General features: G+C 64.8%; 103 protein-coding genes and 3 tRNA genes (1 of these 106 cut by a window edge). 64 read left to right on the top strand and 42 right to left on the bottom strand.

The annotated features are described in order from the left end of the window. The 15 genes from AB3X98_RS12560 to AB3X98_RS12490 form a co-directional block, all read left to right on the top strand. On the top strand, positions 1 to 1,225 hold the 3' portion of the coding sequence (locus AB3X98_RS12560) for a hypothetical protein (protein WP_368605910.1). 548 nt of this gene lie to the left of the window's left edge; only the last 1,225 of its 1,773 coding nucleotides appear in the window; the start codon falls outside the window, past its left edge; it ends in the stop codon at positions 1,223 to 1,225. A gap of 13 nt (positions 1,226 to 1,238) precedes the next feature. Beyond that, positions 1,239 to 2,855 carry a DUF935 domain-containing protein gene (locus AB3X98_RS12555; protein WP_368605909.1) on the top strand — a complete coding sequence of 539 codons (1,617 nt, stop codon included), beginning with the start codon at positions 1,239 to 1,241 and terminating at the stop codon, positions 2,853 to 2,855. Continuing rightward, the gene (locus tag AB3X98_RS12550; RefSeq protein WP_368605908.1) at positions 2,842 to 4,146 is read left to right on the top strand and encodes a phage minor head protein; all 1,305 of its coding nucleotides are present in this window, start codon (positions 2,842 to 2,844) and stop codon (positions 4,144 to 4,146) included. The genes AB3X98_RS12555 and AB3X98_RS12550 overlap by 14 nt, the downstream gene beginning before the upstream one ends. Beyond that, the gene (locus tag AB3X98_RS12545) at positions 4,139 to 4,720 is read left to right on the top strand and encodes a phage virion morphogenesis protein (RefSeq protein ID WP_368605907.1); all 582 of its coding nucleotides are present in this window, start codon (positions 4,139 to 4,141) and stop codon (positions 4,718 to 4,720) included. Before AB3X98_RS12550 ends, AB3X98_RS12545 begins: the two co-directional genes overlap by 8 nt. Positions 4,721 to 4,747: 27 nt before the next feature. Beyond that, positions 4,748 to 5,101 (top strand): hypothetical protein, encoded by a 354-nt coding sequence (locus tag AB3X98_RS12540; RefSeq protein WP_368605906.1) that lies wholly within the window; start codon positions 4,748 to 4,750, stop codon positions 5,099 to 5,101. Between the two features lie 313 nt (positions 5,102 to 5,414). Beyond that, on the top strand, positions 5,415 to 6,515 hold the full coding sequence (locus AB3X98_RS12535; protein WP_368605905.1) for a phage protease: 1,101 nt from the start codon (positions 5,415 to 5,417) through the stop codon (positions 6,513 to 6,515). Then, entirely contained in the window at positions 6,515 to 6,919 is a 405-nt protein-coding gene (locus AB3X98_RS12530) for a hypothetical protein (RefSeq protein ID WP_368605904.1), read from the top strand. The genes AB3X98_RS12535 and AB3X98_RS12530 overlap by 1 nt, the downstream gene beginning before the upstream one ends. Positions 6,920 to 6,932: 13 nt before the next feature. Beyond that, positions 6,933 to 7,850, top strand: a complete 918-nt coding sequence (locus AB3X98_RS12525) for a Mu-like prophage major head subunit gpT family protein (RefSeq protein ID WP_368605903.1) — start codon at positions 6,933 to 6,935, stop codon at positions 7,848 to 7,850. Between the two features lie 122 nt (positions 7,851 to 7,972). Further along, positions 7,973 to 8,410, top strand: a complete 438-nt coding sequence (locus AB3X98_RS12520; RefSeq protein ID WP_368605902.1) for a hypothetical protein — start codon at positions 7,973 to 7,975, stop codon at positions 8,408 to 8,410. 3 nt (positions 8,411 to 8,413) lie between these two features. After that, positions 8,414 to 8,839 (top strand): gp436 family protein, encoded by a 426-nt coding sequence (locus tag AB3X98_RS12515; protein ID WP_368605901.1) that lies wholly within the window; start codon positions 8,414 to 8,416, stop codon positions 8,837 to 8,839. Beyond that, positions 8,839 to 9,573 (top strand): DUF1834 family protein, encoded by a 735-nt coding sequence (locus tag AB3X98_RS12510; protein WP_368605900.1) that lies wholly within the window; start codon positions 8,839 to 8,841, stop codon positions 9,571 to 9,573. Before AB3X98_RS12515 ends, AB3X98_RS12510 begins: the two co-directional genes overlap by 1 nt. Further along, positions 9,563 to 9,808 carry a hypothetical protein gene (locus AB3X98_RS12505; RefSeq protein ID WP_368605899.1) on the top strand — a complete coding sequence of 82 codons (246 nt, stop codon included), beginning with the start codon at positions 9,563 to 9,565 and terminating at the stop codon, positions 9,806 to 9,808. Before AB3X98_RS12510 ends, AB3X98_RS12505 begins: the two co-directional genes overlap by 11 nt. Positions 9,809 to 9,823: 15 nt before the next feature. Next, positions 9,824 to 11,254 carry a phage tail sheath subtilisin-like domain-containing protein gene (locus AB3X98_RS12500; protein ID WP_368605898.1) on the top strand — a complete coding sequence of 477 codons (1,431 nt, stop codon included), beginning with the start codon at positions 9,824 to 9,826 and terminating at the stop codon, positions 11,252 to 11,254. 12 nt (positions 11,255 to 11,266) lie between these two features. Continuing rightward, positions 11,267 to 11,641 carry a phage tail protein gene (locus AB3X98_RS12495; RefSeq protein ID WP_368605897.1) on the top strand — a complete coding sequence of 125 codons (375 nt, stop codon included), beginning with the start codon at positions 11,267 to 11,269 and terminating at the stop codon, positions 11,639 to 11,641. After that, positions 11,638 to 12,015 (top strand): hypothetical protein, encoded by a 378-nt coding sequence (locus AB3X98_RS12490; protein ID WP_368605896.1) that lies wholly within the window; start codon positions 11,638 to 11,640, stop codon positions 12,013 to 12,015. Before AB3X98_RS12495 ends, AB3X98_RS12490 begins: the two co-directional genes overlap by 4 nt. 202 nt (positions 12,016 to 12,217) lie before the next feature. Here the strand turns inward: AB3X98_RS12490 and AB3X98_RS12485 are convergent, their stop codons facing one another. Then, entirely contained in the window at positions 12,218 to 12,943 is a 726-nt protein-coding gene (locus tag AB3X98_RS12485) for a hypothetical protein (protein ID WP_368605959.1), read from the bottom strand. On the opposite strand from AB3X98_RS12485, the gene AB3X98_RS12480 reads away from it, so the two are divergent. From AB3X98_RS12480 to AB3X98_RS12430, 11 genes are all read left to right on the top strand, one after another. Further along, positions 12,860 to 14,488 carry a phage tail tape measure protein gene (locus AB3X98_RS12480; RefSeq protein ID WP_368605958.1) on the top strand — a complete coding sequence of 543 codons (1,629 nt, stop codon included), beginning with the start codon at positions 12,860 to 12,862 and terminating at the stop codon, positions 14,486 to 14,488. The genes AB3X98_RS12485 and AB3X98_RS12480 overlap by 84 nt on opposite strands. A gap of 1 nt (position 14,489) precedes the next feature. Beyond that, positions 14,490 to 15,824 carry a DNA circularization protein gene (locus tag AB3X98_RS12475; RefSeq protein WP_368605895.1) on the top strand — a complete coding sequence of 445 codons (1,335 nt, stop codon included), beginning with the start codon at positions 14,490 to 14,492 and terminating at the stop codon, positions 15,822 to 15,824. Further along, positions 15,808 to 16,947 carry a phage baseplate assembly protein gene (locus AB3X98_RS12470; protein WP_368605894.1) on the top strand — a complete coding sequence of 380 codons (1,140 nt, stop codon included), beginning with the start codon at positions 15,808 to 15,810 and terminating at the stop codon, positions 16,945 to 16,947. Before AB3X98_RS12475 ends, AB3X98_RS12470 begins: the two co-directional genes overlap by 17 nt. Continuing rightward, entirely contained in the window at positions 16,931 to 17,593 is a 663-nt protein-coding gene (locus tag AB3X98_RS12465; RefSeq protein ID WP_368605893.1) for a phage baseplate assembly protein V, read from the top strand. Before AB3X98_RS12470 ends, AB3X98_RS12465 begins: the two co-directional genes overlap by 17 nt. 62 nt (positions 17,594 to 17,655) lie before the next feature. Further along, the gene (locus tag AB3X98_RS12460) at positions 17,656 to 18,006 is read left to right on the top strand and encodes a phage GP46 family protein (protein WP_368605892.1); all 351 of its coding nucleotides are present in this window, start codon (positions 17,656 to 17,658) and stop codon (positions 18,004 to 18,006) included. Next, positions 18,006 to 19,073 (top strand): baseplate J/gp47 family protein, encoded by a 1,068-nt coding sequence (locus tag AB3X98_RS12455; protein WP_368605891.1) that lies wholly within the window; start codon positions 18,006 to 18,008, stop codon positions 19,071 to 19,073. The genes AB3X98_RS12460 and AB3X98_RS12455 overlap by 1 nt, the downstream gene beginning before the upstream one ends. Further along, positions 19,070 to 19,639: a YmfQ family protein gene (locus AB3X98_RS12450; protein ID WP_368605890.1), complete on the top strand. Its 570-nt coding sequence runs from the start codon at positions 19,070 to 19,072 to the stop codon at positions 19,637 to 19,639. The genes AB3X98_RS12455 and AB3X98_RS12450 overlap by 4 nt, the downstream gene beginning before the upstream one ends. Positions 19,640 to 19,641: 2 nt before the next feature. After that, positions 19,642 to 21,756, top strand: coding sequence for a glycosyl hydrolase family 28-related protein (locus AB3X98_RS12445; RefSeq protein WP_368605889.1), 2,115 nt, complete (start codon positions 19,642 to 19,644; stop codon positions 21,754 to 21,756). Between the two features lie 122 nt (positions 21,757 to 21,878). Beyond that, complete coding sequence (locus AB3X98_RS12440) at positions 21,879 to 22,673, top strand: DNA adenine methylase (RefSeq protein ID WP_368605888.1); 795 nt, start codon at positions 21,879 to 21,881, stop codon at positions 22,671 to 22,673. Positions 22,674 to 22,784: 111 nt separating this feature from the next. Continuing rightward, the gene (locus AB3X98_RS12435; RefSeq protein ID WP_368605887.1) at positions 22,785 to 23,708 is read left to right on the top strand and encodes a hypothetical protein; all 924 of its coding nucleotides are present in this window, start codon (positions 22,785 to 22,787) and stop codon (positions 23,706 to 23,708) included. 12 nt (positions 23,709 to 23,720) lie between these two features. Continuing rightward, positions 23,721 to 24,083: a hypothetical protein gene (locus AB3X98_RS12430; RefSeq protein WP_368605886.1), complete on the top strand. Its 363-nt coding sequence runs from the start codon at positions 23,721 to 23,723 to the stop codon at positions 24,081 to 24,083. 294 nt (positions 24,084 to 24,377) lie between these two features. Here AB3X98_RS12430 and AB3X98_RS12425 read toward each other — a convergent pair. From AB3X98_RS12425 to AB3X98_RS12355, 15 genes are all read right to left on the bottom strand, one after another. After that, a tRNA-Pro gene (locus AB3X98_RS12425) sits at positions 24,378 to 24,454 on the bottom strand. A gap of 93 nt (positions 24,455 to 24,547) precedes the next feature. Beyond that, positions 24,548 to 24,946 carry a MerR family transcriptional regulator gene (locus tag AB3X98_RS12420; protein WP_368605885.1) on the bottom strand — a complete coding sequence of 133 codons (399 nt, stop codon included), beginning with the start codon at positions 24,944 to 24,946 and terminating at the stop codon, positions 24,548 to 24,550. Between the two features lie 127 nt (positions 24,947 to 25,073). Continuing rightward, entirely contained in the window at positions 25,074 to 25,484 is a 411-nt protein-coding gene (locus AB3X98_RS12415; protein ID WP_028204248.1) for an integration host factor subunit alpha, read from the bottom strand. 91 nt (positions 25,485 to 25,575) lie between these two features. After that, positions 25,576 to 28,032, bottom strand: a complete 2,457-nt coding sequence (pheT, locus tag AB3X98_RS12410; protein WP_342945943.1) for a phenylalanine--tRNA ligase subunit beta — start codon at positions 28,030 to 28,032, stop codon at positions 25,576 to 25,578. A 108-nt stretch (positions 28,033 to 28,140) separates the two neighbouring features. Further along, positions 28,141 to 29,154 (bottom strand): phenylalanine--tRNA ligase subunit alpha, encoded by a 1,014-nt coding sequence (pheS, locus tag AB3X98_RS12405; protein ID WP_069268188.1) that lies wholly within the window; start codon positions 29,152 to 29,154, stop codon positions 28,141 to 28,143. Positions 29,155 to 29,377: 223 nt separating this feature from the next. Further along, complete coding sequence (gene rplT / locus AB3X98_RS12400) at positions 29,378 to 29,737, bottom strand: 50S ribosomal protein L20 (RefSeq protein WP_004192938.1); 360 nt, start codon at positions 29,735 to 29,737, stop codon at positions 29,378 to 29,380. Positions 29,738 to 29,767: 30 nt separating this feature from the next. Further along, on the bottom strand, positions 29,768 to 29,965 hold the full coding sequence (gene rpmI, locus AB3X98_RS12395; protein ID WP_004191477.1) for a 50S ribosomal protein L35: 198 nt from the start codon (positions 29,963 to 29,965) through the stop codon (positions 29,768 to 29,770). Between the two features lie 291 nt (positions 29,966 to 30,256). Beyond that, positions 30,257 to 30,778, bottom strand: coding sequence for a translation initiation factor IF-3 (gene infC, locus AB3X98_RS12390; RefSeq protein WP_083245567.1), 522 nt, complete (start codon positions 30,776 to 30,778; stop codon positions 30,257 to 30,259). Positions 30,779 to 30,828: 50 nt separating this feature from the next. Then, a complete protein-coding gene (thrS, locus tag AB3X98_RS12385) occupies positions 30,829 to 32,736 on the bottom strand; it encodes a threonine--tRNA ligase (protein ID WP_368605884.1) in 1,908 nt (635 codons plus the stop codon). Between the two features lie 292 nt (positions 32,737 to 33,028). Further along, positions 33,029 to 33,105, bottom strand: a tRNA-Val gene (locus AB3X98_RS12380). A gap of 86 nt (positions 33,106 to 33,191) precedes the next feature. Then, positions 33,192 to 35,441, bottom strand: coding sequence for a bifunctional (p)ppGpp synthetase/guanosine-3',5'-bis(diphosphate) 3'-pyrophosphohydrolase (locus tag AB3X98_RS12375; RefSeq protein WP_342945945.1), 2,250 nt, complete (start codon positions 35,439 to 35,441; stop codon positions 33,192 to 33,194). A gap of 60 nt (positions 35,442 to 35,501) precedes the next feature. Then, a complete protein-coding gene (locus tag AB3X98_RS12370; RefSeq protein WP_069268191.1) occupies positions 35,502 to 35,855 on the bottom strand; it encodes a RidA family protein in 354 nt (117 codons plus the stop codon). A gap of 96 nt (positions 35,856 to 35,951) precedes the next feature. Further along, complete coding sequence (locus AB3X98_RS12365) at positions 35,952 to 36,845, bottom strand: alpha/beta fold hydrolase (RefSeq protein WP_368605883.1); 894 nt, start codon at positions 36,843 to 36,845, stop codon at positions 35,952 to 35,954. A gap of 170 nt (positions 36,846 to 37,015) precedes the next feature. Continuing rightward, positions 37,016 to 37,657, bottom strand: a complete 642-nt coding sequence (locus tag AB3X98_RS12360) for a CoA transferase subunit B (RefSeq protein WP_368605882.1) — start codon at positions 37,655 to 37,657, stop codon at positions 37,016 to 37,018. A 15-nt stretch (positions 37,658 to 37,672) separates the two neighbouring features. Then, on the bottom strand, positions 37,673 to 38,392 hold the full coding sequence (locus AB3X98_RS12355) for a CoA transferase subunit A (RefSeq protein ID WP_069268194.1): 720 nt from the start codon (positions 38,390 to 38,392) through the stop codon (positions 37,673 to 37,675). A gap of 257 nt (positions 38,393 to 38,649) precedes the next feature. Here AB3X98_RS12355 and AB3X98_RS12350 point away from each other — a divergent pair, with 257 nt between their 5' ends. After that, on the top strand, positions 38,650 to 39,222 hold the full coding sequence (locus AB3X98_RS12350; protein ID WP_069268195.1) for a LuxR C-terminal-related transcriptional regulator: 573 nt from the start codon (positions 38,650 to 38,652) through the stop codon (positions 39,220 to 39,222). Positions 39,223 to 39,269: 47 nt separating this feature from the next. Here AB3X98_RS12350 and AB3X98_RS12345 read toward each other — a convergent pair whose 3' ends face one another. Together AB3X98_RS12345 and AB3X98_RS12340 are read right to left on the bottom strand one after the other, a co-directional pair. Next, positions 39,270 to 39,710, bottom strand: a complete 441-nt coding sequence (locus AB3X98_RS12345) for a thioesterase family protein (RefSeq protein ID WP_069268196.1) — start codon at positions 39,708 to 39,710, stop codon at positions 39,270 to 39,272. 64 nt (positions 39,711 to 39,774) lie between these two features. Continuing rightward, positions 39,775 to 40,554, bottom strand: a complete 780-nt coding sequence (locus tag AB3X98_RS12340; RefSeq protein ID WP_028204260.1) for an SDR family oxidoreductase — start codon at positions 40,552 to 40,554, stop codon at positions 39,775 to 39,777. A gap of 176 nt (positions 40,555 to 40,730) precedes the next feature. Here AB3X98_RS12340 and AB3X98_RS12335 point away from each other — a divergent pair, with 176 nt between their 5' ends. Continuing rightward, positions 40,731 to 42,404 (top strand): electron transfer flavoprotein-ubiquinone oxidoreductase, encoded by a 1,674-nt coding sequence (locus AB3X98_RS12335; RefSeq protein ID WP_368610253.1) that lies wholly within the window; start codon positions 40,731 to 40,733, stop codon positions 42,402 to 42,404. Positions 42,405 to 42,500: 96 nt separating this feature from the next. Here AB3X98_RS12335 and aroC read toward each other — a convergent pair whose 3' ends face one another. From aroC to AB3X98_RS12320, 3 genes are all read right to left on the bottom strand, one after another. Then, positions 42,501 to 43,601, bottom strand: a complete 1,101-nt coding sequence (aroC, locus tag AB3X98_RS12330; protein WP_368606169.1) for a chorismate synthase — start codon at positions 43,599 to 43,601, stop codon at positions 42,501 to 42,503. 159 nt (positions 43,602 to 43,760) lie between these two features. Then, positions 43,761 to 45,746, bottom strand: a complete 1,986-nt coding sequence (locus AB3X98_RS12325; RefSeq protein WP_368606168.1) for an MFS transporter — start codon at positions 45,744 to 45,746, stop codon at positions 43,761 to 43,763. 103 nt (positions 45,747 to 45,849) lie between these two features. Beyond that, positions 45,850 to 46,305 (bottom strand): CBS domain-containing protein, encoded by a 456-nt coding sequence (locus AB3X98_RS12320; RefSeq protein ID WP_069268653.1) that lies wholly within the window; start codon positions 46,303 to 46,305, stop codon positions 45,850 to 45,852. 294 nt (positions 46,306 to 46,599) lie between these two features. Here AB3X98_RS12320 and AB3X98_RS12315 point away from each other — a divergent pair, with 294 nt between their 5' ends. The 3 genes from AB3X98_RS12315 to AB3X98_RS12305 all read left to right on the top strand — a co-directional run bounded on the left by AB3X98_RS12315 (position 46,600) and on the right by AB3X98_RS12305 (position 49,198). Next, the gene (locus AB3X98_RS12315) at positions 46,600 to 47,946 is read left to right on the top strand and encodes an O-acetylhomoserine aminocarboxypropyltransferase (protein ID WP_342945950.1); all 1,347 of its coding nucleotides are present in this window, start codon (positions 46,600 to 46,602) and stop codon (positions 47,944 to 47,946) included. After that, positions 47,943 to 48,782, top strand: coding sequence for an alpha/beta hydrolase (locus AB3X98_RS12310; protein ID WP_368606167.1), 840 nt, complete (start codon positions 47,943 to 47,945; stop codon positions 48,780 to 48,782). The genes AB3X98_RS12315 and AB3X98_RS12310 overlap by 4 nt, the downstream gene beginning before the upstream one ends. A 95-nt stretch (positions 48,783 to 48,877) precedes the next feature. Then, complete coding sequence (locus tag AB3X98_RS12305) at positions 48,878 to 49,198, top strand: Mpo1-like protein (RefSeq protein ID WP_069268656.1); 321 nt, start codon at positions 48,878 to 48,880, stop codon at positions 49,196 to 49,198. Between the two features lie 46 nt (positions 49,199 to 49,244). Here AB3X98_RS12305 and AB3X98_RS12300 read toward each other — a convergent pair whose 3' ends face one another. Next, on the bottom strand, positions 49,245 to 50,546 hold the full coding sequence (locus AB3X98_RS12300; RefSeq protein ID WP_368606166.1) for a YihY family inner membrane protein: 1,302 nt from the start codon (positions 50,544 to 50,546) through the stop codon (positions 49,245 to 49,247). 193 nt (positions 50,547 to 50,739) lie between these two features. Here AB3X98_RS12300 and wrbA point away from each other — a divergent pair, with 193 nt between their 5' ends. The 4 genes from wrbA to AB3X98_RS12280 all read left to right on the top strand — a co-directional run bounded on the left by wrbA (position 50,740) and on the right by AB3X98_RS12280 (position 54,196). After that, on the top strand, positions 50,740 to 51,357 hold the full coding sequence (gene wrbA / locus AB3X98_RS12295; protein WP_069268657.1) for an NAD(P)H:quinone oxidoreductase: 618 nt from the start codon (positions 50,740 to 50,742) through the stop codon (positions 51,355 to 51,357). 68 nt (positions 51,358 to 51,425) lie between these two features. Further along, complete coding sequence (locus AB3X98_RS12290) at positions 51,426 to 51,782, top strand: DUF2069 domain-containing protein (protein ID WP_069268699.1); 357 nt, start codon at positions 51,426 to 51,428, stop codon at positions 51,780 to 51,782. A gap of 140 nt (positions 51,783 to 51,922) precedes the next feature. Next, positions 51,923 to 53,359 (top strand): FAD-binding oxidoreductase, encoded by a 1,437-nt coding sequence (locus AB3X98_RS12285; RefSeq protein WP_368606165.1) that lies wholly within the window; start codon positions 51,923 to 51,925, stop codon positions 53,357 to 53,359. Between the two features lie 30 nt (positions 53,360 to 53,389). Continuing rightward, a complete protein-coding gene (locus AB3X98_RS12280) occupies positions 53,390 to 54,196 on the top strand; it encodes a metallophosphoesterase (protein ID WP_069268659.1) in 807 nt (268 codons plus the stop codon). An 18-nt stretch (positions 54,197 to 54,214) separates the two neighbouring features. Here the strand turns inward: AB3X98_RS12280 and AB3X98_RS12275 are convergent, their stop codons facing one another. Together AB3X98_RS12275 and AB3X98_RS12270 are read right to left on the bottom strand one after the other, a co-directional pair. Beyond that, positions 54,215 to 54,358, bottom strand: a complete 144-nt coding sequence (locus AB3X98_RS12275; protein ID WP_169739136.1) for a hypothetical protein — start codon at positions 54,356 to 54,358, stop codon at positions 54,215 to 54,217. 141 nt (positions 54,359 to 54,499) lie between these two features. Next, positions 54,500 to 55,438, bottom strand: coding sequence for a LysR family transcriptional regulator (locus AB3X98_RS12270; protein WP_069268660.1), 939 nt, complete (start codon positions 55,436 to 55,438; stop codon positions 54,500 to 54,502). Positions 55,439 to 55,594: 156 nt separating this feature from the next. Here AB3X98_RS12270 and AB3X98_RS12265 point away from each other — a divergent pair, with 156 nt between their 5' ends. The 6 genes from AB3X98_RS12265 (at position 55,595) to AB3X98_RS12240 (ending at position 63,547) form a co-directional block, all read left to right on the top strand. Next, positions 55,595 to 57,223, top strand: coding sequence for an efflux transporter outer membrane subunit (locus AB3X98_RS12265; protein WP_368606164.1), 1,629 nt, complete (start codon positions 55,595 to 55,597; stop codon positions 57,221 to 57,223). A gap of 11 nt (positions 57,224 to 57,234) precedes the next feature. Next, positions 57,235 to 59,478 carry an FUSC family protein gene (locus AB3X98_RS12260; protein WP_368606163.1) on the top strand — a complete coding sequence of 748 codons (2,244 nt, stop codon included), beginning with the start codon at positions 57,235 to 57,237 and terminating at the stop codon, positions 59,476 to 59,478. Beyond that, entirely contained in the window at positions 59,468 to 59,668 is a 201-nt protein-coding gene (locus AB3X98_RS12255; RefSeq protein ID WP_042271036.1) for a DUF1656 domain-containing protein, read from the top strand. The genes AB3X98_RS12260 and AB3X98_RS12255 overlap by 11 nt, the downstream gene beginning before the upstream one ends. A gap of 40 nt (positions 59,669 to 59,708) precedes the next feature. Continuing rightward, on the top strand, positions 59,709 to 60,572 hold the full coding sequence (locus AB3X98_RS12250) for an HlyD family secretion protein (RefSeq protein WP_069268663.1): 864 nt from the start codon (positions 59,709 to 59,711) through the stop codon (positions 60,570 to 60,572). 303 nt (positions 60,573 to 60,875) lie between these two features. Beyond that, the gene (locus AB3X98_RS12245) at positions 60,876 to 61,472 is read left to right on the top strand and encodes a hydrogenase maturation protease (protein WP_368610252.1); all 597 of its coding nucleotides are present in this window, start codon (positions 60,876 to 60,878) and stop codon (positions 61,470 to 61,472) included. A gap of 176 nt (positions 61,473 to 61,648) precedes the next feature. After that, a complete protein-coding gene (locus AB3X98_RS12240; RefSeq protein WP_069268665.1) occupies positions 61,649 to 63,547 on the top strand; it encodes a propionate--CoA ligase in 1,899 nt (632 codons plus the stop codon). 13 nt (positions 63,548 to 63,560) lie between these two features. On the opposite strand, the gene AB3X98_RS12235 is transcribed toward AB3X98_RS12240, so the two are convergent. Both AB3X98_RS12235 and AB3X98_RS12230 read right to left on the bottom strand, forming a co-directional pair. After that, positions 63,561 to 64,379, bottom strand: a complete 819-nt coding sequence (locus AB3X98_RS12235) for a 5'-methylthioadenosine/adenosylhomocysteine nucleosidase (protein ID WP_342945958.1) — start codon at positions 64,377 to 64,379, stop codon at positions 63,561 to 63,563. Positions 64,380 to 64,422: 43 nt separating this feature from the next. After that, positions 64,423 to 66,804, bottom strand: a complete 2,382-nt coding sequence (locus tag AB3X98_RS12230; RefSeq protein WP_069268667.1) for a UvrD-helicase domain-containing protein — start codon at positions 66,802 to 66,804, stop codon at positions 64,423 to 64,425. Positions 66,805 to 67,075: 271 nt separating this feature from the next. Between AB3X98_RS12230 and AB3X98_RS12225 the strand changes: the two genes are divergently transcribed. Further along, positions 67,076 to 69,943, top strand: coding sequence for a valine--tRNA ligase (locus AB3X98_RS12225; protein WP_368606161.1), 2,868 nt, complete (start codon positions 67,076 to 67,078; stop codon positions 69,941 to 69,943). A gap of 78 nt (positions 69,944 to 70,021) precedes the next feature. Then, positions 70,022 to 70,903, top strand: a complete 882-nt coding sequence (gene galU, locus AB3X98_RS12220) for a UTP--glucose-1-phosphate uridylyltransferase GalU (RefSeq protein ID WP_028208043.1) — start codon at positions 70,022 to 70,024, stop codon at positions 70,901 to 70,903. A gap of 92 nt (positions 70,904 to 70,995) precedes the next feature. Here the strand turns inward: galU and AB3X98_RS12215 are convergent, their stop codons facing one another. The 4 genes from AB3X98_RS12215 to AB3X98_RS12200 form a co-directional block, all read right to left on the bottom strand. Continuing rightward, positions 70,996 to 71,223, bottom strand: a complete 228-nt coding sequence (locus tag AB3X98_RS12215) for a sulfurtransferase TusA family protein (RefSeq protein ID WP_028208042.1) — start codon at positions 71,221 to 71,223, stop codon at positions 70,996 to 70,998. A gap of 118 nt (positions 71,224 to 71,341) precedes the next feature. After that, positions 71,342 to 72,397 (bottom strand): Gfo/Idh/MocA family oxidoreductase, encoded by a 1,056-nt coding sequence (locus AB3X98_RS12210; protein WP_368606160.1) that lies wholly within the window; start codon positions 72,395 to 72,397, stop codon positions 71,342 to 71,344. 79 nt (positions 72,398 to 72,476) lie between these two features. Next, entirely contained in the window at positions 72,477 to 73,499 is a 1,023-nt protein-coding gene (gene iolG, locus AB3X98_RS12205) for an inositol 2-dehydrogenase (protein WP_254318138.1), read from the bottom strand. Further along, complete coding sequence (locus tag AB3X98_RS12200) at positions 73,492 to 74,382, bottom strand: MurR/RpiR family transcriptional regulator (protein WP_368606159.1); 891 nt, start codon at positions 74,380 to 74,382, stop codon at positions 73,492 to 73,494. The genes iolG and AB3X98_RS12200 overlap by 8 nt, the downstream gene beginning before the upstream one ends. A gap of 275 nt (positions 74,383 to 74,657) precedes the next feature. On the opposite strand from AB3X98_RS12200, the gene AB3X98_RS12195 reads away from it, so the two are divergent. From AB3X98_RS12195 to iolB, 7 genes are all read left to right on the top strand, one after another. Continuing rightward, the gene (locus tag AB3X98_RS12195) at positions 74,658 to 75,719 is read left to right on the top strand and encodes a sugar ABC transporter substrate-binding protein (protein ID WP_254318136.1); all 1,062 of its coding nucleotides are present in this window, start codon (positions 74,658 to 74,660) and stop codon (positions 75,717 to 75,719) included. A 237-nt stretch (positions 75,720 to 75,956) separates the two neighbouring features. Continuing rightward, on the top strand, positions 75,957 to 77,120 hold the full coding sequence (locus AB3X98_RS12190) for an ABC transporter permease (protein ID WP_368606158.1): 1,164 nt from the start codon (positions 75,957 to 75,959) through the stop codon (positions 77,118 to 77,120). 13 nt (positions 77,121 to 77,133) lie between these two features. Continuing rightward, the gene (locus tag AB3X98_RS12185; RefSeq protein WP_368606157.1) at positions 77,134 to 77,955 is read left to right on the top strand and encodes an ATP-binding cassette domain-containing protein; all 822 of its coding nucleotides are present in this window, start codon (positions 77,134 to 77,136) and stop codon (positions 77,953 to 77,955) included. Positions 77,956 to 77,992: 37 nt separating this feature from the next. After that, the gene (gene iolC, locus AB3X98_RS12180; protein WP_368606156.1) at positions 77,993 to 80,008 is read left to right on the top strand and encodes a 5-dehydro-2-deoxygluconokinase; all 2,016 of its coding nucleotides are present in this window, start codon (positions 77,993 to 77,995) and stop codon (positions 80,006 to 80,008) included. Next, positions 80,005 to 81,978: a 3D-(3,5/4)-trihydroxycyclohexane-1,2-dione acylhydrolase (decyclizing) gene (gene iolD / locus AB3X98_RS12175; RefSeq protein ID WP_368606155.1), complete on the top strand. Its 1,974-nt coding sequence runs from the start codon at positions 80,005 to 80,007 to the stop codon at positions 81,976 to 81,978. Before iolC ends, iolD begins: the two co-directional genes overlap by 4 nt. 33 nt (positions 81,979 to 82,011) lie before the next feature. Then, a complete protein-coding gene (iolE, locus tag AB3X98_RS12170; RefSeq protein WP_368606154.1) occupies positions 82,012 to 82,926 on the top strand; it encodes a myo-inosose-2 dehydratase in 915 nt (304 codons plus the stop codon). Then, a complete protein-coding gene (gene iolB / locus AB3X98_RS12165; RefSeq protein ID WP_069268677.1) occupies positions 82,923 to 83,726 on the top strand; it encodes a 5-deoxy-glucuronate isomerase in 804 nt (267 codons plus the stop codon). The genes iolE and iolB overlap by 4 nt, the downstream gene beginning before the upstream one ends. Positions 83,727 to 83,800: 74 nt before the next feature. Here iolB and AB3X98_RS12160 read toward each other — a convergent pair whose 3' ends face one another. After that, positions 83,801 to 85,483: a methyl-accepting chemotaxis protein gene (locus AB3X98_RS12160; protein WP_069268678.1), complete on the bottom strand. Its 1,683-nt coding sequence runs from the start codon at positions 85,481 to 85,483 to the stop codon at positions 83,801 to 83,803. 418 nt (positions 85,484 to 85,901) lie between these two features. Between AB3X98_RS12160 and AB3X98_RS12155 the strand changes: the two genes are divergently transcribed. From AB3X98_RS12155 to AB3X98_RS12145, 3 genes are all read left to right on the top strand, one after another. Further along, entirely contained in the window at positions 85,902 to 87,164 is a 1,263-nt protein-coding gene (locus tag AB3X98_RS12155) for an MFS transporter (protein WP_368606153.1), read from the top strand. 203 nt (positions 87,165 to 87,367) lie between these two features. Next, entirely contained in the window at positions 87,368 to 87,853 is a 486-nt protein-coding gene (locus AB3X98_RS12150; protein ID WP_368606152.1) for an adenosine-specific kinase, read from the top strand. Between the two features lie 6 nt (positions 87,854 to 87,859). Continuing rightward, positions 87,860 to 88,771, top strand: coding sequence for a DUF4922 domain-containing protein (locus tag AB3X98_RS12145; RefSeq protein ID WP_368606151.1), 912 nt, complete (start codon positions 87,860 to 87,862; stop codon positions 88,769 to 88,771). A 29-nt stretch (positions 88,772 to 88,800) separates the two neighbouring features. Here the strand turns inward: AB3X98_RS12145 and AB3X98_RS12140 are convergent, their stop codons facing one another. From AB3X98_RS12140 to AB3X98_RS12130, 3 genes are all read right to left on the bottom strand, one after another. Then, a complete protein-coding gene (locus AB3X98_RS12140; protein WP_069268682.1) occupies positions 88,801 to 89,241 on the bottom strand; it encodes a thioesterase family protein in 441 nt (146 codons plus the stop codon). Positions 89,242 to 89,293: 52 nt separating this feature from the next. Beyond that, complete coding sequence (locus AB3X98_RS12135) at positions 89,294 to 89,824, bottom strand: NUDIX domain-containing protein (protein WP_342945969.1); 531 nt, start codon at positions 89,822 to 89,824, stop codon at positions 89,294 to 89,296. A 94-nt stretch (positions 89,825 to 89,918) separates the two neighbouring features. Next, on the bottom strand, positions 89,919 to 91,145 hold the full coding sequence (locus tag AB3X98_RS12130) for a YbfB/YjiJ family MFS transporter (RefSeq protein ID WP_069268684.1): 1,227 nt from the start codon (positions 91,143 to 91,145) through the stop codon (positions 89,919 to 89,921). A gap of 97 nt (positions 91,146 to 91,242) precedes the next feature. Between AB3X98_RS12130 and AB3X98_RS12125 the strand changes: the two genes are divergently transcribed. Beyond that, on the top strand, positions 91,243 to 92,184 hold the full coding sequence (locus tag AB3X98_RS12125; RefSeq protein WP_368606150.1) for a LysR substrate-binding domain-containing protein: 942 nt from the start codon (positions 91,243 to 91,245) through the stop codon (positions 92,182 to 92,184). An 82-nt stretch (positions 92,185 to 92,266) separates the two neighbouring features. Here AB3X98_RS12125 and alaS read toward each other — a convergent pair whose 3' ends face one another. Beyond that, positions 92,267 to 94,891: an alanine--tRNA ligase gene (gene alaS / locus AB3X98_RS12120; RefSeq protein ID WP_342945971.1), complete on the bottom strand. Its 2,625-nt coding sequence runs from the start codon at positions 94,889 to 94,891 to the stop codon at positions 92,267 to 92,269. 323 nt (positions 94,892 to 95,214) lie between these two features. Here alaS and AB3X98_RS12115 point away from each other — a divergent pair, with 323 nt between their 5' ends. Continuing rightward, a complete protein-coding gene (locus AB3X98_RS12115) occupies positions 95,215 to 96,435 on the top strand; it encodes a CaiB/BaiF CoA transferase family protein (protein WP_368606149.1) in 1,221 nt (406 codons plus the stop codon). A 24-nt stretch (positions 96,436 to 96,459) separates the two neighbouring features. Here AB3X98_RS12115 and AB3X98_RS12110 read toward each other — a convergent pair whose 3' ends face one another. Then, positions 96,460 to 97,017, bottom strand: coding sequence for an RBBP9/YdeN family alpha/beta hydrolase (locus tag AB3X98_RS12110; protein WP_368606148.1), 558 nt, complete (start codon positions 97,015 to 97,017; stop codon positions 96,460 to 96,462). Between the two features lie 156 nt (positions 97,018 to 97,173). Here AB3X98_RS12110 and AB3X98_RS12105 point away from each other — a divergent pair, with 156 nt between their 5' ends. Then, a complete protein-coding gene (locus AB3X98_RS12105; protein WP_069268689.1) occupies positions 97,174 to 98,892 on the top strand; it encodes a glutamine--tRNA ligase/YqeY domain fusion protein in 1,719 nt (572 codons plus the stop codon). A gap of 87 nt (positions 98,893 to 98,979) precedes the next feature. Here the strand turns inward: AB3X98_RS12105 and AB3X98_RS12100 are convergent, their stop codons facing one another. Both AB3X98_RS12100 and AB3X98_RS12095 read right to left on the bottom strand, forming a co-directional pair. Then, positions 98,980 to 99,429: an NUDIX domain-containing protein gene (locus tag AB3X98_RS12100; RefSeq protein WP_069268690.1), complete on the bottom strand. Its 450-nt coding sequence runs from the start codon at positions 99,427 to 99,429 to the stop codon at positions 98,980 to 98,982. Between the two features lie 7 nt (positions 99,430 to 99,436). Beyond that, a complete protein-coding gene (locus AB3X98_RS12095; RefSeq protein WP_069268691.1) occupies positions 99,437 to 99,835 on the bottom strand; it encodes an RT0821/Lpp0805 family surface protein in 399 nt (132 codons plus the stop codon). A gap of 189 nt (positions 99,836 to 100,024) precedes the next feature. Between AB3X98_RS12095 and AB3X98_RS12090 the strand changes: the two genes are divergently transcribed. Then, on the top strand, positions 100,025 to 100,267 hold the full coding sequence (locus AB3X98_RS12090; protein WP_069268692.1) for a hypothetical protein: 243 nt from the start codon (positions 100,025 to 100,027) through the stop codon (positions 100,265 to 100,267). Between the two features lie 19 nt (positions 100,268 to 100,286). Here the strand turns inward: AB3X98_RS12090 and AB3X98_RS12085 are convergent, their stop codons facing one another. After that, complete coding sequence (locus AB3X98_RS12085) at positions 100,287 to 101,609, bottom strand: cytochrome-c peroxidase (RefSeq protein WP_368606172.1); 1,323 nt, start codon at positions 101,607 to 101,609, stop codon at positions 100,287 to 100,289. Positions 101,610 to 101,990: 381 nt separating this feature from the next. Between AB3X98_RS12085 and AB3X98_RS12080 the strand changes: the two genes are divergently transcribed. Then, the gene (locus AB3X98_RS12080; RefSeq protein ID WP_368606147.1) at positions 101,991 to 103,574 is read left to right on the top strand and encodes an acid phosphatase; all 1,584 of its coding nucleotides are present in this window, start codon (positions 101,991 to 101,993) and stop codon (positions 103,572 to 103,574) included. A gap of 32 nt (positions 103,575 to 103,606) precedes the next feature. Next, positions 103,607 to 104,278 carry a PH domain-containing protein gene (locus AB3X98_RS12075; RefSeq protein ID WP_368606146.1) on the top strand — a complete coding sequence of 224 codons (672 nt, stop codon included), beginning with the start codon at positions 103,607 to 103,609 and terminating at the stop codon, positions 104,276 to 104,278. An 82-nt stretch (positions 104,279 to 104,360) separates the two neighbouring features. Here the strand turns inward: AB3X98_RS12075 and AB3X98_RS12070 are convergent. Both AB3X98_RS12070 and AB3X98_RS12065 read right to left on the bottom strand, forming a co-directional pair. Continuing rightward, positions 104,361 to 104,437: transfer RNA gene (locus AB3X98_RS12070), tRNA-Arg, on the bottom strand. Positions 104,438 to 104,553: 116 nt separating this feature from the next. Then, the gene (locus tag AB3X98_RS12065; RefSeq protein ID WP_069268693.1) at positions 104,554 to 105,384 is read right to left on the bottom strand and encodes an undecaprenyl-diphosphate phosphatase; all 831 of its coding nucleotides are present in this window, start codon (positions 105,382 to 105,384) and stop codon (positions 104,554 to 104,556) included. A gap of 498 nt (positions 105,385 to 105,882) precedes the next feature. Here AB3X98_RS12065 and AB3X98_RS12060 point away from each other — a divergent pair, with 498 nt between their 5' ends. From AB3X98_RS12060 to AB3X98_RS12045, 4 genes are all read left to right on the top strand, one after another. Then, positions 105,883 to 106,797 carry an aldose epimerase gene (locus tag AB3X98_RS12060; RefSeq protein ID WP_342945977.1) on the top strand — a complete coding sequence of 305 codons (915 nt, stop codon included), beginning with the start codon at positions 105,883 to 105,885 and terminating at the stop codon, positions 106,795 to 106,797. A 168-nt stretch (positions 106,798 to 106,965) separates the two neighbouring features. Further along, a complete protein-coding gene (locus tag AB3X98_RS12055) occupies positions 106,966 to 107,682 on the top strand; it encodes a peptidoglycan DD-metalloendopeptidase family protein (RefSeq protein WP_368606171.1) in 717 nt (238 codons plus the stop codon). A gap of 657 nt (positions 107,683 to 108,339) precedes the next feature. Beyond that, complete coding sequence (locus AB3X98_RS12050; RefSeq protein ID WP_069268696.1) at positions 108,340 to 108,648, top strand: DUF2288 domain-containing protein; 309 nt, start codon at positions 108,340 to 108,342, stop codon at positions 108,646 to 108,648. Beyond that, complete coding sequence (locus AB3X98_RS12045) at positions 108,645 to 109,997, top strand: MATE family efflux transporter (RefSeq protein WP_368606145.1); 1,353 nt, start codon at positions 108,645 to 108,647, stop codon at positions 109,995 to 109,997. The genes AB3X98_RS12050 and AB3X98_RS12045 overlap by 4 nt, the downstream gene beginning before the upstream one ends. Positions 109,998 to 110,022: 25 nt before the next feature. Here AB3X98_RS12045 and AB3X98_RS12040 read toward each other — a convergent pair whose 3' ends face one another. After that, positions 110,023 to 110,193 (bottom strand): hypothetical protein, encoded by a 171-nt coding sequence (locus AB3X98_RS12040; protein ID WP_176732998.1) that lies wholly within the window; start codon positions 110,191 to 110,193, stop codon positions 110,023 to 110,025. Between the two features lie 130 nt (positions 110,194 to 110,323). Here AB3X98_RS12040 and AB3X98_RS12035 point away from each other — a divergent pair, with 130 nt between their 5' ends. Beyond that, the gene (locus AB3X98_RS12035) at positions 110,324 to 110,497 is read left to right on the top strand and encodes a hypothetical protein (protein WP_165822956.1); all 174 of its coding nucleotides are present in this window, start codon (positions 110,324 to 110,326) and stop codon (positions 110,495 to 110,497) included. Positions 110,498 to 110,770: the final 273 nt, after the last annotated feature.

Below are 110,770 nucleotides of genomic sequence, written 5' to 3'. Positions count from 1 at the left end.
GAAGGTCGGTGAGTTCATCTCAAAGACCGGTGTCAAGGTCGAGCCGTTCGGTGCAGAGCAGGCGATTCGCGGCACGTTCCACGGCGCGAGCCGACCGAAGGTGCTGTTCGGAGATGACCTGATCACCGACGCTGAAGCGAAGAGCCCGACCGAGCGACAGAATCGCTGGACATGGCTAGAGAAGGCCATCGACTATCTGGGGCCGCCAGACGGCACGGTCAAATATGTGGGCGTCGGCACCGTACTGGACAAGGACGATCCGATCTCACGTGCCAAGCGCAGCATCGGGCACGTCGTCCACCACTTCCGCGCTATCGAGACGATGCCCGCGCGCATGGATCTGTGGGAGCAGTGCCAGGAGCTGATGCTCAACGTGGACAAGGATGCGATCGGCGCAGCATCCGGGCGCGGCGAGGTCGTACCGGACGACGAGCTGCCGTCGTTTCTCTTCTATGTCGCGCACCGCGACGAGATGGACGAAGGCGCTGTGACCTCCTGGCCGTCCGTGCGCTCTCTGTTCTGGCTGATGCGGCAGAGGGCGAAGTCGCCGCGAGCATTCGCAACCGAGATGCAGGGCGATCCGCGCACCGAGGAGGACAAGGTATTCGGGTACATCACCTACTGGGCGCAACGCTCGCAATACTGGCGCATATTCGGCGCATGTGATCCGTCGATGGGTAGAGGCGAAACGTCCGACCCGTCGGCTCTGCTCGTCGGCGGATGGGACACCGTCGCAAAGAAGCTGCACGTCATGCATGCGGCGATCAAGCGGCGCGTACCGTCGAAGCTCGAAGCGGACCTCATTGCCATGCAGCGCGAGTTCCGGTGTCTCGCGATTGGCTTTGAGAACAACAACGCCTATGAGCACTCGCGGCAAACCTTCATCAAGGCCGGCCTCGATGCCAGCATAGCGCTACCGCTCGTCGGCATTACGGCAACCGTGCCGCAGGAAGTGCGCATCGATTCGCTGGAGCCGTTCATCACTGACCGGCTCTCACCGGGCATCCTGATGCATCCAGGTCTCGTGCAGCTCGTCGGCGAACTGGACAGTTGGCCGGAGCCACAAAGCGGCCACCACTACGACGGCCTGTGCGCACTGCACCTGCTATGGGCGATCGCGGTTTCGCGCGGCGGCATGAAATTCGAATACACGCCAGTGTCAAAACTCACGCAAAACGGCGATGCCCGCACGGGCGGACAGCGTTTTGGCAATGGCGCCTGGTAAGCAAGGGAACGACATGGGACAAATCGTCGACGTCAATGGCAATCCGATCGAGAGCCGCGCGCTGTCGGAGCAGCAGACTGCGCAGCTCGCGTGGCTTCAATACAGTTACGAGGAACACCCCGCGCGCGGCCTGAACCCCAGGCGTCTCGCGCATATTCTCGAAGATGCTGAGCGCGGGCACCTGATCGCGCAGTCCGATCTCTTCACGGACATGGAGGAGAAAGACCCGCATATCTTCGCGGAGATGAGCAAGCGCAAGCGCGTCCTGATCACGCTCGATTGGGACGTCATTCCACCGCGCAACTCCAACGCGGCCGAGAAGAAGCTCGCCGAGCAGGTACGTGAATGGCTCGCCGACATGCCAGGCTTCGACGAGATCCTGCTCGATTGTCTGGACGGGATTGGTCACGGCTTTGCGGCGCTTGAGATCAGTTGGCAACGACTCGGCAAACTCTGGTTACCCAAAACGCTTGAACATCGGCCGCAGCGCTGGTTCATGAACCCCTGGCAGAACCGCAACGAGATCCGGCTGCGCGGCATCGACGTGGACGGCACTCCATTGTGGCCGTTTGGCTGGCTTGTGCACCGGCACAAGGCGAAGTCGGGCTACATCGCGCGCAGCGGCCTGCACCGCGTGCTGTCATGGCCGTATCTGTTCAAGAACCTCGGCGTCAAGGACCTGGCTGAGTTCCTGCACATCTATGGTTTGCCGCTGCGCCTGGGCAAGTATCCGAACGGTTCGACCGAGGAAGAGAAGCGCACGCTGCTGCAGGCCGTTGCAAGCATTGGCCACAACGCGGCTGGCATCATTCCCGAAGAGATGAAGATCGAGTTCCAGGAGGCAGCGAAGGGAACCGACGCGGTGCACATGACGCTGATCAATTACATGGAGCGCTGCCAGTCCAAGGCGATTCTCGGCGGTACGCTGACCAGCCAGGCAGACGGCAAGTCATCGACCCATGCCCTCGGCAATGTTCACAACGAGGTGCGGCACGACCTTATGGTGTCGGACGCGCGGCAGCTTGCAGCGACGTTCACGTTTCAGCTCATCTGGCCGATGCTGGCGCTGAACATTCCCGGTGTCGATCCGCGTCGCATTCCACAACTCAGGTTCGAAACGCGAGAGCCTGAAGACCTGAAGATGTTTTCCGAAGCACTGCCTAGACTTGTCGGCATGGGTATGCCGATTACGGTCGACTGGGCGAGAGAGAAGCTGTCGATTCCGGCCGCCAAGGACGGCGACCCGTTGCTGTCCATCCCGAATCCGGTGATGGCATTGCCGCCGGAGTTCCGGCCACCCGCCGAGCATGCGCCGGCTGCGCCTGCCGCACCGGTCGCGGGTACGCGCATGGCGTACAAGGCCGTGCTCACGAACAACCGCGGCGAAGTGGTCTATCCGGATCAACACGCGCTCGACGAAACCTTGTTGCCGGCCGATGTCATCACGGCCGGTCTCGACAAGCTGCTCGCGCCGGTGATCGCGGCGATCCGTGCCGGCGAAACGCCTGATGATGCGATCGAGGCGCTGCTCGCCGCGCAGCCGGACATGAAAGAGGAACAGGTCGCCGAACTGCTCGCACGCGCGCTGTTTGTCGCCGACATATGGGGACGTGTGAATGGCGGCGGCTGATACTGGCGTCGACCTGGGCTATGCGATCGGGCTGGAACCGGCCGAGGCGGTACGCTACTTCGAATCGAAGGGCTACCAGCTCGGCTTCCGGTGGCAGGACGTCGCGGCCGAAGCACATGCGCGTGCGTTTACGGTTGCCGGCGTGATGAAGCTCGACGTGCTGCAGGATGTCCGAGCGGCACTGACCGACGCACTCAGCAAGGGAAAGACCTTCGAGCAGTTCAAGGATCAGCTGATCCCCGCCCTCCAGAAGAAAGGCTGGTACGGACGCGGTGACGTCGTCGACGGTGACACGGGCGAGATTCAGGGGAGGCGGCTCACGCCGCGCCGGCTCGATACGATCTTCCGCACCAACATGCAGTCGTCGTATATGGCCGGTCGTTTCGCGACGCAAATGGCACAGGTCGACACACGGCCATGGTGGGAATACGTTGCCGTCCTCGACAACCGCACGCGGCCTTCGCATGCTGCGCTGCACGGGTCCGTGTACCGCTACGACGATCCGTTCTGGGCCGTCTTCTATCCGCCGTGCGGATACCGGTGTCGCTGTCGCGTGCGCAGCCGGCCGTTCGGCTATATCGATCACGACAACGCGCCGACGAGCGCTGGCCGCCTCGAAGAGGTCGAGCAACCGGTCGGCCGTGATGGGCGCACGCAGCCGGTAGTCGCATACAAGAGCCCGATCACTGGCAAGCGGGTGCTGCCCGATCCGGGCTTCGGCTTCAATCCGGGTCTTGCGTGGCAGCGTCCATTCACCCCGCCGCCGATCGACACATTGCCCAGGACCGTTCCGCGCGGTGTGCACGTGCCCTTGCCGACACCCACCCAGATCGCACGCGCATCGATGCGGGCGGCGCTCCCCGAATCGTCCTATGCCGACGCATTCCTGCGCACCTTCGGCGCAAGCACGGATCACCCCGTTGTGTTCAGTGATGTGACAGGCGAGCCGGTGCCGATCAACAAATGGCTGTTTCGCGACAATGCCGGTCAGACGGTGGTCGGCTCAGTCGGCCCGGACGCCCAGCTCGTCGCCGGGGCGATCCACGAACCGGACGAGATCTGGCTGTCGTGGGCGCAGCAGGACGGACAGTGGGCGCTTCGCCGCCGCTATCTGAAGACATTTGAGACCGATGCCGGCGAATGGGGTGTGGCGGTCACCGACTTCGGCAAGGATGGATGGGCGAGCAGCTCGTCGACGTTTGCGGCCGACACGGGTTCGGACGATAGCCGGCTCGCCTATCTGAACACGCTGCGCGGACAGTTTCTCCGCTACAGGAAACGCAATGATTGAGATCGAGATCGACGACAGCCGATTTGGCGCGACGTTAAACCGGCTGGTTCGGGCGATGGCTGACGCGACGCCTGTCATGAACGAGATATCCGGCATCATGGCCGATGCCGTCGAAGAGAACTTCACGCAGCAAGGCCGGCCGAAGTGGCTCGGTCTCGCGCCGTCGACGCTGGCCGAGCGCGTCGGCCGCGACCTGAAGCCTGGGCGCGGCAAGTTCAAGTCAGGTGCGTGGAGTATCCAGCTCGGCCAGCGTGTCGCTCGGTCGCTGAAGATCCTGCAGCGCTCGGGACGGCTCGCCTCAAGCATCGTTCAGGCATTCGACGCGACGAGCGCCCAGGTCGGCACCAACCTGGTCTATGCGGCGATCCAGAATTTCGGTGGCCAGACGAGGCCGCACACGATCGCGCCGAAGAACGCGAAGGCGCTGCATTTTGGCGGCATCTTTGCGAAGAAGGTCAATCACCCAGGATCGAAAATCCCGGCCCGACCGTTTCTGACGATCTCTGACAGTGATGGCGTGCAGATCGAATCTGTGGTGGCAAACTATCTGCGCCGGGTGGGCCGGCTAACCTGACTAACTAACGAAACGAAGAACAAAATCATGGAATTTCTCGATTCAGCAAAGGCGTTTTTTTATTACGGCATCTGGACGCTCGTCCTGTTTGCCGTTACTTGCAGCGTCCTGCGGATCGTCGCAGACCTTAAGGACCTTCCGGGCTGGGTCGTTCCGGCCGCACTGGTGGGAGTGCTCGCACTCTGGCTACTGATTCCGCATGGTTGGAACCTGTTGAGCTACTGGTTCAGCGGCAACTGGGACTATGGGAATGACCTCCGTGAGCGCTCGATCAGTCCCGACGACGCATGGTTTATCGTGAAGGTGGAGTTCTGGGCTGCACTGCTCGGCACAGCAGTCGGCTACTTCGGACTGGACGCGCTGCGTCGCAAGCAGTATTAGCGCGCTGCGGGCGGCGGCACAGGCGGCAGCCAATGCCGTCGCCCGCGCTGCCAATTGGCGGCTTCGTTTAAGACCGCGCGTGAGCCGTTCGTAGGGCGCGATGACTACGTCGGTACCGCCCGGGCCGCACCAAGCCCGCCAGCGCGTTTAGAATCCCCGTTAGTGACGATCCATTCCGGACGGCACACCCGCGCATCCGCGCAAATCCCTCTCCCCATCCCGCGCCCCTGTCACTTTCGCTGTCCGCAACTGACAGACTCCCCCTGACATCGGTCCACTGACGTTCGATGCCGCCCCTCGGGAAAATGGCGGCATGGCTAATCACCGCACATCCCCGACCAGCACCGCACTCGCGGCGCTGACCGTCGAAATCACCGACCGCACCGGCCGCGCTATCCAGTTGCTGCCGGCGGGCCACTTCTCGGCGCGCGATGGTCGTCCGGCGTCGATCGCCGCATGTAAGGAATGGGTGTGCGGCCCCCAGGAGGCAGCAGCGCTTGTCGCGCTCGCGGCACAGCAGACCAATCCGATGGTGATCGACTACGAGCACCAGACGCTCAACAGCCAGACCAACGGCCAGCCTGCACCGGCGGCCGGATGGTTCAGGAACCTCGAATGGCGCGACGGTCAGGGCCTTTTTGCCACTGACGTCGAATGGACGCCCGCCGCCGCCAAGGCGATTGCTGATCGCGAATACCGCTACATCTCGCCCGTCTTCGAGTTCGATCCGCAGACCGGCGCTGCGCTGCGTATGCGCATGGCAGCGCTCACGAATGATCCGGGCCTTGACGGCATGCAGGCCGTCGCGCTGTCCGCCCTTGCTTCCCGACTTTCCCTCAACAAACAGGAGCCGCAGATGAAAGAGCTGCTGCAGGCGGTGCTCAAGGCCCTCGGGCTCAATGAGCAGACGCCTGAACCCCAGGCTATCGCCGCGCTGAATACGCTTCTGGCCAAAGCCCAGAGCGATGCCGCACAGGTGACGGCCCTAACTGCCGAGAAGACGAACAACGAAGCGCAGATCGCCGCGCTCACGGCGTCGGCCGGCAACCCCGATCCGTCGAAGTTCGTACCTGTGTCGGTCGTGACCGGCATGCAGACGCAGCTCGCGGCGCTGACCACGCAGATCGCCGGCCGCGAAGTCGACGAGATCGTGACGGCCGCGCTGGCGAACGGCCAGTTGCTTCCGGCGCTGGAAGGTTGGGCGCGCGAACTCGGCAACAGCGATGTCGCCGCACTGAAGACGTTCGTGTCGACCGCGCCGAAGATCGCCGCGCTCACTGGCACGCAGACCAATGGCCGCGCGCCGGAAACCGGCGCAGCCGGATCGGCTGCAGCCGACGCCTCCACGCTCGCCGTTTGCCGCCAGATGGGCGTTGACCCGGTGGCCGTCGCGAAAACGAAGGAGGCCGCGTAATGCCCGCCGCTACCGCAGACCGCAATACCGAGATGCGCGAAGGCCGGATCGTGTCCGTGCTGGTTGCTGGCGGCACGTTGATCCGCGCCGGTGTACTCGTTGCCGTGAACGCGAATGGTCTGGCTGTCGAAGGCGAGACCGAAGCGGACCTGACCTATATCGGCCGCTCCGAGGCGTACGTCGACAACACGGCCGGTGCCGATGGCGCTGTTTCGGTGCCCGTGCGCCGGGGGGTTGCCTTCCGTTGGGCGAACGCGGCCGATGACGCGGTGACGCAGGCGAGCCTCGGCAAGCCCTGTTTCATCGAAGACAACCAGACCGTCGCCAAAACCAACGGCAACGGCACCCGCTCGCAGGCTGGCACCGTACTCGGTGTCGATGCCGACGGCGTGTGGGTCCTTTAAGGAGAGCAGCTCAATGCTGGTCAATGGAGAAACCATCCAGGCCGTCTTCTGGACGCTGAAGACGAGCTTTAACAACGCGTTCGACGCCGCGCCTTCGACGTGGGAAAAGATCGGGATGAAGATCCCGTCGTCGAGCCGCGAAAACATCTATGCATGGCTCGAACGCTTCCCCCGCATGCGTCGCTGGGTCGGCGAGAAGGATGTCCAGTCGATGATCGCACGCGGCTATACGGTCGTGAATGACGACTTCGAAGCGACGGTCGAGGTCGACCGCAACGACATCGAGGACGACAACCTCGGCATCTACGCCCCGCAGGCGCAGAGCGCAGGCTACTCGGCGAAGCAACTGCCCGACGAGATCATCTACGAGCTGGTGAACGACGCCTTCGAGAAGCCTTGCTATGACGGTCAGAGCTTCTTCAGCAACGCACACGTCGTGCGTGGTGCAGCCATCTCGAACCTGAGTCATCTGCCGCTCACGATTGCCGGTCAGGCCGCCGCGATCAAAACCTACGGCGCCGTGCGCACGTCGATGCGCAAGATCACCGACGAGGAAGGTCGCCCGCTCGGCATCACACCGAATGTGCTGCTCGTGCCGCCGGCACTCGAAGACGTCGCCAACGCACTGCAGACCAACGATCGTCTGAACGACGGCATGCCGAACCCGTACAAGGGTACGGCCACCGTCGTGTGCGATGCGCGCCTGACGTCCGATACCGCCTGGTTCCTGCTCGACACGACCAAGCCCGTGCGCCCGTTCATCTATCAGGAACGCAAGGCCCCCGTGTTCGTGCAGCAGACCGATCCCGAAGCCGAAGACGTGTTCATGCGCAAGAAATTCAAGTTCGGCGCGGAAGCGCGTGCGGCCGGCGGTTACGGCTTCTGGCAGCTCGCCTACGGCTCGGACGGCACCGCAGGCGTGCCGCAGTAATACCCCCCGCGAAAGCACCACCGCGCGATGGCCGCAAGCGCGGAGGAAGAACGACCCGCGACCCCTGGCCCGGTGCATTCCGTAGGGTCGCGGTGCAATCCGAACACTGACAGGAGAAGGTTATGCCGAATACGGCAGGTATCAAGGTGCTGCGTGTGTCCGCGAAAGCGAACGGCTATCGCCGCGAAGGGTTGCGCTTTGACATTGGCGCGGCCGACGTGCCGGTGTCGATTCTGACCAGCGGCCAGATCCATCGCCTCAAGCGCGATCCGCTGCTCGACTGCAAGGAAGTGACCGTGTTCGACCAGCCGACCGTGTCCGATGCGGAACTTGCGCAACTGCGCGAAAAGGCGGCGATCGCCGACGCGCTTCGCGGCATGCTGCCGACGGATTTCCCGGTCGACGCGTGCCCGACGCAGTACGTCAAGCTCCTGGAGGATCAGGTGCTCGAACTGACCGACCGGAATGCTGCGCTCACTCAACAGGCCGGGCAGGCGCAGGCGGAAAAAGCGCCCAGCGCGCATCAATCGGCCGAAGCCAGGCGCGCAGGGCGTCGTTAAGCAATGGCCTACGCAACCAGCGATGACATGGTGCGCCGCTTCGGCGAGACCGAGATGATCGAGATCACCGATCGCGACCTGACCGGTGTTGTCGATGCGGCCGTGGCCGGCAATGCACTCGACGATGCGAGCGCCGAGATCGACACCTATCTCGCCGGTCGCTACACGTTGCCGTTCGCGGGCACGCCCCGCTTCATCGCGGGCCTGTGTTGTGACATCGCGCGCTATCGCCTCTGCATTGGCGAAACCCGCATGACGGAAGAGATCAACAGCCGTTACAAGGCGGCCATCCGCTTTCTGGAGCTGGCTGCCGCCGGCAAGGTGACGCTCGGCGAGCTGCCGAGCGGTGCACCCGTGCAGCCCGGCGCGACCATTGCCTTCAGGCCAGGATCGCACATCTGGGGCGATAACGACCGGGGGGCATTCTGATGGCGACGACCGTGCCGGTGCCAATGATCACCGCTGTCGAGCTGGCAATTGTCGATCGCCTGAAGCGTGGCCTCGGCAAGATGGTGACGTCGGTGGACACCTATGGGGGCGAATTCGACGACGAGAACCTCGCCGACGTGATCCGCCGCTTTCCGGCTGCATGGACCACGTTCGGGGGTGCGGGCAAGCCAAAGCCCGTCGACACGAGTCGCGAGAAGTGGCACACGCCAGCAACGTTCGTCGTAATGGTCGGCACCCGCAGCGTGCGCAGCGAAGCTGCATCCCGCCAGGGTGGGCCATCCGCGCGCGAGATCGGCACCAATCTGCTGATCTACGGCGTGCGCCGGCTGCTTATCCAGCAGGATCTGGCGCTACCGATCAAGGAGTTTGCGCCGGGCACGATTCGCACGCTTTTTAACACACGGCTGCAGCGCGAAGCGTTTTCGGTGTTCGCCCTGGAGTTTCACACCGAATGGGTCGAGAAGGCTCTGCCGGCCCGCTCGTTTCCGCAGCCGGTCGACCAGGCCGACATCGATCCGAACGATCCGACATCGGGCCTCGACACCGTATTCGCCGCCTATGGTGGCCAGCTCGATCCGGCCTCGCCGGTCTGGGATTCGATGACGCTCAATTACTACCTTGATCCCACGAAGGTGACGCGTGCGCCGGACAAGCCGGACGCGCAAGACATCATGGGGATGCAATCTGCAACAGGAGCAGGCAATGAAAGTTAAAGCCGCAGCCGGGGTGCGCGTACCGATGGATGGCGCTCCCCGCAAGTACATCACCGACGAGAAAGAGGTCACGGTCGACGACACGCCGTACTACCTGCTGCGCGTGCGTGACGGTGATCTCATCCGGACCGACCTTCCGTCGACGGGGGGCACTGCCACTGTCTCGGGCACGTCGACCACCCCACGCACCCCGAACGCGCTTCCCGCTCCGGCCGCTGGCGTCGTGACGGAATAACCGGAGGCTCTACAGATGGCAAGCCCTAACGTCACATTCAACAGCATCCCGTCGAGCATTCGCAAGCCGGGCAAGTATTTCGAGTACAACACGACCGGCGCAGTCAACGCGTTGCCGGGCAACCTCCAGCGCGTGCTGATCATCGGCCAGCGCCTGGCCACGGGCACCGTTGCAGCTCTTGTCGCCGCCGGCATTACGTCCGATGAACAGGCGGCTGTCGCCTTTGGTCGCGGCTCGATCGCACATCTGATGACGCGATCGGCGCTGAAGGCGAATCCGTACCTGCAACTGACCGTCATCACGGTGGACGATGCCGCAGCCGGCGTGGCCGCAACCGGTTCCGTGCTGATCGCAGGTCCGGCAACCAGCACGGGTAACGCCACGATCAGGATCGGCAACAATTCGGCGGTCGTCGCGGTGGCCAACGGCGACACGGCCGGCGCGATCGCCGCGAACCTCATCACGCAGATCGGCCAGCAACCGGACCTGCCGGTGACAGCCGCGATTGATCCCGCCAACCCCGTGAACGTCCTGCTCACGGCAAGGCACAAAGGGCTGACCGGCAACGGCATCGTCCTGTCATTCGTGAGCCAGACGAACGGTGTAACGGGTACGGTGACGGCCATGTCCGGCGGCCTGTCCGATCCGGACATCCAGCCGGCGCTGACGGCGGTGTTTGCGGCTGGCCACGACATTATCGTCGCGCCGTTCTCGACCCAGGCGTCGCTCACGACACTGCGCACGCACCTTGATGCCGTGTCCGGACCGCTCGAACAGCGCGGCACGATCGCTGCGGCCGGCTGGCCGGGCACGCTGGCCACGGCGACGACGCTCGCAGGCCAGCTCAACGCGGGCCGGATCTCGCTTGGCTGGTACAACGGATCGATGTCGCCCGCCTACCAGCTCGCGGCGGCCTACGCGGCGATGATCGCGTCCGAGGAAGATCCCGCGCGGCCGCTGAACACACTGGCCCTTACAGGGCTGGACGTGACCGACATCACGCTGCGGGCTGGCCGACAGGATCAGGAGGCGGCATTGCACAACGGTGTGACGCCCTTCGAGGTCGGACCCGGCGACGTGGTGCAGATCGTGCGTGCGATCACGACCTATACGGTCGACGCCCAGGACATCGAAGATCCGGCGCTCCTGGACCTGACGACGATCCGCACGCTCGACTACATGCGCAAGGCATGGCGTCAGCGCATTGCGCTGCGTTTCCCGCGCGACAAGCTGTCGGACAAGACGCCGCCGAAGGTGCGTTCCGAGTTGCTCGATGTGGCCTACAAGGCCGAAGAGCTGGAGATCATCGAAAACGTCGACCAGTGGAAGGCCAACCTGATCGTCGAGCGCGACTCGCAGAGTGCTGGCCAGCTCAACGCGAAAATTCCCTGCGACGTGGTGTCCGGTCTGCACGTGTTCGCCGGTGTGATCGACCTGATTATCTAACGGAGGCCACAAATGGCATTGGAAGAATACGTCGGCGCGATTGTGCTAACGGTCGACGGCCAGGACGTCGAGGTGATCGACTTTAACGTCCAGAGTAAAACCGGCCGCAAGCTGGTCAAGACAATGAATCGCACCGGGCGCGCGAAGGGATTTTCTCGCGGCATTGCGGAATACGATCTGAGCGTGACCGTCGTGATTCCCGAATCGGGCGATCTGGACTGGGAGGCGATCGAGGGCGCGAAGCTCACGACCGAGCCGCTCTCGGCGGGCGGTCCCCGCGTGAGCTATCTCGATTGCTTCACCACCGAGGCGAGCGAGAAGTACAGCGTCGATAACGAGGCGAGACGCGACCTGAAAATGACTGCACTTCGAAAGGTGACGGAATGACGATCACGCAATCCGGAACGCTGAAGTACGGCATCGAATACGAAGACGAGATCCACTTCGACTTCGAAATGCGCCTGCCCACGGTGGCCGACAACATCGCCGCGATTGAAGCGGTCGGTGCACTCTCGAACCTGAGTGTGAACACCGCGATGTACGCGCGCTGTCTCACGAAGCTCGGCACGATTCCGGTGAAGGACATCACGTATGAGTTCATCGCTGGCAACATGGTCGATGACGATTACGACGTGCTGCACAACGTGGTCGACATGCTTAAAAAAAAGCGTCAGGCATTGAACACGCGCTCGCCGACTACCGCCTTGCCGTCGTCTTCCTCGGACAGTACGGATTCAGCGAATCCCGGGTCGGCAAGCTGACCACCGTCGAACTGGAAGCCTATCTGATGGCCATCGGCCGCCTGCATGACAAACGGGCCGAGGCACTGAAAGGTGCCTCGCACTCATCCTCCGAGACTCGCCGCGTCGTTTCATCGCGACGCAGGAAGCGCAAATAGCCATGTCGCAAAACCTTCTCGTATCGATGCTGGTGCGCCTGCGCGACGAGCTCTCGCGCCCGGCCTCACGGATGCTCCAGGACGTCACGCGCGACGCACGCATGGCGACAGGTGCCGTGTCGGCCGTCGCAGACGCGAGTGCACGCGGCGCGCAGAAGCGCGAAACGGAAATCGGCCAGGCCGAGCGCGCAGTGCAGCGCGAGATTGGGCGCACCGGCGTGGCCTTCGAGCAGCAGGCGCAGACCGCCAGAGCCACTGCCGACGCCACGGCGCGCGCAACCGATGCGAGCCTCTCGAAGCGGCTGCGCGACTACCAGCGGTTTAACCGTGCATGGGAAGCGCTTGGCATCCGGTCCGAAGCCGAGATCCAGCGCGAAATCACGCGCACCGAAGCTGCCTACGCGCGACTTGCCCAGTCCGGGATGATGTCCGCCGAGGAACAGTCGCGAGCCTTCGCGCAGGTGCAGTCGCGCGTCGCTGAACTGAATGCGGAGATGGGTCGTCTTTCCGCGCGTGAACGTAGTGTGCGCTTTCTGCAGGCCGGCGCGGGTGGCATCGTGCGTGCGGGTGAGGCTGTGCTCGGTGGGATGGCAGCCGCGCGAGCCATCGCTGCGCCAGCTGAACGCACGATGGACTTCGACAAACGCATCGCGCTGATGGCGAACACCGCGTTCAACGAAGAGGATGTGCCGGCGCGTATACGTGGCATGCAGCAGCTTCGGGACGTCGTGAGACAGTCGATCCTCGCAGGCGGTGGCACACCCGACGAGATTGCCGCTGCCATGACGCAATTGCTAGGCCAGAACGCCATCACGCACGAACAGGCGTTCAAGCTGATGCCCGTGCTGCAGCGCTATGCCACGGCGGAAGGCGCGGACACAACCGAACTCGGCGACATCGCCATGCGCGGCATCCAGACATTCGGGCTGAAGGAAGATCAGATCCCGGCTGCGCTCGATGCAGCAATCATGGGCGGTCACATGGGCGGTTTCCACTTGCGGCAGATGGCGAAGTGGCTACCGCAGCAGATGGCCGCAGCCAAGAACTCCGGCATGGGCGGCATGGAGGGTCTGTCCGAACTGATTGCATTAAACGAAGTATCCATGACAACAGCGGGTACGCCCGACGAGGCCGGGAACAACGCACTCGACCTGCTCAACAAGCTCAACAGCAACGATACGGCGCATGCCGTGAAGCGTGAACTCGGCAAGACGCTCGGGGTCCAGCTCGCCAACGCACGCGCCCACGGCAAGAGCGCCCTGGTTGCATTCGGGGACATCCTCGAACAGGTCATGGCAAAGGACAAGAACTACCAGATCATCAAGAAGAAGCTCGCCTCGGCGAAAGACGACGGCGAGCGTCAGGCGCTGTACGCGAGCATGGAGCAGATCATCGAGGGTTCAGCCATCAGCAAGGTGGTGCGCAACCGGCAGGAAATGCTCGCACTGATGGGCTACCTCGGCAACAAGGAGAAATTCAACGCCATCAAAACCGGGGCGATGAACGCAAGGGGCATCGGGGACAAGGACGCCGAGGTCATGCAGAGCACGGACGCGTTCAAGACCGAGCGTGCGAAATCGCTCGGCGAAATGGGCGAGATGGATGCGATGCGTGGTCTGGACAAGGCAATCGGCAACGCATCGGACATCATCACGCAGTACGGTGGCAAGTATCCGGGTCTGATGTCCGCGATCATGGGGACCAAGGTCGCATTCGAGGGCCTCACGAGTGTGCTAATGGCCGTGGGAATGATGCGCTTCATCACCGGACACGGTGGCGGTGCTGCTGCCCGTGAAGCAGCGCATGCCGGCGCATCGGTTGCCGCGCGTGCGGCCCGAGGCTCGGGGGGCGTCCTGTCACGGGTGCTCGGCCTCGCTGCCGCAGCCGGCGAGCATGGTGGTGTGCTCGCCCGCGTGCTCAAGCCCGCCGGCTCGTCGGCCCTCTCCCTGCTCGCGGGCGGTGTCGAGGCGTTTGGCATCAGTCGCGATACGAGCTTCAGCGACGCCCAGAAAAAAAGCGAATATGCCCGAGTTGCCGGCGGCACTGCGGGCGGCATCGGCGGCTGGGCCGCCGGTGCTGCGGCAGGCGCAGCGATGGGTTCTGTTGTGCCCGGAATCGGAACGGCGGTCGGCGGTGTCGTTGGTGGCCTGGTCGGTGGCTTTGGAGGCGACCTGCTCGGCGAGAAGCTCGGCAAGCTGATCGGCGATGCCCTGTTCAAGGCTGAAGCAAACAAACAGCAGCAGCCGATCAACATCACCACGAAAGTCCAGATGGACGGCCATGTCGTCGCCGAGGCCGTCAACCAGATCAACGCACAGGCCGCATTGAGGCATTGACATGAGCTGGAGAGACCTGCTGCAGGATGCATCGTTTCGCGGTGTCACATTTGACTGTGTGCGCACCCGCGACACCGCGAAGCGTGGCCTTGCAAAACACGAATACCCGTACCTCGACGGTGCCGACGTCGAGGATCTCGGCCGTGGCCCGCGTGACACGCACGTCACTGCCGTGTTTTGGGGGGACGACTACGAGGAACGTCTCAAGGCGTTTATCGATGCGCTCGACGAGTCGGGTTCAGGTGAGCTGATCCATCCCGTTTTCGGCAGCATTCCGAAGGCGCAGGTCGAGGACTATTCGATCGAGCACGCCGCAGAGAACCCGGACCACTGTATCGTCGAAATCGCCTTCATCGAGGCATCGCCAGGCAACCCATTCTTCGTGCAGCAGTTGCCCGAGCAGAAGGCAGAAGCAGTCAGCGCGCTGACCGACACGGTACGGTCGGCCGCGAGTTCAGCATTGGCATCGGTGCTTGATGCGTTAAAGCTGGTGCAAAGTAACATGCCCCGGTTAAACCTGTTCCGCGATCTCATGACGGGAACGCTCGGCGCACTCGGCACGCTCGTGCCCGACGTCGTGGCCACGACGCTCGACCTGGTCGATTACCCGCAGGCATTCGCATCTGACGTCCTGAGCTTTCTCGCCGGGCTATCCGACCTGCATTCGTTCGGCGTGGGTACGATCGTGTCGGACTGGAAGAGCTTCAGCGACCAGATGACGAACGCAGTCGCGCTGCCGGCCGGCATCAGCAGCGGCGACGCAACTGTGGCGAGCAGCTCGGGCATCGTTCAGGCCGGCATCATCGCGCTCACCAGTTCGGCCGCCCAGTTTGTGGAATCGGGCGTGGCGACCGATAGCAGCTCGGCACTGCTCGGCGTGAACGCGAATGCCGACGACGTCGCGGTCGCGCAGGCATTCATGCAGCTCGCCGCAGCCGCCCAGCTCGCCGACACCGCTTCGTCGATCCTCGCGGACGAAGCGGCCGACGCGACGCTGTCGCCATCCGAGATCGAGGTGATCGTCGACAACACGCGCACGGCCATCCAGGCCGCGATCGAGGCACATCGCCAGCTCTATGCGCTGGACACGTATCGGCCGATCACAGAAAGCCTGAAAGACATCGCACTGGCAGTGCAGACCGCTGCGATCACGGTGATCGACGAACGGCCACCGCTTGTCAGCCGCACGGTGACCGTGTTCGGCAATCTGCACCTCACCGCCTTCCGCTGGTATGCCGACTACACGCGTGCGGCTGAGCTTGCGCGCCTGAATCCGCAGATCACCAATCCCAATTTCCTGATTCCCGGCGAGGTGCTCAATGCCTACAGTAAATAGCGCCGTCACCGATCCCGACCAGGACAAGGTGAGTCTGCTGATCGGCGGCCACGTCCATCGCGACTGGACCACTTACCAGATCGACTCACACCTGGTCACGCCTGGCGACGCGTGGCGCGTCGAGCTGTCGCCGCCTGACGGTACTGCAACGCAGGGCACGCTGCCCGATTCGGTGTTCGAAGGCGCTTCCGTCGAGGTACGCCTTGGCAAGGACACGATACTCGTCGGCCGCATTGACGAGATCGACGAGGACACGGCGAAGGATCGCAATACGCTGGTGCTGACCGGCCGCGATGGCGCCGGCATCCTGCTCGATTGCTGTGCGCCGGTGTTCGTGGCAAAGCAGGCGACGCTCGCGCAGGTCATCGCCAACGTGGTGAAACCGTTGGGCATTTCCAAAATCCGCATCAGCGCGGCAAGCACCTACACCAGCGAGAAGGTCAACGTCGAGCCGGGCGACCGCGCCTGGCACGTGCTGGCGAACGCTGCGGAAGCGAACGGACTGTGGCCGTGGTTCGATCCGGACGGCACGCTGGTGGTGGGTGGGCCGGACTATACAACGCCGCCGGTGGCCACGCTGATCATGCGCCGAAACGGTCGCGGTAACAACGTTCTGTCACTGCGCCGGCAGCGTTCGATGGCCGGCCGTTACTCCGAGGTGACGGTGCTGGGACAGATGCACGGCACGGCGCAGGAGTCTGGCAAGAACGGTATCAAGGGTGTCGCGAAAGACCCGGCCGTGAGCGTCTATCGCCCTCACGTGGTGATCGACCACGAATGCGCAAGCGTGGCCATGGCGATCTCGCGTGCGCGAAAGCTTCTGATGGATTCGCGCCTGCAGGGCTTCACGCTGACCGCGATCGTCAAGGGACACCGCACGTCGGACGGCGTGCCGTGGAAGCCCGGGCAGCGCATCCACGTGATCTCGGAGCCTCACGGTATCGATGCTGTGTTCTTCCTGATCGGGCGACGCTTCAGGAAGGCCCGCACGGGCGGCTCGACCACGACGCTCACGTTGAAGGAAGACGGTGTGTGGACGCTTGATGCGCATCCGCACCAGCGCAGACACCGACGCGGCAAAAACAAGGGACCGGAGGACATCATCGATGTGGGACAAGGTTGACGGGCGTATCAGGATTGCCATGTCCAAGATCCGCCTCGCATTCCGCGCGGTGCTCTCGATCGTGGGCAGCGATGCCGGCGTGCAACTCGTACAGGGCCAGGGTGTCGCAGGAGAAACGCTGCAGGACAATGAGCTGTTCCAGCACTACGGCTTCACGTCGAATCCACCGGCCGGCACGATGGCGGTCGTGATTCCGGTTGGCGGGAAAACGGCGCACGGCATCATTGTGGCCACCGAGCACGCTGCCTACCGGAAGAAAAGTCTCGCAACTGGCGAAGTGGCCATCTACACCAGCGAAGGTGATTTCATTGTGCTGCGCCAGGGGCGTGTCATCGACATCAGCACACAGACGTTAAACATCAATGCCGATAACGCTGTCAACATCAAGACAGGCAAGCTGACAATCGACGCGTCGGACTCGGTCAATGCGAACACGCCGGCCGTCAACGCAAGCCAACAGGTCAACGTGACAGGTGCGCTTGCGGCCAATGGCGGCATGACAGCGAAGGCTGGCGCCGACGGCGGCGCAGCCGTGACGATTGCTGGCGAGGCACACGTCACCGAAGACGTGGTTGCAGGCGGCAAAAGCCTTCTGCATCACGATCACGAAGACAGCATGGGCGGAACCACCACCCCGCCGCTCTGAGTGGTTGCCTCCTGACATCGGACAGCTGATATCGCACGGGGTCATTCCGGGACAATTCCGGCATGGACCCCGCACTCGATCCTTCCACACGCGACTATTCCGGTAGTTTCACCACGAATCTCTCGAACGCGGTGTATCTGCGGCTGGAAACTCCGCTCGGCTCTTACTGGGCCGACCCGACGCTCGGCTCACGCCTGCATGAGCTGGAGCGCGAAAAGGACGTCTCACGCATTCATCGCCTCGCTGTGCAGTACACCGAGCAGGCGCTTCAGCCCCTGATTGACGATCATCGCGCGCAATCGGTGACGGTCACGGCGAACAGCATCGAGCCGGGCTGGCTGTTGCTGCTGATCGACGTTGTCGACGTAAGCGGCAAGCCGCAGCACTTCAAACACCGCGTGAAGGTGCTGTGATGTCGTTTACCGTCAAAACCTTCGACGAGATTCAGGCAGGAATCCTTCGCGATATCTCCGACGATCTGCCTGAAGCCGACACCGGCGCGGATTCCGATTTTGCGATTCGCGCCAATGCGACGTCGAGCGCGATCGAGGGTCTGTATGAACACCAGCAATGGATCGCCAAGCAGATCTTCCCGGATACGTGCGATCCCGACACGCTGCTGTTGCATGCGCGCGTGCGCGGCCTGTCGAAGAAATCGGCTGTTCCTGCGAGCGGCAGCATTCAGCTGACCGGGACGCCTGGCGCGCCTGTGAACGGCACGGTGGTCGCGCAGACACTTGCAGCGCAGCAGTACCTGACAACGGCCACCGGCGACATCGGCCCGGACGGCACGCTAACGCTCGCGGCGCAGGCTGTGATGGCTGGCAGCGCCGGCAATGCAGCGGCAGGCACCACGCTCACGCTGCTGTCGGCACCGAATGGCGTGAACAGCGCAGCGTCAATCGTCAGGATGGTTGGTGGCACCGACAACGAAACCGACGGCGAGTTGCTCGCCCGTCTGCTGGAGGTTATCCGCCGGCCACCAGCGGGCGGAAACAAGTGGGACTTCCGCCGCTGGGCGATGAATGTCGACGGCGTGACGGCCGCGTATGTCTATCCGTTACGGCGCGGTCTCGGTACGTGCGACGTCGTCATCACGTCGTCCGGCGGTCTGCCCTCGGCCGCCACGATCGCGGCCGTGCAAGCCGCTATCGACAGCCAGCGTCCTGTGACCGCCAAGAACTGTCTGGCGCTCGCGCCGACCATCGTGGCCGTGGATCACGATGTCCGCATTGCGTTTTACAGCGGAACGCTCGACATCCTTACGCAAAGGGTGCAGACGGCCATCTCGGGATACTTCGCGGCGCTGCCGCCGGGCGCTGCATACGTCAAGAGCCGCATCGAAGGCGTCGTAACAGACACCGATGGCGTCACCGATCGCCTTGTCGTCACGCCCGCCACGAACCTGACGCCGGTGGTCGACGCCACGGTTGTGCAGTGGTGCCAGCTCGGCAAGCTCAGCGTGGCGCGCATGCTATGAAACACGTAGATCTGTTGCGCGCACTTCTGCCGCCTGTCAGTTACGACCCGAACGCAAAGAGCATCGCGGTGCAGCTGGAGGCCGAAGGGGACGGGCTCGACGACGCACAGACCAGCGCCGAGGTCGTACTCGGGGCCGTTACGCCGTTCTATGCCGGCGAACTGATCTCGGACTGGGAACGCGTGGTCGGCATCACACCCGCCACAAACGCGACGCAGGACCAGCGCGTCGAAGCGGTCGTCGAAAAGGTCAGGGAAACCGGCGGACTGTCGATCCCGTATTTCACGGCGCTCGCGAAGCGCATGGGTTACACGATCAAGATCGAAGAGCCGCAGCCCTTCAGCGCGGGCGTGAGCCGTGCCGGTGAGCAGCTCTGGGTCACCGACATCATCTGGGTCTGGAAGGTCATTGTTTCCGGCACGGCTCCCATTGATTACCGCTTCCGCGCCGGCACCAGCGGTGCAGGCGACTCTCTGCATTACTTCAGCGATCCAGTTATCGAACAGGTCTTCAAGGATCTGAAGCCTGCATTCACCTTCGTCTACTTCGCCTATACCGGAAACTGACCATGCAACGTGTCGATTCTCCCGACAACAGATTTCATGACGGCAACCCCGAAGAAGGGGTGCTCGGAACATTCGTGATGGCTGCGTGGCTCAACGCGCTGCAGGAGGAAGTCGCAAACGCGATCGAGTCCACTGGCGTCCAGCTCGACCCCACACGGTACACGCAGCTACGCGATGCCATTCACGCGATCAATGTGCAGCGTACCGTCCTCGTCGACACCGGTGTCAAGAACGCCTATGCGGGGGCGAACCCGACGCCGCTGACGGCCAATACCCTTGTGTCCGGCGTGCGGCAGCTCGTCCAGATTGAAAACAACAATGATGGACCGTCCACCTATGCGCCGGACGGCCTGCCGCCCAAGCCGATTCTGGGCATGAACGATCAGCCACTGCAGGGTGGCGAACTGGTCTCGCCCGGTGTGGCTGATTTCACATACATTGTGCATCCGGCATTTAACCAGGGGAACGGCGTCTGGCTGCTGGACGACTGTTCGGGCGGTGGCCGGCAGACTGCGCCCGCGACGCAGAGCGGACATGCGGTGCCCCTCGGGCAGCTCACGGACCATAGCGACGGCACGCCAGGTGCATCTCTCATCGGCTGGGACGGCGGCACGCTCGCGACCCAGATGCAGCGCCGCATCAGCTATGTGGCGGATTCGGTTGCCGAGATCAGTGCGCTGAGCGTTGCGAAGTACACGCGCGCGTTCGCGACCGGCTTTGGCGGTGTCAACGATGGTGGTGGCGGCGCATATCAGTACATCGCGACCTCGACGGCCACCATCGACGGCGCGACCGTACTGTCGGCTGCAGGCGGTGTCGGCCGATGGCATTTACAGATCACCGGTCGCATCTCGCTCAAACAGTTCGGCGCGAAGGGGGACGGGAAAACCGACGATACGAGGGCCGTGCTTGCGTGGCTCGCCTTCGTGCTGGCCACCGGCATCGAAGGCTACGCGCCGGCCGGCACCTACGTCGTCACGCAACAGGTGGTCATGGACTGGGGTGCAGCATGGAAACCGGGTGCTACCTTCAGGGGTGCGGGCATGAATCGCGCCGTGTTTGACCTTTCCAGCGTCGCCACTGCACCGGCGTGGTTGTTGACCGATAGCACCGGCCAGAAGGCTGCATTCCACGGCGCATTTACTGACATGGGACTCAAGGGGACATGCGCGGGACCGGTGTTTCAGGTCGGTCTGGAGGATGGTTCCGATGCGTTCAACGAGTTCGAGATCAAGGTCGGTGTATCGAACCTTAACGCAACGGCTGTTGCGAACGGAGTCGGCCCCGCCTGCGCGATCGAGCTGAATGGTGTCTACAACAGCGACCTGTTCCTTGTTGCCAATAATGCCGGCCGTGGCGATGCCATCCGGTTGCGATACCTGCAGTTCTCAAGGGTGTTCGGCAGCTTCGGGAACGCCGAGACTGCCATGCACCTGACGGGCGGCTATGTGGATGGCAACACGTTCATTGCCCTGGACCTTGAAGTGGTCAATAACTGCGTGGTGATTGATGCGGCTAACGTCGCACGCAACACATGGATCGGCGGTCAGTTCGTATGGAGTAACGGTGTGGGGCCGGCAGGACACGCGATCGTCGCGACGAACGGCAACACGAACCGGTTTGTCGGCTGTAACTACGCGAGCGCTGGCGACATCGTATCGGCTGCGAGCGCGGTTGGCCTTGAGATCGACAACACGGGCGTGGGTTTGCACACATCGGGTGGTTCGAACGTTTCACCGATCGCCGGCGACGCAGCGCTTAGCGTCAATTCGGTAGCAGGCAATGTAGCGGAGTTTTCCTTCCGCACCGCCGGCAGCTTGCGATGGACGCTCGCGCGCAACAACTCTGCAGAAGGCGGCGGCAATGCCGGTTCGGATCTCATCCTTTCCCGTTACGACGACACGGGAGCCGTGATCGATAATCCGCTATGGATCAACCGGGCATCGGGAATGGTCGACATCCCGAAGCTGTCGGTGCAGTCGATCGCGCTGTTCAATGGCGGGCTGATCACCGCGCCGGTTTCGATCACCGGCTCGCGGGGCGGCAACTCGGCGGTCGCCTCGGTCATCAACCTGCTCACCAGATTGAATCTGGCTGTCGACAACACGACGGCGTAATGCAGTACCGGTGGCCGGGCACGGGGAATACTGGCCGGCCACCGTGAACAAATGCGGGCCAAAGCCCGGACACCTCCTGCCTACTGGAGGTGAGAACGTCCAATCAAACATTCGCAAAATAAATGGCACAACCGATCATCCCGTGGCTCGGCGGCAAGCGCCGTCTGGCCGAGCAGCTCATTCCGCTCTTTCCGCAGCACGAATGCTATGTCGAGGTATTCTGCGGTGGCGCTGCCCTGTATTTCCTGCGGCCGATGCCTGCACCGGTCGAAGTGCTCAACGACATCAACGGCGAGCTGGTGAACCTCTATCGCGTCGTGCAGCATCACCTCGAAGAGTTCGTGCGCCAGTTCAAGTACGCCATTTCGAGCCGGCAGGTGTTCAAGTGGCACCAGCTCGCAGTCCCGGAAACCCTCACCGATATCCAGCGCGCGGCACGCTTCTATTACCTGCAACAGCATGCGTTCGGCGGCAAGGTGGACGGGCAGACGTTCGGCACGGCCACCACCGCGCCATCCGTCAATCTGTTGCGCATCGAGGAGGCGCTGTCGGCCGCGCATCTGCGACTCGCGGGCGCGCACGTCGAGAACCTGTCATGGCAGGAATGCATGACGCGATACGACAGGCCGCACACGTTCTTCTATTGTGATCCGCCGTACTGGCAGACCGAAGGCTACGGCGTGCCTTTCCCGTTCGAGGAATACGAGCGCATGGCGGCCGTGATGCGTTCGTGCAAGGGCAAGGTGATGGTCAGCGTCAACGACCATCCAGACATCCGGCGCGCGTTCGACGGCTTCCCGATGCTTGGTCTCTCGATCAAATACAGCGTGAATAACAACAGCGGCGGGCCGTCGACGAGCCGCGAGCTGGTCATCACCAACTGGGAGCCAGGCACGCAGACGGGAGGGCTCTTTTAAGCACCACTCAAGCGTCAAAAAAGGTCAATTTTCGTCAGGCTGCGTCTGCGACGCAGCTGCCGCCGTTACGATCTGCCTCTCGACTGGCAACAGAAAAGGGTGGCTTGGCCTATGAGCTACAACAGCCTTCACGTCCCGCTGGACATCGGCACCTGGCAGTGCACCCTCGTGCCCGCGAGCGACTTCTATCACGGCTGGAGCTATCGGCAGAGGTGGGATCCGTTCGCGGATCGCGACACGCGCGAGAAGATGGAACGCCAGATCGCCGACGACAAACGCACCTTCGGCCGGTACTTCCGGCCGAACTATGACCTGCGCAGCATAACCGGCGAGGCCGCGTTGGACGAAATTCGGCGTTTCCTGGGCGATTTGCTGAACGTGGCGCACTGGAACCTGCCGGCGGACAATGCCGGCATCGAGTGCGCGCTCAAGCGGGCCGTTGTGGATCGCAAGCTAGTGCCGATTGTCAACCGCGACTGGGGGGCCAACCAGAGGACGTACCGACCAGCACCCGCTCCGGAGCGCTGGCCGCAGACAGGCGGAGGTGGCTGGGCGCCACGCGTCGAACCGTACGGGGGCGCTTACGGCGGGCCATCGGCGGTCGTGAGCACCGCGCCGACGCTCGCGGACGAGGTGGCCAGCAGCGCGGCAGACGACGGAGGTGGTTTCGATTGGCTGGGCGTGGCCGAGGCGGTGGCCGGAGGCGACGGCGAGTCAGATCAGGCCGAAGACGCATTAGCCGATGGCGACACGTCGACACCGCTCAGCGATGCGCAGCCGTTCGAGTACTCTCCGGACCAGGTCAACGGCGATTCATTTGATATAGCCAAAACTCCGAATCTCGGAGACCCGGGGTCGTGGTACACAAATCCAGGCAGCGGGCAAATGCGATTGTACGGGGATGATGGTAAGCCGGTCGTCGATCTCGATTTTGACCACGTACACAACGGGTTGCAGCCCCATGCGCACAATTGGAACAACGGCGTGCGAGACGGTGGGGACGATGTCGTGCCGTTCAGCCCTTGGAGTCCCTAAAGGAGTCACGCGATGGACGTTATCAAGAAATTCAATTCATTTCACGACTGGTATTTGATGGGCGTCTCAGCGGACCGCGAGGCAAGCATGGTAGAACTCGATCTGATGTTCGATAACAAAAAGGACCGGGCTCGTGTCCAATTCAAAGGCGCGACGCGCTGTCTTGCGCGCGATTTCCTCATTCAAAACATCATCTACGACGTGAAGGTACTCACGGAGTATGACTCCCATGACTATCAGCGCGCGCTCCTCGCGCTCGAAGAATCATATTTCGGCAAAGAGAACCGCCCCAATAAGCCAATTGCATCTGTAAGCGCCACGCTGGGCGCGGAATTGCTTATCGAGTTCGATACCGTGGACGTCGTTACGGGCTAATCCTGCCTCGCGAGCTGCACTGCTCCCGGCCTTTCACGACGCTTCTAGCGCAGACAGCACACGCCGCCTTCGGGCGGCTTCATTTTGTCCTCGCCGGTGACAAATCCGGCGCGAAGGCTTGAAATCAACGCGTGACAGACAACGCGCCAAATGGTGTCAAAACGACCGCGACGTTACAGCCCTTCGTCTTCTTCCCTTCGGTGTGGGCGAGTGTGGTGTGTGGGTGAAGTGTGGGTGATTTTGAGCGGGCAAGAAAAAGGACTTACGGCTTTCACCGTAAGTCCTTGATTTTCTTGGTCGGGGCGAGAGGATTTGAACCTCCGACCACCTGCACCCCATGCAGGTACGCTACCAGGCTGCGCTACGCCCCGAGAGCTAGAAAGTATAACAGAGAGTTTCCCTAATTAGAACCGCTTCGCACGTAATTCGTGAACGACTCACATGCATGCCTTCAGCGGGGTGTTTCAGCGCCCGAGCAGATCGAGCACATGCAGCAATTCCTTGCGCAACTGATCGACGTCCACGAGGGCGGTCGTGCCTTCGGCAACCGGTGCCCCCACGGCTTCGGCGTGCCCCGCTTCGTCGGCTGCCGCCCCATGCGAGTCGAGCCGATTGCGCGCGCCGTTGATCGTGAACCCCTGCTCGTAGAGCAGTTCGCGAATGCGACGGATCAGCAATACCTCGTGATGCTGGTAATAGCGACGATTGCCGCGCCGCTTCACCGGCTTCAACTGCGTGAACTCCTGCTCCCAATACCGCAGTACGTGAGGCTTCACGCCGCACAGCTCGCTCACCTCGCCAATGGTGAAGTAGCGCTTGGCGGGTATGGGAGGCAAGACGACCTTTTCGCTTGTCGATGTCATCGCCGGGTTGCCGTCGTGGGGGTTGCGCAATGAGGCGTCGCCGCCTGGGTCCTTGAAGTCCGCTATTTCTACTTATACGTTCACGCCCGCCAGATTGCCACCAGCGCGGGCAAACAACCTCAACGCATCAACGCGGGAAGCTCGCCTCGGCACCGCTCTCCACGAGCGCCTTCAACTTCTGGCTCGCATGGAACGTCACCACGCGACGCGCCGCGATGGGTATCGCCTCGCCCGTCTTCGGGTTGCGGCCGGGTCGTTGCGGTTTGTCGCGCAACTGAAAATTACCGAAGCCGGACAGCTTCACGCTGTCGCCGCTTTCAAGCGCGTCGCGAATCACTTCGAAGAAGGCTTCGACCATGTCTTTCGCTTCGCGCTTGTTGAGACCGACGTTGTCGAACAGCAGCTCAGCGAGTTCGGCTTTCGTCAGCGTGGGCGTGTCGTTCGTGGCGCTTGCCGACGAGGCAGGAATGTCGCGAATCATGGCGCTACGCTGTGCCGCAAGAAGGGCTTCGAAATCACTCGAGTTCATTTCGTTCATCTATCTATGCAATGGCGCGCTGCCGGTTGCGGGGTTGACTTGCCACCTCGCAAACCGGAAGCCGATGTCGGTACGTGAAGAGCCGAGAAGCTTATCCGCGCAACCGGGCGCCATACACTCGAGCCAGGCGATCCACCAGGGACTTGATGGCCGTATCGACCGTTTCGTCCTGAAGGGTTCCGCCAGTATCTTGCAGGGTCACCCGGAAGGCAAGGCTTTTCTCGTCCGCGCCAAGTCCGGAAGTATTTGATTTTGCACGAAATTCATCGAACAGCGCAACCCTCTGCACAATCCGGCAAGGCTCGTCTTGCATGCCCTTCTGGAACTCGTCGAGCAGCGCTTGCACCTCGATCTTTTGATCGACAACGAGAGCGATGTCACGGCGGACCGGCGGGAATTTCGAGACTTCGCCTGGCGTCGGCAGTTCGCGCGCCATCAGTGCGTCGGCCTCGACCTCGAAGAGCATCGGTGCATGCGGCAGGTCGTACTTCTGCATCCAGCGCGGATGCAGCTCGCCGATCCAGCCCACGGCACGGCCATCGACTTCGATGCGTGCGCTACGTCCCGGGTGCAGCGCGGGGTGCTCTGCCTTCACGAAACGCGGCGTCTTCGCGGCGCCGAGCGATGCGAACAACGCTTCGAGATCGCCCTTCACGTCGAAGAAGTCCACGCCGCGCGTCTGCGCGCCCCACTGCTCTTCGAGCGCGGGACCGTACGCGAGCGCGCCGATCATCTTCGGTTGTGCGAAGCCTTCCACCGTCATCTCGCTCGCCTTGATCGACGGATCGTGCAGGAACACGCGGCCCGCCTCGAACACGCGCACGCGGTCGGCGCGGCGGTTGAGGTTGTGGCGCAGCACGTTGACGAGGCTGCCGAACAGCGTCGTGCGCATGACCGAGAGCTGGTTCGCGATCGGGTTCAGCAGCTTCACGGGATTCGCGTTGCCCGCGAAGTCCTGTTCCCATTCGGCATCGACGAAGCTGAAGTTGATCGTCTCGGCGTAGTCGCGCGCGGCGAGCGCGTGGCGAATGGCGTGGATCGAACGGCGCGTTTCGTGGGTCGCGCGCATTTCGCTGCGCGCCACCGGCGGCAACGCCGGAATCTTTTCGAAGCCGTAGATACGCGCGACTTCCTCGATCAGGTCTTCTTCGATCTCGATGTCGAAGCGGTACGGCGGCGGCGTGACGATGAAGCTCTCGTCGCCCGCGTTGTCAACGCTGCGCGTGAACGCGAGGCCGAGGCGCGTGAAAATCTGCGCGATCTCGTCGGCACTGATCTTCACGCCGATGATGCGGTTCGCGCGCGCCACGCGCATTTTCACCGCTTCGCGCGTAGGCACGTTCACGGTTTGATCGTCGATCGGGCCGGCTGCGCCGCCGCAGATATCGAGGATCAGCTGCGTGATGCGCTCGATGTGCTCGACAGTCGTCGACCAGTCCACGCCGCGCTCGAAGCGATGGCCTGCATCGGTCGAGAAGTTGTAGCGGCGCGAGCGGCCACGAATGCTGTCCGGCCACCAGAAGGCGGCTTCGAGATAGATGTTCGTGGTGTCGAGCGTGACGGCCGTGCTGTCGCCGCCCATGATGCCCGCGAGGCTTTCGATCTCGCGGTCGTCGGCGATCACGCCCACGGTTTCATCGACTTCGACGGTATTGCCGTTGAGCAGCCTGAGCGTCTCTCCTTTACGGCCCCAGCGCACGTCCATCGAGCCGTGGATCTTGTCGAGATCGAACACGTGCGACGGGCGGCCCAGTTCGAGCATCACGTAGTTCGAAATATCGACGAGCGCCGAGATGCTGCGCTGGCCCGAACGCTCGAGGCGCTCGACCATCCACATCGGCGTCTTCGCGTGCGCGTTCACGCCGCGGATCACGCGGCCCGAGAAGCGGCCGCACAGGTCCGGCGCCGAGATCTTCACGGGCAGCTTTTCATCGAGCTTCACTTCGACCTTCGGATACACGGGCGCCTGCAGCGGCGCGCCGGTGATCGCGGCCGTTTCGCGCGCGATGCCATACACCGAAAGGCAATCGGCCTTGTTCGGCGTGAGCTTGATTTCGAAGATGGTGTCGTCGAGATTCAGCGCTTCGCGGATATCCTGGCCGATCGGCGTGTTTTCCGGCAGGATCATCAGGCCGCTGTGGTCTTCCGAGAGCTTCAGTTCACGCGCGGAGCACAGCATGCCCTGGCTTTCCACGCCACGCAGCTTGGAGAGCTTGATCGCGAAAGGCTTGCCGCCTTCTTCGGCGGGCGGCAGCTCGGCGCCCACGAGCGCCACGGGCACCTTGATGCCGGGCGCGACGTTGGGCGCGCCGCATACGATCTGCAGCGTCGCGCCGGTGCCGGCATCGACTTGCGTGACGTTGAGCTTGTCCGCGTCCGGGTGCTTGACGACTTCGAGCACACGGCCCACGACGATTTTCGTGGTGGGGGGCGCCGCCGGGCTCAGGCCTTCGACTTCGAGGCCGGCCATGGTGAGCGCGTGGGCCAGTTCATCGGTCGTGAGCTTCGGATCGACAAAGCTTCTCAGCCAGGATTCGGGGAATAGCATTTGGTTTTACGTTCCAGACAGATTGTGACCGTCGCGTAGGCGGATGCTCGCGCACCTTCTTCAGGTGCTGCGTCCGCCTCGCGCACTGCAAGCGAATGCGTCGCCGCTCTACGCGAACTGACGCAAAAAGCGCAGATCGCCTTCGAAGAACAGGCGCAGGTCCTGCACGCCATAGCGCAGCATCGTCAGGCGTTCGAGGCCGCTGCCGAACGCAAAGCCGATGTAGCGCTCCGGGTCGAGGCCCATGTTGCGGATCACGGTCGGATGCACCTGGCCCGAGCCCGAGATCTCGAGCCACTTGCCGGCGTTCTTGCCTTGCTCGAACATCATGTCGATTTCGGCCGACGGCTCCGTGAACGGGAAGTACGACGGACGGAAGCGCACCTGAATGTCGTCACGTTCGAAGAACTTCTTGAGGAAGTCCGTGTAGACACCCTTCAGGTCTGCGAAGCTGATGTTCTCTTCGATCCACAGGCCTTCGACCTGATTGAACATCGGCGAGTGCGTGGCGTCGCTGTCCACGCGATACGTGCGACCCGGCACGATCACCTTGATGGGCGGCGTGTGCGTGCGCGCGTAGCGCACCTGCATCGGACTCGTGTGCGTGCGCAACAAAAGCTGACGGCCATCGGCGTCCTTGCCGTCCACGTAGAACGTGTCCTGCATGGAGCGCGCCGGATGGTTCTCCGGGCTGTTGAGCGAGGTGAAGTTGTACCAGTCGGTTTCGATCTCCGGACCGTCGGCCACGTCGAAGCCGATCGAGCCGAAAATGCGCTCGACGCGTTCCCACGTCTGCATCACGGGGTGCAGGCTGCCCGTGCCCGTGCCGCGGCCCGGCAGCGTGACGTCGATCGCCTCGGCGGCGAGACGCTGGTTCAGGAGCGCGTCCGCGAGCGCCTGGCGGCGCGCGGTGAGCGCGGCTTCCACTTGCTGCTTGACGGCGTTGATGCGCGCGCCTTCGGTCTTGCGCGTTTCCGCGTCGAGCTTGCCGAGACCCTTGAGCAGTTCGGTCAGCGCGCCGGACTTGCCGAGAAAGCGGGCCTTTTCGTTTTCAAGCGTGTTGACGTCGGGGGCGGAGGCGAACGCGCTTTGCGCGTCGGCGACAATCTGGTCCAGATCCATTGATCCCATCTTTTCAGCGTCAGAGTTTGAGACTTGGAGCCTCTCCGCGCTCACGGCACGCCATGATGACGCCTGGCAATGACGGCGCGAAGACACTCCATGAAGCGGCGCAAGAAGCGTAATTACCAACAAAAACGGGGCTCGGTGAGGAGCCCCGTTTTTGTTGCAGCATCACCGAGACTACCGGAATGTCTGCTGCAACGAACCTGCGCAATACCTGCTATCAGGCAGCGACGGCGGCCTTCACCTGCTTGACGATCGCAGCAAATGCAGCCTTGTCGAACACAGCCATGTCAGCCAGAACCTTGCGGTCGAGTTCGATCGAAGCCTTCTTCAGGCCGTTGATGAACACGCTGTAGGTCATGTCGTGCTGACGCACCGCCGCGTTGATACGCGTGATCCACAGTGCGCGGAACACACGCTTCTTGTTGCGGCGATCGCGGTAGGCGTACTGGCCTGCGCGCATGACCGCCTGCTTGGCGATGCGATAGACGTTATTGCGACGGCCGCGGTAACCCTTGGCCAGGTTGATGATCTTCTTGTGGCGGGCCCGTGCGGTAACCCCACGTTTGACTCGAGGCATGTTTCGCTCCTATGAGTTATCGGTTGAGGATTACGCGAACGGCAGCATTGCGCGCACGGAGTTCAGATCGGAATCATGAACGGCCGTTGCACCACGCAGATGACGCTTGTTCTTGGTGGTCTTCTTGGTCAGGATGTGACGCTTGAAGGCTTGACCGCGCTTGACGGTACCGCCCGGACGAACCACGAAGCGCTTTGCAGCGCTCTTCTTGGTCTTCATCTTCGGCATGACAGACAACTCCATTATTTGATGGACATGGGTGTGCGGTTGGCGCAGTGTTCACACACCTTGCCGGGACTCCGCCCTTCGAAACCCACTCCACTTGTTTTGGCGACTGGCTGGCTTTTGAAAAACAAGCTCGCCGCCGCTTCCAGGAAAAACGCCCGTTTGCCGCACTTCACGTGCAGCGCGCGGGCGCCGTTCCGGAACCTGCTTGCCGCCTCCTGCGCCTGGGCGCCGAAGACGTCATTGAAAACTGCATGTTGACCGCCGCGCAGGTCGAACCGCGCGGCACGCCAGTTACTTCTTCTTCTTGGGCGAGAGCACCATGATCATCTGGCGCCCTTCCATCTTCGGCATTTGCTCGACCTGACCGACTTCTTCGAGGTCGGTGCGCAGGCGCTCGAGCATACGCATACCGATTTCCTGGTGGGCCATTTCGCGGCCCCGGAAACGCAACGTGATCTTCGTTTTGTCGCCATCGTCGAGGAAGCGGATGAGATTACGCAGCTTGACGTTGTAATCGCCATCGTCTGTACCCGGGCGGAATTTGACTTCCTTGACCTGGATGACCTTCTGCTTGAGCTTGGCCTCGTGCTGCTTCTTCGATTCCTGGTACTTGAACTTGCCGTAGTCCATGAGGCGGCACACGGGAGGCACCGCCTGCGGGGCAATTTCAACCAGATCGACGTCCTGCTGTTCCGACATGCGGAACGCATCGGCCAGTTTTACGATGCCGAGCGGCTCGTTCTCGATTCCGACGAGACGCACCTCGGGTGCAGTGATTTCACCGTTGATGCGATGCGACTTATCCGTAGCGATGTTACGTTTCCTCTAAAAATTAAAAAAACGAGCCGCGCTGCCGCAGTGGCTTACCTGAACGTCTTGATGTCTTCCGCAAGACGCGCTGTAAAGGCATCGACGGGCATGACACCCAGATCGACGCCGCCACGGGCACGCACGGCTACCGTTTGTGCTTCACGCTCCTTGTCGCCGACGACAAGCAGGTAGGGGACCTTCTCAAGCGTGTGCTCGCGTATTTTATAGCTAATTTTCTCGTTGCGCAAATCGGCCACCACTCTAAGCCCTTGTTTTTGCAACGATTGGACCAGATTCGCGGCATATTCGGCCTGACTTTCCGCGATATTCATCACAACGGCCTGCACCGGAGCGAGCCACGGCGGCATCGCGCCGGCATGGTGCTCGATCAGAATCCCGAGGAAGCGCTCCATCGAACCGAGGATGGCCCGGTGCAGCATGATCGGGCGGCGGCGGCTGTTGTCCTCGGCCACGTACTCGGCGCCAAGGCGCTCCGGCAGGACCATGTCCAGCTGCAGCGTGCCGCACTGCCACGAGCGGCCGAGCGCGTCCTTGATGTGGTACTCGACCTTCGGACCGTAGAACGCGCCCTCGCCCGGCAGTTCTTCCCACTGCAGACCGCAGGCCGTGAGCGCCTCGCGCAGGCCCTGCTCGGCGCGATCCCACGTCTCATCCGTCCCCGCGCGCGAATCCGGGCGCAGCGAGAGCTTGATGTCGATGTGATCGAACCCGAAATCCTTGTAAATGCTCATCGCCAGCGTGTTGAAGGCGATCGACTCGCTGATGATCTGATCTTCCGTACAGAAGATGTGCGCATCGTCCTGGACGAAGCCGCGCACGCGCATGAGGCCGTGCAGCGCGCCCGACGCCTCGTTGCGGTGGCACGAGCCGAACTCCGCGTAGCGCAGGGGCAGATCGCGGTACGAGCGCAGGCCATGGTTGAACACCTGGACGTGGCCCGGGCAGTTCATCGGCTTGATCGCGTAGTCGCGCTTTTCCGACTCCGTCGTGAACATGTTTTCACGATAGTTCTGCCAGTGACCCGACGCTTCCCAGAGCGAACGGTCCATGATCATCGGCGTCTTGATTTCGTCGTAGCCGGCCAGGCGCAGGCGGCCGCGCAGGTACTGCTCGACCTGCTGCCAGAGCGTCCAGCCCTTCGGGTGCCAGAACACCATGCCCGGCGACTCGTCCTGCATGTGGAACAGGTCGAGCTGCTTGCCGAGCTTGCGGTGGTCACGCTTTTCGGCCTCTTCGAGCATGTGGAGGTACTGATCCTGGTCTTCCTTCTTCGTCCAGGCCGTGCCGTAGATGCGCTGCAGCTGCTCGTTCTTCGAGTCGCCGCGCCAGTAGGCGCCCGCGACCTTCATGAGCTTGAAGACCTTCAGTTTGCCCGTGGACGGCACGTGCGGGCCGCGGCACAGGTCCGTGAAGCCGCCGTGCGAGTACAGCTTGATTTCCTGGTCGCCCGGAATCGACTCGATGATCTCGGCCTTGTACTTCTCGCCGATGCTCTTGAAGTAGTCCACGGCTTCGCCGCGCGTGACGACGCGGCGCGACACCGGCTCGTCCTTCTTCGAGAGTTCCTGCATGCGCTTTTCGATCTTCTCGAGATCTTCGGGCGTGAAGGGGCGGTTGTAGGCGAAGTCGTAATAGAAACCGTTGTCGATGACCGGTCCGATCGTGACCTGCGCTTCCGGATACAGCTCCTTCACCGCGTAGGCGAGCAAGTGCGCCGTCGAGTGACGGATGATGTCGAGGCCGTCGGCGTCCTTGTCCGTGACGATGGCGAGCGATGCGTCGCGATCGATCAGCGTCGACGTATCGACCAGTTCGCCGTCGAGCTTGCCGCCGAGCGCCGCCTTGGCGAGGCCGGGGCCAATCGAAGCCGCCACTTCGGCGACCGTGACGGGATGATCGTACTGTCGAACCGAACCGTCGGGCAGACGTATCGCAACCATGTTTTTCTCCAGAAGTGCCGCGCAGGCACATCGTATTGTTCGTGGGGAACAGACCGCGGAAAACTTCGCAGCGAAAAAAAATGCGGCCCCGCTTTCGAGGGGCCGCATTCACTTTTCAAACCTGACTGCAGAGGCGAAAGAGGTCCTCGACTAGCGTCGCTCCGAAGTAGTTTCGGTAAACGTTCGCGGTGTCATAACCGTATTCGCCTTATGGCTGCTTCCTTTGCAGGCGCAGCGCGCTGTGTGCATTTACTGCCTTGAGCCCCCGGCAAAGCCAGGGATTCGATTTCGTTGGTAGGCTCGATTGGACTCGAACCAACGACCCCCACCATGTCAAGGTGGTGCTCTAACCAGCTGAGCTACGAGCCTGAAGAAGGAAGATTATATGAAGTAGCCGCAGACTTGGCAAGCATTTTTTGCAGTGCGGCAATCTTTGCCTGCCTCGTCTGGCCGCCTCAGCCCCTGCGCGACGCCCGCTGCACCCCGCCCACCTCGCCGAGCAGCACGCAGGCGCGCTGGATCTGCGCCGAACTCGACACTTCCACCGTGAACTGCATGTACGCCGCATTGCGGCGAGACTGCGTCTTCACGCCGATCACGTTCATCTTCTCGCGCGCGAACACTTCGGAGATGTCGCGCAGCAAACCCTGGCGGTCGGTGGCCTCGATCGAGATATCGACCGGGTAGACCGACTGACCGCGCCCGCCCATCACGTCGGCGGACCACGTGGTGTGCAGCACGCGCTCGGGCGCGCGGGCGGCCATGCGCCGGAAGGTCGGGCAGTCGCTGCGATGGATCGACATGCCCTTGCCGCGCGTGACGAAACCGCTGATCGCGTCGGGCGGCGCGGGCCGGCAGCAGCGCGCGAGCTGCGTAAGGAGCGCGTCCACGCCCACCACCAGCACGCCCGACGATCCGCCATGCGCGACGTTCGCGCCGCTCGCGCGCTTGGTGAGCTGCTCGGGCGTCTCCTCTTCGGGCTCGGCCGCGGGCGCGTCGTGCAGCGCGTGCTCGACGTTGCGCAGGCTGAACTCTTCCTTGCCGACCACGCTGAAGAGATCGTCGGGCGACTTGAAGCCCAGCTTGGCCGCGAGCTGATCGAGACTGACCGACGTGCGGCCCTCGCGCTGCAGCGTCTTTTCCACCATCGCGCGGCCGTTGGCGATGTTTTCCTGCGCCTCGATCGCGTTGAACCACGCGCGGACCTTCTGGCGCGCACGCGGGCTCTGGAGATAACCGAGCTGCGGATTGAGCCAGTCCCGCGACGGGCCGCCCTCTTTCACCGAGACGATTTCGACCGTCTGGCCGTTGCGCAGCTGGGTATTGAGCGGCACCATCGCGCCGTCCACGCGCGCGCCGCGGCAGCGATGGCCCAGTTCGCTGTGCAAGTGATAGGCGAAGTCGAGCGGCGTTGCGCCCTGCGGCAGCGCGATCACGCGCGCCTGGGGCGTGAGGACGTAGATGTGGTCGTCGTCGAGGGTGGCCTGGCGCAACTGCTCCCACGGCTGGCGCCCATCCGACACATCGTCCTTCCAGGCGAGCAGCTGGCGCAGCCACGCGATCTTCTCGTCGTAGCTGCTGCTCGCGCTGAACTGGCCGCCGTAGCCCTTCGCACCGGCTTCCTTGTAGCGCCAGTGCGCGGCCACGCCGTATTCGGCGAACTGATGCATCTCGTGCGTGCGGATCTGCACTTCGAACGCGCGGCCGTCGTCGCCGATCACGACCGTATGCAGCGAGCGATAACCGTTGGGCTTGGGCCGCGAGATGTAGTCGTCGAATTCCCTCGGCACCGGCTGCCAGAGGTTGTGCACGATGCCGAGCACCGTGTAGCAATCCTTGATGTCGGGCACGATCACGCGGAACGCGCGCACGTCGTAAAGCTCGGAGAAGTCGATCTCCTTGCCGCGCATCTTCTTCCAGATGCTGTAGATGTGCTTGGGCCGCCCGCTCACCTCGGCCTGGATATGCGCCGCGGCAAGCTCGCTCTGCAGCCGCGCGATCGCCTCGGACACGTAGCTCTCGCGCTCCACGCGCTTTTCGTCGAGCAGCTTTGCGATGCGCTTGTAGGTATCGGGCTCCTGGAAGCGGAACGCGAGGTCTTCGAGTTCCCACTTCAGTTGCCAGATGCCGAGGCGGTTGGCGAGCGGTGCGTAGATTTCGAGCGTCTCGTGCGCGATCTCGGGCGCCGGCTTGATCTTCGCCGCCGCATAAAAGCGCAGCGACTGCAAACGCGACGCGAGTCGGATCAGCACGACGCGAATGTCCTGCGCGAACGCGAGCAGCATCTTGCGCAGCGACTCGACCTGCGCGCGCCGCGCCGCCTGGGCGTCGCGACTTTCGCGACCCGCTTCGGGCACGGCGTGCTGCGCCGCGCGCAGGCTCACGGTGCCGAGCCGCAAGAGCTTGCGCACGTCGAACACGAGCTTCGCGACTTCCGCGCCGAAGCGCGCTTCGAGCGCGCCTTCCGGATCGTCGAGATGCGGCGCGAGATTGAAGAGCGCCGCGGCAAGCACCGCAGGCGGGTCGACATTGAGCCGGCTCATGATGACTGCCGTGCCCTGCGCATGCTCGATGAGCGGCTCGCCCGTGGAAAGACGTGCGTCGCCGGCGTGCTCGCGCACGAACGCAAGCGCGTCGTCGAGCGACGGCAGCGCGCCGGGATCGGCGGTAACCGCGGGGGAAGGAGGAACGGTGTCGCTACTCATGAGGCGATGCCCACCGGCTTGCCGGACAGGCGACAACGAAAAGGATCCAACCAGCTGCGCTCAATCGCGCTGCGCAGCCACCACGACGATCTCGACCAGGCATTCCGGATTCGCGAGCTTCGCTTCGACCGTCGCGCGCGGCGGCGTCGCGCCTTGCGCAACCCACTTGTCCCACTCGGCGTTCATGCCGGGGAAATCCTTCATGTCGGCGATATAGATCTGCACCGAGAGCAGCAGCGACTTGTCGCTGTTCGCCTCACCCAGCAGACGGTCGATGTGGCCGAGCACTTCGCGCATCTGGCCGCCGATGTCCTGCGTCGTGTCTTCGGCGATCTGGCCAGCCAGGTAGACGGTGCCATTGTGGATGGCGGTTTCCGAGAGACGCGGGCCAACGTGGTGACGAATGACTGCCATGAAAATTCCTGTTGAGAAGTGAAAAACGGTCGACTTCCGGACCGGCACGATCCGGTGCGCATCGGCGCGCGCCGGAATATGCCGGCCAATCTCATATTATGACGCGCGAAGGGCCTCGCCGTCGAAGAAACGGCGCGCGATCGCGATCTGGTCGGGCGCGAGGAAGGCCGGCGCGTGCCCGACGCCCTCGATTTCGACGCTCGATACCTGGCGCCCGGTCGCGACCATCTTCTCGACGGTTTCACGCGAAAGCAGGTCCGAAAGCGCGCCGCGCACGACGAGCACAGGCCCTTCGAACGCAGCGAGCGAGCGCCACAGGAACTTCTCGCCCTCCTCGTTCTGCTCGGGCGTGATCGACTTGAAGGGCTCCGCAATGCGCGGGTCGTACCGGTAGCGCCACGTGCCTTCCACTTCATGCAGCAACGGCGTATTGATCTCGCGCCATTCATCGGCACTCAGCGGACCGAACGAGGCCGCGAGAAGCGCCGCGTTGTCGATGCCTTCCTCGAGCGTAGCGAAAGACCCGCCTTGCCCGACGTACTCGCCGATGCGCGCGAGCGACGCGGGTTCGATATGCGGCCCGACGTCGTTGAGCAGCATGCGGCCGATGGGCGCGCCCGGCAGCCCCGCGAGCGCCATGCCGATCAGGCCGCCCATCGACGTGCCGAACCAGTCCACCTTCTCCACGCCGGTACGTGCGATCAACGTGACCATGTCGGCCACATACTGCGCGACGCCGTAGCCGCGCGGGTCGAGCAGCCACGATGACAGCCCCCGCCCTGCCACGTCGGGGCACACGACACGATACCGGTCGGCCATCGCGGCCGCGAAGCGGTCGAAGTCGCGCCCCGAGCGCGTGAGTCCATGCACGCACACGAGCACGCGCGGGTTGGCGGGGTCGCCCCACTCGGTGTACGCGATGCGGTGCAGGCCCGCGGGACTGAGACACTGGACGTATTGCTGGCGCGGCACTGCGGTCGATTCGGTCATCGCGGAATCCTCGCTCGAAGGCGCATCAAGGCTTTCGGCCGATTGTAAACGGCTTTGCCGCACGGCATCGTCGGTCAAGCCGCACGCGGACCGTGCGCAAGCCATGCGCAAAAACGAAACGGGCGAGACCGAAGTCTCGCCCGCCGCCAATCGTGCTTACGCGACGACGTTCAGCCCACGGCGCTCACGTCGAGCGGCGCGCCGGTCTTCGCCTTGATCTCGTCGATCGTGACGCCCGGTGCGAGTTCGGTCACCTTCAGACCCGCATCGCTCACTTCCATCACGCCGAGGTCGGTGATGATGATATCGACCACGCCCACGCCCGTCAGCGGCAAGGTGCAGGCCTCGAGGATCTTGTGCTGGTCGCCCTTCGCGACGTGCTCCATCAGCACGACCACGCGGCCGACGCCCGCCACGAGGTCCATCGCGCCGCCCATGCCCTTGATCATCTTGCCGGGAATCATCCAGTTGGCCAGGTCGCCCTTCTCGCTCACCTGCATCGCACCGAGGATCGCCAGGTTGATGTGGCCGCCGCGAATCATCGCGAACGAGTCCGCGGACGAGAAAATCGACGAGCCCGCCAGCGTTGTCACGGTCTGTTTGCCGGCGTTGATCATGTCGGCGTCCACTTCGTCTTCGGTCGGGAACGGGCCGATGCCGAGCAGGCCGTTTTCCGACTGCAGCCACACTTCCATGCCCGCGGGTACATGGTTGGCCACGAGCGTGGGCAGCCCGATGCCGAGGTTCACGTAGAAGCCGTCCTGCAGTTCCTTCGCCGCGCGCGCGGCCATTTCGTCACGATTCCAAGCCATGGTCGGTCTCCTTCCTCAGTTGCCCGCGGGTTTGCCAGCTGCGGCGCGCACGGTGCGTTGTTCGATGCGCTTTTCCGGGTGCGCGTTGAGCACGATGCGCTGCACGAAGATGCCCGGCGTATGAACGGCGTCCGGATCGAGTGCGCCGTTCTCGACGATCTCTTCCACTTCCGCCACGGTGATCTTGCCCGCCATCGCGCACATCGGGTTGAAGTTGCGCGCCGTGCGGCGGAACACCAGGTTACCCGACTTGTCGGCCTTCCACGCCTTCACGAGCGCGACGTCAGCCGTGAGCGAATGCTCGAGCACGTAGTGCTTGTCGCCGAACTGGCGCGTTTCCTTGCCTTCGGCGATCAGCGTGCCGAAGCCGGTATTCGTGAAGAACGCCGGAATGCCGGCGCCGCCCGCGCGCAGCTTTTCAGCCAGCGTGCCTTGCGGCGTGAATTCGAGTTCGAGTTCGCCCGACAGATACTGGCGCTCGAATTCCTTGTTCTCGCCCACGTAGGAGGAGATCATTTTCTTGATCTGGCGCGTCTCCAGCAGCAGGCCGAGGCCGAAGCCGTCCACGCCTGCGTTGTTGCTGATGCAGGTGATGCCCTTCACGCCCGTATCGCGCAGTGCGGCGATCAGGGCTTCGGGAATGCCGCACAGCCCAAAACCGCCAACCGCGAATGTCTGGCCGTCCTTGACGATGCCCTCGAGCGCGGCAGCCGCGCTTTTATAGACCTTGTTCATCAGTGTGTCCCTTCCTCGAATGGAAATCCGCCAATCCGGTTTGTCGCGCGGACGTCTGGCGCGTCCGGATGTTCAATTCTAGTCATGCCCCGGCGGCGCTGCCGTGAAGCCGGCAGCCCGGCCGGGCCGTGCGCACGGGCCCAAACGAGCCGCGCGAGCCTGGAAAACTGCCCCTCCGATGGGTGCAAAGCGTACGCTGGCCCCCTGTTGCGGCACAATACGCAAAACTACATAAAGCAATACCCGCACCGTCCGCCATGGCTGCTCCCACCCAATCCGTCGAACGCTCCGCGCTCGACTACCAGACCGCGTTCCATCTCGCGCCCATCGGCCTTGTACTGGCGCGCGAGCGCACCATCGTCGATTGCAACGACCAGGTGGCCGCAATCTTCTGCTGCGTACGCGAGGCGCTGATCGGCCAGTCGTTCCAGGTGCTCTACCCTTCCGCGGACGAGTTCGAGCGCATTGGCGCACGCATCCCGCCGATCATGACGGCGCAAGGCAGCTATGCCGACGACCGCATCATGAAGCGCGCCAACGGCGAACTCTTCTGGTGCCACGTCACGGGGCGCTCGCTCGATCGCGCCGAGCCGCACGCGGCGGGCGTCTGGACGTTTGAAGACCTGAGCGCGACGCGCCGCGTGGCCATCGAGCTCACGCCGCGCGAGCGCGAGATCGCCGCGCAGCTCGTTACGGGCAAGACCAGCAAGCAGATCGGGCGCGTGCTCGATATCAGCCCGCGCACCGTGGATGTCTATCGCGCGCGCCTCATGCGCAAGTACGACACCGGCAACGCCACCGAGCTGCTGCAGCGGCTGCTCGGCCAGTAAGGACGCCAGGGCCGCGCACTGCGGGGCAGCGCGCGACATCGGGGCGCTCAGCCTATCCGGTCGGACTTCACCAGTCCCGCATGCTCGATGGTGGCGCGCAACATATCGGGAATCGGCACCGATTTGCCTGCCGCGTAGTCGATCCACACACAGCGCGCGTTCCCGCGTGCGTAGAGCGTGTCCGGCTCGTCGGCGCGGCGCAGTTCGAAACCGGTGTCGAAGCTGCTGCGGCCGGGCTGGCCGACCGTCATCGTGCAGACGATGTCGCCGGGGTAATGCAGTTGCTTGAGAAATTCCATCGAAGCATTGACGATCACGGGGCCCTGTCCGTCGCCGCTCTCCGAGGCCACGCCAAGATGCTCGAACCAGGAAATGCGCACCTGCTCCATGTAGCGGAAATAGACCGTGTTGTTCACATGGCCGAACGCATCCATGTCGCCCCAACGGATCGGCATGGTCATTTCAAATACGGGGTGGTAGTCACTCATTGCACTTCAACTTCGTGTTGTTGCGGAAAACAGAATGCCGGGCGCCGGCCGGACTCGCCTCAGTTCAGGTGAGCCCGAAGCCGTCGTCGGCGGTGATGATCGAACCGTTGATGAACGACGACTCGTCGGCAGCGAGCAGCAGCAGCAGGCCGTCCAGGTCTTCGGGTTTGCCGACGCGGTGGCGCGGCAGCATCGATACGAGCTTTTGCCCCTGCTCGGTCGACCAGTGGTGGTGGTTGATCTCCGTGTCGATGTAGCCCGGGCAGATCGCGTTCACGTTGATGCCGTGGCGGCCCCACTCGAGCGCCATCGCCTTCGTCATGTGGACGACCGCGGCCTTGCTGATCGCGTACAGGCCGATTTGCGGCAGCACACGCAGCCCCGCCACCGAAGCGATATTGATGATGCGGTAGGCCGGCTTCGGGCCGCCGCCGTTGCCGCGCATGATCATCCGTTTGGCCACTTCCTGGGCCACGAAAAAGGCGCCACGCGTGTTGGTATCGAACACGTATTCGAAGTCGGCGGGCGTGACGTCGGCGAGCTTTTGCGTCGTGGAGACGCCCGAGTTGTTGACGAGGATGTCGATGGTCCCCGCCTCGGTTTCCGCGTGCGCGACCGCCGAGCGAATGCTCTGGTAGTCGGTCACGTCGAGCGACACGACGTGCGCGGCGCCCCCGCTCGCCTCGATTTCGGCGCGCAGCTCCTTGAGCCGCTCCACGCGGCGGCTCGCCAGCACGACCTTTGCGCCCGCCTGCGAGAGCACCTGGGCGAAGCGCTTGCCGAGCCCGCTGGAGGCCCCCGTGATCATCGCGACCTTGCCTTCCAGATTGATCGAACGGCCCATTTCCGGTTCCTGTTCAGAGGTAAATAGGCGCCAGAACGCGACGGGGTCGACCCGCCAAATCTGACGCCACAGAATAGAACGGTCGTGCTAATGTTAGCCTGTTGGGTTGCGGCACGGGGAACGTTACCCGACAATACGATCCCGAAAAAAGCATTCTAATGGCAAGAGGAGCATTGATGACCCCCGCAAGTCTTTTAGAGCAATACGGCCCACGCGAGTCGATGGAATACGACGTGGTGATCGTCGGTGGCGGCCCCGCCGGGCTGTCTGCCGCGATCCGCCTGAAGCAGCTGGCCGCGGAGAAAGGCGCTGAGATCGGCGTCTGCGTGCTGGAGAAAGGCTCGGAAATCGGGGCGCATATCCTCTCGGGCGCGGTCATGGATCCGCGCGCGCTGAACGAGCTGATGCCAGACTGGAAAGAGCAAGGCGCACCGCTGAACGTGCCCGTGACCGAGGACAAGTTCCTTTTTCTTTCCGAAACGGGGGCTACGGCTGTGCCGAACTGGGCGCTGCCCGACAACTTCAAGAACCACGGCAACTACGTCATCAGCCTCGCCAACGTCACGCGCTGGCTGGGCCAGCAGGCCGAAGCCCTGGGCGTCGAAATCTTCCCGGGCTTCCCCGCTGCCGAGGTGCTCTACAACGACGACGGTTCCGTGAAGGGCGTCGCCACCGGCAACATGGGTGTCGGCAAGGACGGCGAGCCCACCGAAAACTTCCAGCTCGGCATGGAGCTGCACGCGAAGTACACGCTGTTCTGCGAAGGCTGCCGCGGGCACCTGGGCCGTCAGCTGAACGAGAAGTTCAAGCTGGGCAAGGACTCGGACCCGCAGGTCTACGGCATCGGCATCAAGGAACTGTGGGAGATCGATCCTTCGAAGCACCAGCCCGGCCTCGTGATCCACACCGCCGGCTGGCCGCTCGAGTCGGACACCTACGGCGGCTCGTTCCTGTACCACATCGACAACAACCAGGTGATGGTGGGCTTTGTCGTCGGTCTTGCGTACCAGAACCCGTATCTCTCGCCGTTCGAGGAGTTCCAGCGCTACAAGACGCATCCGGAAATCCGCAAGTACCTCGAAGGCGGCAAGCGCGTGTCGTATGGCGCGCGCGCGATCACGGCAGGCGGCCTGATGTCGCTGCCCAAGCTCGTGTTCCCGGGCGGCGCGCTCGTGGGCGACGATGCGGGCTTCCTGAACGCCTCGCGCATCAAGGGCAGCCACGCGGCGATCAAGACCGGCATGCTGGCCGCCGATGCGGCGTTCGAAGCCGTGCAGGCAGGCCGCCAGAGCGATGAACTCGCGGCCTATCCGGAAGCGTTCAAGCAGTCGTGGCTCCACACGGAACTGTACAAGGCGCGCAACTTCAAGCAGTGGATGAGCAAGGGCCTGTACCTGGGCACGCTGATGGTGGGCATCGAGCAGAAGCTGCTGGGCGGCAACGTGCCGTGGACGCTGCATCACCAGCATCGCGACCACGAGATGCTGAAACCCGCTTCGCAGTGCAAGCCGATCGAGTATCCGAAGCCCGACGGCAAGCTCACGTTCGACCGGCTCTCCTCGGTGTTCATCTCGAACACGAACCACGAAGAGAACCAGCCCGCGCACCTCACGCTCAAGGACGCGAGCGTGCCCGTGAACGTGAACCTGCGCACCTACGCGGGCCCCGAAGCGCGCTTCTGCCCGGCCGCGGTGTACGAGTTCATGAAGAACGACGACGGCAGCGACCGCCTGCAGATCAACGCGCAGAACTGCGTGCACTGCAAGACCTGCGATATCAAGGACCCGACGCAGAACATCGTGTGGGTCACGCCCGAAGGCGGCGACGGCCCGAACTATCCGAACATGTAAGTCCGACAGGCGAAAAAAAGCCGCTTCAGGTGTGAGCCTGAAGCGGCTTTTTTGTTGCCTGCGCAACGCGTGCGGCTCACGTCGCAGCGATCGGCATCACTCGTCGCTGGCCGCGATCTTCGGCGTCGTCACGACGACGTCGGCATTCTGCGCGCGGTGGCGCATTGCGTGATCGATCAGCACGAGCGCGAGCATGGCCTCGGCGATCGGCGTCGCGCGAATGCCCACACACGGGTCGTGGCGCCCGAAGGTCTCGACCGTTGCGGGATCGCCCGCCTTGTCGATCGAGCGCCGCGGCGTGCGGATGCTCGAGGTCGGCTTGATGGCGATCGAGACGGTAATGTCCTGCCCCGTCGAAATACCGCCGAGCACGCCGCCGGCGTGATTACCGTGGAACCCGTTGGGCGTGAGTTCGTCACCGTGCACCGAGCCGCGCTGTGCGACGCTCGCGAAGCCCGCGCCGATCTCCACGCCCTTCACCGCGTTGATGCCCATCATGGCGTGCGCAATGTCGGCATCGAGCCGGTCGAAAAGCGGCTCGCCCCAGCCTACCGGCACCCCGCTCGCCACCACGTTCACGCGCGCGCCGATCGAGTCGCCGTTCTTGCGCAACGCATCCATGTAGTCCTCGAGTTGCGGCACGACGTCGGCGTTCGGCACGAAAAACGGGTTCTCGTGCACGTGCTCCCAGCTCACGAACGGCACGTCGATCTCGCCAAGCGCGCGCATGTAGCCGCGAATTTCCACGCCGAAGCGCTCGCGCAGCCACTTCTTCGCCACGGCGCCCGCCGCGACCGTGGGCGCCGTGAGGCGCGCCGACGAGCGGCCGCCGCCGCGGTAATCGCGAATGCCGTACTTCTGCCAGTAGGTGTAGTCGGCATGACCGGGACGGAAGGTCTCGACGATGTTGCCGTAGTCCTTGCTGCGCTGGTCGGTATTACGGATCAGGAGCGCGATGGGCGTGCCCGTGGTGCGCCCTTCGAACACGCCCGAGAGAATCTCGACCTTGTCCTCTTCCTGGCGCTGCGTCACGTGACGCGACGTGCCGGGGCGGCGGCGGTCCAGGTCGATCTGGATGTCGGCTTCGGTGAGCGCCATGCCGGGCGGGCAGCCGTCGATGACGCAGCCAATGGCCGGGCCGTGGGATTCGCCGAAGGTGGTGACGGTGAAAAGCGTACCGAGCGTGTTGCCGGACATGGCGGTCGTCCAAAGTGAATCGGGGAATCCAATATTATGCCAGCCCGCGCGCGGCGACGCCCGACCGGGCGGTCGGGCTGTCGGGCGAGCGCCGGGTGAGAAGCGGCGGCGCGACGCCGGTTTGGGCGACGCGTGCGCGCCGCGCCGCATGGTCCGGCGTCAGCGCCGCGCGCCGCGCAGTTCCGTCACCGTCTCCTGCAAGCGCTCAAGCGTAGCGTCCGCCGCCGCGATCGGCTCGCCCACCGCGAGCGTCAACCGGCTCGTCAGACCGCGTCGCAGCGGCCGCTCCTGGCCGGACCCCGCGAAGCGCGAAAACGCACTGCCCCACAGCCCGCGCAGCGCCATCGGCACGACCGGCACGGGCGAGCGCCGCAAGATTTCGCTCACGCCGTGGCGAAACGGGTTCATCTCCCCGGTGCGGGTGAGCTTGCCCTCGGGAAAAATGCAGACGAGGTCGCCCTCGGCCAGCGCGGCCGCGCACGCGTCGTAGGCAGCGGCGAGCGCATTCGGGTCCTCGTGCGCGGGCGCAATCGGAATGGCCTTGGCGTGGCGGAACACCCAGCCGACGAACGGCGAGCGGAAGATCTGCTGATCCATCACGAAGCGGATCGGGCGCGGGCTCTCGGCCATGATGACGATCGCATCGACATAGCTCACGTGATTGCAGACGAGCACTGCCGCGCCCTCGGCCGGTATGCGTTCGGTATGCACGAGCCGCACGCGGTAGACCGTATGTACGAGCACCCACGCCACGAAGCGCAGCAGGAACTCGGGCACGAGCATGTAGATATAGGCCGCCACGACGATATTGAGCAGCGCCGTGGTCAGAAAGATGCCGGGAATGCCGACGCCCGCGGATGTGAGCGCCATCGCCATGAGCGCCGAGACGATCATGAAGAGCGAATTGAGGATGTTGTTCGCGGCGATGATGCGCGCGCGGTGGCTGGGCGCGCTGCGGCTCTGGATCAACGCGTAGAGCGGCACGCTGTAGAAGCCGCCGAACATGGCGAGCAGGAACAGGTCGGCGAGCACGCGCCAATGCGCGGCGATGCGCAGGAATTCGCCCACCGAAAGCAGATGGGACGCGGGAGGCAACGCGTGGCTCGCAAAGAAGAGATCGATGCCGAACACGCTCATGCCGATCGAGCCGAGCGGCACGAGGCCCACCTCGATGCGCCGCCGCGAGAGCCGCTCGCAGAGCAGCGACCCCGAGCCGATGCCGAGTGAAAACATGGCGAGCAGCACGGTCACGACGTCGGGGTCGGCCGACATCACGTCCTTCGCGAAATTGAAGAACGAGGCGAGAAACGTTGCGCCCACGAACCAGAGCCACGAGATGCCGAGCAGGCTCAGGAACACGGTGCGGTTGCCGTGCGCGAGGCGCAGGTTGCGCCAGGTTTCGGAGACCGGATTCCAGTTGATGCGCAGGTCCGGCTGCGACGGCTCGCACGGCGGCACGAAGGCCGACGCCACGCGCCCCGCGAGCGCGATGACGATGCACATGCCGCCGAGCCACCATGCGCCAAGGGGCGGCCCGAGGTCCGCATGCGCCGACGCGGGATCCATCGCGCCGATACCCGCCGCCACGCCCCCGACGATCGTGCCGAGCAAAATCGCGACGAACGTGCCCATCTCGACGAGCCCGTTGCCGCCAACCAGTTCATCGGGCGCAAGGCGCTGCGGGAGGTACGCGTACTTGACCGGCCCGAACACGGTCGAATGCACGCCCATCAGGAAAGTGCACGCGTACAGCAGCGGCGCGCTGTGCATCCAGAAGCCGGCCGCGCCGACCAGCATGACCGCGATCTCGAAGGTCTTGACCCAGCGCGTGAGCATTGCCTTGTCGTACTTGTCGGCGACCTGGCCCGAGGTCGCGGAAAATAGCACGAACGGCAAGATGAAAATGGCCGAGATGAGGAACGCGACCGTCTTCGGATCGACGCCGGAAAAGCGCGCGGCCTGATAGGTGACGAGCGAGGTGAAGCCGATCTTGAAGACGTTGTCGTTCATCGCCCCGAGGAACTGCGTCCAGAAAAACGGGGCGAAACGACGCTGGCGCAGCAGCGCGAACTGCGAAACGTGGTCACCCTCATGGTGCGCTTTACGCTTGTCGCGCTGCGCCGCGGGCATCGGTCTATCGTTCATCGAACAGGAATCGCACTGACAGAATTCATGGGGCCCAGACGCGAAAAAGCGCGCCTGACGCGCGCTTTTCCATACTGATCAATCGGGCGAAGTCGGGCTGCGCTCAGCGCGCCGGCTGACGCTCCTCTTCGGGCCAGTCGCGAATATACGCCTTGAGCAGCTTGTTTTCGAAGCCCTGCGCTTCGACCACGGCCTTCGCCACGTCGTAGAACGAGATCACGCCCATGAGCGAGCGGCTTTCCATGACCGGCAGGTAGCGTACGTGGTGCTCGAGCATCATGCGGCGCACTTCGTCGACCTCGGTTTCCGGCGTGCAGGTGATGGGATGATCGTCCATGACCTTGCGGATCGTCGTGGTGCCGACGCTGCCGCCGTTTGCGCGCAGCGTGAGGATGATCTCGCGGAACGTGAGCATGCCGACCAGATCGCCGTACTCCATGACGACGAGCGAGCCGATATCGTGCTCGGCCATGGTGTTGACTGCCTCGTTCAGCGCAGTGTCGGGCGTGACGGTGTAGAGCGTATTGCCCTTTACCTTGAGGATGTCGCTGACACGCATGATGTGTCTCCAGGAATGCCGCTAGTAATGGGGGAAATGCTGAAAAGATGCCTACCTGATTCGATCCTAGCGGAAAGATTGTTAAAAGGAAAGCCGCGCGGCGGGCGCTCCGCGGCGTACCGAAACGTCTGTCGAAAGCCGTGGCGAAGGGTTTTCCGGCGCGAAAACGGCCACGCGGGGCGCGCCCCATCAGGCCCGAAAAACGCCCGGCCGGGCGTCCCCGCGCCCCGCCGCCGGTGTTACGATGCCCTTCACCCTCGACACCAGGCCGGTTCGCGCCGGCGCGCCGACACGATGTCATCGAATCCCGCATCCAATCCCGATAGCCGCTTCGACACGCTCGCGCTGCATGCGGGCGCGGCGCCCGACCCCGCCACCGGCGCCCGCGCGACGCCGATCTACCTCACCACCTCGTTCTCGTTTCGCGACACCGACCACGCCGCCGCGCTCTTCAACATGGAGCGCGCGGGGCACGTCTACTCGCGCATCTCGAACCCGACCGTCGCCGTGTTCGAAGAGCGCGTGGCCGCGCTCGAAGGCGGCGCGGGCGCGATCGGCACCGCGAGCGGCCAGGCGGCGCTGCATCTCGCGATCGCGACGTTGATGGGCGCGGGCTCGCACATCGTCGCCTCGGCGGCGCTTTACGGCGGCTCGCACAACCTGCTGCACTACACGCTCAAGCGCTTCGGCATCGAAACGACCTTTGTGAAGCCCGGCGACCTCGACGCCTGGCGCGCGGCGCTGCGGCCCAATACGCGCCTGCTGTTCGGCGAAACGCTCGGCAACCCGGGCCTCGACGTGCTCGACATCGAAGCCGTCGCGCAGATCGCGCACGCCCATGGCGTGCCGCTCCTCGTCGATTCGACGTTCACCACGCCTTACCTGCTGCGCCCCTTCGAGCACGGCGCCGATCTCGTCTATCACTCGGCCACCAAGTTCCTCGGCGGCCATGGCACGACGATCGGCGGCGTGCTGGTCGATGGCGGCACGTTCGACTTCGAAGCGTCGGGCCGCTTTCCCGAACTCACCGAACCCTATGCGGGCTTTCACGACATGGTGTTCAGCGAGGAAAGCACGGTCGCGCCCTTCTTGCTGCGCGCGCGGCGCGAGGGCCTGCGCGACTTCGGCGCGTGCCTGCATCCGCAGGCCGCGTGGCAATTGCTGCAAGGCATCGAAACGCTGCCGCTGCGCATGGAGCGGCATGTGGCGAACGCGCGGCGCATCGTCGAATATCTCGCCGCGCACGAGGCGGTCGAATCGGTCGCGTGGCCGGAACTGCCGAGCCATCCCGATTACGCGCTGGCGAAGCGCCTGCTGCCGCGTGGCGCGGGCGCGGTGTTCAGCTTCAATCTGCGCGGCGGCCGCGCGGCGGGCAAGCGCTTCATCGAAGCGCTCACCCTGTTCTCGCATCTGGCCAACGTCGGCGACGCGCGCTCACTCGTGATCCACCCCGCCTCGACCACGCATTTCCGCATGGACGCCGCGGCACTGGCCGCCGCCGGCATCGCGGAGGGCACGATCCGGCTCTCGATCGGGCTCGAAGACCCTGCCGACCTGGTCGATGACCTCAAGCGCGCACTGAAGGCGTCGCAAAAAGTGGACGCATCGAAAGGCAAGTCCGCCGGCAAGGAGGCGTCATGATCGTCGATGTCGCCGGCAAACTGGTCTATGTCTACACGGCCTCGCACGCGATCGACCACGCGCTGCCGTTCACGGTGTTCGTCCACGGCGCGCAGCACGACCACAGCGTCTGGGCGCTGCAATCGCGCTATTTCGCCAACCACGGTTTCAATGCGCTGGCCGTCGATCTGCCCGGCCATCTGCGCAGCGCGGGTCCGGCGCTCACGAGCATCGGCGCGCTCGCCGACTGGCTCGCCGCACTGCTCGACGCGCTGAACGCCCCGCAGGCCTTCGTCGCCGGCCATAGCATGGGCTCGCTCGTCGCGCTCGAATTCGCGGCACGCCATCCCGAACGCGCGCAGCGCATCGCCCTGCTCGCCACCGCGTTCCCGATGACGGTCGCGCCTACCCTGCTCGAAGCCGCGCGCGAGCGCGAGCCGGAGGCAATCGCGCTCGTCAACGCGTGGTCGCACTCGACGCTCGCCGCCAAGCCGTCGAGCCCGGGGCCCGGCTTCTGGCTGCGCGGCATGAACCAGCGGCTCATGGAGCGCGTCTCCGCGCGCGGCGAGCCGCAGCTTTTCCATACCGATTTCGCGGCGTGCAATGCCTATGCGGACGGCCTCGCCAGCGCCGCGAAAGTCCGCTGCCCGGTGCGCCTGATCGTCGGCAAACGCGACGCGATGACGCCCCCGCGCGCTGCGCGCGCCCTCGCCGACGCCCTCGCGCAAGCGGGCACGCCCGTGGACACGGTCACGCTGGACGCCGGCCACGCGCTAATGACCGAGCAGCCCGATGCCACGCTCGACACGCTCTACGCTTTTGCAACGCAGCAAACACCGCGCGTGGGCAACGGCTGACGGCGGTGACTCGCCCGGGTTGCACGGTCGTTTGCAACGCCGCAGAATGGCTCAATCAACCATCCCCCGCGTACCCGCGCAGAAAGGAGGAGACGATGCAACCCACCACGCATACCGAGCACTTTTCGAGCTTCGCGCAGTTCTATCCGTTTTACCTGAGCGAGCACAGCAATCTCATGTCGCGGCGGCTGCATTTCATCGGGTCGCTTGGCGTGATCGGCTTCGTCTGCATGGCGATCGCCACCGGCAACTGGCTCTGGCTGCCGCTTGCCGTCGTGTGCGGCTACGGCTTCGCGTGGGTCGGTCATTTCAAGTTCGAGAAGAACCGCCCGGCCACCTTCCGTCACCCCATCTACAGCTTGATGGGCGACTGGGTCATGTTCGCGGATATCTGCCGCGGCAAGATTTCCCTTTGATTCGAATTTGATGCGACGGCGCGCCTGTCATGGGCGCGCCGCCTCGTCATGCCGCCGGATGCGGGAGCACTGGCGGATGCTCCTCCGTGAGCGCCGGAAAACGCCGCGTCGCGAGCAGCGACGCGAGTGAAATCGCGAGCTTGTCGTTGTCGAGCGCACCCAGCAGCAGGTGCGCGTCGATACTGCTCGACTTGAGCTGATACGCCAGTTCCTCGCGATCGATCGCAAAGCGGTCGAAGATGCGCGTCACCGAAATGCGCGCAGGATTGCCGATCAGCAGGAACAGCGTTTTCGCACGCTCCTCCTGCTCGAGACGCCCCACGAGTTCGTCCTCTTCGAGGCCGTCGATCAGTCGCCTGACCGTGGCCAGGTCGCGCCGCAGCAGCTGCGCGAGCTGCTCGGTCGTGCGGCCCGGCTCGCCCGCTTCCCGCGCATCGGCGAGACCCGCGAGCAGTTCGAGCGCGTCGAGCAGATCGCTGCCCGGAAAGCGCGGCCGATCGAAGCGCCCGGTGCGGATTTCGGGCAAAGCGGAGGTGATCATCGCGCCCACGAGCGTGATGAACCAGCTCAGGTACATCCATAGCAGGAACATCGGCGCGGCCGCGAAGGCGCCATAAACAGCCGTATAAGTCGGAATACGCCGCACGTAGTAACCAAAGCCACGCTTGGCCGCCTCGAATGCGATCGCCGCTGCGATGCCGCCAACCAATGCGTCGCGCCACTGCACGCGGCAGTTCGGCAGATACACATAGAGCATCGTGAACGCGAGCGACGTCAGCGGCAGCGAGGCGCCGATCAGCATCCAGTCGAGGATGCCCGAAACGTGCTGCTCGGTCGCGATCACGGCCGAACGCGTGAACACGTACGAGGAGATCGACAGGCTCACGCCGATCAGGATCGGCCCGAGCGTGAGAATGGCCCAGTAGACGAGCACGCGCTGCGCGAACGGGCGCGCCTTGCGCACACGCCAGATCAGATTGAAGGCCGACTCCACGGTCATCATCGTCATGACCGAGGTGACGAAGAGCACGATCATGCCCATCGTCGTGAGGCCCTTGGCCTTCGAGGCGAACTGGTTCAGGTACTTGAAGATCTGGCTGTTGATCTGCGCCGGCATGAGGTGATCGGCGAGAAAGGCCTGCAGCGAGTTCTGGAACGAAGCGAAGATCGGGAACGCGGTGAAAAGCGCAAACGCGACCGTGGCGAGCGGCACGAGCGAAAGCAGCGTGGTGAAGGTGAGGCTGCCCGCGACCTGCGCAATGCGATCTTCGCGACTGCGCCGCGCCGCGAAACGCGCGAGGCGCTTCACGATGTCCAGATCGATCCTCACCCTCGACAGCACATCCATTGGCCTGCTTTCCTCGCCACCGTGAACACGTTGATTGCCGCGCTTTCTCGACGCCGTTTTTTGCCGCTGATCCGGCGCGCACGCAGTGTACCTATTTGCCGATGATTTGCGCGTAAGATGCGCGTCGCTCGCCGGTGCGCCGCTGCGGCGGCAGACCCAACCCCTATAATATCCCGTCCACCGACGAGGCCCGATGAAACCGATTCTTGTGCTCTATTACAGCCGGCATGGCGCAACGCGCGAACTCGCGCGCGCCATCGCCCAGGGTATCGACAGTGTTCCCGGCGCCGAAGCGCGCGTGCGCACGGTGCCGCCCGTCTCGACGGTCTGCGAGGCCACCGCGCCCGACATCCCCGCCGACGGCCCGCCCTACGTCGAACTGCGCGACCTCGAAGAATGCGCGGGCCTCGCGCTCGGCTCGCCCACGCGCTTCGGCAACATGGCCGCGCCGCTCAAATACTTTCTCGACGGCACCACACCGCAGTGGCTTTCGGGTGCGCTCGCGGGCAAGCCCGCTTGCGTGTTCACATCGACGGGCAGCCTGCACGGCGGCCAGGAGAGCACGCTGCTCTCGATGATGCTGCCGCTGCTCCACCACGGCATGCTGCTCGTGGGTATCCCCTACACGGAGAGCGCGCTCACGACCACGCAGGGCGGCGGCTCGCCCTACGGCGCCTCGCATCACGCGCGCCAGGACGCGCGCGGCCACGGTTTGAGCGCCGATGAAAAGACGCTCGCGAGCGCGCTGGGTGTGCGGCTTGCGCGCGCGGCGCTCGCACTCGCCGTCACCGAGCAAGGCCAGCGGCTGTGAATACCGGCGTGGACGGCGTCGCCGAGCCCATCGTCCAGCGTCGCGGCGCCGCGCTCGGCGCTTTTGCGATGCTCGCCGCGCTCACGCTGCTGTGCATTGCGTGGGAGTGGCGGCTCGCGCCGCTGCGCCCCGGCGGCAGCGCGCTCGTGCTCAAGGCCGTGCCGCTCGCCATCGCGCTGCCTGGCGTGCTGCGACGCAGGCTCTACACGCTGCAATGGGCGGCGATGCTCGTGCTGCTCTACTTCGCGGAAGGCATCGTGCGCGGCATGACCGATCCCGCGCCCGGCAACCGGCTCGGCTGGGTGGAAGTCGCGCTGGCTCTTGGTTTTTTCGCGTGTGCGCTTGCCTATGTCGCGCCGTACAAGCGCGCGGCAAAGCGTGCCGCGAAGTCCGCCGCAAAGTCCGCTAAAAGCGAGTCGGCCTAAGCGACGGCCTTCCACGCCGCGACCGCCTCGTCCACGAGCGCTGCGTGAAGGTTACCGCCGTGTCAAACTAACCGTTTGAGCCTCGCGACTTCATGACAATCGCGCCGCGAGCCAGCCCAGGCGCGAATATCCGAGACACCATGACCGACTCCACCCCGACCGCCTGCGAAGCCTTTCTCGACGCCTGCGCCGCCGCCATCGGCGCGCAATACGTGCTGACCGACGCGCACGACACCGCGCCCTACCTCGCCGACTGGCGCCGCCGCTACCAGGGCGCGGCCGTCGCCGTGCTCTGCCCGGCCAATACGCGGGAAGTCGCCGCGGTCGTGAAGCTCGCGCGCGAGCATCGCGTGGCGCTCGTGCCGCAAGGCGGCAACACGGGCCTCGCGGGCGGCGCCACGCCGGACACGAGCGGCAACCAGGCCGTGCTGAGCCTGCGCCGCCTGAACCGCGTGCGCGAAATCGATCCGCACAACAACACCATCACCGTCGAAGCCGGCGTGATCCTCGCCGAAGTCCAGGCGCGCGCAAAAGATGCGGGCCGCCTCTTCCCGCTCTCGCTCGCGGCCGAAGGCAGTTGCACGATCGGCGGCAATCTCTCGACCAACGCGGGCGGCACCGGCGTGCTGCGCTATGGCAATACGCGCGAGCTGTGTCTCGGCCTCGAAGTCGTCACGCCGCAAGGCGAGATCTGGGACGGTCTGCGCGGGCTGCGCAAGGACAACACCGGCTACGATCTGCGCGATCTCTTCATTGGCGCGGAAGGCACGCTCGGCATCATCACCGCCGCCGTCATGAAGCTGCATCCGCTGCCGGCCGCGCGCGTCACCGCGCTCGCCGCGCTCGGCTCGGCACATGCGGCGCTCGACTTCCTCGCGCTCGCGCAGCGCTACGCCGGGCCGCTGCTCACGGGCTTCGAGCTGATGTCGGACTTCTGCATGGCGCTCGTCGGCCGTCATTTCCCGCAACTGCGTTATCCGTTCGCGGAGCATCACGCGCAGGTCGTGCTGCTCGAACTGTCGGACAACGAAAGCGAAGAACACGCGCGCGCCCTCTTCGAGCGGCTCATGGAAGAAGCGCTCGAACAAGGTCTCGTAGAAGACGCCGTGGTCGCGGAAAGCCTCGCGCAGTCGCAGGCGTTCTGGAATATCCGCGAGCACATTCCGCTCGCGCAGGCGCAGGAAGGGTTGAACATCAAGCACGATATCGGGGTGCCGATCTCGCGCATCGGCCACTTCATCGAGGAAACCGACGCCGAAATCGCCCGCGCGGTGCCCGGCGCGCGCATGGTCACCTTCGGGCATCTCGGCGACGGCAATCTGCACTACAACGTGCAGGCGCCCGAAGGCGGCGACCCGAAGCGTTTCCTCGCCGAAAACGAGAAGACGCTGAACCGCATCGTCTACGACAGCGTGGATCGCCATCGCGGCACGATCAGTGCGGAACACGGCCTCGGGCAGTTGAAGATCGACGAGAACATGCACTACAAGAGCGAGGTCGAACTCGCGCTGATGCGCGCGATCAAGACCGCGCTCGATCCGCTGAATCTGATGAATCCGGGGAAAGTGCTGCGCTGAACGCGCGGGACGCAAGGAGCCGACATCGTGTTGAAGATCCGCGTGCTGTCCGACCTGCATCTGGAAAACGACGAGCCCGACACGATCCCGCATGCGCAGGCCGATCTCGTCGTGCTCGCGGGTGACATCCACAATCACGGGCTGGGCTTGCGCTGGGCGGCGGAAACGTTCGATCCGCAGGTGCCGGTGGTGTACGTGCCCGGCAATCACGAGTACTACGACGGCGATCTCGGCGCGCTGGAAACGGCGATGCGCGACGCCGCCTCCACGCTCGACAACGTGCATTTCCTCAACGATGGCGTCTACGTCGATCCGGCGGGCCGCTTTCGGGTGTTAGGCACGACGCTGTGGGCCGACTTCGCACTCTTCGGCGCCGACGACGCCGCGCGTGAAGCCGCCATAGCGGCAGCGATGCGCGTGATGCTGGATTTTCGCGGATTAATCCAGGTGTCCTGGCCGGACAGCCCGCAAGCAGGTGCCCGCGACTTCACGCCGGCCGACTCGCTCGCGCTCCACGCGCGTTCGCGCGCATGGCTCGAAGCGGAACTGGCGAAGCCCTTCGCGGGCGAGACGATCGTCGTCACGCATCACGCGCCGCATAAAGGGAGTCTGGCGCCGCGCTACGCGGAGGATCTGGTGTCGGCGGGATTCGTGAGCGATCTCGGCGCGCTCGTGCGCGCGCCGGTCGCGCTATGGATACATGGCCACACGCATACGTGCTTCGACTACACGGTCAACGGCACCCGCGTGGTGTGCAATCCGCGCGGCTATCGCGACCGCCGCACGGGGCGGCCGGAGAATCCGGCCTTTGCTTGGGACAAGGTGGTGGAGATCTAGCGAGGCAAACCCGCGGCTTTAGTGCATGCGTGCGTCGTCGCGGCGCACGCGCAGCGTCGCGGGCTGGAGCTGCGCGCGGCGCATGCGCAGCAGATCGCGCGATGCCGCGATGCCGATCAGGCCCATCATCACGGCGATGCCGATCATCAGATGCGTATCCATTCGAGTTTCCGGTGTTGGCAGAAAGAGGTTGCGTGAAACAGTCCCGCTACCTTAAGCCACCGCGCCGCCGGGCGTAAGGAAGTGTTGCCATCTGCGCAAGCTGTAACAGGCTGTCACGGCCCGCGCGCCATTTGATTGCGCTCAGGTGCGCGCGAACTGGCGCAGCTCGTTGTGATCCCGAGCGAGTGTCGAAGGCATGCTCTCGCGCAGCAGCTCGACCCACGTGCGGATCTTCGCGTCGAGATACTGGCGCGACGGATAAACCGCAAAGACGTTCATCTCCTGCGACTTGTACTCCGGCAGGATCCATTGCAGCTCGCCGCTGCGCAGACCGCTGATCGCCGAATAGATCGGCAGCAGGCCCACGCCCATGCCCTCGCGCACGGCCACCGCCATCGCCTCCGCCACGTTCACCTGGAAGGTCGCCGGGCCGAGGTCGATCGTGGCCTCGCCTTCGGGGCCCGTGAACTGCCACTGCGAGGTCGGGAACACGGGCGTCACCATCTGCAGGCAGGTGTGGTTCGCGAGATCCGCGGGCTTTTGCGGCACGCCGCGCTTTTCCAGATACGCCGGCGAGGCAACCACGATGCTGAACGCGCTCGTCAGGCGCTGCGACACGAAACCGGAATCGGGCAGATCGGTCGCGACCACGAGGGCCACGTCGTAGCCCTCGTCGAGCAGGTCCGGCATGCGCTGGGCGAGCGTGAGTTCCACGTGCACGTCCGGATAGCGCTGCTGATACTGCCCCACCGCCGGCACCACATAGTGCTGGCCGAAGCTCGTCATCGCGTGGACCTTGAGCTTTCCGGAGGGGCGCGCATGCGCGTCGCCGGCTTCCGCTTCGGCCTGATCGACGTAGGCGAGGATCTGCTCGCAGCGCTGCAGGTAGCGCTCACCCGCCTCGGTGAGCGCAATGCGGCGCGTCGTGCGGTTCAGCAGGCGCGTGCGCAGGTGCGCCTCCAGATCGGAAACCGCGCGCGAAGCGTAAGCCGTGGTCGTGTTCAGGTATTGCGCCGCGCCCGTGAAGCTGCCCGCCTCCACCACCCGGACGAATACACGCATGTTTTGAAGCGTATCCATACCAATCCTCTTTCTGACACACGAATTGTTTCATAATTCGTAAGATCGATTGTCTCACGTTTCGTAAAAATGCCTTGCATCCTTACCGGTTATTCATCAATCGCTCAAAAAATATAATGACACACAGTGATTCATAGCCAAGATAAGGAGTAAATCGTGCAGTCTCCGGTACCGAAAGGACTAGCCGCACTCACGGTTCTTACGTTCTCGTTGATAATCGCGGGCTGCGCCAGTACCGGGGGCATCGCACCGCAAGCGCAACAGGCGCAAGCCGCGCAACTCGACGCCGGATCGGCGATCCGCGCGGCCAACACCGACGCCGGCTGGCCCGCCAGCGACTGGTGGCGCGGCTATAACGACCCTCAGCTGAATGCCTGGATCGAAGCCTCCGTGGCCGGCAACCCCTCGCTTGCCGCCGCCCAGGCGCGTGTGCGCGAAGCGCGCTCGATGGTCGGCGTGGCCCAAGCCGGGCTCCTGCCGCAAATCAACGGCAGCATGTCCATCCAGCGCCAGCAATGGTCCGACAACGTCTACTACGGGCCGGGCCCGCTCGCGGGTGCGAACACGTGGAACAACACAGCCACGCTCGGCCTGTCGTATCACCTCGACCTCTGGGGCCAGGACAAGAACAATGCCGAGCGCGCGCTCGACGTAGCCCACGCCACCGCCGCCGACGCGCGCGCGGCGCAGCTCGAACTCGAAGTCAATGTCACGCGCACCTACATCGAGATGTCGATGAACTACGCGCTGCTCGACATTGCGAAGCAAACGCTCGGCCAGCAGCAACGCATTCTTGCGCTCGCGCAAAAGCGCCTGGCCGGCGGCATCGGCACGCAGCTCGAAGTGAGCCAGGCGCAAACGCCGCTGCCCGAATACGAACGCCAGATCGACACGCTCGAAGAATCCATTGCGCTCGGCAAGAACCAACTCGCGGCGCTCGCGGGCAAGGGCCCGGGCGCCGGTGAAGCGATCGAGCGGCCTGCGCTCTCGCTCGCGGCGCCTGCAGGTCTGCCCTCGGCGTTGCCCGCCCAGTTGATCGGCTATCGCCCCGATGTGGTCGCGGCGCGCTGGCTCGTCGCCGCGCAGGCGCGCGGCATCGACGTCGCGAAGGCCGACTTCTATCCGAACGTGAACCTGCTCGTTTCGATGGGCGGCTACGCGGCGGCCGGCCCGCTATTCCAGTTCCTCAAGTCGATGAGCGGCAGCTATGCGGGCGGCCCCGCGTTCTCGCTGCCGATCTTCGACGGCGGACGCCTGCGCGCGCAGCTCGGCGCGCAGTCCGCCGCGTACGACATCGCCGTCGATCAGTACAACCAGACGATCGTCACCGCGCTCAAGGAAATCGCCGATCAGGTGGTGCGCATGCGCTCGCTCGCGACGCAGGAAGACGACGCACACCGCTCGGTCGCGGCCGCGCAGCGCAATTACGATCTCGCACAGGAAGGCTTCCGCCGCGGCCTGACCGACTATGTGAACGTGCTGATTGCGCAAACGCAGTTGCTGCGCGCGCAGGAAGGCGTCGCGCACATCCAGGCCGAGCGGCTGGCCGCCCATGCCACGCTCGTGGCGGCGCTGGGCGGCGGCATGATCGACGCATCGAGCGATGCCGCAGCAAAGGGCCCAACCGAAGCCGAGCAACTGCCCGCGCACGGCAAGAAGACGCGCGACGTGCCGCTCATGCCCGCGGCGCTGCTCGCGCCGCACGGCTCGCATGCTACGTCCGGCCCCGAGGCCGCCGATGCGAGCGCATCGGGCAACGCCGGTGCAGCCGGCACGGCGCACTGAGGCAGACGACGATGCAAGCGTCCACCTCCTCCCCTTCGCAGCCGGGCGGCCAAAGCCTCTACGCCGCGCTCGCCGACTGGGCGCGTACCGACGGCCTCGTGTGGATCTATCTCATCAAGGCGATCGCCGCCGCGCTGCTCGCGCTCGGCATCGCCATGAAACTCGATCTGCCGCAGCCGCGCACGGCCATGACCACCGTGTTCATCGTGATGCAGCCGCAAAGCGGCCCCGTGTTCGCCAAGAGCTTCTATCGGCTTTGCGGCACGCTCGTGGGCCTCGTCGTGATGCTCGCGCTGATCGGCCTCTTCGCGCAGCAGCCGGAACTCTTCATCGTCTCGACGGCGCTGTGGGTCGGCCTGTGCACCGCGGGCGCCGCGCGCAACCGCAACTTCCGCTCGTACGGCTTCGTGCTCGCGGGCTACACGGCGGCGCTGATCGGCATTCCGGCCTCGCAGCATCCCGACGGCGCGTTCATGTCGGCGATGACGCGCGTGGGCGAAATCTCGATCGGCATCCTTTGCTCGGGCTTCGTCAGCGCCGTGGTGTTTCCGCAGTTTACGGGCGAGCTGCTGCGCTCGAACGTGCGGCGCCGTTTCTCGTCGTTCGTCGATTACGTTTCGGCGGCGCTTGCCGGGCGTGTCGATCGTTCGCATATCGAAGCGAGCAATGCGCGGTTCGTCGCCGACGTCGTGGGCCTCGAAGCGAACCGCAGCATGGCCGTGTTCGAGTCGCCCGACGCGCGCATGCGCTCGGGGCGCCTCGCGCGCCTGAACACCGAGTTCATGACGGTCTCCACGCGCTTTCACGCGCTGCATCAGTTGATGAACCGTCTGCGCGCGGACGACTCCTCTGCAACCGTCGATGCGCTCGAACCGTACTTCCGCGAGATCGCGCCGCTGTTCGCCAAAGCAGGCGAGCCTGTGCTCACGGCCGCCGACGCAACGCACGTCTCGCAGCAACTCGACGACTACCGCTCGGCGCTGCCGCGGCGCGTGCGCGCCACGCGCGCCGAACTCGAAGCACAAGGCGATGCGCGCCTGCTCGACTTCGACACCGCCACGGAGCTGTTCTACCGCTTCGTGCACGAGATGACCGAGTACACGGCCACCTACGCCTCGCTCGCCGTGGATACGCACTCGCGCGAGAAATGGATTTCGCGCTACGTGCCGAAGACCAACCTGATCGCAGCGGGCGTGGCAGGCCTGCGCGCCGCCGTCGTGATGACGCTGCTCGGCGCGTTCTGGATCGCCACCGCGTGGCCGAGCGGCACGAACCTCGTGCTCAATGCCGCCGCGACCTGCGCGCTCGCCTCGTCTGCGCCGCAGCCCTCGCGCATGGCGACGCAGATGGCGCTCGGCACTGTGCTCGCATCGGTCGTCGGCATGATTCTCACGTTCGGCGTGTTTCCGCACATCGACGGCTTCGTCATGCTGTGCGTCGCGCTCGCCCCCGCGCTCGCGTTCGGCGTGTTCCTCACGACGCGCCCGAAGTACGCGGGCTACGGCGTGGGCTACTGCATCTTCCTGTGCTTTCTCGCGGGGCCGGACAACGTCGTGCAGTACAACCCGAGCAGCTACATGAACGACGCGCTCGCGCTCATCGCGTCGATGGCAGTCTCGGCGCTGGCGTTCGCCGTGCTCCTGCCGCCTTCCACGCCGTGGCTGCGCCGGCGACTGCTGGCCGACTTGCGCGGCGGCGCCGTGCACGCTTGCCGCGCGCGCCTGAAGGGACTGCGCAACCGCTTCGAGAGCGGCGCGCGCGACCTGATGTTCCAGCTCTCGGCGATCGCCGGCAACGACGACGCGCAACGCCGCGACACGATGCGCTGGCTCTTCTCGACGCTCGAAGTGGGCAACGCCGCGCTCGATCTGCGCCACGAACTGGCCACGCTGCCCGCGCATCCGCAGTACGCACGGGGAACGGCGTGGCGCGTGGCGATCGACGCGACGCTCAAAGCCGTGAGCGCGCTCTTCGATCGCCCGGGCGAAGCGCGTTACCGCGACGCGCTCGCCGCGACGGCTCGCGCGATCGACGCAAGCCAGGCCGTGCTGCAAGGCATGTGGCAACCCGAAGCGACGAGCGCCGCCGAGCGTGGCGACGCGCCGCGCGAAGAGCGCCACCAGCTGCAGCGCATCCAGAGTCATCTGCATTTCATCCGCACCGCGCTCATCGACCCGCAATCGCCGCTCGCGGCGTATGCGGGCAACGAAAGCGCGAACCCCGGCGCGAGCCAAGGAGCCAACCATGCCTCGTGACGTCGCGTTTCTCGACGCCTATATCCCGGCGATCGTGCTGCTCTTCATTCTGGGCGCGGCGATCACCTGGGTGCTCGATTCCGTACTGGCCCGAACCGGCCTCTACCGCGTCGTGTGGCACCCGTCCCTCTTTCGCGTGAGCCTGCTCGTGGTCGTGTGCTGCCTGCTCGGTCTCGCGGTCTATCACTAAATGCGTCGCTGCATGCATCGCTGAACGAATCAACCGAATCATGACAATCCGCAACCTCATTGGCTTTATCGCGACGGCCATCATCTTCGTCGTCGCCATTCTGGTCGGGCGCGTCCTGTGGGTTCACTACATGGACGAGCCGTGGACCCGCGACGGCCGCGTGCGCGCCGAAGTGGTGAACATCGCCCCCGACGTCTCGGGCGCCGTGGTCGAGCTGCCCGTGAAGGACAACCAGTTCGTGCACAAGGGCGACCTGCTCATGCAGATCGACCCGTCGCACTATCAGATCGCCGTGGAGCAGGCCGAGGCCGCCGTGGCCGCGCGCAAGGCCGAGCTGACGATGCGCCAGGACGACGCGCGCCGCCGCGCCGACATGGACAGCGAAGTGGTCTCGGCCGAAAACCGCGAGAACGCCTCGCATACGGCAAATTCGGCACAGGCGCAGTACCAGCAGGCAATCGCTGCGCTCGACGCAGCCAAGCTCAACCTCGAACGCACGCGCGTGGTCTCGCCGGTGGACGGTTACATCACGAACCTGCAGGTGTTCCAGGGCGACTATGCGATCTCGGGCCAGGCCAAGCTTGCCGTGGTGGACAGCCATTCGTTCTGGGTCTACGGCTACTTCGAGGAAACCAAGCTGCCGCACGTGAAGGTGGGCAACAAGGCCGACATCAAGCTGATGAGCGGCGGCACGCTCCAGGGCCACGTCGAGAGTATCTCGCGCGGCATTTACGACCGCGACAATCCGCAAAGCCGCGAACTGCTCGCCGACGTGAACCCGACCTTCAACTGGGTGCGCCTCGCGCAGCGCGTGCCGGTGCGCATCCACATCGACAAGGTGCCGGACGACATGGTCCTCGCCGCGGGCACGACCTGCACGGTGGTCGTCAAACCAGGCACGTGATGGCGCCGTGACGGCGCGTACTGCCAGCCGGGCTACGCAACAGCGCATGCAAAAAGGGAACGCCAGTTTGGCGTTCCCTTTTTTGTTGCTGTGCGCACACGGAGTGTTAGCGCTTCCCGCACAGTGCGCCGACAGCGAATCGATGAGTATTGCAAAACAATGTCTTTATCACGTTAAAGCCTCTCTCGCTTGATCCATGTCAACGGAAGTTGGTCGGAATACTCGGATTATTCCTATTCCCCAGCCTTCCAATCAGCCCTCAACGTGATCCTTCGCCTACATCGACCTCGCGAAATCGGCGCCATGCCGCGGGCGGCGCGCGACGACGGCGCGGTGCGCGCGTTCGCGCGCCGCGCACTGGCCGGGCTCGCGAAGCGTCAGGCCCTCGCGCCGCAACGGGTGGTCGTTCTCGCCCTCGGCAACGTTCAGTGGGGCGACGCCGGTTTGGGCGTGCTCGCGCTCGAGCGGCTGAAGGCGGCCTGGCAATGCCCCGCGCAGGTCGAACTCGTGGAAGGCGGTACGCGCGGCCGCGCGCTGCTGCCCGTCGTCGAATCCACGCAGCGTTTGATCGTGCTCACAGCAATCGATTTCGGGCTCGAACCGGGCACGCTGCGCATCCTCACCGGCGATGCGGCCGCCGAACACCTCTACATGCGCCGCCCGAGCCGGCCCGGCATGGGTTTCGCCGACGCGCTGGCCTGCGCGCAGCTGAGCGGCCGCTCGCCGCGCGAGATCGTGCTGATCGGCGTGCAGCCGCAAGGCAGCGACTGTTACGGCGCGGGCTTGTCGAGCACGGTGCGCGCGCAACTCGATGCGACTGTCGATGCCGCCCGGCTCTGGCTGGGCCGCTGGCGCGTCGCACCGCTGCCGCGTCTCGAGCATCCCGACATCCGCGGCTGAGCGCCGCACAGCGGTTGCACGCGCCCGGCGGGCGCGCCGCATGCGCCCGTACGCGGAAATCCGCGAGAGAATCCGCGGGAGAACCCGCGTTGCCCGCGCGCATTGCACTGCACTATCCTGAAAAACTGCGCCAGATCGGCCAACGGCTGCACCATCAGCACGGGAGGAAGGTAGTCATGCGTTACCGCGATTTTCACCGCGAGTCGGTCGCGAACCCCGACGACTTCTGGCGCCGCGAGGCCGAGCGCATCCATTGGGAGACGCCGTTCGACCAGGTGCTAGACCGCTCGAATCCGCCGTTTGCGCGCTGGTTCTGCGGCGGCCGCACGAACCTGTGCTTCAACGCCGTGGACCGTCACCTCTCGTCGCGCGCTCACCAGAACGCGCTCGTCTACGTCTCGACCGAGACCGGCATCGAGCGGCGCTACACCTACGCCGACCTGCACGCCGAAGTGAACCGCATGGCCGCCGTGATGCGCTCGCTCGGCGTCGCGCGCGGCGAGCGCGTGCTGATCTATCTGCCGATGATTCCCGAGGCCGTCTTTGCCATGCTCGCCTGCGCGCGCCTGGGCGCGATCCACTCGGTGGTGTTCGGCGGATTCGCCGCGCCGAGCCTCGCCGCGCGCATCGACGACGCGAAGCCCGTGCTGCTCGTGAGCGCCGACGCCGGGGCGCGCGGCGGCAAGGTGATCGACTACACGCCACTCGTGGACGAAGCCATGGCGCGCGCCGAATACCCGCCGCCCAAGGTGCTGCTGATCGACCGCCAGCTCGCGCCCGAGCGGCTGAACGCGCCGTATCTCGTCGACTACGAGCCGCTGCGCGAGCAACACTACGATGTGCAGATTCCCTGCGAATGGCTCGAATCGAACGAGCCTTCGTACATCCTCTACACCTCGGGCACGACGGGCAAGCCCAAGGGCGTGCAGCGCGACGTGGGCGGCTACGCGGTGGCGCTCGCCGCATCGATGGAATACATCTTCGAAGGACACGCCGGCGACACCATGTTCACGGCGTCGGACATCGGCTGGGTGGTGGGCCATAGCTACATCATCTATGCGCCGCTGCTCGCGGGCATGACCACGGTGATGTACGAAGGCACGCCGGTGCGCCCCGATGGCGGCATCTGGTGGCGCCTCGTCGAGCAGCACCGCATCAACCTGATGTTCACGGCGCCGACGGCCATTCGCGTGCTCAAGAAGCAGGACCCGGCGCTGCTGCACTGCGCCGATCTGTCGAGCCTGCGCACGCTCTTTCTCGCGGGCGAACCGCTCGACGAGCCCACGGCCGAATGGATCTCGGATGCACTCGCCAAACCCGTCGTCGACAACTACTGGCAGACCGAGACCGGCTGGCCGATGCTGGCGATCCAGCGCGGCGTCGATCCGCTGCCGCAAAAGCTCGGCTCACCGGGCGTGCCCTGCTACGGCTACGACCTCGTGCTGCGCAACGAACATACGGGCGAGCCCTGCGCACAAGGCGAGAAAGGCGTGATCACGCTCGGCTACCCGTTGCCGCCAGGCTGTATGCAGACCGTGTGGGGCGACGACGCGCGCTTCGTGAACACGTACTGGGAAAGCGTGCCGGGCCAGCAGGTGTATTCGACCTTTGACTGGGGCGTGCAGGACAGCGACGGTTACGTGACGATCCTCGGCCGCACCGACGACGTGATCAATGTGGCGGGCCATCGTCTCGGCACGCGCGAGATCGAAGAGGCGATCTCGTCGCACGCGGCCGTCGCGGAAGTGGCCGTGGTGGGGGTGAACGACGCGGTGAAGGGTCAGGCGGCGCTGGCGTTCGTCGTGCTGCGCGACGCGAATGCGGCAGCGAATCCCGCCGATGCACAGAAGCTCGCGGCTTCGCTCGCCGCGACGGTGGACCGCCAGCTCGGCGCGATCGGCCGGCCCGCGCGCGTGCACTTCGTGCCGATGCTGCCCAAGACGCGCTCCGGCAAGCTATTGCGCCGCGCGATCGCGGCGCTCGCCGAAGGGCGCGACCCGGGCGATCTGCCGACCATCGAGGATGCCTCGGCGCTGCAGTCGATTCGCGAGGCGGTGAGCGCAGGCGAAAGCTGAGGCCTGTGCCCGCTCAGCGTGCGAGCGGGCGGTAAGCGGCCAGGAAGCGCTTGAGGATGCCCGTCGAGTACGTGCCCGCGATATCGGCGAGGAAGCTCGAGAACGAGGTGCTCGCGTGCTCGTCGGCGGTATCGGAGATCGTACGCACGATCGCGCACGGCACGTCGTACTCGTGGCAGACCTGGGCGATCGCGGCACCTTCCATCTCGACGGCGAGCGCATCGGGCAACAGCGCGCGCAGCGCGCCCACGGCCGCGGCGCTCGCCACGAACTGGTCACCACTGATCACGAGCCCGCGATGCACCTGCGGCAACGCGGTTTCGAGGCGCGGCAGCGCGGCCTTGAAGCGCGCCGTCAACTCCGGCCCCTCCTCCGCGATGAAACGCTCGCATGCGGCGGCGAGCGCCTGAGCCAACGCGTGGTCGGCATCGAAACGCGAGCGCGCGAGCAGCGGGATTTCGTGACGCGGAAACAGCGGCTCGGCGTTCATGTCGTGCTGGAGCAGCGTTTCGCCCACCACCACGTCGCCCACGTGGACGCCCGCACCCACGCCGCCGGCCACGCCCGTAAAGACGATCGCTTCCACGTCGAACGCATGGATCAGCGCGCTGGCCGTGGCGGCCGCCGCCACCTTGCCGACGCGCGCGAGCGTCACCACGCACGGCGCGCCGTGCACGGTCCCGAGGTGATAGTCACGCCGGCCGAACGTGCGCGTGACGACCCCCGATTCGGCCTGCATGGCCGCGATCAGATCGCCGAGTTCCTGGGGCAGCGCGGCGAGCACGCCGAGCGGACGGGCGGCACTGCCGCCCGCGTGAGTCGAGAGGTTCATCTTCGAATGATTTCCGTCTGAGTCGTTTGAGGCTTGCGCGCGCTCACTCCACCGGCTGCAGCTTGGCCACCGCCAGCGCGAGCCATTTCTCGCCGTGACGCTTGAAGCGCACCTGCGCCTTGGCGTCGGTGCCGCTGCCTTCGAGCGCCGTGATCGTGCCTTCGCCGAACTTCGTGTGGAACACGCCCTGGCCCACACGGAAGCCCGTCTCGGCGGCGCGCTGCTCATTGGCGAACGCGGGCGCCGGGCTCTTGTCGGCGATATAGGCGTCGCGCTCGCGACGGCCGCCTTCGCTGCTGCCGCCACTGCCGCCGCCCGGACGCGCGAACCAGTCGCGGCCCCAGCCGGCGTTGTCGGAACGCCCGCCCCAGCGCGAACCGGCCTCGACCTTGGGCGTGAGCCACTTGAGCGATTCCTGCGGCAGTTCGTCGAAAAAGCGCGAGCGCACGTTGTAGCGCGTCTGGCCGTGCAGCAGGCGGCTCTGCGCGAACGAAATATAGAGCCGCTCCTTCGCACGCGTGATCGCCACGTACATCAGGCGGCGCTCTTCTTCGAGACCATCGGCTTCCATCGCGCTGTTCTCGTGCGGGAACAAGCCCTCTTCGAGACCGGTGATGAAGACCGCCGTGAATTCGAGGCCCTTCGCCGCGTGCACCGTCATCAACTGCACGGCGTCCTGGCCTGCCTGCGCCTGGTTGTCGCCGGCTTCGAGCGACGCGTGCGAGAGGAAGCCCGCGAGCGGCGTCATGACGTCGGGGTTCTGCGCGGGGTCGGTGATCGTGGGCGCATCGAGCACTTCGATCTCGCCGTCCTGCGAGACGATCTCGGGCACCGCGCTCGCACCCGGGCGCAGCGGGATCGAGCGCGCGGGCGTGTCGAGGCCATAGCCCTCTTCGCTCACGAACGCCGTGGCCGCGGTCACGAGTTCCTGCAAGTTCTCGAGGCGATCCTGACCTTCACGCTCGTTCTGATAAAACTCGGCGAGACCGCTCATGCGCACCGTGTACTCGACCGTTTCCGGCAGGCTCATCTGCGCGGTTTCGGCGCGCATCTTCGCGACCAGATTGGCGAACGAACCCAGGCTCGAGCCCGCCTTGCCCGTGACGTACGGAATGGCCGCGGCCATCGAGCAGTTGTAGAGGCGCGCGGCATCCGCCAGCTGCTCGATCGAGCGCGCGCCAATGCCGCGCGTGGGGAAATTCACCACGCGCGCGAACGCCGTGTCGTCGTTCGGATTGTCGATCAGACGCAGATACGCGAGCGCATGCTTCACTTCCTGACGCTCGAAGAAGCGCAAGCCGCCATACACCTTGTAAGGCACGCCCGCGTTCACGAGCGTGTGCTCGATCGTGCGCGACTGCGCGTTGCTGCGATAAAGGATGGCGATCTCGTTGCGCGCGAGCCCCTGGTTGATCAGCGCGCGAATCTCCTCGACGATCCAGCCGGCTTCCTGCGAGTCGGTGGCCGCCTCGTACACGCGCACCGGCTCGCCGTGGCCCGCATCGGTGCGCAGGTTCTTGCCCAGACGCCGCGAGTTATGCGCGATCAGATAGTTGGCCGCATCGAGAATATGACCGTGCGAACGGTAGTTCTGCTCCAGCTTGATCATGTGCTTCACGCGGAACTCGTTCTCGAAGTCGCGCATGTTGCCGACGTTCGCACCGCGGAACGCGTAGATCGACTGGTCGTCGTCGCCCACCGCGAAGATCGCATTGCCGGGCCCCGCGAGCAGCTTGAGCCACGCGTACTGGAGCTTGTTGGTGTCCTGGAACTCGTCCACCAGAATGTCGCGAAAGCGACTCTGATAGTGCGCGCGCAGCGGCGGGTTGTACGCGAGCAGTTCGTAGCAGCGCAGCAGCAGCTCCGCGAAATCGACCACGCCTTCGCGCTGGCACTGCTGGTCGTACGCTTCGTAGAGTTCGACGAATTTGCGGTTGAAATCGTCGCTTACATCCACGTCTTTCGGACGCAGGCCCTGCTCCTTCGCGTTGTTGATGAAATACTGCAGGTTCTTGGGCGGGTACTTCTCGTCGTCGACGTTCAGGCCCTTCATCAGACGCTTGATGGCCGAAAGCTGATCTGCGGTGTCGAGGATCTGGAAGGTCTGCGGCAGACCGGCGTCGCGGAAATGCGCGCGCAGCATGCGGTTGCACAGACCGTGGAACGTGCCGATCCACATGCCGCGCGTGTCGATGGGCAAAAGCGCCTGGAGGCGCCCCACCATTTCGCGCGCGGCCTTGTTCGTGAAGGTCACGGCCAGGATGGTCGAGGGCGAGGCCATGCCCTGCTGGATCAGCCACGCAATGCGCGTGATCAGCACGCGCGTCTTGCCGCTGCCGGCCCCGGCCAGAATGAGCGCCGGTTCGTTGGGCAACGTGACGGCGGCGAGTTGTTCGGGGTTCAGGTTCGCGAGCAGTTCGGGCATGGGCTGAAAAGGAGCGTGACCCCAGGGCGGGACCCCGGGGACGTGGCGCGCGGCACAGGCGCGCCGTCGTTGAATGGCAGATCGCCATTATAAGTGCGCACGCACGCTGCGGTTTGGGTGACCCAAGCGGCACGCCTCGCGCGCAGAACGCCCGCACGACGGCCCGCACTATGGGCCGCCCAGTGCCCCAGCCCGGCTGGCGCGTCGGCTCCGGCGGGACTTCCCCTTATAATCGAACGTTTCCGCATCCTTTTTTCGGCAGATTCCACCCATGAGCGACAGCACGCTAGCGAAAAGCTTCGAGCCCCAGACGATCGAGGCCCACTGGGGGCCCGAATGGGAGCGTCGAGGCTACGCCGCCGCGACCTTCGAGCCCGGCCGCAACAACTTCTCGATCCAGTTGCCGCCGCCCAACGTCACCGGCACGCTGCACATGGGGCACGCGTTCAACCAGACGATCATGGACGGCCTCGCGCGCTATCACCGCATGCTCGGCGAGAACACGCTGTGGGTGCCGGGCACGGACCACGCGGGCATCGCCACGCAGATCGTGGTCGAGCGCCAGCTCGACGCGCAGAAGATCTCGCGTCACGACCTGGGCCGCGAGAAGTTCGTCGAGCGCGTGTGGGAATGGAAGCAGCAGTCGGGTTCGACCATCACGGGTCAGGTGCGGCGTCTGGGCGCCTCGATCGACTGGTCGCGCGAATACTTCACGATGGACGACAAGATGTCGACCGCCGTGCGCGACGTGTTCGTGCGCCTCTATGAACAGGGCCTGATCTATCGCGGCAAGCGCCTCGTGAACTGGGACCCGGTGCTGGGCACCGCCGTTTCGGACCTCGAAGTCGTGAGCGAAGAGGAAAACGGCAACCTGTGGCACCTGCGCTATCCGCTCACGGACGGCTCGGGCCACCTCACGGTCGCGACCACGCGCCCGGAAACCATGCTCGGCGACACGGCCGTGATGGTCCACCCGGAAGACGAGCGCTACGCGCACCTGATCGGCAAGACCGTGAAGCTGCCGCTCGCGGACCGCGAGATCCCCATCATCGCCGACGAATACGTGGACCGCGAGTTCGGCACGGGCGTCGTGAAGGTCACGCCTGCGCACGACTTCAACGACTACCAGGTGGGCTTGCGCCATGGCCTGCCGATGATCGAGATCCTCACGCTCGACGCGAAGGTCAACGACAACGCGCCCGCCAAATACCGCGGCCTCGACCGCTTCGAGGCGCGCAAGCAGGTCGTGGCCGACTTCGAGGCACTCGGCCTGCTCGACTCGGTGCAGCCGCACAAGCTGATGGTGCCGCGCGGCGACCGCACGGGCGTGGTGATCGAGCCGATGCTCACGGACCAATGGTTCGTCGCGATGACGAAGCCCGCGCCCGAGGGCACCTTCAATCCCGGCAAGTCGATCACCGAAACTTCGCTCGACGTGGTGCGCAGCGGCCAGATCAAGTTCGTGCCGGAAAACTGGACCACGACCTACTACCAGTGGCTCGAGAACATCCAGGACTGGTGCATCTCGCGCCAGCTCTGGTGGGGCCACCAGATCCCGGCCTGGTACGGCGAGAACGGCGAGATCTTCGTCGCGAAGAGCGAGGAAGAGGCGCGCGCGCAGGCCGAAGCAAAGGGCTACACGGGCGCACTGAAGCGCGACGAAGACGTGCTCGACACGTGGTTCTCGTCGGCGCTCGTGCCGTTCTCGTCGCTCGGCTGGCCTGCGGATACGCCTGAACTGAAGGCCTTCCTGCCCTCGTCCGTGCTGGTCACGGGATTCGACATCATCTTCTTCTGGGTGGCGCGCATGGTCATGATGACCACGCACTTCACCGGCAAGGTGCCGTTCGACACGGTGTATGTGCACGGCCTCGTGCGCGACGCCGAAGGCCAGAAGATGTCGAAGAGCAAGGGCAACACGCTCGACCCGATCGATATCGTCGATGGCATCGACCTCGAAGCGCTGGTCGCCAAGCGCACGACCGGCCTCATGAATCCCAAGCAGGCCGCGACCATCGAAAAGAAGACGCGCAAGGAATTCCCGGACGGCATTCCCGCGTTCGGCACCGACGCGCTGCGCTTCACGATGGCTTCCATGGCCACGCTCGGCCGCAACGTGAACTTCGACCTCGCGCGCTGCGAAGGCTATCGCAACTTCTGCAACAAGCTCTGGAACGCCACGCGCTTCGTGCTGATGAACTGCGAAGGCCACGACTGCGGTTTCAGCAAGCCGGGCGCATGCCAGCCGGGCGATTGCGGCCCCGGCGGCTACACGGACTTCTCGCAGGCCGATCGCTGGATCGTCTCGCTCCTGCAGCGCGTGGAAGCCGAAGTCGCGAAGGGCTTCGCGGACTATCGCTTCGACAACGTGGCCAACGCCATATACAAGTTCGTCTGGGACGAATACTGTGACTGGTACCTGGAACTGGCCAAGGTGCAGATCCAGACGGGTACGCCCGAGCAGCAGCGCGCCACGCGCCGCACGCTGCTGCGGGTGCTGGAAACGGTGCTGCGCCTCGCGCACCCGGTGATTCCGTTCATCACCGAAGCGCTGTGGCAGAAGGTGGCGCCGCTCACCGACGCGTACCCCGAGGGTGCCGCCGAAGGCGCAGCATCGATCATGGTGCAGCGTTACCCGGTGGCAGAAGCAAAGAAGATCGACGAAGCCGCGGAACAGTGGGCCGCCGACCTGAAGGCCGTGATCGACGCGTGCCGCAATCTCCGTGGCGAAATGGGCCTCTCGCCCGCCACGAAGGTGCCGCTGCTCGCCACGGGCAACGCCGAGCGGCTCGCGACGTTCGCACCCTATGCGCAGGCGCTTGCAAAGCTTTCGGAGGTCCAGATCATCGCCGACGAAGCAACGCTCGACGCGGCCTCGGCAGGCGCGCCAGTTGCTATCGTAGGGACGGACAAGCTCGTGCTGAAGGTGGAAATCGACGTCGCCGCCGAACGCGAGCGGCTGTCGAAGGAAATCGCCCGCCTCGGCAACGAGGTAACGAAGTGCACGGCCAAGCTCGGAAACGAGAGTTTTGTAGCGAAAGCACCGCCCGCAGTCGTTGAGCAGGAGCAGAAAAGACTGGCAGAATACCAGGCAACGCTGGACAAGCTGACCGCGCAACTCACGCGGTTGCCGGCCTGAGCGCCATATCGGCCAAAGGCTGTAACGCGTCGCGCCGCACCCGCGGCGTCACACGAGCACCAGGACAGGGACAAAGACATGCTGAAAGTGACAAAAGCGGTATTCCCGGTAGCGGGCCTCGGCACGCGCTTCCTTCCGGCCACGAAAGCCAGCCCGAAGGAAATGCTGCCCGTGGTCGACAAGCCGCTCATCCAGTACGCGGTCGAAGAAGCCGTGGCTGCGGGCATCACTGAAATGATCTTCGTGACCGGGCGCAGCAAGCGCGCGATCGAGGACCATTTCGACAAGTCGTATGAGATCGAGGCCGAACTCGAAGCGCGCGGCAAAGCCAAGCTGCTCGAACTGGTGCGCAACATCAAGCCGAACAACGTCGACTGCTTCTACGTGCGTCAGCCCGAGGCGCTCGGCCTTGGCCACGCCGTGCTGTGCGCGGAAAAGCTCGTGGGCGACAACCCGTTCGCCGTGATTCTCGCGGACGACTTGCTCTACGGCACACCGCCCGTCATGCAGCAGATGGTCGAGGTGTTCGACCACTACCATAGCTCGGTGCTCGGCGTAGAAGAGATCCCGCCCTCGGAAACGCGCTCGTACGGGATCGTCGACGGCAAGGAGTGGGAAGACTCGATCGTCAAGCTCTCGGGCATCGTCGAGAAGCCGGCGCCGGAAGTCGCACCGTCGAACCTCGGCGTGGTCGGCCGCTACGTGCTCAAGCCGCGCATTTTCGAGCATCTGAAGTCGATCAAGCCGGGCGCGGGCGGTGAGCTGCAGCTCACCGACGCGATCCAGTCGCTGCTCGCCGACGAGCAGGTGCTCGCCTACAAGTACCACGGCACGCGCTTCGACTGCGGCAGCAAGCTCGGCTACCTGAAGGCGACGGTGGAGTTCGCGCTGCGCCACCCGGAAGTCGGCGCGGATTTCGACGAGTATCTGCGTACGCGCAAGCCGGTGCTGGAAGGCTAGGGGCCCCCGCTGAGACTCCCGCTCAGCGCAAATGAAAATGGCCCGCACGAGTTTTCACACTCATGCGGGCCATTTTTTATCCGCCGATGCGCTTAGCGCCGGCGCATCAGAAACACGAACGTCTTGTCCTGCTGCGAGCTTTCCACGATCTCGTTGCCGGTTTGCTTCGCGAACGCGGCGAAATCGCGCTGCGAGCCTGGATCGGTCGCGAGGACCTTGAGGATCTGGCCGCTTTCCATGTCGGCGAGCGCCTTCTTGGCGCGCAGGATCGGCAGCGGGCAGTTCAGCCCGCGCGCATCCACTTCCTTGTGAACCTGAATCTGCATCGGGGTTGGATCCTTCGGTGGCGCACCGTCGCGGCGTGAGACGGCGCTGGCAATAGCGTCGATTTTACCGCAGCCACGCCAGCCGCCGCTTGCGCCCCGATCGCCACACGGCTTACAGCGTGACCGCAGCCCCCGTATGCAGCGATTCGCGCAGCGCCTGGCCGATGCGCGTGGCCTCCAGGGCGTCTTCGAGCGTCGCGCCGAGGCTCGTGCTCTGCGCTCCACCAGCCTTGCGCGCCGCGACTTCCGCGACGAACGCCTGCGCTTCGATCAGGAACGCTTCTTCGAAACGGTCGAAGAACGTGGGCGTGCAAACGCTGCGCACGCCGGTGGAATCGTAGACATCGACGCGATTCGCCCGCGGGATGCGGCCGATCGCCAGCGCCCCCGCCGTGCCGATCACCTCGCTCGACGTATCGTTGCCGTGCGCCATCGTGCGCGAGGCGTAAAACATCGCGAGACGGCCGCCCTCGAACTCGCAGATCGCCACGCCGTTGTCCACGTCGCCCGACTCCCGCAGGCCTTCGTGCAGCGCAATCGCGCCCGCGGCGTACACGCGCGTGGCGCGCGGCTTGCCGAGCAGCCAGCGCGCGACGTCGATGTCGTGAACCGTGCAGTCGAGGAAAATGCCGCCCGAAGTCGGCGCGAAGCGCACGAAAAAGCCTTCGGGATCGTTGAGATCGCAGGTCTGGGAGCGCACGAGAAAAGGCCTGCCGATCGCCCCCGCCTGCACTTTTGCGTAGGCATCCTGATAACTCGGATCGAAGCGGCGCATGAAGCCGATGGTGACCTGCCGTTCGGCATGACGACGCGACACGTTCACCACCCGCTCGCATTCGGCCACGTCGAGCGAGAGCGGTTTCTCGCAGAACACGTGCTTGCCCGCTTCGAGCGCCTGCACGATCTGCTCGGCATGCATTGCCGAAGGCGTGACGAGCCACACCGCATCGACCGATTGATCGGCCAGTAAATCGGAGTATTCGCCATACAGCCGCGCGGCGGGCAGCGCCTCGCGCGCCCACGCGAGATCCGCTTCGAGCGGACTGCACGCGGCCGCGAGAGTCGCACCCGGCACGCGATACGCCAGGTTCTGCGCATGCCGCCGCCCCAACCGCCCAAGCCCCGCCACACCCATGCGCAACGGCTGGGCACGATCGATTGCCTGCATCCTTGCTCTCCTCGCTTGATCTGCACTGATCCGCGCTCGATTTGCGCTCGATTTGCGATCTATTTGCGCTCGCTCCGTTTCACTCGCCCAGCGCCACCACACGGCCCTCGCGCCAGGATAGCGAGGCGGCTTCGGCCAGCTCCAGCGCCTTCAGGCCGTCGGCGACCGACGTGCGCACCGGCACGCCCTGCGTCACCGCCTCGTGAAAGTGCGCCATTTCGCGCGCATAGGCCGCGCGATAGCGTTCGAGGAAGAACGCCTCGGGCACGTCCTGCGCGACAGCGGTCTTCGACCACGCCACCACTTCGGTCGGCTTCATGTTGCCCGCCTGCAGCATGCCCTCGCTGCCGAGCACCTCGAAGCGCTGGTCGTAGCCATAGGCCGCGCGCCGCGCCGTGTTGATCTGGCAAAGACGCCCGCGCTTCGTGCGGATCGTCACCGCCGTCGAATCGATGTCGCCCGCGTCGGCAATCGCCGGGTCGGACAGGCAGCTGCCTGTGGCGTGCACGCTCACCGCCTCGTCGTCGAGGATCCAGCGGAAGATGTCGAAGTCGTGGATCAGCATGTCCTTGAAGATGCCGCCCGAGTGCTTGATGTATTCGACGGGCGGCGCGCCCGGATCGCGGCTCGTGACGATCAGCATTTCCGGCGTACCGATCTCGCCTGCGTCGAGGCGCGTCTTCAGCGCGGCGAACGTGGGATCGTAGCGGCGCTGGAAGCCGATCATGGCCACGACGCCCGCGCGCTGAACGGCTTCAGCACAGGCGCGCGCGCGCTCGATGGTCAGATCGACGGGCTTTTCGCAGAAGATATGCTTGCCTGCCGCGGCCGACTTCAGGATCAGTTCGGAGTGCGTATCGGTGCTCGAGCAGATCACGGCGGCGCCGATCGAAGCGTCGCCGAACGCGGCGTCGACGTCCACGACCTGGGCGCCGTGCTGTGCGGCGAGCGCGACGGCGGCTTCGCGATTGACATCGATCACGTACTTCAGTCGCACGCCCGGCTGGCGCGCGAGATTGCCCGCATGAATGCGGCCGATGCGCCCCGCGCCGAATACCGCCACATCCAGCGTTTTCGCTGCGCCGCTTGCTGCACTAGTCATCGTATCCTCCGGTGTCGGTCGATTCTTCCACGTTGAGTTCGAGCCGGTACGCAAGCGCAATGAAGAGCGCCTGGCACAGGCAGAAGGTGCTGGTGAGCGAGCGGAACGCGAACGCGCTCCCCTCCTTCACATAAAGCTGCGCGTTCGCGTGGCGCGCGAGCGGCGAAAGCTGGCTGTCGGTGATGACGAGCGTTTTGGCGTGATGCTGCTGCGCCACGCGCAGGCAGTACTGCGTCTCTTTGCCATAGGGCGCGAAGCTGATGGCGATCACCACGTCGCCCTTCTTCACGCCACGAATCTGTTCGTGATACATGCCGCCGAGCCCCGAGACGAGGTGCACGCGCTTGCGCGTGTGCTGCAAGGCATAGACGATGTAGCTCGCCACCGGAAACGAGCGGCGCACGCCGATCACGTAGATGTTGTCCGCCTGCTCGAGCATCTTCACGGCCTCGTCGAACTGCGCACCGTCGAGGCCGGCTTCGAGTTCGTCGAGTCCGCTGCGGCACGCGCCGATGAACTCGCGCGCCACGGCGCCGCCCATGTCCGGGCTCGCCTCGCCCTCCTTGGCGTCGATCAGCTGGCGAATGCGCTGCTGATAGCTCGTGGCCGAGGCGCCTTGCCCCGCATAGGCCTGACGGAACACGGCCTGCAGGTCGGAGAAGCCCGAGAAACCGAAGCGCTGCGCGAAGCGCACCACCGCCGAAGGATGCACGGCGCAACTCGCGGCAATGTCGCTCGTGCGGTCCATCATCACACTCGCGCGGTGCTGCTCGATGTAGGTCGCGATGCTTTTCAGCTGACGCGGCAGCGCCTCGTATTCCTGCGCGATGCGCTGCATCAATTCGTCTACGCCTGCTACGGCGTCGGTTGTGTCATCCGCCATGATTATTTTCCTCGGCTGGTTGCCGCACTGCCGCAAAGCCTTACCAGGCCTCGATTCCACGGCATGCCGACGGAGCCGATTATAGGCAGCGTGTCACACGAATGGAACAGATTTTCCATTTTTATTTGCAATGAAATTTTCGTTGCAAGTCGCGAAGCGATGTCCTACTCTTGTCGATGAGCGCGGCAGCAGGTGCAGGTAACAAGCGGCATGTCAAAAGCGCGGCTGCGGCATTCACCCCAAGAACGAACGACAGACCGAGAAAGGTGGAGACAATGACTCAACGCAAGGGCAAGACCATGCTCCGGAGGTTGGCCGCAGTGCTCGCGCTGGCAGCGGGCGTCACAGGCGCGAGCGTGCTCAGCGCGCAAACGGCGCAAGCCGCCGACGCGCATTTCGTGCTGATCAGCCACGCGCCCGATTCCGACTCGTGGTGGAACACGATCAAGAACGCCATCAAGCAGGCCGACGAAGACTGGAACGTCGAGACCGACTACCGCAATCCACCCAACGGCGACATCGCCGACATGTCGCGCCTGATCGAACAGGCCGCCGCGCGCAACTACGACGGCGTGATCGTCACCATTGCCGATTACGACGTGCTCAAGAGCTCGATCGGCAAGGTCACGCAAAAGAAGATTCCGCTCGTGACGATCAACTCGGGCACCGAGGAACAGAGCGAGAAGCTCGGCGCGATCATGCACGTGGGTCAGCCCGAATACGTGGCGGGCCACGCAGCCGGCGAAAAAGCCAAGGCCGCGGGCGTGAAGTCGTTCCTGTGCGTGAATCACTTCGCGACCAACGCCGTATCGTTCGAACGCTGCCGCGGTTTTGCCGACGCGCTCGGCGTGGACTACAAGACCTCGACGATCGACTCCGGCCAGGACCCGACGGAAATCCAGTCGAAGGTGAGCGCGTATCTGCGCAACCATCCGAACACGGGCGCGGTCCTCACGCTCGGCCCGGTGCCGGCGGCCGCTACGCTCAAGGCGATCGACCAGATGGGCCTTGCGGGCAAGATCTACTTCTGCACGTTCGACTTCTCGGATGACATCGCCAAGGCGATCCGCGCGGGCACCATCCAGTTCGCGATCGATCAGCAGCCGTACCTGCAGGGCTATATCCCCGTGGCCGTTCTCGCGATCGTGAAGAAGGAGCACACCACGGACCCGCAGAAGATCCGCCAGATCCTCGAAGCGAATCCGAAGTTCAAGCAGCGCCTCGAAACCTATGGCCTGCAGCCCTCGTACGGTCCGAAGAATATCCGCTCGGGTCCGGGCTTCATCACCAAGGACAATCTCGACAAGGTCGTGAAGTACGCAGGTCAGTATCGCTAAGCAGTTTTCGTCAGCCACGCGCGGCGGTGGCTAGCATCCTCCGATGCCCATCGCCTCTCGCCAGCCTCGCCGCGCGCCATTCACCGTGTTGCTTCTACTGCAAGGCAGTCGCTTGTGGGGAATGCGCTCGGGTATTTGAGCCAAAGCAGGTGCGAATGCCCCTGCCACGGCCGATCGCCTTGCATAGGACCAGCGTAAGGCGCTAAAGCACCAACTCTGGTCGATATAGGAGACATCATGGGTGTAGCCGGCAAACACTTCCCCTCGCACGCTCCGGAAAGCGGCGCGCAAGACGCGCCCACACCGCAGCCTGGCGCCAGCGACGAACGCGTGCGCCGCGAATCGCGGTTCGGCCATCTGCTAGGCCGCCCGGAATTCGCCGCGATTTCCGGCACCGTGCTGGTCTTCGCCGTCTTCGCGATCGGCGCCGGCGGCTCGGGCATGTTCGATCTCGACGGCGTGATGAACTGGTCCCAGGTCGCCGCCTACCTCGGCATCCTGAGCGTCGGCGCGTGCCTGCTCATGATCGCCGGCGAATTCGACCTCTCCATCGGCTCGATGATCGGCTTCGCCGGCATGATGGTGGCTATCCCCACGATGTACTTCCACTGGCCCATCGCGCTTTCCATTCTGTTCGCGTTCGTGGGTTGCACCGCGCTCGGCGCGCTCAACGGCTACCTCGTGATGCGCACGCGGCTGCCGTCGTTCATCGTCACCCTCGCGTTCCTCTTCATCCTGCGCGGCCTGACGCTTGCGCTCTCGATCATGTTCGCCGACCGCACGATCGTCTCGGGTGTGGGCGACGTGGCCAAGGCCGACTTCGTAACCAACCTGCTCTTTCACGGCACGGCGTTCAAGGGCCTGTTCGTGGCGCTCACGCATGTCGGCATCGGCAAGATGCTCGACAACGGCCAGCCGCTCGTGCCCGGCGTGCCCAAGGTGATTCTCTGGTGGTTTGCGCTCGTGGCGATCGGCGCCTTCGTGCTCGCCAAGACGCGCTACGGCAACTGGATTCTCGCGGTGGGCGGCGACACCAACGCCGCGAAGAACGTGGGCGTACCCGTGAAGCGCGTGAAGATCTCGCTGTTCATGCTCACCGCGTTCTGCTCGTGCCTGTTCGCCGTGCTGCAGGTGTGCGACATCGGCTCGGCCGCTGCCGATCGCGGCCTGCAGAAGGAATTCGAAGCCATCATCGCCGCGGTGATCGGCGGGACGCTGCTCACGGGCGGCTATGGCTCGGTGATCGGCGCGGCATTCGGCGCACTCATCTTCGGCGTCGTGCAGATCGGCATCACTTACACGAACATCGATTCGGACTGGTTCCGCGTGTTCCTCGGCGTGATGCTGCTCATTGCCGTGCTTTTCAATCACTACGTGCGCCGCCGCGTCGCGCAATCGTAAGCCGGAGGCTCAAATGTCCGAAACACCCAACCCCGTCCAGAACAACGCGGACGACGACACGATTCTCGCGCTCGAGAACGTCAGCAAGTACTTCGGCAAGGTCATCGCACTGAACGGCGTCACGCTGCGCCTGAAACGCGGCGAGGTGCACTGCCTGCTCGGCGACAACGGCGCGGGCAAGTCCACCCTCATCAAGACGCTCGCCGGCGTGCACCAGCCGACCTCCGGCCAGTATTTCGTGGACGGCAAACCCGTGATGTTCGATTCGCCGAAAGACGCGCTCGACCTCGGCATCGCCACCGTCTATCAGGATCTCGCACTCGTGCCGCTGCTTTCGGTCGCGCGCAACTTCTTCATGGGCCGCGAGCCGCAAAAGAAGCTGTTCGGCTTCATCAACGTGATGGATCTCGATTCGAGCGCCGCGATCGCGAAGGAGCGCCTGGCGGGAATGGGCATCAACGTGCGCGACCCGCATCAGGCCATCGGCACGATGTCGGGCGGCGAGAAGCAGTGTCTAGCGATCGCACGCGCCATTCACTTCGGCGCACGCGTGCTGATTCTCGACGAGCCGACCGCCGCACTCGGCGTGAAGCAGAGCTTCAACGTGCTCAAGCTGATTCACGCCGCGCGCGCCAAGGGCATTTCGGTGATCTTCATCACCCACAACGTGCACCACGCCTACCCCATCGGCGACTCGTTCACGCTGCTCAATCGCGGTCGCTCGCTCGGCACCTACACGAAAGACACGATCAGCAAGAACGAAGTGCTCGACATGATGGCGGGCGGCGCGGAGATGCAGAAGATGATCGCCGAACTCGACGGCGCGACCATCTGAGCACGAGCGCACGGCACAGCACCCAACAGGAATACACATGGCCCTGACTCATTCAACCCCGCCCCGTTCCACTCCAGGCCGTTTCGCCGCCGGACGCAGCCTCGACATCGTCTGCCTCGGCCGCCTGGGCGTCGATCTCTACGCTCAACAGGTGGGCGCGCGGCTCGAAGACGTCTCCACCTTTGCGAAGTATCTGGGCGGCTCCTCGGCGAACATCGCCTTCGGCTGCGCACGTCTTGGCCTGAAGTCGGCGATGCTCACGCGCGTGGGCGACGATCATATGGGGCGCTTCCTCGTCGAAACCCTCACGAAGGAAGGCTGCGACACGAGCCATGTGTGCGTGGACCACGAACGCCTCACGGCGCTCGTGCTGCTGGGCCTGAAAGACCGCGACACGTTCCCGCTCATTTTCTACCGCGAGAACTGCGCCGACATGGCCGTCGATTCGGGCGACTTCGACGAAGCCTTCATCGCGTCCTCGAAAGCGCTGCTCATCACCGGCACGCACTTCTCGACCGAACAGGTGAACCGCACGAGCCTCACCGCGCTCGACTACGCTCGCCGCAACAACGTGCGCACCGTGCTCGACATCGACTACCGTCCCGTGCTGTGGGGACTCACGGGCAAGGCCGATGGGGAAACGCGCTTCGTCGCGAGCGAAGGCGTGAGCGCGCATTTGCAGCGCATCCTGCCGCATTTCGATCTCGTGATCGGCACCGAGGAAGAATTCCGTATTGCGGGCGGCAAGGAATCGCTCGTCGATGCGCTCAAGCGCGTGCGCGAAGTCACGGGCGCGACGCTGCTCGTCAAGCGCGGGCCACTCGGTTGCCAGATCGTGGAAGGCGCGGTGCCCGCCTCGATGGACGACTTGCCGATGCAGCGCGGCGTTGAAGTCGAAGTGCTCAACGTGCTCGGCGCCGGCGACGCTTTCGCCTCCGGCTTTCTTTCGGGCTGGCTGCGCGACGCTTCGCTCGAAGACTGCGCGCGCTCGGCCAACGCGTGCGGCGCCCTCGTCGTCTCGCGGCACGGCTGCGCGCCCGCCATGCCCACGCCCGTGGAACTCGACTACTTTCTGCGCGAAGCGGCCGCCGACCCCGTGCGTATGCGCCGTCCCGACCGCGACGCGACGCTTGCGCGCCTGCATCGCGTCACGCCCGCGCGCAAGGGGCACGACGAAGTGCTCGGCTTCGCGTTCGATCACCGCAACCAGTTCTTCGATCTCGCGCAGCAGACCGGCGTGAGCGAAGCGCGCATTTCGTATCTGAAGAATCTCTTTGTCGAGGCCGTCGCGCAGACCGAGCGTACGCTCGGTTTGCAAGGACGCATCGGTGTCCTGATCGATGACCGCTACGGCCAGGATGCGCTCAACGCCGCGACCGGCCGCGGCTGGTGGATCGGCCGTCCGGTCGAGTTGCCGGGCTCCGTGCCGCTCGTGTTCGACCATGGCCGCTCGATCGGCACGACGCTCGCGTCCTGGCCCATCGACCACACGGTGAAGTGTCTCGTGCAGTTCCATCCCGACGAGCCCATCGAACAGCGTCTCGAACAGGAAGCGCAGCTGCGCACGCTCTACGACGCCACCCAGGCGAGCGGCCACGAACTGCTGCTCGAAGTGATCCCGCCGAAGCTTAACGGCAAGCCGAATGCACCCGATACGGTCTATCGCGCGCTCAAGCGGCTCTACAACATCGGCCTCTATCCGGAGTGGTGGAAGCTCGAACCGACGGGCGCCGCGCAATGGCGCGAGATCGACGCGCTGATCGCCGAGCGCGACCCGTATTGCCGCGGCGTCGTGCTGCTCGGCCTCTCCGCGCCGATCGACCAGCTCGCGGAGGGCTTTCGCGCGGCGGCCGCCTCGAATACGTGCCGGGGCTTCACGGTGGGCCGCTCAATCTTCTATGAACCGAGCCTCGCCTGGCTCGCAGGCGAAATCGGCGACGACGAGGTGATCGCCCGCGCGCGCCGCGCCTTCGAAACGCTGATCGGCGCGTGGCGCGCCGCGCGCACCGACGCTCGAGGTGCGCACGACAATCATGAGGAGAAGGCGGCATGAATCAACGCATTGCTCCTGGCGACTACGCCGCGCAGGAAAGCGCGCAGAACGCAGTACCCGCGGCACACACGAGCACCGTGCGGCTTACGGCGGCGCAGGCGCTCGTGCGCTATCTCGCTGCGCAGCGCGTGGCGAGCGAGGACGGCTCAGGCCGTACGGAGCCGCTATTCGGCGGCGTGTTCGCGATCTTCGGTCACGGCAACGTGGCCGGCATCGGGGAAGCGCTTTATCAGTATCGGCACGAACTGCCCACGCTGCGCGCGCACAACGAACAGGCCATGGCGCACAGCGCGATCGCCTATGCCAAGGCGCACTTTCGCCGCCGCATGATGGCGGTGACGACCTCGATTGGCCCCGGCGCGACGAATCTCGTCACGGCGGCCGCGCTTGCGCACGTGAACCGCTTGCCGGTGCTGCTGTTGCCCGGTGACATTTTCGTGTCGCGCGAACCCGATCCGGTGTTGCAGCAGATCGAGGACCTGCACGACGGCGGCCTCTCCGCTAACGACGCGCTGCGCCCCGTCTCGCGCTACTTCGACCGCATCGTGCATCCCGCGCAGCTGCTCACGGCGCTGCCGCGCGCGCTGCGCGTGCTCACCGACGCCGCGCTCTGCGGCCCCGTCACGCTCGCGCTGCCGCAGGACGTGCAGGCCATGGCATGGGACTATCCGGCGAGCTTCTTCACGCCGCGCCTCGTGACATTCCACGCCCCAGCGCCTATTCAGACCGAGATCGATGCGGCGCTTATGCAGTTGCATCGCGCGAAGCGCCCGCTCATCGTCGCGGGCGGCGGCGTGCTCTATTCGCGCGCCTCGCAGGCCTTGCAGACGCTTGCGGCCTCGCGCGGCATACCCGTGGCCGAAACGCAGGCGGGCAAAGGCTCGCTCGCGTGGGACGACCCGCTCAACGTCGGTGCGCTCGGCGTGACGGGCTCGCCCGCCGCCAACGAACTGGCGCGCGACGCCGACTGCGTGCTCGCCGTGGGCACGCGTTTGCAGGACTTCACGACCGGCTCGAACTCGCTCTTTGCGAACGCGCATGTAATCGGCGTGAACGCCAACGGCTTCGACGCGCTCAAGCACGACGGCCTCGCCGTGCAGGCCGACGCGCGCCAGGCGCTCGCCGCGCTCAACGACGAACTGATCAACTGGCGCGCCGACGCGAACTGGACCGCCCGCGCCCAGCGCCTCGCGGGCGACTGGCGCGCGAGCATCGAGCGCATCACGCACGCGCCGCAGGAACGCAACCGACTGCCGTACGACGCCGATGTGATCGGCGCCGTGCAGCGCTCGTCGAGTCGTTCGTACACCGAAGACATCGTCGTCTGCGCGGCCGGCACGCTGCCCGCCGAGCTGCACAAGCTCTGGCGCGCGGGCCAGCCCGGCGCCTATCACGTCGAATACGGCTACTCGTGCATGGGCTACGAGATCGCGGGCGGCCTGGGCGCGAAGCTTGCGCGGCCCGATCGCGAGGTCATCGTGATGGTGGGCGACGGCAGCTATCTGATGATGAACAGCGAGATCGCCACCTCGGTCATGCTGGGCGCGAAGCTCATCATCGTCGTGCTCGACAACCGCGGCTACGGCTGCATCAACCGGTTGCAGCAGGCTTGCGGCGGCGCGCCGTTCAACAACCTGTTCAACGATTGCGCGCAAGGGCCGCTCGGCGCCCCTCGCATCGATTTCGCCTCGCATGCGCGCTCGCTCGGCGCGCAGGCCGAGCACGTGGCGAACGTCGCGGAACTCGAAGCGGCGATGCAACGCTCGCGCGCTTCGTCGCGCACTTACGTGGTCTCCATCGACACCGACCCCGCGCGCACGACGGAGGAAGGCGGCTGGTGGTGGGAGGTCGCCGTGCCCGAGGTGTCCACGCGCGCCACCGTGCGCGAGGCGCGCGAGCGCTATGAAGAGCAGGTCGCGCAGCGCAGCGGACGCGCGCAAGCCAGCGACGACGAATCCGGCAACGCATAACGGCTCTGACGACACAGACATCGAGGAGCGCATATGAGCGCATTTGAAGTACGCATCGGCATCAACCCGCTGTCGTGGATGAACGACGACCTGCCCTCGCTCGGCGGCGAGACGCCGCTATCGCAGGCGCTGACCGAGGGCCGCGAGATCGGTTACGAGGGCTTCGAGCTAGGCAACAAGTTTCCGCGCGAGCCGCAGGCGCTCAGGTCGCTCCTCTCGCAATACGATCTAGCGCTCGTCTCCGGCTGGTATTCGGGCATGCTCGCGCGACGCAGCGTGGAAGGAGAGATCGCCGCGGTCGAGAAGCATCTGGACCTGCTCGCACAGAACGGCGCGACCGTGATGGTCTACGGCGAGGTCGCCGATTCGATCCAGGGCGCGCCGCGTCCGCTCTACCAGCGCCCGCGCTTTTTCAGCGGCAAGCAGTGGGACGAATACGCCGCGCGCGTGGACGCCTTCGCGCGCCATACGCTCTCGCGCGGCGTGCGGCTCGCTTACCACCATCACATGGGCGCTTATGTCGAAACGCCCGCCGACGTCGACAAGCTCATGGCGCGCACGAGCGACGCCGTGGGCCTGCTGTTCGACGCAGGCCATATGACGTTTGCAGGCGGCGACCCCGTCGCCGAACTCGACAAGCACATTGCGCGCGTGTGCCATGTGCACTGCAAGGACGTGCGTCCCGCCGTCATGAAACTCGCACGCAACCGCAACTGGAGCTTTCTCGACGCCGTGCTCGCAGGCGCGTTCACCGTACCGGGCGACGGCGCGATCGATTTTCCCGCGATCATCGCGCGCCTGAAGCGTCACGGCTATCGCGGCTGGCTCGTCGTCGAAGCCGAGCAGGACCCCGTAATCGCACCGTCGTACGAATATGCGCAAAAGGGTTACCGTACGCTGCGCACGCTCGTCGATGCGACGGACACCCCATCGAAGGAGGCAGCATGACTCTGCTGGTCAAGGCCGCGCGCGAAGGTCAGACGATCGCGCGCGTCACGCCCGACACCGCGGGCTGGCGCTATGTCGGCTTCGCCGCATACCGGCTCGAAGTGGATGAACTCGTCTATGTCAGTGAGCCCGATCGCGAGAGCTGCATCGTCGTGCTCTCGGGCTCGGTGGATATCGAGGCGGGCGGCGAGCGCTGGTCGAGCCTCGGCTCGCGCGACAGCGTCTTCGAAGACGCCGCGCCTTATGCCGTTTATGTGCCGCCCGGCGTGAAAGCGACGGTGCGCGCCAAGCGCAATGCCGAAGTGGGCGTGGCGAGCGCGCCCGCCAAAGGCACGCTGCCCGCTCGCCTCATCGAGCCCGCGCAGATGAAGCGCTCCACGCGCGGCAAGGGAGCGAATACGCGCTACGTCTGCGATATCCTGCCGCAAGACGCGCCCGCGGAATCGCTGCTCGTGGTCGAGGTGCGCACGCCTTCGGGCCATTCGTCGAGCTACCCGCCGCACAAGCACGACGCCGACCGCTTGCCGCACGAAAGCGCGCTCGAAGAAACCTACTATCACCGGCTCAATCCGCAGCAGGGTTTCGCGTTCCAGCGCGTGTACACTGACGCGCGCGATCTGGACGAAACGATGGCCGTGGAAAATCACGACGTCGTGATGGTGCCGCGCGGCTATCACCCGGTCGTCGTCCCGTATGGCTATGACTCGTACTACCTGAATGTGATGGCGGGCCCCACGCGCGAATGGCACTTCCACAACGACCCGGCGCACGCGTGGATCATCGAGCGCGACGCGAAGTGACGCGTCCATAAAAAAACGCCGCGTGTCGAACCACGCGGCGTTTTTCGTTGTGACCGCAACGAACTGCAGGAGCGTCAAGCCAGCCGGAATTTCCCCACCAGCCGCTTGAGCACCTTGGCTTGATCGTCGAGCGATTGCGCCGCCGCGGTCGCCTCTTCAACGAGCGCCGCGTTCTGCTGCGTGCCGGCGTCCATCTGCGTGACTGCGCGACTGATTTCCTCGATGCCCGAGCGCTGCTCGCGCGACGCCGCCGAAATTTCGCCGATGATGTCGTTCACGCGCCGCACGGCCTTTACGACCTCGTCCATCGTCGAGCCCGCGTCCTGCGCCAGCGTCGAGCCATTCGATACGCGCTCGACCGATGCGCCGATCAGCGTCTTGATCTCCTTGGCCGCCGCCGCGCTGCGCTGCGCGAGGCTGCGCACCTCGCCCGCCACCACGGCGAAGCCGCGCCCTTCCTCGCCCGCGCGCGCCGCTTCCACGGCGGCGTTGAGCGCGAGGATGTTGGTCTGGAACGCAATGCCCTCGATCACGCCAATGATGTCCGCGATACTCTTCGCGCTGTCGTTGATCTCCTGCATCGTCGCGACCACGCGCCCGACCACCGAGCCGCCCTTCTCCGCGATTGCCGAGGCATTGCCCGCGAGCGTGCTGGCCTGTTCGGCGTTTTCGGCATTCAGACGCACCGTGGACGTGAGCTGCTCCATGCTGCTCGCCGTGCGCTCGAGCGCCATGGCCTGTTCTTCGGTGCGGCGCGACAGATCGAGATTGCCGGTCGAGATTTCGCCCGAGGCCGAGGCAATCGCCTCGGCGCTCGCGGCGATTTCGGCCACCGTGGTCGAGAGACCCTTCTGCATGTCGCGCAGCGCGCCCAGCATGCTCGCCGCGTCGCGTGCGTGAACCGTGACGGGCTGCGCGAGATCGCCGGCCGCGATCCGGGCCGCGATGGCCTTGGCATGCGCGGGCTCGCCACCCAGTTGCCGCGCGATGCGACGCACGACCCATTCGCTCACGAAGAACGCGAGCACGAACATGGCCACGGTCGCCACGGCCATCATCACGAACGACGACTTGAAGATGAACTCGGCCTTTTCGATGGTCGCCTTCGCGGCCGTCCCGCGCTGCGCGACGAGGTCGTTGACGAGCGTTTCGAGCTTGCCGGTCTCCACGAGCAGCGAGACGTCCTGCGTGCCCACCTGCCAGCTCATCTGCGAGAGATCGAGCGGCTGCTGCTTCACGAGCGTCACGAAGTCGCGCAGATGGCCGCTCCACGCCGTGGTCGCATCGGCGAGCTTCTTTTGCAGGGCGAGCGCGTCGCCGCCCTGCTCCTGCGCGTACTGCTGCAGCTGGCTTATGCCGCGCTCCAGCGCACCGAGATCCTTGTCGATGTCCTGGCCTAGTTCGTCGCGCTCGCGCGCCGTGGTCGCGGTGAGCAGCATCTTCTGCGCGCGGCTCGCGCGCAGCACGTGGCCGCGCGCCTCCTCGGCGGCGCGGCTTGCGACGTAGCCCTGTTCGTAGATCGATTGCGTCGAGCCGTTCAGGCGGCTGATTTGCGCGAGCGAAATGGCGCCGATGGCGAGCGTGCCGATCAGCACCAGCGCGAAGGCGAGACGCAGTGTGGCCTTGACGGAAAGCCGCGAGCGGCGCGTCGCCGCGCCGGCGCGTCCCGTTTTGCGTTGCTGCGCGTGCGCCGCGCTGCCTGCCGGATCCTGCGGCACGAACCCTGCGTGCCCGCCGCCTTGCGATACTGCTTTCATTTTGGTCCCCAGCATTGTTGTCAGGCTCAGCGCCATCGTTCCTGATTTGCGCTACGCCTCAACCCCGGTCTACGGCACACCACCGCGCATTCTTTAACGCCTTCGCGCGCGCGGTGCGGCCCGTACTCCAGCCCCGTTTTGCGCACCTCGTGGGCGCGCATATCGGCGGTTTATACACGGCCAAAATGAGATGCCAAAAATCCCGCATCAATTTCGAGTATTCGTAACAGCCTCTTGCGGCATTAGGCCGCAGGCTAACGGTGCGCCGCCGATGTCCGATTCTCGACAAATCTTGTCCGTACAGTTCGAGCAAGACACATTACACTGCGCTCATAACTCTTATACATGTCCTTTCATGCCGTCGCCGCTGCCCGTCTGGCGTGGTGCCCGCTGAATACTCTCTGCTGCTACCGACAACATGGAAACCAGTCTCGACAAGCGCGCCCTGCCGGGCGCTGCCGCGGGTTCGTCCGCGGCCGCTTCCGCCCCCGCCGCGGGCGCGGTGCAACGCACCGTCTACTCGGTGCTGGGTGCGATCAGCTTCTCGCACCTGCTCAACGACATGATCCAGTCGTTGATCCTCGCCATCTACCCGATGCTAAAGGACAACTTCTCGCTGTCGTTCACGCAGATCGGCCTCATCACGCTCACTTACCAGATCACGGCGTCGATGCTGCAGCCGCTGGTGGGCTTCTTCACCGACAAGCGGCCCCTGCCGTACTCGCTGCCCGTCGGCATGGGCTTCACGCTGTGCGGCCTGCTGCTGATGTCGGTCGCGCCGACCTTCGGCGTGCTGCTCGTGGCGGCCGCGCTGGTGGGCTGCGGCTCGTCGGTGTTCCATCCGGAGTCCTCGCGCGTGGCGCGCATGGCGTCGGGCGGGCGTCACGGTCTCGCGCAGTCGCTCTTCCAGGTGGGCGGCAACGCGGGCACGTCGCTCGGGCCGCTGCTCGCCGCCGCGATCGTCATTCCGCACGGCCAGCGCAGCATTGCGTGGTTCTCGGCGGCGGCGCTCGTCGGTATGGTCGTGCTCACGCAGATCGGCCGCTGGTATAAAGCCCATCCCGCGATGAAGAAAAAGCGCGCCGAGGTGGCGCATGTCGCGCTCTCGCGTGGACGCGTCGCGGGCGCCATCGGCGTGCTCGTGCTGCTCGTGTTCTCGAAGTACTTCTATCTCGCGAGCATCAACAGCTACTTCACGTTCTATCTGATCGACCGCTTCCACCTCTCCGTGCAGGCCGCGCAGATCCATCTGTTCGTGTTCCTCGCCGCCGTGGCCGCAGGCACGATCATCGGCGGCCCGGTGGGTGACCGCATCGGCCGCAAGTACGTGATCTGGGTCTCGATTCTCGGCGTGGCGCCCTTTACGCTGCTGCTGCCCTACGCCAACCTGTTCTGGACCGGCGTGCTCACCGTGATCATCGGCGTGGTGTTGGCCTCGGCGTTCTCGGCCATCCTCGTCTATGCGCAGGAGCTGATTCCGGGCAAGGTGGGCATGGTCGCGGGTCTCTTCTTCGGCTTCGCGTTCGGCTTGGGCGGCATCGGCGCGGCGGTGCTCGGCCAGTTGGCGGATGCGACCAGCATCGGCTTCGTCTACAAGGTTTGCTCGTTCCTGCCGCTCATCGGCATCCTCACCGTGTTGCTGCCCGACGTGGAAGGCAAGCGCACGAAGAAAATTGCCTAAGCGCAGCGGCGCGCGCATCGCTCTGCAAAACGGCCGGACGCCTCTCGGGGCTCCGGCCGTTGTTCGTTGTGCGTCTGCACACGCTTTGCCTCGCCGCGACTTCGTACTAGGCTTGTGGTTGGCCGCCGCCTCCCGTCCGCCAGCCAGCCCTTGGGGCCCGGCGCAAGGCGGCGCTTTCGAGACGCCCGCGCACGAGGTTCGCCATGCAACTGTCCACGGTAGAGATCGAAAAACCTGAAGCCACCAACTTCATCCTTGGCCAGACCCACTTCATCAAATCCGTCGAGGATCTGCACGAGGCGCTCTACGGCACGGTGCCGGGCATCCAGTTCGGCCTCGCGTTCTGCGAGGCGTCGGGCAAGCGGCTCGTGCGGCGCTCGGGCACGCAGGACACGCTAATCGAGATGGCGACGCAAAACGCGTTGCGCATCGCGGCGGGGCACAGCTTCATCGTCTTTCTCGGCGACGGCTTCTTCCCTGTCAACGTGCTCAATACGATCAAGGCCGTGCCCGAGGTCTGCCGCATCTTCTGCGCCACCGCGAACCCCACGCAGGTGCTGATCGCCGAAACGGATCAGGGACGCGGCATCGTCGGCGTGGTGGACGGCATGCCGCCGCTGGGCGTCGAGGCCGAGGACGACGTGCGCTGGCGCAAGGACCTGTTGCGCGCCATCGGCTACAAGGCCTGAGCGCCGATGACGACGCTGCGCGCGGCGATCGAGCGGCAGACGGCACACGCGCTCGCGTGCGGCGCGCTCCATCCCATCGAGACGGCGCATACCTTCATCGACGATGGCGGCATGCGTTTCTCCGTGCGCGTGGCCGAGAACCTCGCGCGCAAGGGGGCGGCGCGGCTCACGCCGCAGACTTCGATTGCGTCCGCTCCGCAGCCCCCGCGCAATCCGTTCCTGCCTTACGAGTCCGATCTGTTCGTCGGCGACCTCTCGCCCACCCATATCGCGCTGCTCAACAAGTTCAATGTGATCGACCGGCATCTGCTGATCGTGACGCGCCGCTACGAGCCACAGGACGCGCTGCTCGACGCGGCGGACTTCACCGCGCTGATCGCGGTGCTGCGCGAGATCGACGGACTCGGGTTCTACAACGGTGGTGCGGTAGCGGGTGCGAGCCAGCCGCACAAGCATTTGCAGATGGTGCCGCTGCCGCTCGCAGGCGATGGGCCTCACGCCGCGCCGCTCGAAGCGCTGCTCGGCGGCGCGCAGGCGGTCCACGGGGCGCGTCCCATCGCGATCGTGCCGGGGCTCGCGTTTCGCCATGCGTTCGCGCGCCTCGATCTCGGCCCGAGTATCGGCACGGCGGAAGATGCCGCGCAAGTCGCACTCGGCTGCTATCGCGCGCTGCTGGACGCGGCGGGCGTGCCCGCGATCGACGTGGGCGGCGTCGCGCATCAGGGCGCGCCGTACAACCTGCTCGTTACACGCCGGTGGATGCTGGTGGTGCCCCGCACGACGGAATGTGTCGAAGGGATTTCGGTCAACTCGCTCGGCTTTGCCGGCTCGTTCTTCGTGCGCAATGCGGCGCAGTTGCAAACGCTCGCACAGCTCGGCCCGATGACGGCGCTCGAACGCGTAAGCGTGGCGCGTTGAGGCGCCGAGGCGCGTCTAGCCGACCGCGTCTAGCCGACGACGAGCGGCTCGAGCGCCGCGCGCAGCGCATCGGGCAACGCGCTCACGGGCCGGCGCGTCGCGCGATCGACGTAGACGTGCACGAAATGCCCCTGCGCCGCGGGCGCGTCCTCGCCTTCGCGAAAGAGCCCGACCTCGTAGCGCACGCTCGACGACCCGAGGCGCGCAACGCGCAGCCCCGCTTCCACGCGCTCCGGGAACACGAGCGGCGCGAAGTAATTGCACTGTGTTTCGATGACGAGCCCGATGGTCGTGCCGTGCTCGATGTCGAGCGCGCCCGCGCGAATCAGATACTCGTTCACCACGGTGTCGAAGTAGCTGTAGTAGACGACGTTGTTCACGTGGCCGTAGACATCGTTGTCCATCCAGCGCGTGCCGATCGGCAGGAAATGACGATACCCGGAGCGGGCGACGGTAACGGGTCGGTTCATCGAAGAGATCCAGGGAAGGCGGGGCGGGAAAGCGTCGCTCGGCGCGCGGCCATCACTGGCCGGGACGCTCGACGAACTCGAACGGCAAGCCGCGCCGGCGCATCCATTCGCCGAGCGCCTGGCCCGTGCCCGCGCGCCACGGCCGCAGCTTCGCGGGCTCGACGAGGCGGTATTCGAGCAGTTCCGGCGAGAGCGCGATCGTGCCCGACGCCTTCACGTGATACGCGATGATGAGCTCGTTCTTGCGGATGAACTCGTAGACGCCAACGAGTTCGACACTCTCTGCACGCAGCGCGGTTTCCTCGTGCACTTCGCGCGCGATGCCCTCCTCGGGCGTCTCGCCGTTTTCGAGAAAGCCGGTGATGAGCGCGAACATGCCTTCGGGCCAGGCCGCGTTACGGGCCAGCAAAATGCGGCCCTCGTACTCGACGATCGCCGCCACGACGGGCAACGGATTGTTCCAGTGGACGTAGCCGCAGGCGTGGTCCGGGCAAGCGAGACGCACGCGGCCGCCTTCGTGGGCGGGATCGGCGCGCTCGGTCAGACGCGTGGCGCAGCGCGGGCAAAACTGGTATTCGCTCATGGGGAAAAGGCAGGGTCGATGGCGCTGGGAACCAGCCGCGCGGCCCGGTGGACACGCTCGCGGCGCCCGCGAAAGCGTCCATTCTAGTGTGCTATCAGCGTCCGCGTGCGGCCTCGCGCGTGTGCCACGCCCGCCATACGAGCCCGATTGCGCCGGCCACGAGCGCACCCGCCGCGAGCCACAGCGAAGGCGAGAACGAGCCTGTGGAAGCCGCAAGCGGCGCGGCCACGAGCGGCCCCGCGATCTGCCCGACGCCGTAGGCGGCCGTCGCATAGCCCATCAGCGCGGCGGCATGCTCGCCGCGCAGCAGGCGCGCCTCGCGCATCGCGAAGAGCGTGATCGCCGTGAACGGCAGCCCGATCAACACGCTGCCGAACGAGAAGCCCGCGGCGTTGGGCCAGACGATGCCGAGCGCGATGCCCACGGCCTGCAGCACGTAGGCGCCCGCCAGCATCAGGCGGTTGTCCCAGTGGAGCGGGAGGCGCGCAGCCAGCAGCGCGCCGGCGATCAGCGCGGCGCCGAGCATCGGCCAGAACAGGTCGGGCCAGGCCGAGCCGGGCAGCGCGTGGCGCGCGATCACGGGCAGGAACGTCGCCGTGATGATGTAGCCGAAACCCGGCACGCCGTAGAGCAGCACGAGCCAGAAGGCGTCGGCACGGCGCCCTTCGCGCTGCGCGTGCGCGACGCTTGCCGAGGCACGCGCGGCGGGACGCGGCGCCAGCGCGCGCATGTCTGCTCCAAACGTCGACCAGACGACGGCGGCGAGCAGCGCGCTGATCAGCCCGAAGCCGATCCAGCCCGTGCGCGCGCCGAGACCGCCGGCCGCGCTCACGAACAGCCCGGTCGCAATGATGCCGACGCCGGGACCGGTGTAGATCACACCGCCCCACTCGTTCGCACCGAGCTGCGCGAGCCGCCGCAGGCCCCACTGCGAGGCGAATACGAAGGTCCACGCGCTCACCGCGCCCGCTACGAAGCGCACCACGGCCCAGATCCAGAACTGCTGCGTGAGGCCCATCGCGAGCGTGAGGAGCACCGTGACCACGAGGCCCGCGCGCACGATCTTCGCGGGCGCCATGCGCAGCGCGACGCAGCTGATCGCGCCCACGAAGTAGCCCGCGTAGTTCAGCGACGCGAGCCAGCCGCCGTGACGCAGGTCGAGCGCGCCGCCGTGCAGCATCAGCGGCAGGAGCGGCGTGAAGGCGAAGCGCCCGACACCCAGCGCGACGGCGAGGCTCACCATGCAGGCCAACGCCGCGCGCCGACCGGCATGCGGGCGGGCTTCGGAAACGTGGACGGTGCCGGGGACGTAGTCGTTCATGAGATCAGCAGATTAAGCAACTGCCTACCATCGTAGGCGATTCTACCGTTCACGAAAAATGAATTATCATGAATCGATGCATTCCAAGGAGAGAACTATGGACCTCGCCGAACTGGCGATTTTCCGGGCGGTGGTGCGGGAAAACGGCGTGACGCGGGCCGCCGCCAAGCTCAACCGCGTGCAGTCCAACGTGACCACGCGCATCAAGCAGCTCGAAGATCAACTCGGCACGCCGCTCTTCACGCGCGAGGGCCGCCGCCTCATTCTCACGCCCGCTGGCGAAACCCTGCTGCCCTACGCCGAGCGCCTGCTCGCGCTCGCGGACGAGGCGCGCCATGCGCTCAAGGCCGGTCGCCCGGCGGGACGCCTGCGGCTGGGCACCATGGAGAGCGCTGCAGCAAGCCGTCTGCCCGGCCTGCTCGCGCGCTATCACCAGACGTGGCCCGAGGTCACGCTCGAACTGGAAACGGGCACGACCGGCACGATGATCGAGCGCCTGCGCGAATACGCAATCGATGCGGCGCTGATCGCCACGCCGCTCGACGGGGTGCCGGACCCCGAGGTATTCGAGCACGTGCCGGTCTATCGCGAAGAACTCGTGATGATCACGCCGCGCGGCCACCGGCCGATCCGACAGCCCGGCGATATCGCGCTCTCCACGCTCGTCGCGTTCGAACGCAGCTGCGCGTATCGGGCCTATGTCGAGCGCTGGTATGTGGAGCATGGCATCCGGCCGTCCCGCGTGCTGGAGTTGGGCTCGTATCACGCGATCATTGCGTGCGTGGCGGCAGGCGCGGGTGTGGCCGTCGCGCCGCGCTCGGTGCTCGAACTGCCACGCAGCGCCGACGACGTCACGATTCATTCGCTTGGCAAGCTCGGTCAGATCGAGACGCTGCTCGCCTGGCGACGTGGCCACTATTCGCCTGCGCTCGGCGCGTTGAAGGAGGCGCTGCTGGAGGATGCGCAACGCACGGGCAGCATGGCGGCGCCATTGGCGGCTGAAGCGGTAGCCACGCCCGCAGGTCTTCACGACGTATAAGCTGCGCAGGAAACAAAAAGGGCTGCCCTCACGGACAGCCCTTCTTCGTCGCAAAGCGGCGTTCACGCCGCGACGCGTCGTATTACAGCTTCGCTTCGACCCAGCCCTTCACGCCCGCGAGCGCGGCCGGCAGATTGGCCGGCTCGGTGCCGCCTGCCTGCGCCATGTCGGGACGGCCGCCGCCCTTGCCGCCAACCTGCTGGGCAACGAAGTTCACGAGCTCGCCGGCCTTGACCTTCTTGCTCGCCTCGGCGGTCACGCCCGCGATCAGGCTGACCTTGCCGCCCTCGACAGCCGCCAGCACGATGGCTGCGCTCTTGAGCTTGTCCTTGAGCTTGTCCACGGTCTCGCGCAGCGTCTTCGAATCGGCGCCATCGAGCGTCGCGGCCAGCACGTGCACACCGTTCACTTCGATGGCCTGCCCCACGAGTTCGTCGCCCTGGCTCGAAGCGAGCTTCGACTTCAGCGCGCCTAGTTCCTTTTCGAGCGACTTCACCTGGTCCTGCACCTGCGCGATACGCTGCGTCAGTTCCGAAGGTTGCGCCTTGAGCGCCGCCGCTGCCGCATTCACGCGCGCGTCGAGCTCCTGCACGAAGCGCACGGCGTTGTCGCCCGTGATCGCTTCCACGCGGCGGATGCCCGCGGCCACGCCGCCTTCCATCACGATCTTGAAGAAGCCGATGTCGCCGCTGCGCGTGACGTGCGTGCCGCCGCACAGCTCGCGCGAGAACCCGAGGTCGAGCACGCGCACTTCGTCGCCGTACTTCTCGCCGAACAGCGCCATCGCGCCGCCCTTCACTGCGTCGTCGTAGGACATCACGCGCACGATGCCGGGCGCGTTCGCGAGCACTTCCGCGTTGACGATCTGCTCGACACGGCGGATTTCGTCGTCCGTCATCGGCGCATTGTGCGCGAAGTCGAAGCGGGTTTTATCCGCATCGACGAGCGAGCCCTTCTGCTGCACGTGCGAACCGAGCACTTCGCGCAGCGCCTTGTGCATCAGGTGCGTGGCCGAGTGGTTGCGCGCCGTGCGGGCGCGCAGGATGGCGTCGATTTCCGCCTTCACGACGTCGCCAACCTTGAGCGTGCCCTGTTCCAACGTGCCGTGGTGGCCGCTCACGTCGGCCTGAACCTTCAGCGTGTCGGCCACGGCGAAACGGATGCTCGCGTTCGAGATCACGCCCTGGTCGCCCACCTGGCCGCCCGATTCCGCGTAGAACGGCGTGTGGTCGAGCACGACCACGGCGTCCTGGCCCGTCTTCACTTCGGTGACCGATGCGCCGTCCACATAGAGCGCGACGACCTTCGCGTCGTCGAACGCGATTTCCTCGTAGCCGTGGAACGTCGTCTTCGCGCCCGAGTATTCGAGGCCCTGCGTCATCTTGAACTTGCCTGCCGCGCGCGCCTGCTCGCGCTGACGCGCCATCGCTTCGTCGAACGCCGGTTCGTCGACCGTGACGTTGCGCTCGCGGCAAACGTCGGCCGTGAGGTCGAGCGGAAAGCCGTAGGTGTCGTGCAGCTTGAATGCGAGTTCGCCCGAGAGCGTCTTGCCGCCCTTGGCTTCGAGGTCGGCGAGTTCGGCTTCGAGAATCGACATGCCGTGCTCGATGGTCTCGAAGAAGCGCTCTTCTTCCTGGCGCAGCACGTCCGTCACGCGCTGCTGCGCTTCGGCGAGTTCCGGGTAGGCAGCGCCCATTTCCGCGACGAGATCCGCCACCAGCTTGTGGAAGAACGCGCTCTTCTGGCCGAGTTTGTAGCCGTGGCGGATCGCGCGGCGCACGATACGGCGCAGCACGTAGCCGCGGCCTTCGTTGCCGGGAATCACGCCGTCGACGATCAGGAACGAGCACGCGCGGATATGGTCGGCTATGACCTTCAGCGAGTTGTTCGTGAGGTCGGGCGTGTTCGTTTCGCGCGAAGCCGCCTTGATGAGATTCTGGAACAGGTCGATCTCGTAGTTGCTGTGCACGTGCTGCAGCACCGCGGCGAGACGTTCGAGGCCCATACCCGTGTCGACGCACTGCTTGGGCAGCGGCGTCATGTTGCCCTGGGCATCGCGGTTGAACTGCATGAACACGAGATTCCAGATCTCGATGAAGCGGTCGCCGTCTTCTTCAGGCGATCCTGGGGGGCCGCCCCAGATTTCCGGGCCGTGGTCGTAGAACACTTCCGAGCACGGGCCGCAGGGGCCGGTGTCGGCCATCTGCCAGAAGTTGTCTGAGGCGTAGCGCGCGCCCTTGTTGTCGCCGATGCGGATGATGCGCTCCACCGGCACGCCGATTTCCTTCGCCCAGATGTCGAAGGCTTCGTCGTCTTCCTTGTACACGGTGACCGTGAGCTTGTCCGCGGGCAGCGCGTAGACCTTGGTCAGCAGCTCCCAGCAGTAGTGGATCGCGTCGCGCTTGAAGTAGTCGCCGAACGAGAAGTTGCCGAGCATCTCGAAGAACGTGTGGTGACGCGCCGTGTAGCCGACGTTCTCGAGGTCGTTGTGCTTGCCGCCTGCGCGCACGCTGCGCTGCGCGGTCGTGGCGCGCGAGTACGGGCGCTTTTCGGTGCCGAGGAACACGTCCTTGAACTGCACCATGCCCGAGTTGGTGAAGAGCAGTGTCGGGTCGTTGCCCGGCACGAGGCTCGACGAGCGCACGATCGTGTGGCCCTTCGATTCGAAGAACTTGAGGAATTTCTCGCGGATGTCGGCGGCTTTCATGGCGTGCGTTGGGTCCTTCCTGGGGCGTACGGTGCTGAATCTTTGTCGTGGTCGCGCGGGGCCCACGTTGCTCACGAAAACCCCGGTGCTGAATCGAACGATTATACGGGATCGTCGCGCGCTCGCGGCGGCGCGTCCGGCGTGGTTTGCATGGGCGCGACAGGGCGCGCGGCGACACGACGGACGATCGATCTTGTTCCGCACTGCGGAACTTTGTACCGAATATTGACGCATGCCGCGCCTTTTCGCTTACTATGGGCGGCATCGGCCGGCGCACAACATGCGCTCGCGGCCCGCCTTAGAACGACATTGGAAGACACAGCATGGGCGCACTCAGCCATATCCGCGTACTCGATCTCACCCGCGTCCTTGCCGGACCGTGGTGTGCACAGACTCTCGCCGACTTCGGCGCCGACGTGATCAAGGTGGAGCGCCCCGGCGCCGGCGACGACACCCGCCACTGGGGCCCTCCGTACCTGAAGACGCCCGATGGCGCGGACACCGCCGAGGCCGCCTACTACCTCGCCGCGAACCGCAACAAGCGCTCGGTCACGGTGGATATCGCCACGCCCGAGGGGCAGCGCATCGTGCGCGAGCTGGCTGCGCAAAGCGATGTCGTGCTGGAGAACTACAAGGCGGGCCAGTTGAAGAAATACGGCCTCGACTACGCGTCGCTACGCGAGGTCAAGCCTGACCTTGTCTACTGCTCGGTCACCGGCTTCGGCCAGACCGGGCCCTACGCCTCGCGCGCGGGCTACGACTTCATCGTGCAGGGCATGGGCGGCTTCATGAGCATCACCGGCGAGCGTGACGCGCTGCCGGGCGGCGGCCCGCAAAAGGCCGGCGTCGCGATCGCCGACCTCATGACCGGCATGTATTCGACCATTGCCGTGCTCACGGCGCTCGCGCACCGCGACCGCACGGGCGTGGGCCAGTACATCGACATGGCGCTGCTCGACGTGCAAGTGGCGATGCTCGCGAACATGAATTCGAACTACCTGGCGAGCGGCAATCCGCCCGCGCGCTGGGGCAACGCGCATCCCAACATCGTGCCCTATCAGGCCTTCCAGACGGCCGATAGCTGGATCATCCTCGCCGTCGGCAACGACGGGCAGTTCCGCAAGTTCGTCGAGGTGGCGGGCCAGCCCGCGCTGGCCGACGACGAGCGCTTCGCGACCAATCCGGCGCGCGTGCGCCATCGCGACACGCTCGTGCCGATCGTCGCCGAGTTGATCCGCACGCGCACGAAAGCCGACTGGATCGGCGCGCTCGAAGCGGCAGGCGTGCCGTGCGGGCCGATCAACAACCTCGCGGAAGTGTTCGAGAACGAGCAGGTGATCGCGCGCGGGCTGCAGGTGGACGTGCCCCACCCTTCGGGCGGCACGGCGCGGCTGGTCGGCAACCCCATCCGCATGAGCGAAACGCCACCGCGCGTGGCGAGCCATCCTCCCACGCTCGGCGAGCATACCGATGCGGTACTGCGCGAAGTGCTCGGCTACGGCGAGGAACACGTGGCGGCGCTGCGCGGCAAGGGCGTGGTGTAACCGCAAGGCCCCCGGGGCGACCGCTCAGCCGCCCTCTTTCCCCATCGACATCAGCCACGCCAGCCCTTGCGGCCAGTCGTCGAGCCCGCTGTCCGCATTGATGTGCCCGCGCGTGCCGATCTCGATCCAGCGGCTGCCCCACGCCTGCGCGCAGCGCTGCGAAAACGCCACACCGCCATACGGATCGTCGCTGCTGGCGACGACGATGCTCGCAAACGGCAGCGCCGTGAGCGGAACCGGATCGAAGCCCCGCGCGTCGCGCGGAAATTCGGGACCGTGCGGATCGGGTAGCGCCACCAGCAGCGCGCCGGCCACCTTCGCGCGCGTCGCCGCGCTCGCGTGATGCGCGGCCCAGTGCGCCACGGTCAGGCAGCCGAGGCTGTGAGCGGCGAAGCGCACGCCAGCCGGCGCACGCTGGACGGCAGCATCCAGCGCCGCGCACCATGCCTCGCAGTCCGGGTGCATCCAGTCGGGCATCTGCACCCGTGCAAAGCCCGCGTGCGCGGCTTCCCAGCGCGTCTGCCAGTGCCCCGGCCCCGAATCCATGTAGCCCGGCAGCACCAGCACAGCCGTTTCGCTCATCGTCACGTTTTCCCCTCGCTTGTTGTAGTCCGCGCGACGATCCGGCACCGGGACTGGCACGGCGGGTCGCGTCAGGTAGAATGGAAGACACCATCGGGTGCCCAGTTACGCGCTTTGATCCTTTTGACGGGCGCCCTCGAACGACTCCCTTTTCGCATGAATACCGAACGTAAAGACGCCGACCGCACGGACGCGCCTGCGGCATCCAATTTCATCCGCAACATCATCGACGACGACAACCGCTCGGGCAAGTGGGCGCAGCGCGTCGAAACGCGCTTCCCGCCGGAGCCGAATGGCTACCTTCACATCGGCCACGCGAAGAGCATCTGCCTGAACTTCGGCGTCGCGAAAAGCTACGGCGGCGTGTGCCACCTGCGCTTCGACGACACCAACCCGGAGAAGGAAGATGTCGAATACGTCAACTCGATCATCGACGCCGTCGAATGGCTCGGCTTCGAGTGGAAGAAAGAAGATCAGGAATACCTCTTCTACGCGAGCGACTACTACGACAAGCTTTACGAGTTCGCCGAACTGCTGATCCAGCGCGGCAAGGCGTACGTGGACAGCCAGTCGCCGGAAGAGATGCGCGCGAACCGCGGCTCCGCCACCGAAGCCGGCAAGAACTCGCCATTCCGCGATCGCTCCGTCGACGAAAACCTCGACCTCTTCCGCCGCATGAAGGCGGGCGAATTCGAGGAAGGCGCCCATGTGCTGCGCGCGAAGATCGACATGGCGTCGCCGAACTTCAATATGCGCGATCCGGTGATCTACCGCATCCGCTTCGCGCATCACTACCGCACCGGCGACAAGTGGTGCGTGTACCCGATGTACGACTACACGCACTGCATTTCGGACGCGTTGGAAAACATCACGCATTCGCTGTGCACGCTCGAGTTCGAAGACCATCGCCCGCTGTATGACTGGGTTCTCAATGAACTGGCCGACGCCGGCGTGTTCACGCGCCCGCTGCCGCAGCAAATCGAGTTTTCGCGCCTGAACCTCACCTACGCGATCACGAGCAAGCGCAAGCTGCTGCAACTGGTGACCGAAGGCCACGTGGAAGGCTGGGACGACCCGCGTATGCCGACCATCGTCGGCGTGCGCCGCCGCGGCTTCACGCCCGAAGCGATCCAGCTGTTCTGCGAGCGCATCGGCGTGACGAAGGTCGATTCGTGGATCGACATGAGCGTGTTCGAAGGCGCGCTGCGCGACGACCTCGACGACAAGGCGCCGCGCACCGCCGCCGTGCTCGACCCGCTCAAGCTCATCATCGACAACTATCCGGAAGGCCAGAGCGAAGACTGCACGGCCCCCGTGCATCCGCATCATCCGGAGCGCGGCCTGCGCACGTTCCCGATCTCGCGCGAGTTGTGGATCGAGCGCGAAGACTTCAACGAAACGCCGCCGAAGGGCTATTTCCGCCTGTTCCCGGGCAACAAGGTGCGTCTGCGCTATGGCTTCGTGATCGAATGCACGGGCGCGGACAAGGACGAGAACGGCAACGTGATCGCCGTGCACTGCAACTACTTCCCGGACAGCAAGTCGGGCACGGAAGGCGCGAACAACTACAAGGTCAAGGGCAACATTCACTGGGTCAGCGCAGCGCATGCGTGCCCGGCGGAAGTGCGCCTCTACGATCGACTGTTCCGCGAAGAGCAGCCCGACGCGGGCGGCCGCGACTTCCTCGAAGCGCTCAATCCGGATTCGAAGCGCGTGGTGCAAGCGTATCTGGAACCGGGCGCACGCGACGCCGCGCCGGAAGACCGCTATCAGTTCGAGCGCCATGGCTACTTCGTCGCCGACCGCTACGATTCGAAGCCGGGTGCGCCGGTATTCAACCGCATCGTCGGTTTGCGCGACAGCTGGGGCAAGTAAGGCTCGCGCCGCGCCTGCCCGCAAACAGAAAGCCCGCGCGGATTCGTGCGGGCTTTTCTCATTTTGGCGGCGGCTGGCGAGAGCGGCTCAAAGTCTGCGATGCAGATCCGCGAGCGAGAGCGACGTGCTAAAGAGCCGCGCGAGACTGCGGCTCGCGTAGCGATCCACTTCAACGGGTACGGTCCAGCGCCAGGCGTCCATTTCCGGAATCATCACGCCGTCCTCGCGTCGCGGAAAGAGCGATACGCAAACGCAACGCGAAAGATCGAGTTCATCGGCGCTCGCGCGCGCGGCAAAGAGATGCAGATCCTTGTCGCGCCGGTACAGGTAGCGCCCGAGATCGACGAGGCGCGACGCCGCGATTTCGATGCCGGTCTCCTCGACCATCTCGCGGCACGCGCTCTGCGATTCGGTCTCGCCGGGGTCGCCCTGCCCCTTCGGAATGTCCCAGTGATTCGTGCCGGTAGCGTGCGCAAGCAGCACGCGGCCTTCAGGATCGAGCAGCACAATGCCGCACGAAACGATCTTGCCGTTCACCGCGCGCTCAGTGCTGCTTCTGGAAAACCCAGGCACCTTCGCCCGTGCGGCAGAAGTGCGGACGCAGTGTCATCGACTGGCCCTTCGCGTTGATGACGACTTCCGTATCGCGGCACGTCTTGGCGCCTTCCTTTTGCGTATTCGACGGCGTGATGGTCGATGTGATGCGTGTGCCGTTGCGCGAGCCTTCGTTCGACCATGACGCGCTCTCGCCATCGGCCTTGTGCTCGACGGCATCGCGCACGGCGTTCTGGAGCGAGTTGTAGTCCGCCTGGGTCATGAACGACATGGGTGTGTTGTTCAGGAAGCCCAGGTTGGCGGCATGCGCGCTACCCGTGCCAACGGCGACAATGAGCGCCGCGCCCAGGGCGCTCAGCGAGTGAAGGGTTCGGGGCATTCTGGACATTATGTGTTCTCCTCGGCGGACTGAAAGCATCGACGAAAAGCATAACACGCGCCCTTTTTTTGGCTCGTTCAGCAAGGCCGAACGGGCGCGGGCGGGCGAGTCCTTTTCGGATTGATCCGATGGTGAGGGAGAGGGCCGATCAATACGATAGCTTCCTCGCCCACTTACAGCCCATGCGGTTTATCTGACATGACCTACGCCATCGCATTGAGGGTCTTTGCGGTCCTGCTGGCCCTCATCTGCGTCGGCTTGATGTCTTTCGTCGCGCACTACACGCACACGCCGAAACATCAGGCGCGCGGCCCGAACTTCACGCTCCATCCCGAGCACGCGCCGCGCTGGCCGGACGCCACGGTGCGCATCGGCACGGTCGGCTTGCTCGCGTCCTTCCTCGTGCTCACCGGCGCCTGCCTGTTGATCGCAGGCATCTGACGCTGCGCCCAGTCCACGCTCAGTGCGCGCCCGGCTGCCAGCCGTCGGTGAGCGTGTCGAGAAACGCAATCACATCCTTGATTTCGGCGTCGCTGAACACCGGCTCGTCGCCCGGCTTGCGATCGAACGGCGGATCCGTGTTGAGATTCACCCAATACTGTCGCGGCAAGTCGTCGAACTTCTGCACCCGGCCCTTCACCACCGGATAGAACGCTTCCGGATTCGTGTCGCGCCGTGCGTAGAAACGCAGCACGTCTTCCAGCGAATGGTAGATGCCGTTGTGGAAGAACGACTTCTTGAGCGCTATGTTGCGCAGCGTCGGCGTGCGGAAGAGCCCGCAAAATTCCGCGCGATGGTCGAGGTCCGTGCGCTCCGGACCGCATGCGCCGAGATCGAAAAACTTGCGGTCGCGATTCACGGCAAGTGTGCGGTTGCGCGGCACGCCCACGGCGATCAGACCGAAGTCGCTGAACTGTGGCGGCGAGCCGTCCTTTGCACGCTGGCTGATATGGCAGCTCGCGCAATTGCCTTTCTTCTCGTCGTTGAAAAGCTGCAGCCCGCGCAGTTCGGCGGCGCTGAGCGTGGCCTTGCCGGCCAGGTACCCGTCGTACTTGCTCGTGTACGGATAGAACACCTCGGGTGACTGCTCGAATGTCTCCAGTGACTTCAGTACGGCCTTGAAAGTCGCGTCGTCGTCGGCGAGGACGCGCGCGCCGAAGGCCTCCCTGAACGCCCCTGCGTAGGGTGCCGCGCGCACGGCTTCGGCGACCTTCTTCGGCGAACTCGCCATCTCGAACGTCGAGAGCAACGGGATGCGCGCCTGGTCCGAGCCCCGATCGACGCGGCCGTCCCATGTGAGGCCGCCAGTCGGACCGGCATCGACGCTTTCATCGCCTTCGTCATCGGAGTCGTGATAGTGCTCGGCGAACGCCGGCACCGCCTGCAGATACTTGAGCGTCGGCACGGCGCGCATGCCCTGGCGTCGCATGTCGGCGCCGCCGATCTGCACGTCGAGCGAGTTGGGCGGCGTGAACGCGTGGTCCGGGCTGTGGCACGACGCGCATGCCATCTTGCCCGAGCCCGAGAGCGACGGATCGAGGAACATCTGCTTGCCGAGCGCCGTCATGCGGCGCACCTGCGCATAGACCTCGGCACGCGTCTGCCCGCCTTGTGCAGGCGTCGCAATCTTCATGAGCTTCACGCCCTGTACGGCGCGTGCGTTCGCATTGGCGTCGTGCGCGCGCGAGGCGCTGCCGGATGCACCTGTCGTCGTATCGGCGTCTGCGGAAGCGGGCGTGCTGCCGTCGCATGCCGTCAGCAGCAATGACAGCCCCGCCGCCATCACGAGGAGGAGGCCCGCGTTGCGGCATGCGCCGCCGAGCGCTCGAGCCCGCGTCTCACCTTCCGTTCGCGCCGAATGACGCGCCAATCTACGCAACATGCCTGATCCCCGAAGCTTGAGCGCGGCGCGCGTGGCGGCGCGCCGCTGCAGTGCGAATACCGATGCGCTCAGCCGCACATCGAAGTCGCGAAAGCGTATGTCGGCGATGTGACGCTCCAATGACATGACGTAAGTAAGATGTCATGCAAACAAAGGCCGCGAAAAAGCTAAATGTAATTTTTTACATATCGCTGTCAAATTCCGTTGCGACACTGCGCCTCGCCCGAAGGCCGGTGTCATTCGCGCCGGCCTCCATGCGGGCCCCCAACGCGAGAGAGAAAAATGATCAACAGAAAATGGTTCTATGCCACGCCGATCGCGATAGCGGCGTCGGTATTGGCCGTCGCGGCTTGCGGCGGCAACGACAGCAGCAAGCCCGGCCTTTCGTCGGTGAAGAATATCGTCGTGATCTACGCGGAAAACCGCAGCTTCGACAACCTGTACGGCAGCTTCCCGAACGCCAACGGCCTGCAGAACGTGAGCGCGCAAAGCGCGCAGCAGCTCGATCGCGACGGCTCCGTGCTGGCCACGCTGCCGACCGTCTGGAACGGTCTCACGCAAACGGGCGTCACGCCCGTCGTGACCGCGGCGATGACGGAGAACATGCCGAATGCGCCGTTCGCCATCGACGACGCGAAGGGCTACAACGTGCCGCTCTCAGTCACGACGCGCGACCTGTATCACCGTTTCTACGAGAACCAGATGCAGATCCACGGCGGCAAGAACGACATGTTCGCGGCCTACGGCGACTCCGGCGGTCTCGTGATGGGGCATTACACGACGAGCGCCGAAAAGCTCCCGCTCTGGAAGATCGCCCAGCAATACACGCTCGCCGACAACTTCTTCATGGGCGCGTTCGGCGGCTCGTTCCTGAATCACCAGTGGCTGATCTGCGCGTGCACGCCGTACTACGCGAACGCGGACACGAACCCGGCCAAGCCGACGATCTCGACCGTGGACGCCGACGGCGTCTCGCTCACGCTCGCATCGAACTCGCCGAAGTCCGCGCTCGACGGCGCGCCGAAATTCGTGAAGTCGGGCAATCTGACGCCGGACTTCTATGCGGTCAACACAATGCAGCCGCCGTATCAGCCGAGCGGCAACGCAGCGGCTTCGGGCGGTGACACGAACCTGGCCGACCCGTCGAACGCCTCCACACTGCCCGCGCAAACGGCGCAGAACATCGGCGATCTGCTTTCGAACGCGGGCGTGACGTGGGCGTGGTACGGCGGCGCGTGGGGCGCGGCCGTGAGCGCGGCGCAGAACAGCACGTCGGGCGTGATCTACGGCGCGAACATGACGGCGCCGAACTTCCAGCCGCACCACCAGCCGTTCAACTACTTCGCGAACTACGCGCCGGGCACCGACGCACGTGCGAAGCACCTGCTCGACGGCGGCATGGACGGCACCGAGTTCATCAAGGCGATCGATGCAGGCGCGCTGCCTGCCGTGGCGTTCTACAAGCCGCAGGGCAACCTGAACGAGCACGCGGGCTACACGGACGTGGCGAGCGGCGACCAGCACATCGCGGACGTCATCGCGCATCTGCAGAAGAGCCCGCAGTGGAACAACATGGTCGTGGTCGTCACCTACGACGAAAACGGCGGCTTCTGGGATCACGTTGCGCCGCCCAAGGGCGACCGCTGGGGCCCGGGCTCGCGCATTCCGGCGCTCGTCATTTCGCCGTACGCGAAAAAGGGCTACGTCGACCACACGCAGTACGACACGACCTCGATCCTGCGCCTCATCACGCGCCGCTTCTCGCTGCCCACATTGCCGGGACTTGCCAACCGCGACGCCGCGCTCAAGAGCAACGGCGCCCAGCCGATGGGCGATCTGACCAACGCGCTCGACGTCAAGCTCTAAGCGCGACAAGCCATCGGACCATCGATTGCCGGATGTTGCTCATCCGGTTTGAAGGGCAGCCCTCGGGCTGCCCTTTTTTATTGCGCCGCGAATTCGTCGCCCCTGCCCGCTCCGCGCGTCCGCCAGGCGTCGAGCCGCGACGTTTGACCACGGATCCTACGCCGCAGGATGCACTACCTTACAAATTAATTACTGAACAAATCTTGACGGAGGTCATTGTGAAATACGTCGAATCGACTCTCTTACCAGGCGAAAGGATCGTCTGCGAGGGACACCCCTGCTTCTGGGCGATGGGGCCGCGTATCACATTCAGCCTTCTGCTCATGGTTTGGGGCGTGCTCGTCGGCACCATGGGGACGTCGCCGCTCGCAGCGGTGAGTTTTTTTGCCGCAGGGATGGGACTGTTCGGTGCGTCGCTACTCGCCTGGTGGACGACAGAATTCGCCGTGACCAACAAGCGCGTGGTGGCCAGGTTCGGTGCGGTCCGTCGTCACACGGTGGAGTTGACGCTAGCGAAGATAGAGAGCGTAAGGATCGAGCAAAGCCTGATCGGCCGGATATTCGACTATGGCTCGCTCGTCGTGGGCGGCGGTGGCTTGATCGCTACGCCGATTCCCGGCATTTCGAATCCGAACGAGTTCCGCCGTTTGGTGTTTCTCGCGCAGGCGGCCGAGGAGCCGGTGCCGTTGCGGCTCGTGGCGTGAGGGTTTGAATCGGCCTGGATTCGTGGTGTGTGATAAAGCAAAAAGCCCGGCGGGGAAGGCCGGGCTTTTTATTTATTTGATCTGGCGCGACAGGAGGGGCTCGAACCCCCGACCCTCGGCTTAGAAGGCCGATGCTCTATCCAGCTGAGCTACTGTCGCGTGAACGTGCGCAAGGCCGCAAGCGGGCCTCGCGAAGACGGGGCTGGATTATACCGCGATCGTCTCACGCGGTCGCGCCTCGCTCATCGCGCTTGCCAAGGGCCTTCGCGCCCAAATCAAACCGGCTGCTGATGCAACGCGAACCAGCCAAGGAAAATCGCGCCCGCGATCAGACAGTACGCACCGAACGATGCGAGGCGCCCGCGTCCCTCGAAATAGCTCATCAGGAACTTCACGCTCAGCCAGGCCGCAATACCCGTGAGCACGCCGCCAACGACCGCAGTCATCAGCTGATCTCGCGCGTGAAATAGCTTGGGCAGTTCGAGCACGCCAGCCGCGAAGATGATCGGCGTGCCGAGCAGGAACGAGAACTCCGCAGCCTTTTCTGCCGTGAGGCCCGCTGCATTGCCGGCGATCATCGTGAGGCCGCTGCGTGAAAAGCCGGGAATGAGCGCGCCGATCTGCGCGAGGCCGACGAGAAAGGCCTGGCGGAACGTGAGTTTCTCCGGCGGACGATGCGCACGGGCACGCTGGAGGCGATCGCCGAACCAGAGCAGCACGCCATTGACCATCAACGCAGCCGCGACGATGCGCAGATCGTGAAAGATGGCTTCGATGCGCTTTTCGAGCACGAGGCCGACGATACCCGTCGGAATCGTACCGATGATGAGCGCCCACATCATGTGCCCGTCGTCGTTCTTGCGACCGCCCAGGGAGGCAAAGAAGCCCCTGATCAACGCGACCCAGCGCTCGCGGAAATACCAGAGCAGCGCAACTGCGGTCCCCAGGTGCAATGCGACGAGGAACGGCAGCAATTGCGGCGCGTGCTTGTCGATGTGCATGCCGAACAGTGCCGGCACGAGCAGTGTATGGCCGAGGCTGCTCACGGGGAACAGTTCGGTGACGCCTTGCAACACGCTCAGGAAGAATAGAAACCAGAGACTCACGCGCGGATCCTCGTAATGGTGGTGTAAGGGGCCGGACCGTTGCGGAGCCGGTGCGGCAAAGCGCACCGATTATGCCTGGGCCGTATTGCAGCGCCAAGCTTGGAGATGGATTTGTCAGAAAAGTTACTGCGTCGCAACAAAGTTGGCTGCGGATGCAGGGATCCTGGCGCGAAACTGCGTGTCGCGCTCTCGGGAATCCGGTCGAGGGGGACGGAACGCGGCGCGATCAGCGCGCCATCTTGTAGAAGAAATAGGCGCTGCTACCGACAAAGAGGCTGAACAGAGCCATGCTCATTGCCATTGCGAGGTCCATGGGGAGGTCTCCTGCGAAAATGCTCTGTGCGCTAACGCACGGTCATGCGGATTATGCTGACTCTTGTCCGCCAACGACACCCACGCTTTCCCGACAAGGGTTTTCACGCATGAGAAAGCGGCGCAAAATCCGCCTCTGTCCGGCGCATCCGCGCCACCCTTCTTCCACCCACGCCAGGCCCGCCCATGAACGCACATCCAGAGCAGGACATCCTCACCCTCAGCCGCGGTGCCTCGACGCTGCGCTTCGCGCCGTGGGCCGGCGGCCGTTTGCTCTCGTGGCACGTCGGCGGCCAGCCGGTCATCGTATGGCCGGAAAATGCGAACTGGGCGGAGCCGGCACGTGTGCGCGGCGGCAATCCGCTGCTCTTCCCCTTCCTTGGCCGCCATCGTGTCGACGGCCAGATCGGGCGTTGGCGCGACGCTCAAGGCGTCGTCCGCGATCTGCCGATGCACGGCTTCGCGCGCGACCTGCCGTTCGCGGCGCAAGTCGACGACGACGGGCACGGCCTGCAGATGACGCTCGTCGACTCCGACGCCACCCGCACCGGCTACCCGTTCGCTTTTCGCTTCGAAGCGGTCTACCGGCTGGCCGACGCGCATACGCTCGACGTGACGCTCGCCGCGACTAATACCGGCCCGAATCCGCTCCCCTGGTACGCGGGCCATCACTTCTACTTCGCCTTGCCCCACGCCCAGCGCGCGCAGACGACGCTCGACCTGCCGGCTAGCCAGCGCCGCCATCAGCTCGCGGACGGTTCGATCAGTGCGCCCGAACCCGGCAAAGCGCAATACAGGCTCGACGACGCAAGCATCATCGACCGCTTCCATGTGCTCGAGCCAACGCCGCCCGCCTCGCCGGTGCACCTCGTGGCGCCAGGACTCGGCCGCGCGGTGACGATCGACCTGAACCGGCCCGGCTCGCTTCCCTGGTACGCCGTCACGACGTGGACGGAAGCCGCGGACTCCGACTTCTACTGCGTCGAACCCTGGCTGGGCCTGCCCGACGCGATCCACAACGGCCTCGGCCTGCGCTGGCTCGCACCGGGTCAAACGGAGACGGCGACGCTGCGTATCGGCGTCGAGACGCTCGGCGGCTAATCGCGCGCACCGGCGGCGCCGTGCTGGGCCGGCGCCGGTATGGATGCTGCCGACTTCGTCAGTCATTCGTCAGGCAAAACCCCAGTTGCGCTGGCAAACCCGCTAAAATCAGGCGTTTTGCCAGCGCGGCGGACCCTGGTCCGTCGAGGCAAGGTCATGCGAGGTTCAATGTTGGCACCAGGAATCAGACGGATTGCATGTGCAGCGCTCGTTGCGCTGCTCGCGGCGTGCGGATCGGCTCCGGTCGGCCCCGGCTTTTATCGAGTCGAACGCGGCGACACTGTGTACAAGATCGCGCGCAGCACTCGCCAGTCCGTGCAGAACATCGTGCGCTGGAACAATCTGTCGAACCCCGACGCCATCGAAGTCGGCCAGGTCCTGCGCGTCGAACCGCCCGCCGGCACAGCGAGCACCCGCACCGCGCCGCCGCGTAGCGCAGCAACTGCCCCGCGCGAGAGCGCCGAAACAACCGATACCGCATCCGCGCCTTCATCCGCACCTTCGGCGGCGGCTGCGCCGTCGATTTCGCTCGTCTGGCCGACCAGCGGCCAGGTCATCCGCAACTTTGACGGCCGTAACTCGAAAGGCATCGACATCGCCAATGCGGCCGGCACGCCCGTCGTCGCCGCGGCGCCCGGCACCGTGGTCTATGCCGGTAATGGTCTGCGTGGCTACGGTAACTTGCTGATCATCAAGCACAACGGCGATTACCTGACGGCCTATGCGCACAATCAGGCATTGTTAGTGAAGGAAGGTCAGAGCGTCGCGCAAGGGCAGAAGATCGCGGAAATGGGCAGCACCGACAACGATCGCGTGATGCTGCATTTCGAGCTACGGTACCAGGGGCGCTCGATCGATCCGACTCGAGAACTTCCCGCACGTTGAGACAGGCCGCTACGGCCAGCCAAATCAATGGACGAAAAAAAGCCCGGCATGGCGCCGGGCTAACGGGGGTTTGGCGCATATCGGCAAAGGACCGGTTTACCATGCGCCGAATCGCAATCTATCAACGGGCTTCCGGCGGCGCAATCACTTAATTAGCGCGAAAATGTGCTACGGCGCACGGATTATGTGTCGCATCACTTTTCAGCACCGAATGAGGATGCCGAATCATCTGCGGCTGCTCATAAGATCGCATGTTTCAATGACACGCAACGACAAGTCACCAACCAGCGCAAAGGCTTGCTGGGCGGGACGTTCAGGCTGAACAACAAGGTCCTGTCGAGGGGTTTTGCGAGCCTCGATCGTCGGTTTAAAGCACGGCGCTTTTCGCATTTTCGAAGCCGCCGGCTTTAGTGTGCAAACGCACGCAACAATGCATTTATTCGATGTGACGTACAGATTTGAAACACAAATGCGCCGCACGCTTAGATCAGATGTTTGCTGATTTAATGTGGCTTATTGTCTACGTTTTGGCGCCACGAGCCTGGATATCAACTTATTAATGTGATTAATACCGCGGATCCGGCGTTCGCTAACCGACCACCGGTCTGCTGGCAGACTATCGTTTATAGTATCTGCCGCAACGAATTTCCAATCATCATGACTATCGAAGACGCCAACCCCAGTTCGACGTACGCCAAGCTGCTCGGCGAAACCGCCAAAATCGACTGGCAGGATCTCGAACGTTTCTTCGCGCAAGGCAAGTTGCTGAGTGTGGCGCGTGACCTCGACCTCGTCAGCGTGGCGGAGGCGATCGCCAACGACGACAGGGCGGTCGTCATGCAATGGCTGTCGTCGGGCCTCGTCGCACGTATGCCGGCAGAAACCGCAGCCGATTACTCGGCGCGCAAGCCGGAGTTGTGGGCGGTCGTCGTCTCGCCGTGGGTGTGCGTGCAGGAACGCGCTTGAGCGGCGCTGAGGCCCTGCCTGACCAGCGAGGCTGGCATCGACGCGTGCTGACGCTCGCGTTCCCCATCGTCCTCGCCAATCTCACCCAGCCGATCCTCGGCGCCGTCGACACGGCAGTAGCAGGCCACCTCGGCAGCGCGGCCGATCTTGGCGGCGTCGCGCTAGGCGGCCTGTTCTTCAACTTCGTGTTTTGGGGTTTCGGCTTCCTGCGCATGGGGACGACGGGGCTCGTCGCGCAAGCCTACGGCGCGCGCGACCTCCCCGCATTGCGCGCGAATGTCGTGCGCGCCCTGCTACTGGCATTCGCTATTGGCGCCGCGATCCTGCTGATTCAATCGCCTTTGATCCGGTACACGCTCACGACCATCGGCGGCAGCGCAGACGTGCAACACAACGCCGGGGTCTATTGTCTTGCGCGTATCGGCTCTGCGCCTTTCGCTTTGGCGAATTACGTCGTGCTCGGATATCTGCTCGGCACTCAGCGCGTGCGCATTGCGCTGCTTTCGCAGATCTTTATCAATCTGACGAACGTCGTTGCGGTGCTCGCCTATGTGTACGGGCTTCAGTGGGGCATCGCCGGAATCGGTGCGGCGACGGCTACGGCCGATACGCTCGGTTTTGTGTTCGGTGCCGGCGTACTGTGGAGGCTTCGTCCTCGCGGGCTCGCGCCGCTCGCGTTACAAACTGTACTCGAGCCGGCAGCGCTCAAACGCCTCGTCGCGATCAATCGCGATATCTTTTTGCGTACGCTTTGCCTGCTGGGCTCGTTTGGGTGGTTCGCGCATCTGGGCGCGAAGCAAGGCGACGCGATCCTTGCCGCGAACGCCCTGCTCCTCAACTTCCAGACCTTCATGGCCTACGGTCTCGACGGGTTCGCCCATGCGGCCGAAGCGCTGGTAGGCGCGGCGATCGGCGCGGGTAATCGCGATGCGTTCCGCCAGGCCGTGAAGGTCAACCTGTTCTGGGCAGCGGTGGGTGCCTTCGGTTTTTCGTTGGTTTATTGGGCCTGCGGCCCCTGGATCATCGAGAAGCTTACCAACCAGCCGGCCGTGCGTGCCGCTGCCCAGGCATTCCTCCCATGGGCCGCGCTTTCGCCGCTCATCTCCGTCTGGGGCTTTTTGCTGGACGGCGTATTCATCGGCGCGACGCGCACACGCGAACTCATGCAAGCCATGGCGGTGTCCCTGGCTGTGTTTTTGTGCGCGTCATGGGTGCTGGTCGGGCCGCTCGGCAATCATGGGTTGTGGATCGCTCTGCTCGTCTTCATGGCCGCGCGCGGGCTGACGCTCTCGCCGTTGCTACCGCGCATCAGCGGCGCGATCGTACCTGTGGCTGTGCAGTTGCACTGACGGCGCTCGCGCCAGGCGTCGGCTCTTACTGTGCAGGCGGCGGGTTGTCGATCATCATCGGCGGTCGGTCGTCGGTCGGCACACCGTGGTAGTCGGGCGGATCCTGCGGCGGGGTGCCGTGGCGGTGAGTCGGTGCGTTGTCGGCACACGCCGAGAGCAAAGCGGCCATTGCAAGGGCCAGATAAACACGGTACATCGCCTCAAATCCTTTCTGAATGGTGATCCAGCGGCGCCCCGGCCAGTAGCGAAGCGGCTGAATTCGCTATTTTTTCCGTTGCGACACTGTTCTAAGATACGGACATGGCTGCAATCGACAGGAGGCTGCCATGGATGCCGAAACTATTGCGGGTCTGATCGGTCTTGCTGTAGGTCTGCTGGTTCTGCTCGGGCTATCGATTTTCGAATCGCGCGCCTACCGGAAAGAGCACGACGGCGAAGGCATGATGCATCACTGGCTGGCCGAGCATCACGTGCTCGACCGGGTTCGCCGCAGGCACTGAACCCAGCGCCGGCACTGCGTCGGCGCGCCCCTTGCCACATTCTCACCGCGGCCAGTCGAGCTGGCCGTGAGGTGGCTTTGCTGCGTCGTTCAGTGAACGAGCAGATAGCCTTCTATTTTCCCGCGCCCAAACGCCAGAACCCCGGCTCTCTTTCGGAGACACCGGGGTTCTGGACTTGCTGCATAAGGAGCCTGACGATTACCTACTTTCACACGGGCAATCCGCACTATCATCGGCGTGGAGCTGTTTCACGGTCCTGTTCGGGATGGGAAG

The organism is Paraburkholderia sp. BR14312, assembly GCF_040948675.1.
In the GTDB taxonomy this organism is placed as follows: Bacteria; Pseudomonadota; Gammaproteobacteria; order Burkholderiales; family Burkholderiaceae; genus Paraburkholderia; species Paraburkholderia nodosa_A.
Note: the sequence above shows the minus strand (reverse complement) of the source record. Positions and strands in the feature narration are given on the sequence as shown.

What these genes read in the sequence shown, in the direction of transcription:
- AB3X98_RS12480 (WP_368605958.1), top strand. Translation starts at nt 12,860, where the DNA reads ATGCAGCAGCTTCGGGACGTCGTGAGACAGTCGATCCTCGCAGGCGGT.
- AB3X98_RS12115 (WP_368606149.1), top strand. Translation starts at nt 95,215, where the DNA reads ATGGGCGCACTCAGCCATATCCGCGTACTCGATCTCACCCGCGTCCTT.
- AB3X98_RS12355 (WP_069268194.1), bottom strand. Translation starts at nt 38,392, where the DNA reads ATGAACAAGGTCTATAAAAGCGCGGCTGCCGCGCTCGAGGGCATCGTC.
- AB3X98_RS12150 (WP_368606152.1), top strand. Translation starts at nt 87,368, where the DNA reads ATGCAACTGTCCACGGTAGAGATCGAAAAACCTGAAGCCACCAACTTC.
- iolG (WP_254318138.1), bottom strand. Translation starts at nt 73,499, where the DNA reads ATGACTAGTGCAGCAAGCGGCGCAGCGAAAACGCTGGATGTGGCGGTA.
- thrS (WP_368605884.1), bottom strand. Translation starts at nt 32,736, where the DNA reads ATGGTTGCGATACGTCTGCCCGACGGTTCGGTTCGACAGTACGATCAT.
- AB3X98_RS12430 (WP_368605886.1), top strand. Translation starts at nt 23,721, where the DNA reads ATGGACGTTATCAAGAAATTCAATTCATTTCACGACTGGTATTTGATG.
- AB3X98_RS12440 (WP_368605888.1), top strand. Translation starts at nt 21,879, where the DNA reads ATGGCACAACCGATCATCCCGTGGCTCGGCGGCAAGCGCCGTCTGGCC.
- AB3X98_RS12210 (WP_368606160.1), bottom strand. Translation starts at nt 72,397, where the DNA reads ATGCAGGCAATCGATCGTGCCCAGCCGTTGCGCATGGGTGTGGCGGGG.
- AB3X98_RS12470 (WP_368605894.1), top strand. Translation starts at nt 15,808, where the DNA reads ATGCCTACAGTAAATAGCGCCGTCACCGATCCCGACCAGGACAAGGTG.
- AB3X98_RS12255 (WP_042271036.1), top strand. Translation starts at nt 59,468, where the DNA reads ATGCCTCGTGACGTCGCGTTTCTCGACGCCTATATCCCGGCGATCGTG.
- AB3X98_RS12550 (WP_368605908.1), top strand. Translation starts at nt 2,842, where the DNA reads ATGGCGGCGGCTGATACTGGCGTCGACCTGGGCTATGCGATCGGGCTG.
- pheS (WP_069268188.1), bottom strand. Translation starts at nt 29,154, where the DNA reads ATGGATCTGGACCAGATTGTCGCCGACGCGCAAAGCGCGTTCGCCTCC.
- AB3X98_RS12450 (WP_368605890.1), top strand. Translation starts at nt 19,070, where the DNA reads ATGAAACACGTAGATCTGTTGCGCGCACTTCTGCCGCCTGTCAGTTAC.
- AB3X98_RS12140 (WP_069268682.1), bottom strand. Translation starts at nt 89,241, where the DNA reads ATGAACCGACCCGTTACCGTCGCCCGCTCCGGGTATCGTCATTTCCTG.
- AB3X98_RS12370 (WP_069268191.1), bottom strand. Translation starts at nt 35,855, where the DNA reads ATGGCAGTCATTCGTCACCACGTTGGCCCGCGTCTCTCGGAAACCGCC.
- AB3X98_RS12300 (WP_368606166.1), bottom strand. Translation starts at nt 50,546, where the DNA reads ATGGATGTGCTGTCGAGGGTGAGGATCGATCTGGACATCGTGAAGCGC.
- AB3X98_RS12055 (WP_368606171.1), top strand. Translation starts at nt 106,966, where the DNA reads ATGTTGGCACCAGGAATCAGACGGATTGCATGTGCAGCGCTCGTTGCG.
- AB3X98_RS12080 (WP_368606147.1), top strand. Translation starts at nt 101,991, where the DNA reads ATGATCAACAGAAAATGGTTCTATGCCACGCCGATCGCGATAGCGGCG.
- AB3X98_RS12160 (WP_069268678.1), bottom strand. Translation starts at nt 85,483, where the DNA reads ATGAAAGCAGTATCGCAAGGCGGCGGGCACGCAGGGTTCGTGCCGCAG.
- AB3X98_RS12465 (WP_368605893.1), top strand. Translation starts at nt 16,931, where the DNA reads ATGTGGGACAAGGTTGACGGGCGTATCAGGATTGCCATGTCCAAGATC.
- rplT (WP_004192938.1), bottom strand. Translation starts at nt 29,737, where the DNA reads ATGCCTCGAGTCAAACGTGGGGTTACCGCACGGGCCCGCCACAAGAAG.
- AB3X98_RS12090 (WP_069268692.1), top strand. Translation starts at nt 100,025, where the DNA reads ATGACCTACGCCATCGCATTGAGGGTCTTTGCGGTCCTGCTGGCCCTC.
- iolD (WP_368606155.1), top strand. Translation starts at nt 80,005, where the DNA reads ATGAATCAACGCATTGCTCCTGGCGACTACGCCGCGCAGGAAAGCGCG.
- AB3X98_RS12085 (WP_368606172.1), bottom strand. Translation starts at nt 101,609, where the DNA reads ATGGCGGCGGGGCTGTCATTGCTGCTGACGGCATGCGACGGCAGCACG.
- AB3X98_RS12365 (WP_368605883.1), bottom strand. Translation starts at nt 36,845, where the DNA reads ATGACCGAATCGACCGCAGTGCCGCGCCAGCAATACGTCCAGTGTCTC.
- AB3X98_RS12240 (WP_069268665.1), top strand. Translation starts at nt 61,649, where the DNA reads ATGCGTTACCGCGATTTTCACCGCGAGTCGGTCGCGAACCCCGACGAC.
- galU (WP_028208043.1), top strand. Translation starts at nt 70,022, where the DNA reads ATGCTGAAAGTGACAAAAGCGGTATTCCCGGTAGCGGGCCTCGGCACG.
- AB3X98_RS12530 (WP_368605904.1), top strand. Translation starts at nt 6,515, where the DNA reads ATGCCCGCCGCTACCGCAGACCGCAATACCGAGATGCGCGAAGGCCGG.
- AB3X98_RS12510 (WP_368605900.1), top strand. Translation starts at nt 8,839, where the DNA reads ATGGCGACGACCGTGCCGGTGCCAATGATCACCGCTGTCGAGCTGGCA.
- AB3X98_RS12415 (WP_028204248.1), bottom strand. Translation starts at nt 25,484, where the DNA reads ATGAACGAAATGAACTCGAGTGATTTCGAAGCCCTTCTTGCGGCACAG.
- iolE (WP_368606154.1), top strand. Translation starts at nt 82,012, where the DNA reads ATGAGCGCATTTGAAGTACGCATCGGCATCAACCCGCTGTCGTGGATG.
- AB3X98_RS12360 (WP_368605882.1), bottom strand. Translation starts at nt 37,657, where the DNA reads ATGGCTTGGAATCGTGACGAAATGGCCGCGCGCGCGGCGAAGGAACTG.
- AB3X98_RS12310 (WP_368606167.1), top strand. Translation starts at nt 47,943, where the DNA reads ATGATCGTCGATGTCGCCGGCAAACTGGTCTATGTCTACACGGCCTCG.
- AB3X98_RS12335 (WP_368610253.1), top strand. Translation starts at nt 40,731, where the DNA reads ATGACCCCCGCAAGTCTTTTAGAGCAATACGGCCCACGCGAGTCGATG.
- AB3X98_RS12130 (WP_069268684.1), bottom strand. Translation starts at nt 91,145, where the DNA reads ATGAACGACTACGTCCCCGGCACCGTCCACGTTTCCGAAGCCCGCCCG.
- AB3X98_RS12305 (WP_069268656.1), top strand. Translation starts at nt 48,878, where the DNA reads ATGCAACCCACCACGCATACCGAGCACTTTTCGAGCTTCGCGCAGTTC.
- AB3X98_RS12500 (WP_368605898.1), top strand. Translation starts at nt 9,824, where the DNA reads ATGGCAAGCCCTAACGTCACATTCAACAGCATCCCGTCGAGCATTCGC.
- AB3X98_RS12290 (WP_069268699.1), top strand. Translation starts at nt 51,426, where the DNA reads ATGCTCGCCGCGCTCACGCTGCTGTGCATTGCGTGGGAGTGGCGGCTC.
- AB3X98_RS12435 (WP_368605887.1), top strand. Translation starts at nt 22,785, where the DNA reads ATGAGCTACAACAGCCTTCACGTCCCGCTGGACATCGGCACCTGGCAG.
- alaS (WP_342945971.1), bottom strand. Translation starts at nt 94,891, where the DNA reads ATGAAAGCCGCCGACATCCGCGAGAAATTCCTCAAGTTCTTCGAATCG.
- AB3X98_RS12225 (WP_368606161.1), top strand. Translation starts at nt 67,076, where the DNA reads ATGAGCGACAGCACGCTAGCGAAAAGCTTCGAGCCCCAGACGATCGAG.
- AB3X98_RS12095 (WP_069268691.1), bottom strand. Translation starts at nt 99,835, where the DNA reads ATGTCCAGAATGCCCCGAACCCTTCACTCGCTGAGCGCCCTGGGCGCG.
- AB3X98_RS12420 (WP_368605885.1), bottom strand. Translation starts at nt 24,946, where the DNA reads ATGACATCGACAAGCGAAAAGGTCGTCTTGCCTCCCATACCCGCCAAG.
- AB3X98_RS12190 (WP_368606158.1), top strand. Translation starts at nt 75,957, where the DNA reads ATGGGTGTAGCCGGCAAACACTTCCCCTCGCACGCTCCGGAAAGCGGC.
- AB3X98_RS12145 (WP_368606151.1), top strand. Translation starts at nt 87,860, where the DNA reads ATGACGACGCTGCGCGCGGCGATCGAGCGGCAGACGGCACACGCGCTC.
- rpmI (WP_004191477.1), bottom strand. Translation starts at nt 29,965, where the DNA reads ATGCCGAAGATGAAGACCAAGAAGAGCGCTGCAAAGCGCTTCGTGGTT.
- AB3X98_RS12460 (WP_368605892.1), top strand. Translation starts at nt 17,656, where the DNA reads ATGGACCCCGCACTCGATCCTTCCACACGCGACTATTCCGGTAGTTTC.
- AB3X98_RS12515 (WP_368605901.1), top strand. Translation starts at nt 8,414, where the DNA reads ATGGCCTACGCAACCAGCGATGACATGGTGCGCCGCTTCGGCGAGACC.
- AB3X98_RS12445 (WP_368605889.1), top strand. Translation starts at nt 19,642, where the DNA reads ATGCAACGTGTCGATTCTCCCGACAACAGATTTCATGACGGCAACCCC.
- AB3X98_RS12035 (WP_165822956.1), top strand. Translation starts at nt 110,324, where the DNA reads ATGGATGCCGAAACTATTGCGGGTCTGATCGGTCTTGCTGTAGGTCTG.
- pheT (WP_342945943.1), bottom strand. Translation starts at nt 28,032, where the DNA reads ATGCTATTCCCCGAATCCTGGCTGAGAAGCTTTGTCGATCCGAAGCTC.
- AB3X98_RS12230 (WP_069268667.1), bottom strand. Translation starts at nt 66,804, where the DNA reads ATGCCCGAACTGCTCGCGAACCTGAACCCCGAACAACTCGCCGCCGTC.
- AB3X98_RS12270 (WP_069268660.1), bottom strand. Translation starts at nt 55,438, where the DNA reads ATGGATACGCTTCAAAACATGCGTGTATTCGTCCGGGTGGTGGAGGCG.
- AB3X98_RS12490 (WP_368605896.1), top strand. Translation starts at nt 11,638, where the DNA reads ATGACGATCACGCAATCCGGAACGCTGAAGTACGGCATCGAATACGAA.
- AB3X98_RS12110 (WP_368606148.1), bottom strand. Translation starts at nt 97,017, where the DNA reads ATGAGCGAAACGGCTGTGCTGGTGCTGCCGGGCTACATGGATTCGGGG.
- AB3X98_RS12455 (WP_368605891.1), top strand. Translation starts at nt 18,006, where the DNA reads ATGTCGTTTACCGTCAAAACCTTCGACGAGATTCAGGCAGGAATCCTT.
- AB3X98_RS12540 (WP_368605906.1), top strand. Translation starts at nt 4,748, where the DNA reads ATGGAATTTCTCGATTCAGCAAAGGCGTTTTTTTATTACGGCATCTGG.
- AB3X98_RS12375 (WP_342945945.1), bottom strand. Translation starts at nt 35,441, where the DNA reads ATGAGTAGCGACACCGTTCCTCCTTCCCCCGCGGTTACCGCCGATCCC.
- aroC (WP_368606169.1), bottom strand. Translation starts at nt 43,601, where the DNA reads ATGTCCGGCAACACGCTCGGTACGCTTTTCACCGTCACCACCTTCGGC.
- iolC (WP_368606156.1), top strand. Translation starts at nt 77,993, where the DNA reads ATGGCCCTGACTCATTCAACCCCGCCCCGTTCCACTCCAGGCCGTTTC.
- AB3X98_RS12195 (WP_254318136.1), top strand. Translation starts at nt 74,658, where the DNA reads ATGACTCAACGCAAGGGCAAGACCATGCTCCGGAGGTTGGCCGCAGTG.
- AB3X98_RS12155 (WP_368606153.1), top strand. Translation starts at nt 85,902, where the DNA reads ATGGAAACCAGTCTCGACAAGCGCGCCCTGCCGGGCGCTGCCGCGGGT.
- AB3X98_RS12075 (WP_368606146.1), top strand. Translation starts at nt 103,607, where the DNA reads ATGTTGCTCATCCGGTTTGAAGGGCAGCCCTCGGGCTGCCCTTTTTTA.
- AB3X98_RS12235 (WP_342945958.1), bottom strand. Translation starts at nt 64,379, where the DNA reads ATGAACCTCTCGACTCACGCGGGCGGCAGTGCCGCCCGTCCGCTCGGC.
- AB3X98_RS12250 (WP_069268663.1), top strand. Translation starts at nt 59,709, where the DNA reads ATGACAATCCGCAACCTCATTGGCTTTATCGCGACGGCCATCATCTTC.
- AB3X98_RS12545 (WP_368605907.1), top strand. Translation starts at nt 4,139, where the DNA reads ATGATTGAGATCGAGATCGACGACAGCCGATTTGGCGCGACGTTAAAC.
- AB3X98_RS12475 (WP_368605895.1), top strand. Translation starts at nt 14,490, where the DNA reads ATGAGCTGGAGAGACCTGCTGCAGGATGCATCGTTTCGCGGTGTCACA.
- AB3X98_RS12260 (WP_368606163.1), top strand. Translation starts at nt 57,235, where the DNA reads ATGCAAGCGTCCACCTCCTCCCCTTCGCAGCCGGGCGGCCAAAGCCTC.
- AB3X98_RS12315 (WP_342945950.1), top strand. Translation starts at nt 46,600, where the DNA reads ATGTCATCGAATCCCGCATCCAATCCCGATAGCCGCTTCGACACGCTC.
- AB3X98_RS12040 (WP_176732998.1), bottom strand. Translation starts at nt 110,193, where the DNA reads ATGTACCGTGTTTATCTGGCCCTTGCAATGGCCGCTTTGCTCTCGGCG.
- AB3X98_RS12105 (WP_069268689.1), top strand. Translation starts at nt 97,174, where the DNA reads ATGAATACCGAACGTAAAGACGCCGACCGCACGGACGCGCCTGCGGCA.
- AB3X98_RS12495 (WP_368605897.1), top strand. Translation starts at nt 11,267, where the DNA reads ATGGCATTGGAAGAATACGTCGGCGCGATTGTGCTAACGGTCGACGGC.
- AB3X98_RS12535 (WP_368605905.1), top strand. Translation starts at nt 5,415, where the DNA reads ATGGCTAATCACCGCACATCCCCGACCAGCACCGCACTCGCGGCGCTG.
- AB3X98_RS12060 (WP_342945977.1), top strand. Translation starts at nt 105,883, where the DNA reads ATGAACGCACATCCAGAGCAGGACATCCTCACCCTCAGCCGCGGTGCC.
- AB3X98_RS12050 (WP_069268696.1), top strand. Translation starts at nt 108,340, where the DNA reads ATGACTATCGAAGACGCCAACCCCAGTTCGACGTACGCCAAGCTGCTC.
- AB3X98_RS12340 (WP_028204260.1), bottom strand. Translation starts at nt 40,554, where the DNA reads ATGGGCCGTTCGATCAATCTGGAAGGCAAGGTCGCGATGATCACGGGG.
- AB3X98_RS12320 (WP_069268653.1), bottom strand. Translation starts at nt 46,305, where the DNA reads ATGCGTGTCAGCGACATCCTCAAGGTAAAGGGCAATACGCTCTACACC.
- AB3X98_RS12275 (WP_169739136.1), bottom strand. Translation starts at nt 54,358, where the DNA reads ATGGATACGCATCTGATGATCGGCATCGCCGTGATGATGGGCCTGATC.
- AB3X98_RS12350 (WP_069268195.1), top strand. Translation starts at nt 38,650, where the DNA reads ATGGCTGCTCCCACCCAATCCGTCGAACGCTCCGCGCTCGACTACCAG.
- AB3X98_RS12505 (WP_368605899.1), top strand. Translation starts at nt 9,563, where the DNA reads ATGAAAGTTAAAGCCGCAGCCGGGGTGCGCGTACCGATGGATGGCGCT.
- AB3X98_RS12185 (WP_368606157.1), top strand. Translation starts at nt 77,134, where the DNA reads ATGTCCGAAACACCCAACCCCGTCCAGAACAACGCGGACGACGACACG.
- AB3X98_RS12245 (WP_368610252.1), top strand. Translation starts at nt 60,876, where the DNA reads ATGCCGCGGGCGGCGCGCGACGACGGCGCGGTGCGCGCGTTCGCGCGC.
- AB3X98_RS12345 (WP_069268196.1), bottom strand. Translation starts at nt 39,710, where the DNA reads ATGAGTGACTACCACCCCGTATTTGAAATGACCATGCCGATCCGTTGG.
- wrbA (WP_069268657.1), top strand. Translation starts at nt 50,740, where the DNA reads ATGAAACCGATTCTTGTGCTCTATTACAGCCGGCATGGCGCAACGCGC.
- AB3X98_RS12135 (WP_342945969.1), bottom strand. Translation starts at nt 89,824, where the DNA reads ATGAGCGAATACCAGTTTTGCCCGCGCTGCGCCACGCGTCTGACCGAG.
- AB3X98_RS12200 (WP_368606159.1), bottom strand. Translation starts at nt 74,382, where the DNA reads ATGGCGGATGACACAACCGACGCCGTAGCAGGCGTAGACGAATTGATG.
- AB3X98_RS12325 (WP_368606168.1), bottom strand. Translation starts at nt 45,746, where the DNA reads ATGAACGATAGACCGATGCCCGCGGCGCAGCGCGACAAGCGTAAAGCG.
- AB3X98_RS12125 (WP_368606150.1), top strand. Translation starts at nt 91,243, where the DNA reads ATGGACCTCGCCGAACTGGCGATTTTCCGGGCGGTGGTGCGGGAAAAC.
- iolB (WP_069268677.1), top strand. Translation starts at nt 82,923, where the DNA reads ATGACTCTGCTGGTCAAGGCCGCGCGCGAAGGTCAGACGATCGCGCGC.
- AB3X98_RS12555 (WP_368605909.1), top strand. Translation starts at nt 1,239, where the DNA reads ATGGGACAAATCGTCGACGTCAATGGCAATCCGATCGAGAGCCGCGCG.
- AB3X98_RS12525 (WP_368605903.1), top strand. Translation starts at nt 6,933, where the DNA reads ATGCTGGTCAATGGAGAAACCATCCAGGCCGTCTTCTGGACGCTGAAG.
- AB3X98_RS12520 (WP_368605902.1), top strand. Translation starts at nt 7,973, where the DNA reads ATGCCGAATACGGCAGGTATCAAGGTGCTGCGTGTGTCCGCGAAAGCG.
- AB3X98_RS12285 (WP_368606165.1), top strand. Translation starts at nt 51,923, where the DNA reads ATGACCGACTCCACCCCGACCGCCTGCGAAGCCTTTCTCGACGCCTGC.